Source organism: Aureimonas altamirensis, assembly GCF_023702225.1.
Classification (GTDB): Bacteria; Pseudomonadota; Alphaproteobacteria; order Rhizobiales; family Rhizobiaceae; genus Aureimonas; species Aureimonas altamirensis_B.
Map to the genome: position 1 here is coordinate 164,338 of NZ_JAMQCO010000008.1, position 115,343 is coordinate 279,680.

Below are 115,343 nucleotides of genomic sequence, written 5' to 3' on the forward strand. Positions count from 1 at the left end.
ACCAGCAGAATCGCGTTCTTGGTGACGAGGCCCATCAGCATGATGAAGCCGATGATCGAGAAGATGTTGAGCGTCGACCCCGTCGCCAGCAAGCCCAACAGCACGCCGATGAGCGACAGCGGCAGCGTCATCATGATGGCGAGCGGCTGGATGAAGGATCCGAACTGGGAAGCGAGGATGAGGTAGATGAAGATCACCGCCAGCGACAGCGCCTCCACCGCATAGCCCATGCTTTCGGCCATGTCCTCGGCCTCGCCGCCGAAAACGACCCGGTATCCGGCCGGCACGTCGACGGCTGCGATCTCGCGCGTCAGGTCCGCGGTGACGTCGCCCAGCGCCCGCCCCTGAACATTGGCCGAGATGCGGATCTCTCGCGAGAGGTCCTTGCGGGTGACCGATTCCGGCGCCACGCTTTCGATGACGTCCGCCACCTGCGACAGGAGCACCGTCGTCGGCCGCCCATCCTCGCCGGTGCGGCCCGTGGTGAGCGACAGGTTGCGCAACTGGTCGGCAACCTCCCGGCCCTCGCGCGGCAGGCGCACCACCACGTCGTAGCTCTCGCCATCCGGCGCGTTCCAGACCGATATGGCATCGCCCGCGATCAGCGGCCGCAGCGTTTCGCCGACGGCTTCGATGGATACGCCGAGGTCGCTGGCGGCCTCGCGCCGGACCCGGATGGCATAGGTGGGCTTTTCGTTGTCGATGGAGGATTCCACCTCCACCGCGCCCGGTATCGCCTGCAGCCGCGACTTGATCTCTTCCGAGATCCGCTGAAGCTCTTCCTGCCCGTCGCCGAGAACGGAGACCTGGAGGGGCTTGGAAGCGGCGCCCCCGCCCCCATCGCCCATCGTGCTCTGGTTCACCGAAATCTCCAGGCCCGCCACCGAGGAAAGGCGGCGGCGGATGGGTTCGGCGATCGCGCTGGTGGAGATGGATCGATCGCGCGCCGGCACGAGCTGCACGGCCACATTGGCCGCGTTCACGCCCCGCGCGCCGCCCGCGTTGATGGTGGAATAGAAGCTCTGCACCTCGGGGAACTCGCGCAGCGCGGCCTCTACCTGCCGCACCTTGACGCCCATATAGTCGAGCGAAGCGCCCTGCGGCCCCTCCACATAGACCGAGAATTCGCCATTGTCGCTCGGCGGCAGGAACTCGCCGCCGATCCGCGGCACCAGCATCAGGCTGCCCACGAAGATGGCGAAGGCGGCGAACACCGTCAGATAGCGGTGGCGGAAGCTCCAGTGGATGACGGCCTTGTAGCGTGCCGCCAGTCTTTCGAAGGCGCGGTCGAAGCGCGCCACCTGGCGACCCAGAAAACCGCGCTTCGCATCGGGCGCGGTCGCCGGGTCGTACCAGACGCTCGACAGCATCGGATCGAGCGTGAAGGCGACGAACAGGGAGATCAGGACCGCCACCGAGACGGTGACACCGAACTGCAGGAAGAAGCGGCCGATGATGCCGCCCATGAAGGCAACGGGCAGGAACACGGCGACGATGCACAGGGTCGTCGCCATGACGGCGAGGCCGATCTCGTTGGTGCCGTCGAGCGCCGCCTGCTTGTGGCTCTTGCCCATGTTCAGGTGCCGCGTGATGTTTTCCCGCACGACGATGGCGTCGTCGATGAGGATGCCGATGGACAGCGAAAGGGCCATCAGCGTCATCGTGTTGAGCGTGAAGCCCAGGAAATACATGACGGCGAACGTGCCGATGACGGAGATCGGCAGGGTCAGGCCGGTGATGACGGTCGAGCGCCAGGAATTGAGGAACAGGAAGACGATCAGCACCGTCAGCACGCCGCCTTCGACGAGCGTGCGCTGCACCTCCGCCGCCTGCAGCGCGATGGGCCTGGAGTTGTCGCGGCTGACCGTCAGCGTGAGGCCCTCGGGCGCAAGCTCGCGCGCCAGGACGTCCACTTCGGCGCGAAGGGCCTGCGCCACCGCCACGGTATTGGCGCCCTGCACCTTCACGACGTCGACGCCCAGCGCGCGCACGCCGTTGTAGCTGGCGGCGCTGGTCAGTTCCGCGCCGCCGTCCACCACCTCCGCCACGTCCGACAGGTAGATCGGGTAGCCATTGTCTTGCGCGACGATGATCTGCGGAAAATCGGCGACATCGGCAAGCCGGCCCTCGACCGTCACGATGCGCTGCCCGATGCCCGAGATCAGCGTGCCGGCGGCGCGGTCCTGGTTCTCGCGGCGGATCGCCGCCATGACGGTCGATACCGAGATGCCGTAGGCCTCCAGCCGCTCCGGATCCATCAGCACGAGAACCTGGCGCGGGCTGCCGCCGACGATGGTCACCTGCCCGACGCCGGGAAGCACGCTGAGGCGGTTGACGATCACCTTGTCGGCCAGCGTCGTCATCTCCGGCAGGCTGCGGCTGTCCGAGAAGACCGCGACCGACAGGATCGGCTGGTCGTCCGGGTTGAAGCGCGTCACCTGCGGCGTATCCACCTCGTCCGGGAATACGGCCTCCAGCCGCGCCACGCGGTCGCGCACCTCCTGCGCCGCCGCGCGCGAATCGACGTCGAGGTCGAACTGGATGACGACGACGGAGCGGCCCTCGTAGCTGTCGGAGGTGATCGTATCGATACCGCCGATCGTGTTGACCTCGGTCTCGATGCGGCGCGTCACCTCGCTTTCCACCGTCTCGGGCGAGGCGCCTTCATAGGCAGTGACCACCACCACCACCGGCAGGTCGACCTCCGGGAAGAGGTCGACGCCGAGCCGGTTGAACGAGAACAGCCCGACCACCAGGATGGCCAGCATCATCATGGTGGCGAAGACGGGATGGCCGACACTGACGCGGGTCAGGAACATGCGGTGTCAGGCCCCGATTTCGACGGCGGTATCGGCCTTTAGCGCCGGCAGCGGCGCGACGACGACCGTATCGCCCGGCGCCAGCCCCTGCGTGAAGGCCAATAGTCCCTGGCGCGGCGGCACGGGATCGACCGTCACCGCCTGTCGAACCAGCCGGCCCTCGACGGCCTTCAGGACGAACTCGCCCGCATCGTCGCGCCGCAGCGCGGTTTCCGGCAGGGCGATGACGTTGCTGCGGCTGCCCGTGTTGAGGCTGCCCGTGGCGAACATACCGCCCTTCAGGAGCCCGTCCTCGTTGGGCAGTTCCAGATAGACGCGCACCGTGCGGGAGCCTTCCACGGCCGTCGGCGCGATGCGCACGACGCGGGCCTCGAAAGTGCGACCGGGAATGCCGTTGATGGACAGGCGGGCGGTCTGCCCGGGCCGCACTTCGGCGACACTGCCCGCCGGAACGCCGGCTTCCACTTCGATGATGTCGAGATCCACCATCGAGAGGAGCTCGGTATTGATGGCTACGGTCTGGCCGGGCTCGACCCGGCGCTCGGATATGACGCCGGCAAAGGGCGCCCGCACCGTGCCGTCCGAAAGATTGCGCTCCGCATCCGCGACCTCGGCGTCGAGCCCGCGCAACTGCGCCTCCAGATTGGCCACGTTGGCCTCCGCTTCCAGCCGCACCGCCTCCGACGAAATGCCGCTCTGCCCGAGCCGGGCGCTGCGCGCCAGCACCGCCTGCGCCTGCCGAAGCTGCGCCTGCATCGCATCGCGCGAGGCGTGGCGTGCCGCCACTGTGCTTTCCAGCGGAACGAGATCGAATTGCAGCAGCACGTCGCCCTCTTCCACGGACTGGCCGACCTTGACCCCGACATCCTCGACCGTGCCCGATACCTGCGCGGCCATGATGGTGCGGCGCGCCGGCCGGAGCGTGCCGGTGATCCGCAGATCGGCGGCGATGGTCTGGCTTTCGACGCGAGCAACCTCGACGGGCGAAAGCTCCAGCGGCCGCTCGGCCGTCTCCTCGGCCGGACCGCCGACCGCGGGCTCCCGCCCGTCGACGGCGACATAGGCCGCGCCCGCCACGAGGGCGAGCACGACGAGACTGACGAGGAACTTGCGCGAACGGGCCATCGGGATCGTGCCGGATAAGGGATTCGGGATGCGCGGGACAGTGCCCGGCGATGATGTTCGATTAAGGGCCGACGCCCCGAGGCAAGCGCTTAACCTATTTCGCGCCCAAGCGAAATCGCTTGCCGCCGCAACCGGCTATTGCCGGTCCAGCTCCAACTCCACGTGGCGGACGGTCATGTCGTCCCCCGGCGGCTGGCGCACGAAACCCAGTTCCTGCGCAAGCGCGAGCATGGAGGTGTTCTCGGCCAGCACTTCGGCGAAGACGCGTCGCATGCCCCGCGCCCGGGCATAGGACAGGATTTTCTGCATCAGCGCGTAGCCGAGGCCTTTGCCCTTCTGGTCCGAGCGGACCATGATGCCGAACTCCCCTTGCACGCCTTCAGCGTCGGTGACGATCCGGGCCGCGCCCAGGATGTCGCCTTCGGCATCGCCGGCCTCCCTGGCCACGAAAGCCATTTCGCGGCTGTAGTCGATCTGCGTCAGGCGCGCCGCGAAAGAGTGGCCGATGTTTCGAATCGGAGCGAAGAAGCGCAACCTGATGTCTTCGGGGGCGCTGCGCGACAGCATGTCGATAAGCGCGTTCTCGTCTTCCGGACGGATCGGCGCGAGCTCGAATGCGCGTCCGCCCCGCAACGTCACCGTTTCCTCCAGCTCCTGCGGATAGGGCAGTATGGCGAAGCGCGCCGACCCGGCGCCCGAGGCGGCGCAGACGGCAATGCGCGCATCCAGCGCCACGATGCCGCCGCCATCCGCCAGAAGGGGATTGATATCCAGCTCCACCAGCTCGGGATGGTCCACCAGCATCTGCGACAGCTTCACCAGCGTCGCCGCAAGCTGCCCGACCTCGCCGCCCATGAGCCGGGCGATGCGCGTGCGACCGATCATCTCGCGCGCCAGAAGCATGTTGAGCGGCGGCAGGCCGATGGCCCGGTCGCGGATCACCTCCGCCGCCGTACCGCCCTGCCCGATCACCAGCACCGGCCCGAAGACGGCATCGAGGCCGAAGCCGACGATCACCTCATGCGCGCCATGCCGGCGGATCATCTTCTGGACGGAGAACCCCTCGATCCGCGCGTCGGGACGAAACTCGGCCACCCGCTTCAGCATGTGCAGCGCGGCATCGCGCACCGCCTCGGCGCTGTCCAGCTCCAGCCGCACGCCTCCCACATCGGATTTGTGCACGATATCGTCGGACAGGATCTTGAGCACCACCGGAAAGCCGATACGCGCGGCGATGGCCGCCGCCATGTCCGGGTCCGGCGCGGTGCCCGTCGCCGCCGTCGGAATGCCGTAGGCCGACAGGAAGGCGAAGGCTTCGGGCGCGCTCAGCACCGCGCGCCCGGCGCCGAGCGCGCCGGCGATCACCGATGCGGCCGCCTCCCTGTCCACTCGCTCGGCCACGAGGGCGGGCGGCGTTTCCATCAGCATGTCCTGGTTGTGGCGATAATTGACCAGTTGCATGAAGGCGCGCACCGCCTCGTCCGGCGTATCGTAGGTCGGCACGCCCTTTTCAGCGAAGAGCCGGCGCGAATCGCGCGCGGCGCGCTCTCCCAGCCAGCACGTGACCACGGGCCGGTTGCGCGCGGCGTCCAACGTCCCGATCGTCGCGCGGGCGGCCTCGACACCGTCGGCGATGGCGGTGGGGCAATTCATCACCAGGACGGCGTCCTGCCCGTCATCGTCCAGCATCGCCGACAATGCGTCGGCATAGCGCGCACCGTCTGCTTCGCGCAGCATGTCGACGGGGTCGCCCGGCCGCCAGTCCTTCGGCAACACGCCCGACAGGCGCGCCCGTGTAGCGTCCGAAAGCTCGGCCAGCCGCCCGCCATGCCGTTCCACCGCATCGGCGGCCAGGATGGCAGCGCCGCCGCCATTGGTCAGGATCGCCAACCGGTCGCCGCGCGGGCGTATGCCGGAGGCCAGTGTGCCGACCGCCTCGAACAGTTCGCGCAGCGTGGCCACCTGCAGCATGCCGGCCCGGCGGCAGGCCGCGGCGAATACGTCTTCCGCGCCGGCAAGATCGGCCATGTGCGTTGCCGCGGCGACCGCGCCACGCTCGCGCCCGGCCTTGATGACGACGATGGGCTTGGTGCGCGCCGCCAGCCGCGCCGCCGACATGAACTTGCGGGCCTCGGTTACGGTCTCCACGAAAAGCAGGATGGATTTGGTGCGGCCGTCGACCGCCAGATAGTCGAGCAGATCGCCCAGGTCCACGTCGCACATGTCGCCCACCGACACGACATGAGAAAAGCCGATGCCGCGCACGTCCGCCCAGTCCAGCACCGCCGTCGCGATGGCCCCCGACTGGCTCACGAAGGCGATGTCGCCGATGCGGGGCTTGAGATGGGCGAAGCTGGCGTTGATGCCGGCGCGCGGCGAGATGAAGCCGATGCAATTGGGGCCCACGATGCGCAAGGTGTGCGGCCGCGCCGCCTCCAGCAGATCGGCGCGCAAGGCCTCGTCCTCGAAGCCCGACGAAATCACCACGGCGGCCCGGCATCCGGCTTCCCCCAACTGGCCGACGAGATCCGGCACGCCGGGAGCCGGAGTGGCGATGACGGCAAGGTCGGGCGCGGCGGGCAGGGACCGCACATCGGGATAGGCGACCGTGGAGCGGATCGCCCCCTCATGCGGGTTGACCGGCATGACCGGCCCCTTGAACCCCGCGCCGAACAGGTTGCGCGCCAGCACCTCGCCGACGGAGCGGAAGCGGTTGCTGGCGCCGATCAGGGCAATGGCGCGCGGCTGAAACAGCGCATCGAGATTGCGTGTCGACATCGTCGCTCCCGTCGGCCGGCGGTTTACCTTCGTCCCATGTGAAATACTATAGGTTGGCTGCAATGACACCGGACGGAGTCGAAATGACCGGAAGCCCCCTTCACCATGTCTCGATCATCGCCGGCCAGGCGCGCCAGAATCATCGTTTCTACACGGATATCCTCGGCCTGCGCATGGTCAAGCAGACGGTGAATTTCGATGACCCGTCCTCCTATCATCTCTACTACGGGGATGCGGCGGGCACGCCCGGCAGCCTGATCACCTTCTTCCCATGGGAGCATGTCGCCCCCGGGCGTCTCGGTGTCGGCGAAACGCAGGAAACCGTCTTTCGCGTGCCCGAAGGCGCCCTGGGCTTCTGGTTGCACCGCTTCCTGGAAAAGGGCGTCGTGCACGAAAGCATCGAGAAGCGGTTCGGCCAATCGGCCCTGCCCTTCCGCGACGTGCACGGAACGCGGCTTGCCCTCGTCAGCGTGCCGGGCGTGGAAGCGGAGCCCGCCTATACGGGCGGCCCGGTCGGCGCGGACCATGCGATCCGGGGTCTGCACGGCGTAAGCCTGCTTCTGGAAGAAGCCCAGCCAACCGCCGACATCCTGACGGACGTGTTCGGCTACGAGCGCGGCGCGACAGAGGATACCACCACGCGCTACGCCCTGCCCGGAAACCCGATGGGCGGCACCATCGACATCAGAGCCGTGGGCGGCTTCCTGAAGCCCCGGCCGGGCGGCGGGACGGTGCACCATATCGCCTTCCGCGCCCGCGACGACGCGGAGCAGGCCGCGATGGTGAAGCGGCTTTCGGCCGAGTTCGGACTGCAGACGACCGAGCAGAAGGAACGCAAGTATTTCCGCTCGGTCTATTTCCGCGAGCCGGGGCATGTCCTGTTCGAGATTGCGACCGACCTGCCGGGCTTCGGCATCGACGAGGCGTCCGACAGCCTCGGCACCCGCCTGATGCTGCCCGAGCCGCTCGAGCCGATGCGCGCCGAGATCGAGGCGGAGCTGCCGCCCTTCATGGACGATCGGACGTCGGCCTGACGCCGTCGACGATGTCCGGCGCGACATGCTCGGGCCGGAAGCCCATGCCGATCAGCCGGCCCGTCACATGTGCCAGCACCGGCCAGCGGGCGATCCCCTTCAGGAAGCCGGGGGGCCCGCCATCGCCCCCCGATGCGCGGCGCCGGGCCGCCGCACCCTGCATCATCAGTTGCACCTTCTGCGTGGCTCTTGTCGGAAAGCTGCGCCGACGCTGCACAGCCGCAAGGTCGCGATCGCCCATCATGCCGGCCCGAAGCGGGCCTGCCAGGATGTTGGCCGCCGCCACGGCATCCTGGATGGCCAGATTGACGCCGACCCCGCCGATGGGCGACATCGCATGCGCGGCATCGCCTATGCACAGGAGGCCGGGCCGCCACCACCGGTCCAGCCGGTCGATCCGCACGCTCAAGAGATGGACATCCTCCCAACCGCGCACCTCGTCCAGCCGCTCCGGCGGCAGGGGCGAGAGCGCGCGCACCGCATCGCGGAAGGCTTCCAGCCCCTTTTCCCGGTGCGCATCGAAGCTGCCCTTGCGCACCACGAATCCGCATTGCCAGTAGTCGCCACGGTCGATCATCACCAAACCCTGCTGCGGCCCGGCATGGCCCATGGTCTCGGCCGGGTCGCCCGGCTGGTGCGACAGACGGAACCAGAGCACGTCGCTGGGGGCTCCGAACGAGCGGGACTTGAGGCCCGACAGACGCCGCAAGGTCGAGTCGCGGCCTTCCGCCACGACCGTCAGGTCGGCGCGCAGGTCGCGGCTGCCCCCGGGCGTACCGACACTGATGCCGACGACGCGCCCATCCTCCTCCAGCAACGTCTCCGACCGGGTCTCCATCATCAACTCGAAGCACGGCAGCCGCGAAGCCTCGCCCGACAGATAGGTCAGGAAATCCCATTGCGGCATGAAGGCGATATAGCGGGTCGCCACCGGAAGACGGGAAAAGTTCGCCACGCGGAAGGTGGCGCCTCCGATCTCGGCGCTCAAGGTCTCGGCCCGCGTATGGGGTAGCTTCAGAAGCCCCTCCAGGAGGCCGAGTTCGCGCATCACCTCGAGCGTCGAGGGGTGGATCGTGTCGCCCCGGAAGTCGCGCAGGAAATCGGGATGCTTCTCCACCACGGTGACGCGGATGCCGGCCCGCGCCAGCAGATAGCCCAGCATCATTCCGGCCGGGCCGCCTCCCGCCACGATACAGGTCTGTGCCATGCCACCTCTCCCCCTTACGTCGAAAGGATCACTTTTCATCGATGCGTCGGGCTGCAAGAACAGCGGCAGCGATACACCATTTCATTTTCAATATCTCTTGTTTCCGGAACTACGCAGAGGGCGGTTTTCCTGCCATGGCCGACGACGTCGTTTCACACGTCTGGGACATCATCGTCATCGGATCCGGTGTCGGGGGCGGCACGATCGGCCGCAGCCTTGCGGAATCCGGGCTGTCCGTCCTCTTCCTGGAAAAAGGCGCCGCTGGATACCGCCGCGAAGAGACGCCGCTCGACACGATCTTCCTCGAAGATCCCGAGCAGCGCCTTCTGCGCGGCTTCTGGCCGGACAAGGTCACGGCCTATCTGTCCGGCGTGCGGCGCGACTTCTATGCGCCGCTCGGCGCCGGCGTCGGCGGGACCTCGGTCTTCTACGCCGCGACGCTGGAGCGTCCGGAGCCGCACGATCTCGACGATGATGAGGCTCATCCGCACCCCACCGGCGGCTGGCCGGTTTCGTTCCGCGAGATGCTGCCCTGGTTCGACGAGGCGCAACGCCTGTATCGCGTACAGGGAAGCCCCGTCCCGGACGAGGCCTTTCCGGCGCCGAACGTGACGTTGCCGGCCCCGCCCTCCACGGGCGACAAGGCGATCATGAGCCGGATGAAGGCGGCCGGCCTCCATCCGTACCAGCTTCATTCCGCCATGGCCGAACCGGCCACCTGCCAGAACTGCACCGGCCGCAAATGCCCGCGCCCCTGCAAGATGGACGGGCGGTCCGCCGGCGTGGAGCCCGCGATCGCCACCGGAAACGCCACCGTGCTCGAGCGTTGCGAGGTGGTGGAACTGAAGGCCGGCGACGACGGCGTGGATAGCGTCGTCGCACGCCATGGCGGGCGAACCGTCACGCTGTCTGGCCGGCAGGTGGTGCTGGCGGCCGGGGCCCTGTCGTCGCCGCGGCTTCTGCTGAACTCCGTCTCGGACACCTGGCCGGATGGCATCGGCAACCGTCACGACCTGGTCGGCCGCAATCTGATGTTTCATCTGAACGAACTGTTCGCCATCTTCCCCAAGCGGAGCGAAGCCTATGCGGAGGCCAGCAAATCCGTCGGCTTCCGGGATTTCTATTTCCGCGACGGCGTCCGCTACGGCATGGTCCAGTCCATGGGCCTCAACGCCGGCTACGGCGCCATCGCCCATCATCTCAAGCTGATGGGCGACCGCTCGGTCCTCCGCGCCCTGCCGGGCCGCGCCCAGGCGACCAGCGCCCTCGCGGCAGCGGTCGCGCCGATCCTCGGGCAGGCCAAGATGTTCGTCGGCCTGCTGGAGGATCTTCCCTACCGCGACAATCGCGTGCTGCAGGATGCCGCTTCGGCGGGCGGAATGCGGATCGAGTACGGGTTCGCGCCCGAGCTCCTGAAACGCCGTCAGCGCTTCCGCCAGTTGATCCAGAATGCCGTTCCGGGCCTGCGCAGCATATTCCTGACGCATGAGCCCGAGCCCAATTTCGGCCATCCCAGCGGCACGCTGCGCATGGGCAGGACTGCGGCCGAAGGCGTCGTCGACCGCGATTGCCGCATCCATGGCATGCGCAACCTCTGGGTTGCGGACGCCTCCTTCATGCCGACATCGATGGGGGTGAACCCAAGCCTGACCATCGCCGCGAACGCCTTGCGCGTCGCCAACTCGATCAAGGAATCCATGCGATGAGCGAAGGCAGGCCTGAAGTCGTCGTGCTGACGGGAGCTGGCGTCGGCCTCGGCCGCGCCATGGCGTCCGAACTGACCCGGAAGGGCCGGCTCGTTGCCGGTCTCGCCCGCACCGCGGACAGCCTGGAGGAAACCCGGCGCCTGTGTGCACGGCCCGAGCTTTTCCTGCCGCTTGCCTGCGACGTGGCCGACGAAGCGGCCACCCGGGCGGCCTTTGCGCATGTGCGCGATGTCGCCGGACCGGTGGCGCGCCTGATCAACAATGCCGCGGTCTATCCGAAGGGCGACCTGCTGTCGGAGCCGCCATCGCACATCATGGATTGCCTGGCCGTCAATCTTGGCGGCATGGTCAATTGCGCCCTGGCGGCGCTTGCCGACATGACGCAGGCGGGCCGCGGCCGGATCCTGAACGTCTCGACATTCGCCGATCTCGCCCCGCTTCCCGGAAGTTCGGCCTATTCCGTGTCCAAGGGCGCGGCCCGCATCTTCACGCGGGCCCTGATCGCCGATGTCTGCGACCGCTTCCCGCAGATCGTCATCAACGACTGGATGCCCGGCCAGTTGGCCACGCGAATGGGGCTGGCGGATGGGCTCGACCCGGCCGTGGCGGCGCGCTGGGGTGTGGCGCTGGCGCTCAGCGACGACCGCAGCCTGACCGGATCGATCTTCGAGCGCGATGCCGAGCAGCTTGCGCCCCGATCGCTGAAGCGCCGTCTGGTCGACCGCGTGACTCTGCGGCGTCCGCCGGCCGCGCGCCGTCTCCAGCCGGCCTGACCACCGTCAAAGCGGGATGTTGTCGTGCTTGCGCCAGGGCTGTTCCTGCTTCTTGGAGCGCAGCATGGCGAAGGCGCGCGCCACCCTCCTGCGCGAGGAGTGCGGCATGATGACCTCGTCCACGAAGCCGCGCTCGGCCGCGACGAAGGGATTGGCGAACCGTTCCTCGTACTCCCGCGTGCGCCGGGCGATCGCCTCGGGATCGCCGAGTTCCGAGCGATACAGGATTTCGGCCGCGCCCTTGGCGCCCATCACCGCGATTTCGGCGGTCGGCCAGGCGTAGTTGATATCCGCCCCGATATGCTTGGACGCCATGACGTCGTAGGCCCCGCCATAGGCCTTGCGGGTAATCAGCGTCACCATGGGCACGGTGGCCTCGGAATAGGCGAACAGCAGCTTGGCGCCATGCTTGATGACGCCGCCATGTTCCTGTGCGGTGCCGGGCAGGAAGCCCGGCACGTCCACCAGCGTCAGGATGGGAATGGAGAAGGCGTCGCAGAAGCGCACGAAGCGGGCCGCCTTGCGCGAGGCGTCGATGTCCAGGCACCCCGCCAGCACCAAGGGCTGGTTGGCGACGACGCCCACCGTCTGTCCCTCGATCCGGATGAAGCCGATCAGGATGTTTCGGGCGAACTCGGCCTGCAACTCGAAGAAGTCGCCCTCGTCGGCCAGCGCCAGCACCAGCTCCCGCATGTCGTAGGGCTTGGCCGCATTGTCGGGAACCAGCGTGTCGAGCCGCATCTCCAGCCGGGTCGGGTCATCGTCCGAGGGGCGGGCGGGCGGCGCCTGCCGGTTGTTCAGCGGCAGGAAGTCGAAAAAGCGCCGCGTCGCCTCCAGCGCCTCGACGTCATTTTCGAATGCCGCATCGGCGACCGAGGATTTCCGGGTGTGCGTGGAAGCGCCGCCCAGCTCTTCGGCGGTGACGGTCTCGTTCGTCACGGTCTTCACGACGTCGGGCCCGGTGACGAACATGTAGGACGAGTCCCGCACCATGAAGATGAAGTCGGTCATCGCCGGCGAATAGACCGCGCCGCCCGCGCACGGCCCCATCACGAGGGACAGTTGCGGCACGACGCCCGAGGCTTCGGCGTTTCGGCGGAACACCTCCGCATAGCCGGCAAGGGAGGCCACGCCCTCCTGGATGCGCGCGCCGCCGGAATCGTTGAGACCGATGACGGGTGCGCCATTGCGCATCGCCATGTCCATGATCTTGCAGATCTTCTGCGCATGGGTCTCCGAAAGGGAGCCGCCGAGTACGGTGAAATCCTGCGCGAACACATAGGTGAGACGGCCGTTGATCGTGCCCCAGCCCGTCACGACGCCGTCGCCCGGCACCTTCTGCGCCGCCATGCCGAAATCGGTGGCGCGGTGGGTGACATACATGTCGAACTCCTCGAAGGAGTTCTCGTCGAGCAGGATCTCCAGCCGCTCGCGCGCCGTCAGCTTGCCCTTGGCGTGCTGCGCCGCGACGCGCCTTTCGCCGCCGCCGGCGCGTGCCTGGGCACGCCGTGCATCGAGCTGTTCCAGTATGGCGCGCATGTTGCCTCCCCGCTGCCGGCCCCGATCCGGTTTAGAACAACGCGCGTGGAATTCAAACCTTGTCTCCGCTGCCCGGCGGTCGCATAAACTGCCGGTGCAGCGGGCGCGAGGGGGATAGGCACGACGCATGGCGAGAACGGGTGGTCGATTGCTGGTGGACTGTCTGGCGTCACAGGGCGTCCGGCGCGTTTTCGGCGTACCGGGGGAGAGCTATCTTGCCGTCCTCGACGCGCTGTACGATTGCCGGCCGGCGATTTCCTTCGTCAACGCCCGCAACGAGGGCGGCGCCAGCTTCATGGCCGAGGCGCACGGCAAGTTGACGGGCCAACCGGGCATCGCCTTCGTCACGCGCGGTCCGGGGGCCACCAACGCCGCCATCGGCATCCATGCCGCACGCCAGGCCTCGACGCCGATGATCCTGTTCGTCGGCCAGATTCCGACCGATGTGCGCGGTCGGGAAGCGTTCCAGGAGGTCGATTACCGTGCGGTATTCGGCTCGCTTGCCAAATGGGCGGTCGAGATCGATGAGGCCGACCGCATACCGGAAATCGTGGCGCGCGCCTTCGCCACGGCGCTTTCGGGACGCCCCGGCCCGGTGGTCGTGGCCCTGCCGGAAGATGTCCTGGCCGCGACGAGCGATGCGGAGCCCGCGCGCAGGGTGCTTGTGCCGGAGCCTGCCCCGTCCCCTTCGGATGCGCGGGCGATCGCCGACAGGCTGGCGGGCGCACGCCGGCCCCTGATCCTGGCCGGAGGCGGCGGCTGGACGGCCGACGGGCGCATGGCGCTGGACCGGGCGGCGCGCGCGGCCGACATTCCCGTGGCCGCTGCCTTCCGGTTCAACGACCTGATCGACAACTACGCGCCCCATTACATCGGAGAGGCCGGCATCGCCATGGCGCCGCATGTGGCCCGCATGATCCGCGAGGCCGACGTGATCCTGGCCGCAGGAATACGCTTCGGCGAGATGACGACGGGCGACTACACCCTCTTCGATGCGCCGAACCCGCGCCAGTATCTGATCCATGCCCATGCCTCCGACGCCGAGATCGGCAAGATCTACCAGGCCGACATGCCGGTGCAGTCCGGGCCCAACGCGCTGTTTGCCGCACTTGCCGACGCGGCCTGCGGCGGCGCGCGGCAGGAAGGCTGGACGCAGGAGGGCCGCGCCGCCTACGAGGCCGCGCTCGCTTGTCCCGGGCAACCCGGCGGCGTCGACATGGGCCTCGTGATGGAACATCTGCGTTCCGTGCTGCCGCCGGACGTGATCCTGACCAACGGAGCGGGCAATTTCGCCACGTGGCCCGGCCGGTTCTTTCCGCTGCGCGCCGGGGCCCGCCTGCTGGCGCCGCAAAGCGGCGCCATGGGCTATGGCCTGCCGGCGGCCATCGCCGCGAAGCTGGAGGCGCCGGAGCGCACCGTGGTCTGCTTTGCCGGCGACGGCGACATCCAGATGAATTGTCAGGAGCTGGCAACCGCGCGTCAGGCCGGCGCCGCGCCGATCGTTCTGGTTCTCAACAACGGCAGCTACGGCACCATCCGCATGCATCAGGAGCGGACCTTTCCCGGGCGTGTCTCCGCTACGGACCTGGCCAACCCGGACTTCGTCCAGCTTGCCGAGGCCTTCGGCCTCCACGGGGAACGCGTCGGCCGGACCGACGACTTCGCCCCGGCCTTCGAACGGGCCGCGGCGGCGCCGGGTGGCGCCTTGATCGAACTGATGATCGATGTCGAGGCGCTGACCCCGCGCCAGACACTGAGCCAGATGCGGCAGGCTGCGCTCGAGCGCGCCGTCGCCGCAGGATGAACGGGGCGGAGGCGCGCATGGCGGTTGAAGGCAAGCTATCCGGCCGGCGCAGGTGGACGCTGGGCCTGTCCATGCCCGGCATCGTCCTCGGCCTCTTGTTCTTCGCCGCATCCCTGACACCGAGCCTCCTGCCGCGCGGACCGCTGGTGCAGGGGGCGCTTTCGGGCGCTTCCTTCGCTGCCGGCTATGCGGCTGGCGTATTCCTCCGCTGGCTCTGGGCCTACATGCAGCTGCCGCAGCCGCAGGAAAAACGCGCCCGCGCCCTTCGCATCGCCGGTGGCGTGCTGGCCTTGCCGGCCGTCGCCCTGACACTGTGGAAAGCCGCCGAATGGCAGAACTCCGTTCGGCAGGTCATGGGGCTGGAGCCGGTCGACACGGCGCATCCGGTGCAGGTCGGGCTGGTGGCGCTTCTCGTCTTCCTTGCGCTTCTCGCTTTGGCGCGCCTGTTCGGCGTCATCATGCGGTTGCTGCGCGCCCGGCTGAAGCGGCTGCTGCCGCCGAGGGTGGCCCAGGTTCTGGCCATCGGCCTGACGGTCTTCGCCTTCTGGTACGTCTTCAACGGGGTGATCTTCCATCAGGCGCTGCGGGCGGCCGACAGTTCGTTCCGCGAGCTGGATTCCCATATCGACGCCGAAAGCGCCCCGCCCGAAGACCCGCTCCGCACCGGCAGCGCGCAATCCCTGGTGCGCTGGGAAAGTCTCGGCGCGCGCGGTCGCCAATACATCGCGAGCGGGCCGCGGGCCGCAGAGATCGGCGATTTCTTCGGCACGCCGGCGCAGGAGCCGATTCGCGTCTATGTCGGGTTGAACTCACGCGAGACCGCCGAGGAGCGGGCCACCCTGGCGCTTCAGGAGATGCTGCGCGTCGGCGCCTTCGAACGGTCGGCGCTGGTGGTGATCGTACCCACCGGCACCGGCTGGATCGATCCGGCCGGGGTCGACACGCTGGAATATCTCCACCGGGGCGACATCGCCTCGGTCGCCCTGCAATATTCCTATCTCACGAGCTGGCTGTCGCTGATGGTCGAGCCCGGCTACGGGGCAGAGGCCGGCCGGGCCCTGTTTCAGAAAGTCTACGCGCATTGGACGGGCCTGCCGCCGGGAGAACGTCCGCGCCTCTACCTCTACGGTCTCAGCCTCGGTGCGATGAACTCGGAACTGTCGACCGACCTCTACGAGGTGGTCGCCGACCCCTTCGACGGCGCGCTCTGGTCGGGCCCGCCCTTCACCAGCCGCACCTGGAGGATGGCTACCGACGAACGCGTGCCAGGCACGCCCGAATGGCTGCCGCGCTTCCGCGATGGCTCCATCATCCGCTTCACCGCACAAGAGAACAATCTTGATGCCGCCAGCGCTCCTTGGGGGCCCATCCGCATCGTCTACCTGCAATACGCCAGCGATCCGGTCACCTTCTTCGCGCCCTCGAGCTTCTACCGCGAGCCGGACTGGATGAAGTCCCCGCGCGGGCCGGATGTCAGCCCGGCGCTGCGCTGGTTCCCCATCGTGACCGGCCTGCAGCTGGCAGCCGACATGATGCTGGCCACGACGGCCCCCATCGGTCACGGCCATCTCTATGCGCCCGAGCATTACATCGATGCCTGGATCGAAGTGACGCAGCCCCCGCCCGTGGACGCCGACACGATCGCGCGGCTCAAGGCGTTTCACGCTGCCCGGTTTCGCTGAACCGCCACCCCCGTCGTTTCTGGAATAGTTCTATAATTATGATGAATTGACACAAGTTTGTGATTGCGCCATTAGCAGAAATTCGGTGCCCGCGATCCCGGGCTCGTTCGTGAGGAGGCGGCATTGGCACGCAAACATTCGTTGTCCGCTGTTTCGGCGATCTGCATCGCGGCATTCTCGACCCACTCCGGCGCTGCGGCGCCCGAGCCTCAGGCCGTCGTGCGGCATTACGCCGACATGGCTCTCGCCAAGTACGAGGATTCGCTCGCCACGGCCAGGACGCTCGACGCGGCAGTCGATGCGCTGATCGCCGGGCCTTCCCCTCAGACGCTGGAGGCGGCGCGCAGCGCCTGGAAGGCCGCCCGCATCCCGTATCAGCAATCCGAGGTGTACCGCTTCGGCAATCCCGTGGTGGATGCCTGGGAGGGACGCGTCAACGCGTGGCCGCTGGATGAGGGGCTGATCGACTATGTCGACCCGGCCTACGGCACGGAAAGCGACAGCAACCCCTATTACGTCGCCGACGTGATCGCCACTCCGTCCGCGACGATCAACGGCGAGACGCTGGACATGAGCGAGCTCACGCCGGAAAGCATCGCAGGCCTGCAGGAGGCCGGCGAAGTGGAGGCCAATGTCGCCACCGGCTATCACGCGATCGAGTTCCTGCTGTGGGGCCAGGACCTGAACGGCACCGGCCCCGGCCCCGGCGACCGCCCCTACACCGATTACGACCCGGCCAACTGCACCCATGGCAACTGCGACCGGCGCGCCGCCTACCTGAAGGCCGCGTCGGACCTTCTGGTGGCCGACCTGGAAGAGATGGTCGCCAACTGGCAGCCGGGCGGCGCTGCGGAAGCCGTCGTCGTGGGAGACCCGAAGGTCGGGTTGCGCGCGGCCCTGACGGGCATGGGCTCGCTATCCTATGGCGAACTGGCCGGCGAACGGATGAAGCTCGGCCTGATCCTGCACGACCCGGAAGAGGAGCATGACTGCTTCTCCGACAATACCCATTCCTCGCACCTCAACGACGCCATCGGCATCGCCTCTGCCTATACCGGCCGCTATACGCGCGTGGACGGAACGGAAATGACCGGCCCATCCATCTCCGACCTCGTCGCCGCGAAGGACGCGGCCCTGGACAAGGAGATGCGGGGCAAGCTCGACGTCACGCTGGCCGCAATGCACGCCATGGCAGCGCGCGCCGAGGGCGGAGAAGCCTATGACCAGATGATCGGAGAGGGTAACGAGGCCGGCAATGCGGCCGTGCAGGCGGCCATCGACGGCCTCATCGACCAGACCCGCAGCATCGAGCGTGTGGTTGCCGCCGTCGATCTCGGCCAGGTCGAGATCGAGGGATCGGACAGCCTCGACAATCCGGACGCGGTCTTCGAGTAGGCGGACCGGCCCCCGATCGGTCGCCAGCCATCGCCATGCGCCGTATCGCTGCCCTTGTCGCCTGCCCCTTCGCCGCATGGCTGGTGCTGTCCGCGGCAGCACCGGCGCGGCCGGATTCGCCCCTGTTTGCCGAGAGGAGCGACCTGTCCGCCAAGGACAAGGCGCGCATCGACGCGGTGACCCGCCCAACGAAGGATTTCACCAAGCCGGAGCGGTTCGAGGCCATGTCGGGCGGCGCCGGCACGACGACGGCGCCGGTCAGTGCCGATGCCTTCTCGCACTTCTCCACAAACATCACCTTCGAGGAAGAGGAGCAGTTCAAGCTCGGCAACGCGCTGTTCCGGAAATTCTGGGTTTCCGCCCCGTCATCCACGCAGGCCTCGGACGGGCTCGGGCCGCTCTTCAACGCGCGCTCCTGCCAGAGCTGTCATCTCAAGGATGGGCGCGGCAAGCCGCCCGAGGGCGGCGAGACGCTGTCGATGTTCCTGCGCCTCGCCGGTCCCCCGCGTACCGCGGAGGAAAGGCAGGACATCGCCGAGTATCGGCGCCTCAATAGTCCGGATCCCGTCTACGGGGAGCAGTTGCAGGAGTTCGCCGTGCCCGGCCTGCCGGCCGAAGGCAAGATGCAGGTCTCCTATGTGGAGGAGCCGTTCCAGTTTGCCGACGGAGAGACCGCCTCCCTGCGCCGCCCCGCCTATTCGGTCGCCGGCCTTGCCTATGGCCCGCTCGACAAGGGCACGACACTCTCGCCGCGCGTCGCCAACCCGATGATCGGGATGGGGTTGATCGAAGCCATACCGGCGGGCGACATCCTGGCCAACGCCGATCCCGACGATGCCGATGGAGACGGTATCTCGGGCCGGCCCGCCATCGTACGCGACCATCGCAGCGAAGAGATCGTGCTCGGGCGTTTCGGGTGGAAGGCGCAGAACGGCTCCATCCGCGACCAGGCGGCCAGTGCCTTTGCCGGCGATATCGGCATATCCACGCCGGATGTGCCCCGCAGCCACGGCGACTGCACGAAAGCCCAGCCGGCCTGCATTGCGATGCCGGATGGCGTCCAGCCACGCCTCGGCGATACGGAAGCGCCCGACCACGTCATGGACCTGGTGACCTTCTATTCCAAGAACCTTGCCGTGCCGCGCCGCCGCGATGTCGACGATCCGACCGTATTGCGGGGCAAGCGGATGTTCTATGACAGCGGATGCCCGGCATGCCATGTCCCCAAATTCGTCACCAGCCGGCAGGCCGACAACAAGGCGCAGGCCTTCCAGCTGATCTGGCCCTACTCCGACTTCCTGCTGCACGACATGGGCGAAGGGCTGGCGGACGGGCAACCGGTCGGCATGGCGAGCGGCCGTGAATGGCGCACTCCACCCCTTTGGGGCGTCGGCCTGACCGAAGCGGTCAGCGGCCACAGCTTCTTCCTGCATGACGGCCGGGCGCGGAACCTCACCGAGGCTGTCCTCTGGCACGGTGGCGAGGCCGCCACCGCCAGAGACGCCTTCGCCGCCTTGCCGTCCGACGATCGTGCCGCCCTTCTCCGCTTCCTGGAGTCTCTCTGATGCGCCTGCCTCATGTCATCGTCCTGCTGGCCCTCTTGTCATCGGCCGCCAACGCCCAGGAAGGGGCGAGCGCCCCGCCGCCGCCGCTTGTCCCGGCACAGGTCATCGCCATCCTGAAGAAGGCGGTCGACGGCGCGATCCGGCCTGGTTATGCCGCCTTTGCCGACAGCACGCGGCGCCTCGGCGGCAGCCTGCGCGCGCTGTGCGACGCGCCTTCGGCGGAAACGCTCGATGCCGCCAGGACGGCCTTCAAGGCCACGGCCGCGCAATGGGCCCGGATCGAGATCGTCCGGGTCGGGCCCGTCCTGCAGGACAACCGTTTCGAGCGGATCCTCTATTATCCGGACCGCAAGGGGCTGGGCCTCCGACAGGTACAGGCATTACTTGCCGAAAAGGACGCTTCCGTGCTGGAGCCCGGCGCTCTCGAAGGCAAGAGCGTCGCCGTCCAAGGCTTGGGCGCGCTGGAATTCGCCCTTTTCGGCACCGGATCGGACGGCCTTGCAACAGAGGCCGAACCGTATCGCTGCCGGTACGGCGTCGCCGTTGCGGACACCGTCGCATCCATCGCCCGGCAACTGGACGAGGCCTGGGCCGCGCCGGATGGCATCGCCGCGGTCTGGACGCGGCCGGGCGCACAAAACCCTGAGTTTCGTACCGTGGAGGAAGCGGCAACCGGACTGCTCGGACTGCTCGTGCATGGGGCGGAAGCACTACGCGACCAGCGCGTCGAAGGCTTTTACAAGGGAGTGGACAGGGCGACGTTCCCGCGGCAGGCCTTGTTCTGGCGCAGCGGCAGCACCTTCACGATGATCTCCGGCAATATCGACGGGTTGCGCACCCTTTTCGATGCTTCCGGCATGGGTACGCTTCTGGGCAGGGACCAGCTTGGAACGGTGGACAGCATCCACTTCCTGATGGCCAACATGGAGCGCGTCTCCAATGCCGCCAATCCGGACATCGAGGCGCTGATGGCCGATCCCGAGGGGCGCGGGCAAATGCAATACCTGCTGGTGGCCGGCAAGGATCTCATCCTGCGCTTCAACGACGAGTTGGGCGGCGCCATCGGCCTGTCGGCCGGCTTCTCCTTCCAGGATGGAGACTGACGACAATGGTCCCGCGCCCGCTCCTCGACAGGCGCGCCTTCATGGGCGCTGCGGGCGCCGGTTTCCTGGCAGCGCTCGGCCCGCGCGCCGCACTGGCGCTGGCGCGCACCGACGCCGTCTTCGCCTCGGCGTTCCGCGCGCCGGACGGCAGCTTCGGCGTCGCAACCATGACGGAGCGGGGCGAGATCGTGGACAAGGCCCGGCTGCCGGACCGCGCCCACGGCATGGCGGCATGCGGGGCGACCGGCCGGGTGGTGGCGTTTGCGCGCCGGCCCGGCACCTTCGCGGTGATCTTCGACAAGGATGCGGCGTGTGAGCCACTTGTGATTGCCACGCCGGAGGGGCGGCACTTCTTCGGCCATGGTGAGTTTTCCACCGACGGGCGCATCCTGTTTGCAAGCGAGAACGATTTCGAAGCGGGGCGCGGGGTCATCGGCCTGTACGACGCGACATCGGCGTTCCGTCGCATCGGGGAGTTCGACGCCCACGGCATCGGCACCCATGATATCGGCGTCAGCCCGGACGGTCGCTTTCTTGCAATCGCCAATGGCGGCATAGAAACCCATCCGGATTTCGGCCGCACGAAACTCAACCTCGACAGGATGCAGCCGTCGCTGGTGCTGCTGGATGCGCGCAGCGGCGCGCTGGTGCAGCGTCACGTGCTGCCGCCGGCGCTGGCGCAACTGTCGACACGCCACCTCGCCTTCGGCGAGCGCGGACGCATCTGGTTCGCCTGCCAGTTCGAGGGGTCGCGCAACGAGACGCCACCATTAGCCGGCTATTTTTTTCCGGGCGGCGAGCCGGTATTCGTGACGCTGCCGGCGGACGTAACGGAACGGATGGGGCATTATGTTGGGGCTATCGCCGTCAACCGTACCGACGGGCTGGTCGGCCTTTCGTCACCGAGGGGCAGCCTGGTGCTGCTGGATGCCCGCGATGGACGGTTTGTATCGGAACGCGCCGTCCGCGACGCGGCCGGTGTCGCGGCGTCGGCCGTCGGAATTGCGGTAGCGAGTTATGACGGGACGCTGGCGGAAACGAAAAGCCCGGTCAACTGGGACCAGCATCTTTTGCGGATTCAAAGCTGACGGAGACGGCGGAGGAGAGTGGGAGTCGAACCCACCAAGGACCGGCTCACGGCCCCACCCGGATTTGAAGTCCGGACGCCCCACCAGGGACGATTCTCTTCCATGGCCTCGAAACGCCTGCATCCGGTATCGGAAACGTATCTTGTTATGGGGCAAGGGATTGCGGCGTCAACCCGCTCGAAGACCGGGCTGAAGAATCGACGTCTGGAGCGTCGCCCGATATCTTCCAGACCGACAATCGCCCATTCGAGGTCGCCGATCGTGACGCTGAACTCAGTCATCGAGTATTATCGGAACTATATCATCGGAGGAGCCATAATAGCGCTTGGCATAGACATGGTCAGCGAAAGCAGCAACGGAGGCCAGCGCTATGGCGTGGACTTCGACAGCCTGCCAGGCGTTCCGAGTGTCGGTTTCGTTGTATTTTTCGGCGTTCTGTATGTCGGTATGGGGCTGATGCTCTGTTTCTGGAACGCCGTCATTGCCCTGTCTCGCCTGCGAGACGACAGGCGAGCCGGCAACACGCGCTCTTTGACGGCAAGGCTGATTGCTCACGCTGCCGTCTATCTGGGTTTGCTGATCCCGGCCGGCTTCACCAGCATCATGGTCGAATTGATACACCGCTCCTTTCCATGATCACGACCCGCCGGGCTTCGTCGCAAGGCACCGGGAGGACGTCAGCGAAAGGCGATCGCCTTCGCGCCGGTCCAAAGGGTTCCGCGGCCGATCTCGGCCAGCCGGTCGAGGCCCTCGATAATCGTCAGGAAGTGATTGCCGGCGAGCGGGCCGGCCTTGGAGGCGAAAGCCACTGGCCCATAGGCCAGGAGGATTTCCGTCTCCGATACGCCACCCGGATACAGGATGAACTGGCCTGGCGCCGGGTGGCCCGTGGCATTTTCGTATCCGAGACCGAAGTCGAAATCGCCCAGCGGGATCCAGCAGGCCTCTCCGCTCCAGCGCACATGGATGATCTGCTTTTCGTAAGGCAGCAGGGAACGGAAGGCGGCCACCGTGCGGGGCGCCGCCTGCGATTCGAAGCGCCCCTTGAAGTGTTGGCCGTCGATCTCGATCGCGATGTCGCCCATGTCTTATCCCTTTCGTGTCTTAGTGCGTGCGGCGCGCGATGACGGCGACCGGCCCGCCGCCATCTGGGCCCTGATGCTCCGCGCCGCCTGATACGAACAGCTCGGTGGTTCCTGCCAGGGCGGCAAGCACGCCGCCGACGAAGGCGCGGGCGTGGCGCGTGGCCGAAATGTCGCTGTCGTCGCTCATCGTGTGCCGCGCGCCGCGAACCCTGCCCGAGCGGGGCGCTTCGGCCTTGGCGAGCAAGGCTTCGAAGCGGGCTTCCGCCGGTATCTCGAGGCCGGTGAAGACCGCGCGGACGGACTGACCATCGATCATGTCCGCCATGACCGCATGGCCGATGGCAAGCGGCCCGCTCCACACGTCGCTCATGCCGAGGACGAGAATTTCGTGGCCCAGCAATTCGACCCCGGCCGACGTGCTCGCACGGCTGGAAAACAGGGACATGTCCCTGCCGATCGTATCGTCGGCAACGGCGGCCGCATCGATTTCCTGCAACGCCAAGGCAACGCCGAGAGCGCTGGCGCCACGCGAAAGGCCCATGGATTTCAGCGTATCGGAGGCGGCGCAGGCCTGTCCGCGCGCCGCGGCGTCGCCGATCCGCGCCGAGGTCAGCAAAGGACATTTGATCTGGACGAAATGGACGTCGGCCGGCTTTTCGATGCCGGCGTCGGCCATGGCATGCAGAACGCCGTCGCGGACGATCCGGGCCTGCGCCGTGGTGCCGATCTCTTCGGGTCGAAGGTCGCATGTCCGCGCCGTACCCAGCGCCAGCGCACCGCCATGCACCGGCTCCCCGGCCACCTCCACGCGCTCGAAGACCAGCCAGTGGGGGCTGAGCGCGCCTTCGGTCCCGCCGGACATGACCATGACGACATCGTCGGCGCGGGTCGCATCGACATGCTCGAGGAGAAAGCCCTTCAAGGCCCGGGTTGCGAAGCCACGGGTGAAATCGTTGACGCAGCCATTGCCTTCGGTCTTGCCGAGAATGGCGACGATGGCGGACGGATCGAGCGCACCTTCGCTCACGAGGCGTTCCAGACCCTCGACATCGTCGGGCGCACGGGCGGGAACGCGGTGAAGGCGCGCCGCAGGACGGTTGGCAGACACGGTCTATATCCTGGAGTTGGAATGGGAGGGGCAGAGCGTTTCGACGCTCAGCCCATGGCGAAATCCGTCTTGCGGTTGGCCCAGCCCGTCACGCGCCTTTCGATCAGCGAGAAGACGGCATAGAGGGCCACCCCGAGGCCGGCCAGTATGAACAGCCCGGCAAAGACGAGCGGCACGTTGAAGTTGGACGAAGCGATCAGCATCATGTTGCCGATCCCCCGGTTCGAGGCCACCGTCTCGGCGATGACCGTGCCGACGAAGGCCAGCGTGACGGCCACCTTCAGCGAGGCGAACAGATAGGGCATCGTGCGGGGCAGCCCGACATTGAACAATATGTCGGCCTTGCTGGCCTTCCATGTCTTCAGCACATCCTCAAGCTCCGGCTCGGTCGTGGCAAGGCCCGTCGCGACGTTCACCACCACCGGGAAGATCGAGATGATCATGGCTGTGATGATGGCCGGCACCGTGCCCGCACCGAACCACAGGACGAGGATGGGCACGACGGCGACCTTGGGAATGGACGAGAAACCGACAAGCAGCGGAAAGGCCACCTTGTAGGCGAAGCGGGAAGACCCGATCAGCATGCCGATCATGACGCCGACCGATACGCCGAGGGCGAAGCCGACCAGCGTCGTGTACAGCGTCTGGATCGTATGGGGCATCAGAGCCGGCCAGCGGGTGACCAGTACGGTGACGATCTCGCTTGGACGGGGCAATACCAGAGGGCTGATGGAGAACGCCAGGCAGGCGAGTTCCCAGACCGCGAAGAAACCGAGGATCACCAGAAGCGATCCGAGGCGTTCCCTGGACATTTTCATCGCGCCGTCTCCTTCTTCTGGTCCGAGCGCGCCCGGACGATCAGGCTGCGCAGGCGGTGATTGAGCGTGACGAAGGCCGGGTCGGCCATCGTGTCCAGCGTTCGCGGCCGCGCGAACGGCACCGTCTCGTCGACGAGGATCCGCCCCGGCCGCGCGCTCATCACCACGATGCGATTGGCGAGAAAGGCGCTTTCCCGCAGGTCGTGCGTCACGAGAAGGACCGTCGGTCGCGTCTCCATCCACAAGCTCTGCAGCGTTTCCCACAGCTCTTCGCGGGTGAACTGGTCGAGCGCGCCGAAAGGCTCGTCCAGCAGGAGAAGGGTCGGCTCGTGGATCAGGGCCCGGCACAGCGAGGCACGCTGCTGCATACCTCCCGACAATTGCCACGGGAACCGGTCGCCGAACCCGCCAAGCCCCACCTTCTCCAGGAGGGCGTCGGCGCGCTGGCGATACTCGCCGCGCCGTTTCGCACGCCAATGCTCGCGGAAGCCGGCGACGATCTTGAGCGGCAGCATGACGTTGTCGCGGATCGACAGCCAGGGCAGCAAGGTCGGGTTCTGGAAGGCCATGCCGATCCGCACGTCCTCCGCGCCCACTTCTCGTCCGCCGACGAAGACATATCCGGACGAGGCCCGGATGAGGCCGGCCACGAGCTTCAGGATCGTGGACTTGCCGCATCCCGAGGGGCCGACCAGGGCGACGAAATCGCCTGAAAAGACCTTCAGGTCCGTCTCCGCCAATGCGGCGAGGGCGGCATCGCCCCTGCCGTAGGAGAGGGAAGCCTTGTCGAACCGGATCAGCGGCGTCGTTGACGGCGTGCCGCCATCCGGCTTGAGCGGGCGTGCGCCCTCAGTCGCTTGAGGCTTCAGCATCTGCATGCCCTTCTCTCCTCTGTCAGGCGGCCGCGCGCGGGCGGCGCCGTGGCGGCGCCCGCGTGACGGCGTCCATCGTCTGGTCGACATTGCGCGGTTGCGGTTCCGGCATTCGCTGCATGCGATGGACCGAGCATCCCCACCCCCCCGTGTCGGCGACAAGGCTGCGATCCTTCATCACGAAGCGCCCGCGCACCATGGTGTGGACCGGCAGGCCCACCGTCTCCATGCCTTCGAAAGGCGTGATCTTTCCGCGCGAATGCAGTTCCGCGGCGCGGATCACGTGACGGCGCTCCATATCCACGAAGGCGATGTCGGCATCGGCGCCGACGGCGATCGTGCCCTTGCGTGGAAACAGTCCGAAGGCCCTCGCCGGCGCGCCGGCCGACATGCGGACGTAGCCTTCCAGTGTCAGGCGCCCCTTGTGGACCTCCGTCAACATCAGCTGCATCTGCGTTTCGACACCGGGAAAACCGCAATCGGCCGTCCATATATCGTCGCGACGCTTTTCTTCCGGATCGTGCGGAGCATGGTCGGTCGCGATCATGTCGATCGTACCGTCCTTCAGGGCATCCCAGAGCGCGGCCTGATGATGCGCCTCGCGGACCGGCGGATTGACGCGGATGATCGAGCCGAGGGTGTCGTAAGCGCGTTCGTCGAACAGCAGGTAATGCGGGCAGGTTTCGCCGGTGATGTCGACACCCCGGACCTTCGCCTCACGCAGGGGGCGCAGCTCGTCGGCCGACGAGATATGCAGGATGTGGATGCGCGCGCCCGTCCACTCGGCCAGGATCGCGGCGCGGGCGACGGCCTCCGTCGCCACGACGGCCGGACGCGAGGCAAGATGGGCAAGCGGATCGGTCCGCCCGGCAGCCACCAGCTTCCTCTGCCGCCAGGCCATGATGGAGGCGGTCTCCGCATGCAGCGAACAGCGCAGGCCGTGCCGGGCCAGAATCTCGAACCCTTCCAGCATGGCGCCGGTGGACGGCGACGGCAGATTGCCGAACGTGTTTCCCATGAAGCATTTGAAGGCCGCGACGCCGCCCTCGATCAATGCTTCGAGCTGGTCGATATTGTCTTCCGCCAGCAGCCCGTACAGACCGAAATCGACATGCGCCTTCTTTGCCGCATCGAGTTTCATCGCCAACGCTTCCGGCGTCGCTGTCGGCGGGTTTACGTTGGGCATCTCGAAAACGGTCGTCACGCCGCCCATGGCCGCCGCGGCCGTGCCTGTGCCCCAGTCTTCCTTATGGGTGTAACCGGGCTCGCGGTAATGGACGTGAGCGTCGATGGCGCCGGGCAGCAGGTGCAGGCCCGAGGCGTCGATCGTCGTGCCGGCCGCCGGCATGGCGGCGGCATCGCCGATGGCAACGATTGCGCCGCCGGCGACGGCCAGGGACGCGGCGAGCGTGCCCGTCTCGGAGGCGACGACGCCGCCGTGGATGACGAGGTCGGCATAGGGTTTCGCGTGGTCGGTCATGGAATTCGTCCTTCGATCAAAGCATGGCCCAGCCGCCATCGACCGGCAGGTCGACACCGGTGATCTGCCGTGCCGCGTCACTGGCCAGGAACACGCAGGCATGCGCGACATCGGCATCGGTGGAGACACGACGCAGGGCGTAGTCCTCTGCATGGCGGCGGAAGGCTTCATCTTCGCCGATACCGAGCCGAGCCGCCATTTCGGGCACGACCTTGGTCCGGAAACGTGGCCCGTCCACCATGCCGGGCGCGACGCAATTGACGTTCACATTGTGCGGCCCCGCTTCCAGCGCGAACGATTTGGTGATGCCGCGCAGGCCCCATTTGGAGGCGGAATAGGCCATGCGGCCGGCGCGACCGCGCATGCCGAACGTGCCGCCCACATTGACGATTCTTCCGCCCCCCTGTGCGATCATCGCCGGCATGACGGCGCGCATCGTGTTGAAGCAGCCCGTCATGTTGAGGGTGACGATCTCGTTGAACTCGTCCTCGCTCGTTTCCCAGCCGGTCTTGCCGATGGGGCCGGAGCCGCCTGCGACGTTGACGAGCACATCGATCCGGCCGAACCGTGCCAGCGCGGCCTCGGCCAAGGCCGTGCAGTCGGCCTCCCTGGTGACGTCGCAGGCGACGACCGCCGCGTCGGCACCCGCGTCGCGTATCTCATGCGCCACGGGTTCGATGGCGGCGGTGTCGCGGCCGGCCAGCACCAGACGGCAGCCTTCCTGTGCGAAGGCGCGCGTGACGGCCGCACCCATTCCCTTGGCGGGGCCGGTGATGACCGCCACCCGCTCTTTCAATCCGAGTTCCATGAAATGCCTGCCTTCCGAATGTTCAGTCGACGACCTTGGTGGGCCGTTCGCCCAGGGGCGGCAGGAACCGGTCGGTAAAGACCTCGTCCAATGCCGGGGTGCGCGGCAGTTCGTTGGCCTCGACGACGATGTCGATGGCGCGACGCATCCGATCCGGGTCGATTGCGCCGAGGCCGATCTCGGCGATTTCCGGATGGTTCATTTCAGCCGCGAGGGTTGCCTCGGTGCGCTCGATCTCGACCTCTTCGTTCAACAGCGGCTCCCGCTCCATCACGGCGGCGACGGAACCGGCCGGATCGGCGATCATGTCGGCGGTCGCCCTGTTGAGCGCTGCGACGAGCGCCTTCAAGGCCTCCGGATGCTCGGCCACGAAGGCCTTCGAGGCGACGAGCGCGTTGGAATAAAGGTCGAGCCCATGGTCGCCGTAGGAGATGAAGCGCAGATCCGCCTGCGGATCGATTCCGGCTGCCTTGGCACTGAAGGCGATTGTGTTCACGTAGCCGAAGACGCCATCCACCTGGCCGCTCATCAACATCTGCTCCCGCAGGTTGGGCTGCATGTTGGTGATGGTAACGGAAGCCGGATCGATGTCGGCCGCCTTGGCGAATGCCGGAAAAAGCTTCAGCGCGCCGTCGCTGGCCGGACCGCCCAGCGTCTTGCCGGCAAGGTCGGCGGGCGTCCGGATATCGCTGTCGGCCTTGACCGCGATGGTGAAGGGAGGCGTGTTGAACATCTGGTAGACACCGATGGGCGCCTGGTCGGGCTGCGTCGCAGCCAGCGCGATCAAAGCGTTGATATCGCCGAAGCCGACATTGTAGGCGCCCGTCGCCACCTTGGTGATCGAAGCGGCCGAGCCTTCTCCCTGATCGATGGTCACGTCCAGTCCGGCTTCGTCGAAATAGCCCTTGTCCTGCGCCAGGAAGAACAGCGCCTGCGGCCCCTGATACTTCCAGTTCAGGACGAGTTTGACGGGCGTGTCGGCGGCGGCGGAGCCGAGGCCGGCGGCGGACACCAGGAGTGCGGCGATCAGGCGTTTCATGGGTTGGGGTTTCCTTGGGCAGGTTGCGTTGAAAAAGCGGACAGGACGGCCGTCGATCTCGTCACGAAGCCGTGCAGCGTCTCGGCCAACCAGATCACGGCGGCTTCGATTTCAGGCGGCGAAACGGTGGCGCAGAGATCCTCGATGAGCAGGCAGTCGTAGCCCCTGGATGCCGCGTCGGTGAAGGTTTCGAAGACGCAGCGGTCGGTGTTGATGCCGCAGAAAAGCAGCGTATCGACACGCAGGTTGCGCAGGAGGCTGTCCAACTCGGTATCGGGAAATCCCGAGAAGCGCTGCTTGCGAACCTCGAAATCGGCCGGTGTGCGCGTCAGCCCTTCGGCGAGGGCAGCGCCCCATGATCCGGCCTGCAGGACACCGTCGTCCGATCCTGCCGGCGTTTCGCCATAGCCGATGGCCTGAGGGTCGCGCTTGCCCCGGAACAGCGTGGACGCCGGCAGGTGCCCGGCGTGGGGCGGAAGGCCCCAGTTGAGCCAGATGACGGGCATGGATGCGGCGCGGCAGGCTGCGGAAAAGCGTTCGATCTGAGCGATCGGCGCCCTGCCCCTCCGCCCCGCCCTCGCGAACCAGCCGCGCTCGTGCAGGAAGTCGTTCTGCAGGTCGACCACGATGAGCGCCGTGCGTGACAGGTCCACCTCCACGGCGCGCGGCCGCGCGTCGACCAGGATGGGCCGCGGCGTCGGAGCCCGGCGCACGGTCGAGATGCGGTTACCCGAGACGGTCCACCCCTGCCCGGGTGTCTGCCCGAGACGGTAGGATGGCATGTCATCAAGCGTTGCGGTGAGTTGGGACAAGGGTGTCTGCTCCGTCGATCCATTCAACGGTAGCCCTTGCCGAGCGCATACGTGAAATGCTGAATGATGCCGGCGCCGATACGAAAAAGTATACACCAGGGGATCTGGCGATGCGGCACATGCGTATATGGACCTATGTGGATCTCGCGGCCCGGCATGGATCCCTTCGTCGCGCGGCCGAGGAGTTGAACATCACGCCATCGGCGCTGCAGCGCCGCATCCAGGACGTGGAGGAAGACCTCGGCGCGGCAATCTTCGAACGATCGGCACAAGGCGTGCGCCTGACGGCGGCAGGAGAAACCTTCATCCGGTGGATCCGGCAGCAGAGCGTAGACCTGGACAGGACACGCTCGCAGATCGAAAGCCTCGGCGGGCTACGACGCGGCCACATCCGCATCGCGTGCAGCCAGGCGCTGGTGAACTATTTCCTGCCGCAGGAGATCGCCGCCTTCCGCACCTCCTATCCGCATGTGAGCTTTGCGATCTCGGTGGTGGATCACGACGCCGCGCTGAAGATGCTGGTGGACTACGAGGCCGAGATCGCCCTGATCTTCCGGCCGCGCCGGAGCGCGGAGTTGCAGCCCATCGTGACCGTCGGACAGCGGCTGCACGCCATCATGGCGGCCGATCATCCGCTGGCCGCCCGCCCGGCCCTGCGGCTCCGCGACTGCGCGCCCTATCCCATCGCCATCGCGGACCGATCCTTCGGTTCCCGCCGCATCGTGGACGAAATCCTGTCGACGAGCTCCTTCTCGCTGTCGATCGAATTCGAATCCGACTCCTTCGAGATGCTGCGCAATCTCGCACGGTCCGGGCAGGTCATGACGTTCCAGATCGAGATCGGGTCGGAAGTCTCGTGGCTGGAGCCGGGTTTGGTCTCCATTCCGGTGGCGGATGCGGACCCGACCCACGGGCCGCTGGTTCTGGGTCAATTGCGCGGACGCACATTGCCGGTGGCGGCAGCGAAGTTCATCGAGCAGGTCGCTCGCCGGCTGGATGCCTCGCGGCAGCTTCCGCAGGATTGAAGCCTCGCAGAGACGAAAACGCTAATCGAACAGGTCGAGCCTGTGCGGGTTCAGCCTGCGCTGATCGCCGCGCCGCAGCGTCAGTCCGTGGCGGTCGAAGAATTCGAGGATCTGGATAGCCACCTTGCGTCCATTGTCCAGCCTGTCGCGCAGGTCCGCCGCCGTGAACTGGCCGCCGGGCCGGCCGGCGGCGATATCGCGCATGATCTCGACCATCTCGCGCAGGACCACCTTCGGAAAGAAATGGTCGTGGGCCACCTCATGCAGCTCGCCCATGCGCCCGAGACGCTTCAGCAGCGTCCGCATGGCAACTTCGGGCACCGCGAAGCTTTCCGCCAGGTCTCGCGTGCGCGGCGGGCGAAACCGTTCCGAGCCGTTCAGAACATGCGCGATCCGCTTCCACAGCATCTCGTCCGCCTCCGACAGCCGCACCGCGTGGTCATGGGCAGCGACCCACGCTCCATCCAGTTTCAAAACCCCGTCCTCGCGCAGGGTCGCCAGCGCCGAGCGGAACACCGGGGCGGGCAAACGCGGCGCGACCGCCAGCCGCAGGCGCTCCAATCCCATGCCGGGCAGGTCGGGGTTGTCTGCGTGGAACGTAGCCAGCGCCTCCGACAGCTCGCGGCCGAGCCTTTCGAAGGCAGGCCGTGGCATGATGACGGGCCCGGCGGCGATCTCCACGCAATCCATCGCCGCGACAAGCCGCTGGGCATACGCGTCCGTCAACGCCCTGTCGCGCGCGAAGGCGGCGATATCGACGGTCTGAGGCGGCAGGGCCAGCAATGCCGACAACACTGCCCCGGCGTCCGGCGCGGCCAGGGCTGACAGGACCGCCAGGCGCTCGGCCGTGCGGCGGCGGCGGGCCGGCGCACGCAGGTCGAGGAAGCGTCCGCCGCCCAGCGTATGGCGCGCGGACGTATCGCGGATGACGAAGCGGTCGCCGACGGCGGCCGCCAGCGGCTTGTCGAGAACCAGTTGCACGTAGCCCGTCTCGCCCGGCTGGACCGGGCGGTCTCCCAGAAGCACGATCCGCGCGGCGATATCGGCCGCGGCATGATGGAGGCGAACCGGAAACCATTGCGCCACCGGTCGCTCCGCGCCCGGCAGCAAGGTGAGTTCCGCGTCGATGCGGTCCGTCGGATGGTCGAGGGCTGGATCGACGATCATGTCGCCGCGCCGGACGGCATTCCGCGCGATCCGGTCGCCGGCGAGGTTGAGGGCGCAACGGTCGCCGGCCCGCCCCTCGTCCGCCTTCTCGTCCTGCCGGTGCAGCGAGCGCAGCCGCGCCGCAAGCCCCGACGGTGATACGGCGAGGGCATCGCCGGTGCGCACATGGCCGGACAGGACCGTGCCCGTCACGACCGTGCCCGTTCCCGGCAGGACGAAGCTTCGGTCTACGGCCAGGCGGAACCGCCGACCGTCCCCTCGTGGAGACGGTGCAGCCTCGGCGCAGGCTTCCAGAAGGCGCATGACGGCCTGTGTGCCCGGCAAACCGCGCGTCGATGCGGCAAGGATGGGCGCGCCATCCAGAAAGCTGCCGGCAACCAGCGTCCGGATTTCGCCACGCAGTTCGTCGAGGCGTTCGGCATCGGCAAGGTCGGCCTTGGACAGCACGATCGCACCCTCGCCGATCCCGAGCAGCGACAGGATCGCCAGATGCTCGCGCGTCTGCGGCATGATGCCGTCGTCGGCCGCGATGACGAGCAGCGCGAAATCGATGCCGCCCGCCCCCGCGAGCATCGTGTGCACGAAGCGTTCATGGCCCGGCACGTCCACGAAGCCGATGCGCCGTCCGTTGCTAAGTGTGGTGTAGGCGAATCCGAGATCGATGGTGATCCCGCGCTCTTTTTCCTCGCGCAGACGGTCCGTCTCCACCCCCGTCAGCGCGCGGACCAGCGCCGTCTTGCCATGGTCGATATGGCCGGCCGTGCCGACGATCACGCTTCGCCGCCCTCGATATGGGACAGGTTGGACAGGAAGGCCTCCCGATCCTCCAGGCAGCGCAGATCGAGGATCAGGGCTCCGTCGCGCAGCCGTCCGATCACCGGTTTGGGAAGGGCGCGGAACGCGTCGGCCAGGCGCTCGACGGCGCTCGAGCAGCCCCTCGGCCGAAGGGACAGGCCGGCACTGGGCAAGGTATCGAGCGGCATCGCGCCCGAGCCGACCTGGCTCTCGACGGCTACGACGACGACTTCGACATCCGGCAGGAGGCGCGCGACATCGTCCACGAGCGCCGTGGCCATGGCGGCGATCTCGGCACGGTTGCGCGCCATCAGGCGCAGGGTCGGCAGCCGCTCGGCAAGACGCGCCGGATCGCGATAGAGCTTCAGTGTCGCCTCCAGTGCGGCAAGCCGCAGCTTGTCGACGCGCAGGGCCCGTTTCATCGGGTTGCGGTTGATGGCGGCGACGGCGTCCCTGCGGCCGACGATGAAGCCGGCCTGCGGCCCGCCCAGCAACTTGTCGCCGGAAAAGGTGACGAGGTCCACGCCCGCCTCGACCGCGTCACGCACGGTCAGCTCGTCGCGCAGGCCGTAGGGTGAAAGGTTGATCAGCGTTCCGGAGCCGAGATCCTCCACCAGCGGCACGCCGGCCGCCCGTGCCAGCGGCGCCAGTTCGGCGGCGGATACGCTGCTGGTGAACCCCTCCACGCGATAATTGGACGTATGGACCTTGAGCATCATTCCGACGCCCTCCTGCCGCAGGGCCTCCTCGTAGTCACGCCGATGGGTGCGGTTGGTGGTGCCCACCTCCATCAGCCGCGCCCCGGCACGCGCCATGATGTCCGGCATGCGGAAGGCGCCGCCGATCTCGATCAGCTCCCCGCGCGAGACGACGACGCCGCGCCCTTGCGCAAGGGCGTTGAGCGTCAGGAGCACGGCGGCGGCATTGTTGTTGACGAGCGTCGCATCCTCCGCGCCCGTCAGTTCGCAGACGAGGCCGCGCAGATGATCGTCGCGTTCGCCGCGCCGGCCACCCGCAAGGTCGTATTCCAGGGCGACCGCCTCCCGCATGGCCGATACAGCGGCTTCGACGGCTTCTTCGGCAAGCTGCGCACGGCCGAGATTGGTATGCAGGATCGTTCCCGTCAGGTTGAAGACGGGCCTCAGGCTGGACACCGCATCCCGCTCCAGCCGCAACATCGCCGCCTCGGCAATGGCGCCGGGCTCGTGCAGCGTGCCGCCGTTCCTGCGGATATCGTCCAGCACCGCCCGGATGCCGTCCGTCGCCGCCTTGAGTCCGTGGCGCGCGATGACCGCATCGGTTTGCGCAGCACGCAGCACCCGGTCCACCGAGGGCAGGTGCGACAGGTTCGGCCGCTCGCCCATCTCAGTAGCCGAGCAGGAACGGGTTGAAGGCGCCGCGCGCAAAGCCTTCTCCGCGCATCAGTATGTCGATGCCGAGGCTTCCCACGTCGTCCGACAGCGGATCGAGCCATCGATCCTTCTGCTGGTTCATGATCTTCACGTAGGAATGGCACTTGTCGCAGGTCTCGGCCTTGATGCTGCCGGGGCCTCCCTCGATCTCCTTGTAACGGATGCCCTCCGTCGACGAGCAGACGACGCATTTCACCCGCACATGATGCCATAGCGTATTGCAGAGCGAGCAGGCGCAGAATCGCGCACCCGCGGCCTCGGGCCAGCCGACGATGACGGATGCGACGGGGGCGCCGCCGCAGCACGGGCAGCTGCCGCCGGCCACCGGGCGGATACGATCCGCCGGCAGGGCTTGTGCCGCCAGCGTGAACCGGACCTGCAACGCCGCGGCGACATAGGCGTGCTCGGCCATCTCGTGGGCCGGCAAGGAGTCCGACAGCACGTTGGCGACGCGCTGCGCAAGGCCCTGGTGGTCCGATGTCACGCGGTGCAGCGCCGCCTGTGCCGCGTCGGGCTTCGGCAACACAGCGACGGCACCGAACAGCCGGTCGGCGATGTCGCGAAAAGTCGCGTCCGGCCCATAGCCGCTCCGATCGAGGGGCGTCATGCCGTATTCGAGGGCACGCTCGACGCCTTCGGGCTCGGGGACCGACAAGTCGGCGGCCACCGCGGCCTGTGCTTCGGCGATGCCGGACAGGAGGGCAAGGTAGGGTCCTATCCCCTCAGGCTGGCTCAACTGCCGGAACCGATCCGCGCGGCGGCGGAACAGGTCTGCGGCCTCCGGAAGCCGGACGAAGGGCGGCGTGGCCGCTTCTCCGATATCGGTCATGTCTCCCGCGAGGGGAATTCTGCGTGCCATTTCAACTCTCCACGAACCGCACGGGCTACGCGGCTTTCAAGATGTTATGCGCCGGGTGGCGCCTTGTCCGGCCCCTCGGCGTCCTTGCGACCGCCCGGATGGGCCGCCAGCGCGCGAAACCATTTGCGGTGATGCCGCCACGCCCAGCCGCCGCTGACGGTGCCGCGCGTCATCGCGCTCATCGTGCCGGCAACCCAGACCGAGGCATAGACATGCATGATCCACAGGCAGATGATGGCGATGGCCGCCAGCGAATGCACCATGATGGCGATGCGCCGCATCGGAATGCTGAGCATGGAGGCGAAATAGCGCTCCCACACCATCAGTCCCGAGACGATCAGCACGATAATCAGCGCCGACATGCCCCAGAAGACGAGCTTCTGGCCGGCATTGTACTTGCCGACTTCGGGTAGTTTCTCCTCGTGCCCGCCCAGTACGTCGCCGATCTGGGCAACCCATTGCGCGTCCTCGCGGCGCGGCAGGTTGAGCCGGAAGAAACGGACGAACAGGATTGAGAAGGAGACGAACAGCACGACGCCGATCCACGGATGGATCGCCCGGGTCCATTGCCCGCCGCCGAACAGCGCCGTCAGGAAGAACAGTGATGGATGAAACAGCGCAAGGCCCGATATCGCCAGCAGGATCAGGCTGACGGCGGTGATCCAGTGGTTGATGCGGGCGGCCCGCGTATAACGGCTCACGACAAGCTGCGGCTTGCGCCGCAGCCTGTCGCCGCCGTCGATCTCGGCGATGCCCGGATCGCGGATGGGTTCAACCGTCATGTGCGCGGCCCCTCCCCGTCTTCGGCCTTCTTCACATAGGCGCGCGCCGCTTCGTCATCCTCGCGGCTGACCTTGTTGCGGCCCTTGATGGCAATGTGGAGCACACCCGCCATCGCGGCAAATCCCATGGCCGCGAAGCCGGCATATCGGGTCACGCCTTTCCACGCCTCGACCAGCGGGCTGATGCGCGGATTATCGGGCAGGTTGGCATAGATATGCGGTTTGTCGGCATGATGCAGCACGTACATGACATGCGTACCGCCGACCCCCTCGGGATCGTAAAGCCCCGCATTGTCATAGCCGCGCGACTTCAGGTCCTCGATGCGATCGGCGGCATGCGCCTTCATCTCCTCTTTGGTGCCGAAGACGATGGCCTTCGTCGGGCAGGCCTTGGCGCAGGCCGGCCCCTGCCCGACGGCGATGCGGTCGGAGCAGAGCGTGCATTTGTAGGATCGGTTGTCCACCTTGGACACGCGCGGAATGTTGAAAGGGCATCCCTGGATGCAGTAGCCGCAGCCGATGCAGTTGTCGTGGATGAAGTCCACGACGCCGTTGGAATACTGCACGATGGCGCCGGGCGCCGGACAGGCCTTCAGGCAACCGGGGTCGGCGCAATGCATGCAGCCGTCCTTGCGGATCAGCCATTCGAGGTTTTCCGTCTCGGGGTTCACCCATTCGGTGAACCGCATGAGCGTGAAGGTGTCCGGCGTCAGGTCGTGCGGGTTGTCGTAGACGCCGACATTGATGCCGACTTCCTCGTGCAGGTTGTTCCACTCCCAGCACGCCGACTGGCATGCCTTGCAGCCGATGCACTTGGAGACGTCGATCAGCTTGGCAACCGCCTCGAGCTGGCGCTCGGGCGCCGGCACGCTGGAGGCCGAGCGCCGGATATAATCCTGCGGCCCCATCAGCATCTGCGTGTCCGGTGCGACGGGCGGGTTGACGTTGATGGTCATGGCCTTCCCTCCCTCACGATGTCGCCGGTCCGGAGGACCGCTCGATGTTGACCAGGAACGCCTTGAACTCCGGCGTCTCGATGTTCGCGTCGCCGACGTAGGGCGTCAGCGAATTGGGGCCGAAGCCCTTCTTGGCTGCCCCAAGGAAGCCCCAGTGCAGCGGGATGCCCACCACATGAACCGTCTTGCCGTCGCAGATCAGCGGCTTGATGCGCTTGGTGACGACGGCCTTGGCGAAGACCGATCCGCGCTTCGACCAGACGCGGCACCAGCCGCCCTTGTCGATGCCCTTTTCCGCTGCGAGCTCTTCCGAAATCTCCACGAAGAATTCCGGCTGCAGTGCGGCGTTCACCCAGACATGCTTGGTCCAGTAGTGGAAATGCTCGGTAAGGCGGTAGGACGTCGCCGCATAGGGAAACTCGTCGGCGTCGCCGAAGGTCTCGCGGTCCGATTCGAAGATGCGCGCCACCGGATTGCCCCGGATGGCCGGCGCGATGACGTTGGCGATGGGCGCCTCGAACGGCTCGTAATGCACGGGGAATGGGCCGTCCCGCATCATGCCCCGTGTGAACAGCCGGGAGACGCCTTCCGGGTTCATGATGAAGGGCCCGACATCCTCCGGCCGTGCCGTCGGCGGAATATCGGGTACGTCATATCCGGCCCAGCGTTCGCCGTTCCACTGGATCAGCGGGCGGGTCTCGTCCCACGGCCGGCCGGACACGTCCGACGAGGCGCGGTTGTAGAGGATGCGCCGGTTGGCAGGCCAGGAGAAGGTCCAGTTCGGGTACAGACCCACCCCATCCGGGTCGGTATTGTCGCGCCGGGCCATCATGTTGCCCTGCTCCGTGTAGGAGCCCGAGAAGATCCAGCAGCCGCAGGCCGTGGAACCGTCATCGCGCAGCGCCGCAAAGCCGGGCAGCTGCTGGCCGGCCGTCGCCACCGTCCGCGTCGGGTCGGCCGGATCGGCGAGATCGGATACGGCATAGCCGTTCATCTCCCGCGCAAGCTCGGCCGGGCTCGGCTCCTCCGGGTCTTCGTAGTTCCAGGTGAGGTTCAGGATCGGGTCCGGGAAGACGCCGCCCTCATCCTGGTAGAGACGCTTCAGGTACAGATGGATCTGCGCCATGATCCAGTTGTCGCGCCTGGCGTCGCCCGGGGGGTTCTGTGCCGGCCAATGCCATTGCAGCCACCGGCCGGAATTGACGAGCGCGCCCTCGTCCTCGGCGAAGCAGCTGGTCGGAAGCTGGTATACCTCGGTCTGGATCGAGGCCGTGTCGACGTCGTTGTACTCGCCGTGATTCTCCCAGAAGCGAGCCGTCTCCGTTTCCAGCGGGTCCATGATGACGAGATATTTGAGCTTCGACAGCGACGCCGTGATCTTGCCCCGGTTGGGGAAGGCCAGCAGCGGGTTGAAGCCCTGGCAGAAATAGCCGTGCATCTGTCCCTGGGACATCATCTCGAAGGCCCGCAGGACATCGTAGGCCGGCAGGTCGAGCTTGGGCAGGTAATCGTAGGCGAACTGGTTTTCCGCCGTGGCGGCGGGGCCCCACATCGCCTTCAGGAACGACACGATGAACTTGCGATAGTTCTGCCAGTAGCTCACCTGGTTGGGCCGGAGCGGCTTGAAGCCGCGCGACGCCATGTAGGCCTCGAAGTCCGGTTCCTTTTCCGTGGGTATGTTGAGATAGCCCGGAATCAGGTTGGACATCAGTCCGATATCGGTAAGGCCCTGGATGTTGGAGTGGCCGCGCAGGGCGTTCATGCCGCCGCCGCGCACGCCGATATTGCCGAGGATGAGCTGCAGCATCGCCATGCAGCGGATATTCTGCGACCCCTTGGAGTGCTGCGTCCAGCCGAGCGCATACATGGACGTCATGGTGCGGTCGGGCGTCGAGCAAGAGGCCATCATCTCCGCCACATGCAGGAACTTGTCGCGCGGGGTGCCGCAGATGCGCTCCACCATTTCGGGCGTATAGATGGACACGTGCTGCTTCAGGAGGTTCCAAACGCAGCGCGGGTGCGTCAGCGTCTCGTCGGTCTCGGCGTAGCCGTCCTCGCCGATGACGTAGTCCCAGCTCTCGCGGTCGTACTCCCGCTTCTCCGGATCGTACCCGGTGAAGAGGCCGTCGCGATACTCGAACCCGTCCCGGACGATGAAGCTCGCATTGGTGAAGGCGCGCAGATAATCCCACTGCACCTTGTCGTTCTGCATGCAGTAGTTGATCACGCCCAGCAGGAAGGCGATGTCCGAGCCCTGCCGGATCGGCGCGTAGTAATCCGATACGGATGCCGAGCGCGTGTAGCGCGGATCGACGACGACAAGCTTCGCACCCCGGTTGGCCTTGGCCTCCGTGACCCACTTGAAGCCGCACGGATGCGCTTCTGCCGCGTTGCCGCCCATGATGACGACGAGATCCGTGTTACGGATGTCCGTCCACGGGTTGGTCATCGCGCCACGACCGAATGTTGGGCCCAAACTGGACACCGTGGGGCCGTGTCAGACGCGTGCCTGATTGTCGAATGCGACCATCCCTGTGGACCGTACGACCTTGTAGGTCTGGTAGGCGGTCTCGTTCGTCGTTGCGGACGCGGCCAGGAAACCCGTCGTCGTCCATCGGTTGACGGTTTGCCCGTCGGCATTGCGCTCGATGAAATTGGCGTCGCGGTCGGCCTTCATGTGCCGCGCGATGCCCGTCAGCGCCTCGTCCCAGGAAATGTCCTCGAACCGGTCCGAACCGGGGCGCCGCACCTTCGGCGTCGTCAGCCGCGTCGGCGCCTTGACGAAGTCCAGGAGCGCCGCGCCCTTGGGGCAGAGCGTGCCGCGATTGGTGGGGTGGTCGACATCGCCCTCGATATGGACCACCTCGGCCGAGCCATCGGCCATGTCACCCTTGGAATAGAGGATGATGCCGCATGCCACCGAGCAGTAGGGGCAGGTGTTGCGCGTTTCCTGTGTGCCGGCAAGCCGATAGGGCCGCAGGCCCTCGACGAAGGCCGCCTCGGCTTCCGAGAAGCCGAATGCGCCAAGCGTCGTCACCGCCACACCCGCGCCGGCACCCTTCAGGAAGGTGCGCCGCGAGAGCTCCATATTCATCGTCCGGTGCCTCCTCGCTATCCGCGATGGAACGCGGATCATGTTTGGAATCATGCTAGGTTGTAGCTATTCCAATGTCAAAGCGATGGAAACGCCTCTTTCGCGCTCTACGATCACGTTTTACGGGCGCGGATCAGTCGGCTGCGAGAAGGAACGATGATGGATTCGATCGATGGCAAGATTCGGCTGACCAGCCTGGCGCACGGCGGCGGATGTGGCTGCAAGCTGGCGCCCACCGTATTGCAGGACCTTCTGTCCGGCATGCCGCAGGCAGGCCCTTACGAAAAGCTGCTCGTCGGCACCGAAACCGGCGACGACGCGGCGGTGTGGAACCTCGAAGGTCGGACGGCGATCATCGCCACCACGGACTTCTTCATGCCGATGGTGGACGATCCGCGCGACTTCGGCCGCATCGCCGCCACGAACGCCCTGTCGGATATCTACGCCATGGGTGGGCGGCCCATCATGGCGCTCGCCATAGTCGGCATGCCGGTGGACAAGCTCGACGCGGGCTCGATCCGGGCCATCCTGGCAGGGGGCGCGGAAGTCTGCGCCGCCGCCGGCATACCGGTGGCCGGCGGCCATTCGATCGATTGTCCGGAGCCGGTCTACGGACTTGCGGTCATCGGCACAGCCACCGTCGACCGCATACGGCGCAACGCCACCGCGCAAGCCGGAGACCGTCTGATCCTGACCAAGGCGCTCGGCGTCGGCATCTATTCCGCCGCCTTCAAGAAGGACGCCCTGTCGGCGGAGGCCTATGACGAACTCATCCGCTCGACGACGCGTCTCAACAGCGTCGGGGCGGACCTCGGCGAGGAAGCGGCGGTGCACGCCATGACGGACGTGACGGGCTTCGGCATCCTCGGCCATGGGCTTGAAATGGCGCGCGGATCGTCGGCGACGGTGGCCATCGAAGCCGACGCCCTTCCCTTCCTGGCGGACGCCGAGGATCTGGCCCGACAGGGCTTCGTCACCGGGGCATCGCATCGAAACTGGAAATCCTACGGAGCGGATGTCGTGTTGCCGGATGGCCTTCCCGACTGGAAGCGTCATCTCCTGACCGACCCGCAGACCTCCGGCGGGCTTCTTCTGGCAGTCGATCCCGCGGAGGCAGGCCGGATACTCGCGTCGATCCGCGAAGCCGGCTATCCCGCCGCCGCGGAGATCGGCTCCATACGGCACGGGGCTGCCGGGGTCGTCGTCGAGGATGCCTGAACCGGCAGGGCGGAACGAAGGAATGGGCGCCCTCGTTTCCCTTGCCACTGCACTTCGCGACGGGAGACCGCACATGAACCGCTTATCGGCGTTGCTCGCACTGTCCATTCTGACGGTCTCCGCCGGGCTTGCCCAGGCGCAGGATGCCGGGCAGCGTCCCGGGTGCGTGGACCTGTCCGAACAGGGGTCCGAAACGGAGCCCGCGCGCGGGCCGGATTCCGGCACGGCGCCCGGCGGCGCCGGCTCGACCGGCTGGACAGGCGGGCTTGGAGGTTCGGACATCGGCACCAGCCAGCAAGACGAGCAGACCCCGGCCCCGACACCGCCCCCACCCGTCGCAAGCGGGCTGGATCCGATCGCAGGCACCACGCATGGCGAAGGGCCTGCCATGCAAACGCCGTCCGAGCAGCCGGTCGAGCCGCAGCAACAGGCTACTTCTGCGCCTTGTTGAGCAGGTAACTACACCTTAAGGTTATCTTGGGTCCGGCCCGTATCGACAGGCATCCTCGGAGATGGCCGCTCCAGGCCGGCATAGGAGGCCCGACGCCCTTGGTCGCAGACGATACGCGCTCCGACACAGCTATTCAGGACGGCGTCAGCCGTCAGCTTCTGCGGGCCGCCGACCGGATGGTGCGCGTGCTGACGCGGCGCTTCGATCGGTTCGGCGTCAGTTCGGGCGAATGGCTCGTCCTCAGCGAGCTGTCGGGCGCCGAGCGAATGATGCCCAGCACGCTGGCCGAACGCCTGGCGATGAGCCGGGGCGGCGTTTCACGCCTCATCGACCGCATGGTGGAGCGGGGCCTCGTCGAGCGGACCGGCGACCAGCTCGATCGCCGCGCGCATTGGCTTTCCTTGAGCGACGCAGGCAAGGCGCTGCTGCCGCAGGTCAGAACGGCCGTTGCCGAAAGCGAGGAAAGCTTTCTCGCTCCCCTGCATCCGAGCGAGGAAAAGGCACTTCGGCAATTGCTGGCCAAGGTGTGCCGGTCGGATTAGGTGTTCAGTCCCGGCATCTGGTGTCACAGGGAGCTGCCAATAAGGCAACTACGCTGCGTGGAAGCGCACTATTCACTGCCAGGCAATACCGGAGGATGGTAGCAGCGTTGCGAAAGTGACGTTCCGCCTGAAAAGCCTGCCCGCCGAACCTCCAAATGGCCTCCGACGGCCGATAATGGAGGTTATTGGCCGTCAGCGTGGGCACTTGCATGATACAAGCACCCCTGCAAGTCATGCAGCGTCGTCGATCCATCGTCGCAGCGCATCGTTGACTCTAGCTTGCCATCCCGGGCCGGATGAACGAAGCTTGGCAACCAGGTCATCATCCAGCCGGATCGAGACCGGCGTCTTCGTGCGGGTCGGGCCGCGCTTGCGGACGATGCTTTCATGGATCTCGGGCAAAGCCACCGCGAATGGCCTGGCCTGAGTTACCTGCTCATCTGTCGCCTCAGGGCTATCGACGTCATCCCAGTCCTGCCGTGTGTAGCCGTGTGCGGCTGCATGCTTCGGGTCAAAGGTCTTGACGCTCATAGTAGCTTCCTTTCTTTCATGGACGCCGCCCGCATCGATACGATGGATATCGCCTCACTACCGAGGGTGACGAAGACGACCGTTGTGGCGCCATTCAATCTGCCGACAGCCATATACCGGCCATCCTTGGCTGGGAGCACAACGGCGTCCAGGAAGAATTCGATATCGACGTCGGCAAAGTCCATCGCATGCTTCGCGATGTTCGCCTGCCTCTTCGGTTCGTCCCACACAATACGCATACTTGTATATACGAGTTATCGTATCATCCCGCAATACCTGTACATACAGGTCTGTGCCATAGCGCGTTCGTCCACTGTGGAGTCACTCTGCCGGCTCGGGCAGGCGAGGCTTGTCGGCAGGCCGCGCCTCCAGCAACGTTTCCATCAGGCCGGCGCGCCGGGCGGCGGCCGCTTCGGCATTGGCGGCCTTGACGGGGCCGAAGCCGCGGACGCTGTCGGGCAGGCTCAGAAGCTCCACCGCGATACCGACATTGCCGGGTTCGAGACGTTGGAACACCATTTCGCAATCCGCTTCGTACGTGGCTATCGCGGCCCGCTCGGCCCGGCGCTCCGCACCATGGCCGAACGGATCCAGGGCGCTGCCACGCAGTCGTTTGCCTTTCGCCAGCAACCGCATGACAGGCAGGATCCAGGGCCCGAAGCTACGCTTTCGCGGCCGGCCGTTGGCATCGGTACCCGACAGGAAGGGAGGCGCCATGTGGAAGGTCATTCGCTTCACGCCGGTGAAATCGCGCCTGACGCTGTCCGCGAAGCGCCCGTCGGTAAACAGCCGGGCGACCTCGTATTCGTCCTTGTAGGCCAGCAGTCTGGCGTAATTATGCGCTACGGTGCGCACCAGCCTGCCATGCGCGCCCACCGACGCATCCACCGCTTCGGCACGCGCGACGAGGGTTCGATAGCGCCTGGCGAGCGCCGTATCCTGGTAATCGGCCAGCATCGCGGCGCGATGCTCGATCAACCGCTCGGTGGACATGTCGGCAAGCGTCTCGACTTGCGGCTCGCCATCCCCCATCAACGCCTTGATCCGCCGCGGATCGGCGGCGGCGAGGCGGCCCCAGCCGAACGCGTCGAGATTGGCTTTCACGGCAACGCCGTTGATGCGGATCGCTTCCAGGATCGCGTCGCCGGACAACGGCACCAGGCCCTTCTGCCAGGCATATCCGAGCATCATGATGTTGGTGGCGATGGCATCGCCGGCTACGCCTTCCGCCATCTCGGTGAAATTCTCGAAATGGCCTCCGGGCATGACCGATTTGCGGATGGTGCCCGAAACCAGCGTGCGCCGGAAGTCGAAGTCGGGGTCGCGGACGAACTGCGCGACCGGCGTCAGATGCGTGTTGACGACGGCGCGCGTACGCTTGCTCGACAGAAGGTTCACGCTTTCCTTCGAGGCGGCGACCACATCGTCCGCCGCGATGAGAAGATCGGTGCTTCCGCTGACGATGCGCGGGCATGTCACGTCCTCCGCCCTGCGGCCCAGGCGGACATGGCTGAGCACGGCGCCGCCCTTCTGCGCCAGGCCGGCCATGTCCAGCAGCATCGGCGCCTTGCCGTCCAGATGGGCGGCCATGCCCAGAATCGCGCCGATGGTCAGGACGCCGGTGCCGCCGACGCCCGTGATGGCGATGTTGCAGACTTCGTCCAGTTCCGGCACGTCCGGTGCCGGAACGGATGACAGGTCGGGCCCACCCAGCGCGGCGCGGCGACGGGGCTCCGCACCCTCGAGCGTGACGAAGGACGGACAGAAGCCCTTGAGGCAGGAAAAATCCTTGTTGCACGAGCTCTGGTTGATGCGCCGCTTGCGGCCCAATTCCGTTTCGAGCGGTTCTACGGAAATGCAGTTCGACTGGACGGAGCAATCGCCGCAGCCTTCGCAGACGGCGGGGTTTATGGCGACGCGCCGGTTGGGTTCCGGCATCAGTCCCCGCTTGCGACGGCGGCGCTTTTCTGCCGCGCAGGTCTGGTCGTAGACGATGGCGGAAACGCCGGGGGCCTCCCGTATCTCGCGCATGATGGCCTCCACCTCGTCACGCGGGCGGATGATGGCGCCATGCGGCAATTGCGCCGGCGCGTAACGATCCGGTGTCTCGGAAACGAGATAGATCGGCGACACGCCCTCCTGCTCGAGCTGGTGGGTGATCTGGACCGGGTCGAGATGCCCGTCCACTTTCTGGCCGCCGGTCATGGCGACCGCGTCGTTGAAGAGGATCTTGTAGGTGGCGTTGACGCCGGCCGCCACGGCCTGCCGGATCGCCAGGATGCCGGAATGGAAGTAGGTTCCGTCGCCGAGGTTCACGAAGACATGCTTCTCGTCGGTGAAGGGCGCGATGCCCGCCCACGCCACGCCTTCGCCCCCCATCTGGGAAAACGTCTCGCTGGAGCGGCCCATCCAGGTCACCATGAAGTGGCAGCCGATCCCTGCCATCCCGCGAGAACCGTCCGGAACCTTCGTCGAACTGTTATGCGGGCAGCCGGAGCAGTAGAACGGGATGCGCGCGACGGGCGCGACGGCCTGCCGGCCGGCGTCCCTGCGCTGGCGGAAATGGGCGACGCGCGCCTCGATATAAGCCCGGTGATCGGGGTCCACATACCCCATGGAAAGGATATGTTCGCCGATGGTGATGGCCGCCGTGGCGACGCTCAGCTCTTCCGCAAGCGACAGGACCGGCCTGTCCTTGTGGTCGAACTTGCCGATGATGCGGGGACGCACGTCGGGGCGCCAGTTGAACAATTGCTGCTTGATCTGGTTTTCGATGATCTCGCGCCGTTCCTCGATGACCAGGATTTCCTCCAGCCCCACCGAAAACTCGCGCACGCCTTCCGGCTCCAGCGGCCACGGCATGCCCACCTTGTACAGGCGCAGGCGGGCGCGATGGGCGGTCTCCTCGTCGATGCCCAGCTCCTTGAGGGCCTGCCGGACGTCTTCGTAGGCCTTGCCCGATGCGATGATGCCCAGCCGCGCGTCTGCGGAATCCAGCGTGATGCGGTCCAGGCGGTTGGCGCGTGCGAAGGCGATGGCCGCATAGGCCTTGTATGTCTGCAGGCGGTTGTCCTGCGCCCATCGGTCATCGGGGACGCGCAGGTTGAGCCCATCGGCCGGCAGCTCGAAATCGGCGGGCGCGACGAAGATGCGCCCCTCTCCCGACAGATCCACCGACGCCGTCGTCTCCACCGTATCGGCGATCACCTTCATGCCCACCCAGCAGCCGGAATAGCGCGACATGGCGATGCCGGCGAGGCCGAATTCGACGAACTCATGGATCGAGGAGGGGTAAAGCATCGGCATGACGGCCGCCATGAAGGCGTGGTCGGACTGGTGCGGAACGGTGGAAGATTTGGCGCCATGGTCGTCACCGGCGATGGCCAGTACGCCGCCATGCCGCGACGAACCGGCCGCGTTGGCATGCTTGAACACGTCGCCCGAGCGGTCGACCCCCGGTCCCTTGCCGTACCAGATGCCGACGACGCCGTCCTTGCGGAAGCCGGGTGAAACCGCAGCCTGCTGCGACCCCCACACGGCCGTCGCCGCGAGATCCTCGTTGACGCCGGGCCTGAAGACGATGCCTTCGGCCTCCAGCTCGCGACGCGCCTTCATGAGATGCTGGTCGTAGCCGCCGAGCGGCGAGCCGCGGTACCCGGATATGAAGGCGCCCGTATTCAGCCCCGCTTCCCGGTCGCGCCGCATCTGGACCATCGGCAGGCGGACGAGCGCCTGAGTACCGCTCATGAAGACGCGGCCCTCGCGCGCGGAATATTTGCGGTCGAGTTCGTCGCTGGCCATCCGGTACCTCCCACGATGCCTGTTGCGGCGAAGTTGTCCTCCGCTCTTTGAAGGCATTCTAACCCTATGGAAGATGATAACCTTTCCTGTTTTTTGAAGATGGATGGCTCCATGAAGGAGACGCGCTGCCCTCTGGAGCTGATTTGAGGATACGACGCCTCAAAGCGGCAAAGGCGATCCGCTCTTCGACTTGCGCAGGACGACGGTGGAATTGAGCTCCGCCACATGCGGCAGGCGCGACAGCTTCGTCTTGACCAGCGTCTCGAAGCTCTCCGTATCGCGTGTCAGGATCGTCAGCACGAAGTCGTATCGCCCGGTAACGAGGTAGCATTCCATGATCTCGGGCATGGCATTGGCGGCCTGCTCGAAGGCTTCCAGGCTGCCTTCGTCCTGACGCCCCAGCTTGACCATGGTCAGCACCGTGACGAGAAGCCCTACGGCACGCTCGCTGATGCGGTACCGGCGATCGCCGATGACGCCCTCGGCCTGCATGCGCCGGATACGCCGCCAGCACGGCGTATGGCTGAGCCCGGCGGCACGCCCGATGCTCTCGACCGATCCTTCCGGATCTCGTTGCAGGGCTCTCAATATCCTCAGGTCAGTCGCGTCAAGCATGCCCCGCTCCGGATTGCGAAAAGACGTTTCTTTGCCTTAAGCGCATGTCCGCGCAAGAGCTCAGCGCGTGCGCCGGTGCCATCGATCGGGCGTGGCGCGCTGCGTTCGCCACCGGCAAAACGCCTCGTTTGGACTTATCGATCGACGCTATTCGGGACTTATTATCTGCGTCCCAGTGTCGCATTCACAAAATCGTTAGAAATCTCAATATTATCGACGCTTAGCCCTATCTTCTATATTATATAAAACAGGTCACCCATGTGGCGTAATCTGCCCGGCACACCCGAGTCGCTTCACCAGTTCCAGGAATGGATCCTGTCCATTTACGACGACGCTGCCTCCTATGCAGTCGAAAGGCTGCGTGTCCCGGTTGCGCAGGCCGTCAACGACGCGATCGTCCTTACCCTCGAGGAGTTGGAGCAGCGCAATGCCCCGGCGGAGCTCGTGGCCGAGATAGAATCAAGGTTGAGGCTGGAGCGAAGGTCCCTGATGTTCAACCTGGCTCGGCAGCATGGGGTGTGCCCGGCCTAGTTGCCGGCCTCCGACAGCGCGGCCAGAACCCGCGCCCAGGAGCGTTGCCCCTTGTGGAAGGACGACATCTCGTACTTCTCGTTGGGCGAATGGATCCGGTCGTCTCCAAGCCCGAAGCCGATGAGAAGGGATTGCATTCCCAGCCGGCGCTTGAACTCGCCGACCACGGGTATCGATCCGCCCATGCCGATCATGACGGCCGGGTTGTGCCACTCGTCGCTCAGCGCGCCACGTGCCGCTTCCAGCATCGGCGAATCGAAAGGAAGCTGGATCGCCCCGGAGCCGCCATGCTCGTGGAACTCGGCCCTGCAGTCGGCGGGCAGGCGCTGCTCGACGAAGGAGCGGAAGCTTGACCTAATGGCGGCCGGATCCTGGTCGAAGACAAGGCGGAAGGATACCTTCGCCTGCGCCATTGCCGGGATGACCGTCTTGAAACCCTTGCCGGTGTAGCCACCTTCGATGCCGTTCACCTCGGCCGTCGGGCGCGACCATGTCTGCTCGAGCACGGAACGGCCCTTTTCGCCGGATGGCACGGAAAGTCCGACCCCGCCGAGAAACTCCGCCTCCGAAAAGTCCAGCCCGTTCCAGACGGTCCGGATGTCCTCCGGCAGTTCCGGCACGCCGTCGTAGAAGCCGGGCAGCGTTACGCGGCCGTCCGCATCGTGCAGGTCGGCCAGGATCCTCGCGAGGACGTGGATGGGATTGGCCGCGGCACCTCCGTAATAGCCGGAATGCAGGTCCATCGAGGCTGCATGGATGGTCACCTCCTCGCCGACGAGGCCGCGCAGGCCGGTGGAGATCGCGGGGGTATCGCGGTTCCACATGTTCGTGTCGCAGACCAGCGCAACATCGGCCGAAAGCTCCGCCTTGTGGGCATCCATGAAGGGCAGCAGCGACGGCGAGCCGGATTCCTCCTCACCCTCGAGGAACAGGGTCACCCGACAGGGCAGGGTTCCCGTTTCCGCGATATAGGCGCGACAGGCCTCCACGAAGGTCATGAGCTGGCCCTTGTCGTCGGCCGAGCCGCGCCCGACGATGCGGCTGCTGCCGTCGTCCATCCTCTTCACCTGCGGATCGAAGGGATCGGTGTCCCACAGCGCAATGGGGTCTACCGGCTGGACGTCGTAATGTCCGTAGAACAGGACATGCGGCGCATCCGCACCGGCGCCGTCGTGGTGCGCCACGACCATGGGGTGCCCCGGAGTGTCGTGGAGCGCCGCACGAAAGCCCAGCCCGGAAAGATCCGCAACCAGCCATTCAGCCGCCTTCCGGCAATCGCCGGCATAGGCCGGGTCGGTCGAGATGGAGGGAATGCGCAGGAGTTCCTTCAGCCGCTCGACGGAGGCGTCGAGGTTCGTATCGATCGTGGCGAGAACCTGTTCGAGTGACATGGCTGATCCTTCTTCCGGCACGGTGGCTCGGTGCAGGATCTAGAGCGTTTCCCGCTCATATGGAATCCGTTTCGCAGCCTCAGATGACGAAAGCCGCCATGGCGAAGCCCCCGACCACGAGGGCGAGCGCCGCCAGCCCCACCTTGCGCGGATGCCGCCGGGTTATATCCGTGGCGGCCGGTCCGAAGGCGTAGAAGAGTGCGCAGGGCACGAAATAACGCAGGCCACGGCCCAGAAGGCCGACCAGGACGAAGGTCCAGAGATCGAGGCCCGTAACGCCGCTGGTGATGGTGATGACCTTGTAGGGGATCGGGCTCAGGGCTCCGACCAGAACCATGATCCACCCGGCATCGTTGAAGCGCGCCGCCAGCGCCTCGAAATCCGTCCCGAGTCCATAGAAATTGAGGATCGGCTGGCCGACCAGCTCGAAGAGGAACATCCCGATGGCATAGCCGAGCAGGCCTCCGGCGACGGAAGACAGCGTACAGATGGCCGCCAGCCGCCATGCGCGTCGCCGGTCCGCCATGATCATCGGCGCCAGCATCACCTCGGGAAAGGCGGGAATGACGGAGGCTTCCGCGAAGCACAGGCCGGCCAGCGCCTTCTCGGCGTGGCGATGCGCGGTCAATGCGGTCAGTCTCTGAACGAATCCGGCGGAGCCCAATCGGTCCTCTTGCGGGTGCGGGGTCTGGCTTGCCTGTATAGGCGACGAGATCGCGACATGCCTATGACCTCCATGTGCGACAAACCCCATTATGGGCCCGCAGCGGGGTGTTCTCACGAAGATATGAAACTTGCGAAGCCGGGCGTGTTCGAGGTTTCCTTGCCACTCACGCCTTCCATATTCCGCCGTCGAGCCTGAATTCGGGAGGGAATATGAAACGCTTCATCCGGTCTCGCGACAGCGTCGTTACCGACGCCATCGATGGATTTCTCTCCTCGTCCGCCGGACAGGGCGCCACCCGCCTCGACGCCTTTCCCGACATCAAGGTCGTGCTGCGGGACGACTGGCGAAAGGAGCGCGTCGCCCTCGTCTCCGGCGGTGGGTCTGGCCATGAGCCGGCCCATGCCGCCTTCGTCGGCGAAGGCATGTTGACGGCGGCCGTCTGCGGCGAGGTCTTCGCCTCGCCCAGCGTCGATGCCGTATTGGCGGCGATCCTTGCCGTGACGGGAGAGGCCGGCTGCCTGCTCATCGTCAAGAACTACACCGGAGACAGGCTCAATTTCGGCCTGGCCGCCGAGATGGCCCGGGCACGCGGCCTGCGGGTGGAGATGGTGATCGTCGGCGACGACATCGCCCTACCGGACAACCCGCAACCGCGCGGCGTCGCCGGCACGCTGTTCGTCCACAAGGTGGCCGGCGCATGCGCGGCCGAAGGCGCCACGCTGGACGAGGTCGCGCAGATCGCAAGGCAGGTCGCCGCCGGTACGCGCTCGATCGGCCTGTCGCTGACGAGCTGCCACCTGATCGGCGTCGAGGCGGAGGAGCGGATCGGCGACGATGAGATCGAGCTCGGCCTCGGCATTCACGGCGAACCCGGCGCGGAAACGCGCCCCTTCGCGGACGCCGCGTCCCTGGTCGACCTTCTGGCCGAGCGTCTTCTGGCCGGGCCTGCCAGGGCCGAAGCCCGCCATGCCCTGCTCGTCAACGATCTCGGCGCGAGCGGGCCTTTGGAAATGAACATCCTGATGCGCTGCATCGCCGACAGTCCGCTTGCCGGAGCCATCGACCGCATCATCGGCCCCGCCCCGATGATGACGGCACTGGACATGCACGGCGCGTCGCTGAGCCTGCTCCGGCTGGACGATCGCCTTCTGTCGCTGCTCGAAGCGCCGGCGGCCCCGACCGCATGGCCGCATCCCGCTCCTTTTCCACCGCGCCACCGCCTGGCCGCTCTGCCGGAGGAGCTTGCCCCGACGCCCCCGGCGCCGTCGGAAAACGCGCGAGCCCGCGCCATGCTGGAAGCTATCCTCACCTCTCTGAAAGCCAACGAGGCGGAGATGGACAGGCTGGATGCGCGCGTCGGCGACGGCGATGCCGGCTCCACCTTCGCGCTGGCCGCACGCGCCGTCGAGGGCGAAATGCAGGCACTGCCCTTCGCCGACGGGGCCGCGCTTTTTCGCGCCCTGGCCGACAGGCTGATGCGCGTGGCCGGCGGCTCCAGCGGCGTCCTCCTGGCCACCCTGTGCGCAGCGGCCGCGACGGAGTTCGCGGCATCCGGAGATTGGGCGCGCGCCTTTGCGGCCGGCGTCTCCCGCATCGGCGAAAACGGGGGCGCCAAACCGGGAGACCGCACCATGCTGGACGCGCTGGTGCCGGCGGCCGACCGGCTGATCGCGGGCGGCACCCTTGCCGAAGCGGCGGCGCAGGCCCGGCGCGGTGCGGACGGCACGGCCGGCATGCGGCGCGCCTCGGCCGGGCGCGCGGCGTATCTGTCCGGGCGCGACCTGACGGGAAACCCGGACCCCGGAGCGGAAATGGTCGCCCGCGCGTTCGAAGCCGTCGCCGGACTGCGCCCGGACGGATAGGCGGCGTGTCATCCACCTGTCATTGCGCTCCCCTATCCCCGCCTTGGAAATGTTCCAGACTGCGAGGGGTGACAGATGGACAAGACGGTCGACGGCGCGAAACCATTCCGGTCCAGCCGGCTGGAAGAAGCGGATGGCGAGGGGCTGAACCCGACGCACAACCGCACCATGGGCGAAATCATCGCCGCACGCTTCTCGCGGCGGTCCTTCCTGCAGGGGTCGCTGGCCGCAACGGCCATCGCCGCCACGGTCGGTCCGCTCGCGCTGGCCGCCGCCGACGAGGCCAAGGCATCCACGGGCGCCTCGCGCTTCGACTTCGCCGAGGTCGAGGCCGGCGTGGACGCCGACCACCATGTCGCCGAAGGCTACGATGCGGACGTCCTGCTGCGATGGGGCGACAGGCTGTTCGCCGACGCGCCGGAATTCGACCCGACCGCCCAGACGCCGGAGGCGCAGGCCCGGCAGTTCGGCTACAACAACGACTATGTCGGCTTCATTCCGCTGGACGGGTCCGGCGATCGTGGCCTTCTGGTCGTCAACCACGAATATACGAACGAACATCTGATGTTTCCCGGCATCGTCACGGTCGTCGACGGCGAGATCACGGTGGCCGACGCCGACCGCAACCGCGTCGACATCGAGATGGCCGCGCATGGCGGCACCGTCGTGGAAATCCGCAAGGAAGGCGGCAAGTGGCGCCCCGTGCTCGATGGCGCCCTCAACCGGCGCATCACGGCAGATACCGAAATGGCCTTGTCGGGGCCGGCGGCCGGGCACGACCGCCTGAAGACGAACGCGGACCCGACCGGACGCCGCGTCCACGGGACGGTCAACAATTGCGCCGGCGGCGTGACCCCGTGGGGCACCTACATCATGGCCGAGGAAAACATCCACGGCTACTTCATGGGCGCCCTGCCGGAAGGCCACCCCGAAGCAGCGAACTACGAGCGCATGGGCATTCCGGAAGGCACCTATGCCTGGGGCCGGTTCCACGATCGCTTCGACCTTTCGAAGGAGCCCAACGAGGCCAACCGCTTCGGCTGGGTGGTCGAAGTCGATGTGATGGACCCGAACTCCGCTCCCAAAAAGCGGACGGCGCTGGGCCGCTTCAAGCACGAGGGCGCGGAATCCATCGTGGCGAAGAACGGCCGGGTGGTCTTCTATCTCGGCGACGACGAGCGCTTCGACTACGTCTACAAGTTCGTGACGGCCGGCATCTACGATCCGGAAGACCGCGCCGCCAACACGGATCTTCTCGACGAGGGCACGCTTTACGTAGCCCGCTTCGAGGAGGACGGCACACTGGAATGGCTGCCGCTGACCCATGGCGAGGGGCCGTTGACCGAAGAGAACGGCTTCGCCTCGCAGGCAGACGTCCTGATCGAGACGCGGCGTGCCGCCGACCTTCTGGAAGCGACGCCGATGGACCGCCCGGAAGACGTGGAGCCGAACGGCACGAATGGCCGCGTCTACGTCATGCTGACCAACAATACGCGCCGCAAGGACGACCAGGTCGACGCCGCCAACCCGCGCGCCGGGAACGCCTTCGGCCACATCATCGAAATCGCCGAGGCCGATGGCGACTTCAGCGCGACGCGCGGCACGTGGGAAGTTCTGCTGAAGTGCGGCGACCCTTCCGTCGCCGAGGTGGGCGCCACCTTCTCCACCGCCACCAGCGAGAACGGCTGGTTCGGCATGCCCGACAACTGCGCCGTCGATGCGGACGGCCGGCTGTGGGTCTCGACGGACGGCAACTCGCCGAAGGCGACCGGACGGACGGACGGCCTCTGGGCCGTCGACACCGACGGGGAAGCGCGCGGAACATCTCGCCTCTTCTACCGCGTGCCTGTGGGCGCCGAGATGTGCGGGCCGCTGATGACCGACGACATGGAAACCATGTTCGTCGCCGTGCAGCACCCCGGCGACGGCGGCGAGGATTGGGACGGGTTCGGCAGGCCCTCCTATTACGAGGACCTGTCCACCCGCTGGCCCGATTTCGACGACGCGATGCCGGTGCGCCCGGCCGTCGTGGCGATCACCAGAAGCGGTGGCGGCCGGATCGGCTGACCAGGCGTCGGGCGGGGCGGCTCAGGCCGCCCCGGCTTCGGCGGACGGCTCGGGTTCGCCGTCTTCATGGATGCGGAACCAGGCGACATAGAGGGCAGGCAGGAAAAGCAGCGTCAGCACCGTGCCGACGACGATGCCGCCCATCATGGCGTAGGCCATGGGCCCCCAGAACACCTCCCGAGATATCGGAATCAGCGCCAGGCTTGCGGCGGCCGCCGTGAGGAGGATGGGGCGCATGCGGTGCTCGGTCGCCTCCACCACGGCGTCCCAGGGCGAGTCGCCCTCCTGGCGTGCATGCTCGATCTGCACGATCAGGATGACCGAGTTGCGGATGAGGATGCCCGCCAGGGCCAGGATGCCCAGAATGGCTACGAATCCCATCGGCGAGTTGCTGGCCAGAAGGCCGATGACGACGCCGATGGAGGCAAGCGGCGCGACCGAGAAAACCAGGAGCAGCCGCTGGAAGCTCTGCAGCTGGATCATCAGGATGGTCGCCATGATGAACAGCATCAGCGGCACGACGGCGACGATCGGAGCCTGGCTCTTGCCGCTTTCCTCCACCGCGCCGCCGACGGCGACGTTGTATCCCGCCGGCAGGCGCTCCGAGAACTCCGCCACGGCAGGCGTCAGCTGCCGCACGACGGTATCGGGCTGGACGCTGCCCTGAACCGCCGCCTGAACGGTGATGGTGGGCAGCCGCGAGCGACGCCAGATGACGGGCTGCTCCATCTCGTAGGAGAAGGTGGCGATAGCGGCCAGAGGCACCGATTGTCCGCTGCCCCCGGGCAATTGCAGGTTCTGCAGCGTATCGATGGAACCGCGCTCCGCATCTGTCGCCCGCGCCACCACATTGACGAGGTAGATGTCGTCGCGCACCTGGGTGATGGTGGTGCCGTCCACCACGCCGTTGAGCGCGCCGGCGATGTCGGCCGACGAGACGCCAAGGCGCCGCGCCATGTCCTGCGAGACGTTGACGCGCACGACGCGCGCCGGCTCGTGCCAGTCGTAGACCACCTCGTCCAGATTGACGTTGCTCGCCATTACCCCGGCCAGCTGCTCGGACAGCCGCCGCACGGTCTGGATATCCGGTCCGCTGATGCGGTACTGCACCGGCCGGCCGACCGGTGGCCCGATATCCAGCAGTTTCACGAAGGCATCGGTGCCGGGAAAGGTCTTCCGGAGATAATCCTGCAGTTCGGTCCGGGTCCGGTCCCGCACGTCGAGGCCCTTGGTCACCACCACGATCTGGCCGAAGGACGGGTCCGGCGTCTCGACGTCGAACGACAGTATGAACCGCGGCGCCCCCTGCCCGACATAGGCCGACCAGTGATCGACATTCGGATTGTTCGCCAGCATCTCCCGCTCGAACGTCTGCATCTGGCGGTTCGTCTCGGCAATCGAGGCGTTCTGCGGCAGGGTGAAGTCGACGATCAGTTCGGGCCTGTCGGACGACGGGAAGAATTGCTGCTGCACATGGCCGAGGCCGTAGATGGATATGCCGAAGGCGATGACGGTCAGGCCGATCGTGATCCACCGCGCCCGCATGGCGACGAGCAGGATGCGCTGGAACCCCCGTGCGAACCAGCCTTTCCGCTTCTTGTGATCCGGCAGTGCCCGCGGGAGAAGCGTGACGCCGAGCAGCGGCGCGAACAGGACCGCAACGATCCACGAGATCAGCAAGGCGACGGCGATGACCACGAAGAGCGTGAAGGTGAACTCGCCGGCATTCGAGCTGTTGAGCCCGATGGGAATGAAGCCGGCCACCGTGACGAGCGTGCCGGTCAGCATGGGGAAGGCCGTCGAGGTATAGACGTAGGTTGCCGCCTTTTCGAGCGCGTCGCCCACTTCGAGCCGGGCGACCATCATCTCCACCGCGATCATCGCGTCGTCGACCAGAAGCCCGAGCGCGATGATGAGCGCTCCCAGCGACACGCGCTGCATGGAAATGCCGAGATAGGCCATGATGAGGAAGGTGATCGCCAGCACCAGCGGGATCGACACCGCCACGACCAGCCCGGCGCGCAGGCCGAGGCTGATGAAGCTGATGGCGAGCACGATGGCGACCGCCTCGAAGAGCGCGCGGGTGAACTGCGATACAGCCTCGTCCACCACCACGGGCTGGTCCGCGACGCGGATCACGTCCACGCCGACGGGCAGCTCGGCGGTGACGCGCTCCATCTCGGCTTCCAGCGCCTGCCCGAATTCCAGGAGATTTGAGCCCGCACGCATGCCGATGGCAAGGCCGATGGCCGGCTGGCCGTTGGCGCGGAACAGCGCCGAGGGCGGGTCGACGTAGCCGCGCGTGATGGTCGCGACGTCCGACAGCGGGAAGAAGCGGTCGTTGATGCGCAGGTTGACGGCGCGCAGGCTGTCCTCGGAGGCGAACTGGCCGCTGACGCGCACCGATACGCGCTCCGGACCGGCCTGGATGACGCCGGAGGGGCTGATGGCGTTCTGCGCCCGCAGCGTATTTATGATCTGCTGCTGGTCCAGTCCCAGCGCGGCGATCTGGCGCGTCGAGAATTCCAGGTAGATGGCTTCGTCCTGCGCGCCCAGCACCTCCACGCGGCCGACATTGCGCACGGTCAGCACCTTGGCGCGGATATCCTCCACGATGTCGCGCAGCTGGCGTTGGGTCAGCCCGTCGCTGACGAAGGCGTAGATGTTGCCATAGACGTCGCCGAAACGATCGTTGAAGAACGGTCCCTGCACGCCCTCCGGAAAGTTGGGCCTGATGTCGTCGATCATGCTCCGGACTTCCTGCCAGATCCGCGGCACGTCGCGGGCCTTGGTGGTATCGCGCAGATTGACGAAGACGGTGGTCACCCCCGGCCGCGTGACCGAGCGGGTATAATCGAGCGAGTCCAGCTCCTCGAGCTTCTTTTCGATGCGGTCTGTGACCTGGAGCGTGGTCTCCTCGGCCGACGCGCCGGGCCATTGCGCCTGCACCAGCATGGTCTTGATGGTGAAGTTGGGATCTTCCTCGCGGCCGAGGTTGATATAGGAGAACGCCCCCGCCAGAAGGAAGACGATCATGAAGTACCAGATCATCGAACGGTGGCGGAGCGACCAGTCGGACAGGTTGAATGGCTCGGCTTTCAAATCGCGTCTCCGCCAATACGCACGGTCTGCCCGTCCTCGAGCCGGTTGACGCCGGCGGTGGCAACCGTCTCGCCGTCCGACAGGCCGGATGTCACCCGGAACCCCGGTCCCAGCGGCTCCACGTCCACGGCCCGCCGTACCGCACGCGTGCCGCCTTCGATGACGAAGACGAAATCGCCGTCGGCCGTCCGCCTGACGGCGGATGCGGGCAGCGCGATCCCCGGTTGCCCCCCATCGGCCGGGAACACGCGCACCGTCGAGCCCAACCGGAAATCGTCGGGCGCCTCGTCCAGGGTGATGCGGACGCGGCGGCTGCGTGTCGCCGGGTCGGCGCTGGGGGCGATCTCCCGCACGCGGCCCGAAGTGGTCATGCCGTGGTCCAGTTCCAGCCGCACGTTGAACGGCATGCCGATGGACAGCGCCGAGGCCGCCTGATCGGGCACGTCGATTACCGCCTCCCGCACGTCGGGGCGGGCCAGCGTCAAGACCGTCTGCCCCGGGCTGACCACCTGGCCGACATCGGCGCTGGTGGACAGGACGACGCCGTCATAATCTGCCCTGAGTTCGGCATAGCCGCGCTGTTCCTGCGCCTTGGTCAGCCGCGCCTCGGCACTCGCCACCTGCGCGGCGGCGGTGCGGCGTTGCCTGTCGGCGGATTCGAAGCTGGCCTGCGTCGACGCGCGCGCAGCCAGCAGTTCGCTCTGCCGGAAGGCCACTCCCGAGGCTTCGGCCAGCTGCGCCCTGGCACTGATGAGGTCGGCCTCGGCCGACTGGACCGCGAGGTCGAGCGTGGTCGGGTCCACGGTGGCCAGCACCGCGCCCTCCTGTACCGTATCGCCGGTCTCGACCGGCCGCGAGGTTATGCGGCCGAGGACACGAAAGCCCAGATCGGTGCGGACGCGCGGTTCTATCGTTCCCGTCAGCAGGAAGCGCGGCGTATCGACGGCCGCCACCTGCATGGCGCGAACGGGGCGGACGGGCTCGGCAACGGCCTGCTCCTCCGCCCGGTCGCAGCCGGCCAGCGCCGCAAGGGCCAGCGCCAGGGCCGGCAAGGAGAGGATCGCGCGCCTCACGACCCTGCCTCCTCGATGACGGATACCTTTTCGTCGGGCCGAAGGAACTTGGTTCCGTCCACAACGACGGCCTCTCCCGGCTCCACGCCTCCGGCCAGTATGATGCGGCCCGTTTCATAGGCTTCTATCCGGACCGGGCGCAGTTGCGTCGTGCCCCTGTCTGTATCGACGATCCATACCGCCGGCCGCCCCGCGTCGGACGCAAGCGCGCTCCATGGCACGATGACCCCGCGCGTTCCCGGCAGAAGGGCCTGGCCGACGACGGCGGAGCCGAGGTTCATCCGGTCGGGTACGTTGTCGATGCCCACCTTGACGCGGACCGTTCCCGTGGTCGCGTCCACCGCCGGAGATATCTCCCGGATGGTTCCCGTCGTGGAAACGGAGGGGTCCGTCGCCAGCGAAAGGGCGACATGATCGGTCTCCGGCCGCACGAAGAGGATGCGTTCATACACATGGAAGACGGCGTCCCTGGGCCCGTCCTCGGCCACGGAGAATGCCGTTTCGGCCGCCTGCACCACCTGTCCCACCTCGATGTCGCGCGCCGTCACGATGCCGGGCGCCGTCGCCCGCAATTGCGTATAGGACAGCGTGTCGGCGCTGGTGGCCTGCTGCGCCTGCGCTGCGTCAAGCGAAGCCTGGGCGGTACGGACGGCCTCTTGGGCCTGCTCGAACACGCCGCGTGTCGTCAGGCCCTGACGGTACAGCGCATCCTGCCGTGCAAACTCGGAATTCGCCTGGTCCAGCTGTGCCTGTGCCGCTTCCACGCCGGCCTCCGTGGCCGCCAGGTCCGCCTGCTGCTCGCGCGGGTCCAGGCGGGCCAGCACGTCGCCCTCGGCGACGCGGTCGCCCACATCGACGCTGCGCTCCACCACCCGGCCGCCGACGCGGAAGGCGAGCGCCGTCTGGTTGCGAGCCTGCACCTCGCCGGTGATGGAGGCCGTTGGCTTGTAATCGGACAGTTGCGCCCGCTGCACGACAACCGGGACGATAGGCGTCTCGGGCTCGGATTCGGGCGGGCGGCAGGCCGCGACGAGGGCGAGCAATGGCGCGAAGACAAGAAGTGGGCCACGGGCCATGCAATGTCCTGAAGCGGTTTACCGGATGTCAGTCCGCTTCAGTTATTGATGGTTCCGCAGGCCCGGTCAACGTGCCCTTTTGTCAGGCGACGTCGAACTTGACGCCCTGCGCCAGCGGCAGCGAGCGGCCGTAGTTGATGGTGTTGGTGGCCCGGCGCATATAGGCTTTCCAGGCGTCCGAACCGGACTCCCTGCCACCGCCCGTTTCCTTCTCGCCACCGAAGGCGCCGCCGATCTCGGCGCCGGACGGGCCGATATTGACATTGGCGATGCCGCAGTCCGACCCGCTCGCCGACAGGAACGTCTCCGCCTCGCGCAGGTCGTTGGTGAAGACCGACGAGGACAATCCCTGCGGCACGCCGTTCTGCAGGGCGATCGCCTCCTCGAAGGCGCCATAGCGCACGACGTAGAGGATCGGAGCGAAGGTTTCGTCCAGCATCGGGCCCGTCTGGCCGGCCATCTCCACCAAAGCCGGGCGCACGTAGTAGCCGCCTTCGCCGACGGTGACCCGCTCGCCGCCGGACACGGTGCCCCCCGCCGCGCGGGCCGCCTCGAGCGCCGTCTGCATCGCCTCGAAGGCGGCGGCGTCGATCAACGGCCCGACGAGCGTGCCCTCGCTCATCGGATTGCCGACGGCCACGGAGGCGTAGGCCGCCTTGAGCCGCGGCACCAGCGTGTCATAGATGCTGTCATGCACGAACAGGCGGCGCAGCGTCGTGCAGCGCTGGCCGGCCGTGCCCATGGCCGCAAAGGCGACGCCGCGCAATGTCAGGTCCAAATCGGCCGACGGGCAGACGATGGCCGCGTTGTTGCCGCCGAGTTCCAGCAGCGAGCGCCCGAAGCGCGCCGCGACGCGCGGACCGACTGCGCGCCCCATGGCGGTGGAACCGGTGGCGGAAACCAGCGGCACCTTCGCGTTGTCCACCAGCGCCTCGCCCACGGAACGTCCGCCGAGAAGCACCGTCGACAGGCCGTCCGGCGCCTTGCCGCCATTGTCGCGGAAGCGCGCCAGCGCCCGTTCGAAGAGGGCCTGCGTCGCCAGCGCGGTCAGTGGCGTCTTTTCGGAGGGCTTCCACACGGTGGCATTGCCGCAGACAAGCGCCAGCGCCGCGTTCCAGGACCAGACGGCGACGGGAAAGTTGAAGGCCGAGATGATGCCGACGACGCCCAGCGGATGCCAGGTCTCCATCATGCGGTGCTCGCCGCGCTCGGTGGCGATGGTCAGGCCATAGAGCTGCCGCGACAGGCCGACGGCGAAATCGCAGATATCGATCATCTCCTGCACTTCGCCCAACCCTTCGGACGTTACCTTGCCGACCTCGATGGACACCAGCCGGCCCAGCAAGCCCTTGTGCTCGCGCAGCTCCTCGCCCAGAAGGCGCACCAGCTCGCCGCGCTGCGGCGCGGGCACCAGGCGCCATTGCGCGAAAGCCAGGTCCGCCGCGTCGATCGCCCGCGCCACGCCCGCCGGGTCCGTCTCGTCCAGCGCCGCGAGCGTTTCGCCCGTCACCGGCGACTGCACGTCGAGCGTGCCGCCCGAGAGGGCCGATGCGGGCGTGCCGAGCGTATCGAACAGGGCTGCGACTTCGGCGGCAAGGCTCTCGGCAGACCGGATGGGTGTCGAAAGGGTCATGGTAATTCTCCTGGTGCGGATCAGATCCGGGATGTCAGATGGGCGACCTGCGCCCCGTATTCATAGAAGCCTTCGCGCATCGTCCGGAAGCGCTGCGGCTTGGCATCGCTCAGCGGCAAAGGCAGGTCCTCTTCGCGCAGGCGCCCCGTCAGGTGCTGCGCCAGCACCCGGCCGAACACCGTTCCCGGCGCGATTCCGCGGCCATTGAAGCCGCTGAACGAGAAGACCCCTTCGTCGAGCCGGTGGAGGCGCGGCAAAGCGTCGTCGGTCATGCCGATCATGCCGAACCATTCGGCTTCGAACTCGACCGGGCCAAGCTGCGGGAAAAGCCGCTTCAGGGTCGCCGCGGCCCAGCGCCGATGGATCGCAGTGCCTGCCCCGCGCAATGCGCCGACGCTGCCGACGACCAGCCGGTTGTCATGGTCGAAGCGGAAGGAGGTCAGGATTTCCTTCGTATCCCAGCATCCTTGCCGGCCCGGCAGGATGGACCGGGCGAGATTGCCGGACAAGGGGCGGGTGGCGATGTTGAAATAGGGCAGGTGGACCAGCTCGGAGCGCAATTGCGGCCAGGGCGCCTGCGTATAGGCGTTCGTCGCCGCGATCACCCTTGCCGCCGTGACGGCGCCCTGCGGCGTCTGGAGCCGCCAGGCGGCGCCGGTGCGACGCGCGGTGCGCACCGGGCTCCTGCAGAACAGCCGGGCGCCGGCATCGACCGCGGCGCGGGCGAGGCCGCGCGCATAGGCGAGCGGCTGGATGGTGCCGGCCCGCCGGTCCAGCAGTGCGGAACTGTAGACCTTGCTGCCGATGGCCTCGGCCGCCGCGTCGGCGTCAAGATAGTCCACCGGCGCGCCCAGCGCCTGCCACTCTGCGGCGCGGCCGGCCAGCTCCTCGGCCCCTGCCGCGCCGACTCCGCAGTGCAGCGTGCCGGTGCGGACGGCTTCGCAGGCGATGCCATGGCGCTCGATCAACTCGAAGACGGCGCCAGGCCCACCGCCCAGAAGGTCGAGCAGCCGCTTGCCGTGCACCGGGCCGAGGACGTCGGGCAAGGCGCGCGGGCGAACCCACATGCCCGCATTGACCAGACCGACATTGCGGCCGGATCCGCCGAAGCCGGCTTCCTCCGCCTCCAGGACGATCACCTCGACGCCCTGTTCGGCCAGGTGCAGGGCAGCAGACAGCCCCGTATATCCGGCACCGACGATGGCGACGTCGGCCGCCATTTCGCCATCCAGAACCGCCGCGGATGGCGCCGGCGGAGCCGTCCGCTCCCAAAGGCCGTGCGTCCTGTCGTCCTGTCGCATGATGGGAAACCTGCCCGTGAATCGGGCGGCATCATAAGACGACCGGCGGGAAGGATGCCAAGCGAAGATTGCTCCGGAGGACAGTCCCGCACGGAATGTCCGGGGGCCGTTGCGCTAAGCCGGATTGCGGACGCCGACCGCCGATGGGGTGAATTGCCCTACGCCCATTCCGGACTGTCTACTGGCGCCAAGGCGAAACGGCAGGAGAATGCGGACGCATGAGGGCAGGATCGATCTTTAGAGCAGGCGGCTGTGCGCTGGCGCTGGCGGTGGCGATGACGTTTTCGACGGTGCGTGCCGAGGCTGCGGAACGCGCGTTCTCCACGCGGGTGGTGGAATCCGGCCATAGCCTGACCGACCCGATTCCGCCCATGCTGTCGCGCATGGTCGTCGCCGCCGGCGGCAAGCCGAGCATCGCCCGCTCGACCATTCCCGGCAGCCCCATGGATTGGCGGCGCAACAACCCGACCGACCCCCTGCCCAACGCCTGGACCGACATCCAGGATTACGAGTTGCTGGTTCTGACCGAGCGCGTCTCGCTGTCAACGACCGTCCAGTGGCATGATTCGGAAAACGAGGCGCTGCGCTGGGTCGAGAACGCCTGGGAAAAGGGCGATGGCGGCAAGGGCGCGGAAACGATGCTGTACGCCAGCTGGATCCACATCACCAGCGGGCCGAACTTCGATAATTTCAACAAGGATCCGGAAGGCCACGTGCCGTTTCGCCTGCGTCTGCCGATGGAATGGGAGCGTTGGGAGAAGATCGCGTCGCATGTGAACGCGAACCGGCCCGAGGGCTCCCCCCCGGTCCGCATGATACCGGGCCCGCTGCTGTTCGCCGCACTCTACGACGCCGTCGAGGCGAAGCAGGCGCCCGACCTCGACAGGATGGAGATGCTGTTTACCGACGCCATCCACATCAACGATATCGGAGCCTATTTCATCAGCCTTGCGCACTACGCGATGATCTACGGTCGCGACCCGCGCGGACTGCCGGCGGATGTCGGGCAGGACCAGCCCCCGACGCCCGCCCTGGCGGCTTTCATGCAGGAGCTGGTGTGGAATGTCCTGAACGATTACGAGGGCTCGGGCCTCGCCCCTGCCTGAGCGTTCGGTCCGCATATTCGCCGCACTCGGCTTCCCCTCACCGGACGAGGCCCTAGCTGACCATCGCACGATCGCTTTGCGAAAGGGCGTGCGATGGAATGGGTTCACTCGATCCTGAGCCGGTCACCGGAGATCGCCCTGTTCCTGTCGCTCGCCGGCGGTTACGCGCTCGGCAAGGTGCAGTTCGGCAAATTCCAGCTTGGGGGGGTCGCGGGCTCGCTGCTGGTCGCGGTGGTGATCAGCCAGTTCGGCGCCACCATCGACAATGGCGTCAAGACGCTCCTGTTCGCGCTGTTCATCTATGCGGTCGGCTTCGAAAGCGGCCCCGGCTTCTTCCGATCCCTTGGCCGGCAGTCGATCCGCGAGATCGTGCTGGCGGCCGTGCTGGCCATCACCGGGCTGGCCACGGTTATCGTGTTCGCGCGGCTTTTCGGCCTCGACAAGGGCCTGGCGGCCGGCGTCGCCGCCGGCGCCCTGACGCAATCGGCCATCATCGGCACGGCCAGCTCCGCCCTTGCGCAGCTGGACCTCGCGGCGGAGGAAATCCAGCGCCTGCAGGGCAATGTGGCGGTGGGCTACGCCGTCACCTACATCTTCGGCTCGTTCGGAGCCATCATCGTCTGCGTCAACATACTGCCCTGGCTGATGGGCCGGTCCATCCGCGACGATGCCATGAAGGCCGAAGCCGCCTTGCTGGCAGGCGCGCACCACTATGGCGCCGGTGAATCCCCCGCAGTGCCCGACCTCGTCGGACGGTTGTTCCGGATCGAGGGGGCCGACGGGCGCAGCATCGCCGACATCGAGGCCGCGGCGTCTTCTCCAGTCAGTGTCGAACGGGTCAAGCGCAACGGCTCCATCATCGGCGTCGAGCCCGACCTCACGCTGCGAAGGGACGACATCGTACTCCTGGTCGGACGGCGCGGCGGCGTCCTGGAAGGGTCTACCGGGCTCGGCCCCGAAGTGCCTTCATCCGAAGGCATGGACGTTGTGATGGTCAGCCGCGACATTTCGCTGACCTCGCGCGATTTCGTCGGCCGCACCGTGGGCGACATCATGACCAGGACGGCGTCCGCGCTGAAGCACGGCATCTATGTCACCGCACTCAAGCGCAGCGGCACGCCGGTGGCGATCGTGCCGGATACCCGCGTTCAGGCAGGCGACGTCGTGACCGTCTACGGCAGCGCCTCCGACGTCGCCCGCGTGGCGAAGGCGGCAGGCACGCCGATCCTGCCCAGCGACAAGACCGATTTCGTCTATCACGGCCTCGGCATCGTCGCGGGCCTCCTCATAGGGCTTCTGGTGCTGCGCGTCGGCGATGTGCCGCTGACGCTCGGAGCCGGCGGCGGCGCGTTGCTGTCCGGCCTCGTGTTCGGCTGGTATCGCGGCCGCAACATGGCCATCGGCAACCTGCCTTTGCCCGCATCGACCCTGCTGCGAGACCTTGGCCTGGCCGGCTTCGTCGCCGCCGTCGGGCTGCAATCCGGCCTGCAGGCCGTCAGCACCGTGCGCGAAAGCGGCATATCGCTGTTCCTGATCGGCGTCGTGGTGACGCTGCTGCCGATGCTCGTCACCATGCTGGTCGGGCGGTATGTCCTGAAATACGACAATACCGCCGTATTCGCCGGCGCCCTGTCGGGTTCGCGCAGCGCCAATCCGGCCTTCGGCGAGGTGCTCGACAAGGCCGGAAACTCCATTCCGACCGCTTCCTTCGCCATCACCTATGCGCTGGCCAACGTGTTCCTGACCCTTCTCGGGCCATTGGTCGTCGCTTTTGCCTGAACAGGGAGTTGCCTTCGATGACGACAGACTACAGCCAGTACGCCAAGCTCAGTCCGTTCGAACTGAAGGATGAACTGATCAAGCTGGCCTCCGGCAAGGCCAACCGGATGATGCTGAATGCCGGTCGCGGCAACCCCAACTTCCTGGCCACCCTGCCCCGACGGGCCTTTTTCCAGCTTGGCCTGTTCGCTGCGGCCGAGTCCGAGCTTTCATTCTCGTACCTGCCCAACGGCGTGGGCGGGTTGCCGAAGATCGAGGGCATCGAAGGCCGTTTCGAACGCTTTTGCGCCGATAATCGCGACAGCGACGGCGTTCTCTTCCTTGCCCGTGCGATGAGCTATGTGCGCGACCAGATCGGCCTTTCGGCATCCGACTTCCTGCACGAGATGATCGAGGGCATCCTGGGTTGCAACTATCCCGTGCCGCCGCGGATGCTGCGTCTCAGCGAGAAGATCGTGCGCGAGTACATCGTCAAGGAGATGATCGGCGGCGCCCTTCCGACCCGCAGCATCGACCTGTTCGCCGTGGAGGGTGGAACGGCGGCGATGGCCTATATCTTCCATACGCTGCAGCAGAACGGGCTGATCCGGCGCGGCGACAAGGTGGCCATCGGCAAGCCCGTCTTCACCCCCTATATCGAGATTCCCGAACTGGAGGAATATGGGCTCGAGCAGGTATCGCTGGACGCCGACCCGGACATGCACTGGCAATATTCGGATGCGGAGCTGGACAAGCTGAAGGACCCGGCGGTGAAGATGTTCTTCCTCGTCAATCCCAGCAACCCGCCCTCGGTCAAGATGGACGAGCGCAGCCTGCACCGCATCGCCGATATCGTCGCCGGCGAGCGCCCGGACCTGATGATCCTGACGGATGACGTCTACGGCACCTTCGCCGACGACTTCCAGTCGCTCTTCGCGATCTGCCCCGCAAACACGATCCTCGTCTATTCGTTCTCCAAGTACTTCGGCGCGACCGGCTGGCGTCTCGGTGTCGTCGCCACCGCCAAGGACAACGTGTTGGACGCCGCCCTGGCGGCCCTACCGGACACGGAAAGACAGGCGCTCGACCGACGTTACCAGTCCATCGTGCCGGACGTCTCGGCCCTGTCCTTCATCGACCGGCTCGTCGCCGACAGCCGGGCCGTGGCGCTGAACCATACGGCGGGCCTGTCGACACCGCAGCAGGTGCAGATGGTGCTGTTTTCGCTGTTCGCGCTGATGGACGAGGCGGACGGGTACAAGGCGGAGCTGAAGAAGCTGATACGCCGGCGCGAACGGGCCCTCTACCGGGAGCTCGGCATGCCGCCGCAGTCCGATCCGAACGAAGTGGACTACTATACGCTGCTCGACCTGGAGCCGATCGCCCGGCATCTGCATGGCGACGTCTTCGCCGCCTATGTGGTGGAAAAGGCGACCGCCGGCGACATGCTGTTCCGCATCGCCGACGAGACGGGCATCGTGCTTCTGCCCGGCAAGGGGTTCGGTGCGCACGAACCGGCCGGCCGCGTTTCTCTCGCCAACCTCAACGAGTACGAATATGCAGAGATCGGGCGCGCGCTGAGGCGGATGGCCGACGAGTTGCACGACGCCTTCCTGCAGGAAAAAGGCGGCACGCCGGCCGCCTGATTCCACCGTCCGTTCCGTGCGGTCATTCGGCCGGTAAGGCGACGGTCTCCGTTTCGGTCCTGGCCTCGCCGCGCTCGTGGCCACCCAGGACCGCATGCAGGCGGTCGGTGTCCAGTTCGCCTTCCCAGCGCGCCACCACGAGTGTCGCGACGGCGTTGCCGACAAGGTTCGTCAGGGCGCGGCACTCGGACATGAAGCGGTCGATGCCCAGAATGAGCGCCATGCCGGCAACCGGCACGGCCGGCACGACCGACAGCGTGGCGGCCAGGGTGATGAAGCCGGCGCCGGTGATGCCCGCCGCGCCCTTCGACGACAGCATGGCCACCAGAAGCAGCAGGACCTGGTCGGTGAGCGACAGCTCTATATTGGTGGCCTGGGCAATGAAGAGCGCCGCCAACGTCATGTAGATGTTGGTTCCGTCGAGGTTGAAGGAATAGCCGGTCGGAACGACCAGGCCCACCACGCTGCGCTTTGCGCCGGCCTTTTCCATCTTGTCCATCAGCGTCGGCAGGGCAGCCTCCGACGACGAGGTGCCGAGCACCAGCAGCAGTTCCTCCTTGATGTAGCGGATGAGCGCGAAGATGGAGAAGCCGTTGTAGCGGCAGACCGCCCCGAGGATGACGACGACGAACAGGATCGAGGTCAGGTAGAAGGTGCCGACCAGCATGGCCAGGTTGGCGACCGAACTGATCCCGTACTTGCCGATGGTGAAGGCCATGGCGCCGAATGCGCCGATGGGGGCGGCCTTCATCAGGATGCCGACCAGCTTGAACATGGGGATGGATACGGCCTGGAAGAAATCCAGCACCGGCTTGCCCTTTTCGCCGACCATGCCGAGCGCGATGCCGAACAGAACCGAGAAGAACAGCACCTGCAGGATGTCGCCTTCCGCGAAGGCCGACACGATGGTGGTGGGGATGATGTTGGACAAGAAGCCGATCAGGCTCTGCTCATGCGCCTTGGTGGCGTAGTTGGCGACGGCGCTGGGATCCAGCGAGGCCGGATCGATGTTCAGCCCTGCGCCGGGCTTTACCACATTGGCCACGATCAGGCCGACGATGAGCGCCAACGTCGAGAATGTCAGAAAGTAGGCCATGGCCTTGCCGGCGACCCGCCCGACCTTCTTCAGGTCGCTCATGCCGGCGATGCCGGTCACGATGGTCAGGAAGATCACCGGTGCGATAATCATCTTGACCAGCTTGATGAAGGCATCGCCCAGGGGCTTCAGGCTTTCGCCGAGCTGGGGGTAGTAATGCCCGAGCGCGATGCCGAGGGCTATGGCGACAAGCACCTGCACATAGAGCTGCGCATAGATCGGCTTGCGCTTGCGCGGGCCTGCGTCGGTTTCGACAGCCATGGGTACGGCCATGATATTCCCTCCCGTAACGGTGGACGAGGCGCCGGGGCGCCCCAAGTTCTCCCGGCCCGGAGCGCTTCGCGCGGACCTTGTCCCACTTCTTCGCAAGCCGCGTGCCATTCGCCATGCGCAAGCCTCCCATGCCGGAATTGCAGGGGTAGCGGCATGGGGAGCCCGCCGTCGCAATCGGCGTTGTGCGAAATTTCGCTCGCTTGTCACAGCTCATGTGCGGTAAACCGCACATATGAAGTGGGTTATGAAACCGGGTGCGATCTGGCTGGCGTTGACGTGCCTGGCGGCGCTCGCCTGTATCGGCGCAGCCGGGCCGCTGGCGCGGCAGCACCGCCTGTCCGACCTTTCAGAGGAGGCCGCACGTGCCGCGCCTCTGGCGCGCGCCGTGCTGGCCAGCGAGATCGGCAGACAGCGCAGCGTGCCGCTGATCCTGTCGCGCGACAGCGATATCTCGGAAGTGCTGGCCGTTCCGGATGCCGACGCGCTCGGGCGGACTAACGAACGCCTGGCGCAACTGGCCGAAGAGACGGGCGCCAGCGTCATCTACCTGATCGACGATGCGGGCGATACGGTCGCCGCCAGCAATCATGCCCAGGCGGACAGCTTCGTCGGCAACAACTATGCCTTCCGGGATTATTTCCAGCGTGCCCTGAGCCAGGGTGCCGGAGAGCAATATGGCCTCGGCACCGTCAGCCGCCGGCCCGGCCTCTACCTTTCTCGGCGCGTGGACGGCGCGGACGGACGCGCCCTGGGCGTGGTCGTGGTCAAGGTCGAACTGGATAGCGTCGAGCAGGCCTGGGCAGCCAGCGGCCGACCCACCTTCGTGGACGATGGGCGGGGCATCGTGCTCGCCACCAGCGTTCCGGACTGGCGGTTCAGGGCGCTTCGCCCACTGACGCCGGAGGAAGCCGAGGCCATCAGGCACAGCATCCAGTTCTCCGATGCGGGCCTGCAGCCCCTCGACATGACGGGCATGGCCGGAACGGCGGATGACGGCCTCGTCACCGTCGACGCGGGCGGCGGCATGGAGGCGCATGTGGAGGCCACCCTGCCGCTGCAGGGCAGCCCGGCCGGGTGGCGCATCCATGTTCTGGTTCCGGCCGCGGCGGCACTCGCACAGTCGCAGCTGTACTGGCGCGGCATAACGGCGCTGGCGCTGGCCCTGGCATTCGGAACGCTGCTTTTCCTGCACCGCAGGCGCCGCTGGGCGGCCGAGCGGCGCGCCGACATGGCGCGCACCGCCGCCGTGCTCGAGCGGCGCGTGACCGAGCGCACGGCGGAATTGTCCGCCGCCAACCTCCGGCTGGAGACGGAGATCGCCGAGCGCGAGGCCGTGGAGGCGCGCGTGTTGCGCCTGCGCGACGACCTTGCGCAAGCCAACCGTCTGGCGTCGCTGGGGCAGATCACGGCGGGCGTGGCGCATGAGATCAACCAGCCGCTCGCCGCCATCCGCACCTTTGCCGAAAATTCCGGAACGCTTCTCGACCGGGGTGACACCGCCCGCACCCGCGCAAACCTTTACACCATCACCGGCCTTGCCGACCGGATCGGGGACATCACCGGGACGTTGCGCAATTTCGCACGGCGACAGACGGGCGTGCGCCAGGTGATGGATGTCGCCGAGCCGATCGACGGCGCCGTCATGATGTTGCGCAGCCGGATGAACCGGCAGGGCGTCCGTCTGGAACGGCAGACGCCTTCCGTGCCGGCGCTGGTGGACGGCAACAAGACCCGGCTGGAGCAGGTCTTCGTCAACCTTCTCCGCAACGCCTTGGACGCGATGGACGAAGACGGCACGATCGCGATCCGGACGAGCGTTTCCGAGGACAGCGTCCGCGTCGCGATCGAGGATACGGGCCCGGGACTGTCCCCGGACATGGTGGAGCGCCTGTTCACGCCGTTCTCGACCACACGCCAGAACGGCCTCGGCCTCGGCCTCGTCATTACTGCCGACATCCTTCGCGATCTCGGTGGCGGCATAAGTGCCGGCAACGCGTCATCGGGCGGCGCCTGCATGACGATCACGCTTCCAAGGGCTGCAGAATGACCCCATCCAACAGCCGCGTCCTGTTCGTGGACGATGACGACGCGATGCGCGCCGCCAATGCCCAGACGCTGGAGCTTGCCGGTTTCGAGCCTGTTCTGGCCGCGTCTGCCATGCAGGCGATGGCGCACCTGGAAAGCGGTTTCGACGGCGTCGTCGTTTCCGACATCCGCATGCCGGGAATGGACGGGCTGCAGCTCTTCGAGGCCATCCACGCAATCGACCCGGACCTGCCCGTCATCCTCATAACCGGTCACGGGGATGTCGACATGGCCGTGTCGGCGCTCAGGCGAGGCGTCTACGACTTCATCCCCAAACCTTTCCCGCGCGACAGGCTCCTTGCCAGTATCGCGCGGGCCGCCGAGAAGCGCATTCTCGTGACGGAGAACCGGCGCCTGCGCACAATGGCAGCCGAAGTGCACGAAGACCTGCCCCTCATCGGGCAGACGCCGCAGATGCGCAGCCTGCGTCGCACTCTGCGTCAGCTTGCCGAGACCGAGGTCGACGTTCTCATCGAGGGGGAAACAGGCTCCGGGAAGGACGTGGTCGCCAACCTCATCCATCGATGGAGCGCCCGCGCGCCGAAGCCCTTCGTGGCCCTGAACTGCGGTGCCCTGCCGGAGACGGTGATCGAAAGCGAACTGTTCGGCCATGAGGCGGGCGCCTTCACCGGCGCCCAGAAAAGGCGCGTCGGGCGTATCGAGCATTCCGCGGGTGGTACCCTCTTTCTCGACGAGATCGAATCCATGCCGCCGTCCCTCCAGGTGAAGTTGCTGAGGGTACTGGAAACACGCCGCATCGACCCTCTCGGCACGAACGAGAGCAGGCCCGTCAACATACGGGTCGTCGCGGCTTCCAAGGTCGATCTCGGCAATCCCGCCGAGCGTGGGGATTTTCGCGAGGATCTCTATTATCGACTGAATGTCGTTACCTTGCGCATACCCCCGTTGCGTGAGCGCATGGACGACGTACCCCTGTTGTTCGCGCATTTTCTCCAATCTGCCGCCCGCCGTTTCGGCCGCGAGACGCCGGCCCTGACAAGGGCCGTTCACGACCGGCTGCGCGCCCATCGCTGGCCGGGCAACGTCCGGGAGCTTTCGCACTTCGCCGAACGCACCGTCCTGGGGCTGGGCGACCTGGACGCCGTTGCGTCCGGCACCGGCCCGCCTGCCTCCGGCAGCGCCCTGCCCCTTCCGGACAGGGTCGCCGCATTCGAGGCCGAGGCGATCCGAAAGGCATTGCGCGACAACGGCGGAGACGCACGTGCGACCATCGAGGCGCTCGGCATCCCGCGCAAGACCTTTTACGACAAGCTGCAGCGCCATGGTATCGCACGCCGCGACTTCGGCTCGGCGGCGGACGAGGACTGATCGACCGTTCAGCAAGGGTCAGCACGCGCCGCCGCACTCCTTTTGATGTACACTGAGTCCTGTGACACGCAATCGTGATGATCATAATGTTATAGGTATATCAATGGGTTGTGTTATTTATTTATATTTTTGACGATATTTTACAACCTAAGGTTGCTATTTTTTGGTCGTTAAATCGATAAATGATATGCAACTCTTAGCGCTTACAGACATTTTCATCAGGAATGGCGGTTGCCGCCAGCCGAACAGGAAAGGATTTGTCATGACGGAACTCGAAGACGCCAACATCGACCTATTGACCGAAATGCTGCTTCGATCCCGCGAGCTTGCAGTGGACGAGAACCTCGATCAGCTTCTGCCGGCGCTCGATGCCGCGCTCTTCATTGCAGGGCGGGCAATTGCGGATCGAATGGACGACAACGCATGGGCGTATATGGATTCCGGCGCTCCCCTGAACTGACCGCAACCCCCGCTTGCCATAAGTCATACTTTATGTACTCTTGATTGTGATGGCCCCGTGACGTGGGTCACAATCGGGAGGAAGTCACATGAACGGGAAAACGCTCGCAGCCGGGGCCGCGCTTGTCGCCGCCCTTCTGGCCGGGACTGTTTCCGCGTCGGCCCTGACGGTCGGCTTCTCGCAGATCGGGTCGGAGTCCGGATGGCGCGCGGCGGAGACGACGGTGACCCGTCAGGAAGCCGAAAAGCGCGGTATAGACCTGAAATTCGCGGATGCGCAGCAGAAGCAGGAAAACCAGATCAAGGCGGTGCGCGGCTTCATCGCACAGGGGGTCGACGCCATCCTGATCGCGCCCGTCGTCGCGACCGGCTGGGATCAGGTTCTCGAGGAAGCCAAGGAGGCGGAGATTCCCGTCGTGCTGCTGGATCGCCAGATCGATGCGCCGGACGACCTCTATCTGACGGCCGTCACGTCCGACCAGGTCTATGAGGGAAAGGTCGCCGGCGAATGGCTGGTGAAGGATGTCGGCGACGCGGACTGCAAGGTCGTGGAGTTGCAGGGAACGACGGGCTCGTCGCCGGCCATCAACCGCAAGAAGGGCTTCGAGGAAGCGCTCGCCGGCCACGACAATATCCGGATCGTCCGCAGCCAGACCGGCGACTTCACGAGAGCCAAGGGCAAGGAAGTGATGGAGAGCTTCATCAAGGCCGAAGGCGGCGGCAAGGAAATCTGCGCGGTCTACGCCCACAATGACGACATGGTCGTCGGCGCCATCCAGGCCATCAAGGAAGCAGGGCTGAAGCCCGGAACGGACATCAAGGTCGTGTCGATCGACGCGGTGCCGGACATCTTCCGCGCCATGGCCGATGGCGAGGCGAACGCGACGGTAGAGCTGACGCCCAATATGGCGGGCCCGGCCTTCGACGCGATTTCGGCCTATCTGGACAACGGCACGGCGCCGCCGAAGTGGATCCAGACGGAATCGAAGCTCTACACGGCGCAGGACGACCCGATGGCGGTCTATGAGGCCAAGAAAAACCTCGGCTACTGATGGACGCGCCCATCCTCGAGGCGCGCGGCATCGAAAAATCCTTTTTCGGTGTCCGCGCCCTCGACCATGTCGACTTCACGCTGGCGCGCGGCGAGGTGCATGCCTTGCTGGGGGAAAACGGCGCCGGCAAGTCCACCCTCATCAAGATCCTCACCGGCGCCTACCGGCGGGACGGCGGCACGATCCGGGTGGCCGGCACGGAGGCGGATCCGCGCACCGTCGGCGAGGCGCAGACGCTCGGCATCGGCACCGTGTACCAGGAGGTCAACCTTCTGCCCAACCTGACCGTGGCCGAAAACCTGTATCTGGGGCGGCAACCGCGCCGCTTCGGCCTGGTCGACTATCGGCGCATGAACGCCGACGCGCGCAGGCTGATGATGCGGTACGGCCTTTCCGTCGACGTGACGCAGACGCTCGACACCTATTCGGTCGCCATCCGCCAGATCGTCGCCATCGCCCGGGCCGTCGACCTTTCGGGAAAGGTGCTGGTACTGGACGAGCCCACCGCCAGCCTCGACCCCGGCGAAGTGGGCCTGGTGTTCGGTGTCATCCGCGCCCTGCGGGACGAAGGGCTGGGAATCGTCATCATCACCCATTTCCTCGACCAGGTCTTCGCCATCGCCGACAGGGTCACGGTGCTGCGCAACGGCAAGCTGGCCGGCAGCCGCCCCATACGGGGGCTGGAACGCATGGACTTGATCGCCCTGATGCTGGGGCGCGAGCTGGAAAGCGAAACGGCGGACCGCGCCGCGCCGCGCATCGCCACCGCAGGCGATCCGGCCTTCCGCTTCGAGAATTACGGGCGCAAGGGCGGCATCGCACCCTTCGACCTTGCCATCGGCCCCGGCGAGGTGGTGGGCGTCGCCGGCCTGCTCGGATCCGGACGCACCGAAACGGCGCGGCTGCTGTTCGGCGCCGACCGCCGCGACAGCGGGACCGCCTTCGTCGACGGGCGCGAGCTATCCATCGGATCGCCCGAGCGGGCCGTCGCCGCCGGCTTCGGCTTCTGTCCGGAAGAGCGCAAGACGGACGGCATCGTCGCCGACCTGTCGGTGCGGGAAAACATCGTGCTGGCCCTGCAGGCGCGGCGCGGCTGGGCGCGGGCCCTGCGGCGGAGCGAACAGGCCGAACTTGCCGACCGCTTCATCGAGGCGCTCGACATCCGTCCGGCCGACCCGGAGATGCCCATCAAGTTCCTGTCCGGCGGCAACCAGCAGAAGGCGCTGCTGGCGCGCTGGCTGGCAACCGAACCGCGCCTTCTGATCCTGGACGAACCCACGCGCGGCATCGATGTGGGTGCACATGCGGAGATCATCCGCCTCATCGACAGGCTGCGCGACGACGGCATGGCGCTTGTGGTCATCTCGTCGGAGCTGGAAGAGCTCGTCGCCTATGCCTCGCGCGTGGTGGTGCTGGCCGACCGCCGCCACGTCGCGGAACTGACCGGAAAAGACATTTCGCCGGCGGCGATCATGGCGTCCATCGCAGCGCATGGACATGGTGACGGAGGCACGGCATGACCCGCCTGAAGCGGCTGATGCCGCAGCTTGCCGCCCTTGCCATCATCCTGGCGGTCAACAGCCTTCTGTCGCCGGGCTTCCTGGACATCAGCTTCCAGAACGGACGCTTCTACGGCAGCCTCGTCGATATCATGGTCCGCGGCGCGCCCGTCGGCCTCCTTGCCGTCGGCATGACACTGGTCATCGCCAGCAAGGGTATCGATCTTTCGGTCGGCGCCGTGATGGCCATCAGCGGCGCGACCGCAGTATCCCTGACGCTTTCCGGCACGCCACTGCCCGCCGCGCTGGGGGCGACGCTGGCAGTCGGCCTTGCCTGCGGCATCTGGAACGGGCTTTTGGTCGCCGTCCTTCGAATCCAGCCGATCGTCGCGACGCTCATCCTGATGGTCGCTGGACGCGGGATCGCGCAGTTGATCACCGAGGGCGCCATCCTGACCTTCAACGATCCCGGCCTTGCCTATCTGGGCTCGGGCGCCGTATTCGGCATTCCCGTTCCCATCCTGGCCCTCGTGCTCGTGGCCCTCGTCGTCGGACTGACGGTGCGGCGCACGGCATTGGGCCTGCTGCTGGAATCGGTCGGCATCAACCGGACCGCCAGCACGCTGGCCGGCGTCCGGACGCGGTTCCTGCTGATTGCCGTCTACGCCCTGTCCGGGCTCACCGCGGCGATCGCCGGCATCATCGTCGCGGCCGACATCCGCGGGGCCGACGCCAACAATGCCGGCCTCTGGCTCGAACTGGACGCCATCCTGGCGGTGGTGATCGGCGGCAACTCGCTTCTGGGCGGCCGCTTTTCCATCGTCGCGTCGCTGATCGGCGCGCTCATCATCCAATCCATCAACACCGGCATTCTGATGGCGGGCTATCCGCCCGAATTCAACCTCATCATCAAGGCCGGCATCATCATCGTCATCCTTGCGGTGCAGTCGCCGGCGCTAGCGATGGCCGGGACCTTCCTGCGGCCACGACGCCGCGACCCCCGGCCGGAAAGGGCCGCCACACGATGATCCCCGCGCGCACCCTGCCGTTCCTGGCCACCCTTGCCGTCTTCTTCGCGGCCTATGCGCTCTGCGTCGTCCAGTATCCGAACATGCTGTCCAGCCGCGTCATCGCCAATCTTCTGACCGACAATGCCTTCCTCGGCATTGCGGCCGTCGGCATGACCTTCGTGATCCTGTCGGGCGGCATAGACCTGTCGATCGGCTCGGTCATCGCCTTCACCAGCGTCTTCCTGGCCGTCACCATATCCGCGGGCCTCAGCCCGTTCGTGGCGCTTCCGCTGCTTCTCGTCATCACGGCGGCCTTCGGCGCGGTGATGGGGGCGGCCATCCACTTTCTTGCCATGCCGCCCTTCGTCGTCACGCTGGCCGGCATGTTCCTGGCCCGCGGCGCCGCCTTCCTGATCTCGACGGATTCCGTGCCGCTGTCGGACCCGGTCCTGTCGGCCATTTCGAGCTTCTACATCCGGCTGCCCGGCGGCGGCCGGCTGACCGCCATCGCCCTTGCGATGCTTGCCGTCTTCGTGGTGGGCGGCATCCTGGCGCAACGCACCCGCTTCGGGGCCAATGTCTACGCGCTGGGCGGCAACGCCCAGTCGGCGGAGCTCATGGGCGTGCCCGTCGCCCGCACGACCATCCTGATCTATGCGCTCTCCGGTTTCCTGGCCGGCCTGTCGGGCATCGTCTACACGCTTTATACTTCGGCCGGCTATTCGCTGGCGACGGTCGGCGTGGAGCTGGACGCGATCGCCGCGGTGGTGATCGGCGGCACGCTCCTCACCGGCGGCACCGGCCTCGTGGCCGGCACCTTCGTCGGGCTGCTGATCCAGGGCCTCATCCAGACGTATATCGTCTTCGACGGAACCCTGTCCTCGTGGTGGACGAAGATCGCGATCGGCTTCCTGCTCTTCGCCTTCATCGTCCTCCAGCGCGTCATCCTCTGGCGGAGCGAGGCGCGGACGGCTGTGGCGGGTTGACCGCCTTGAACAGGCGACCGCGCTCGGTCGCCAGCACGATCAGGATGGCCACGAAGCCCAGCACGGCATAGCCGACCACGACCGGCGTCGCCGTGCCGTCGTAGTGCTGCCCGATATAGAAGCCCAGAAGCGCGCCGCCGACCGTGGTGACGAAGCCCTGGAAAGAGGCCGCCGTACCGGCCACCATGCCCACGGGGTCCATCGCCATGGCGCTGAAATTCGGCATGACGAGGCCGAAGCAGAACATCATCAGCGATTGCAGCAGCAGGAAGGAGACGAGCGACTCGTGACCCGACAGGGCGATGGCCGCGTGCAGGCATGCGATGGCCGTGAAGGCGACGATGGCCGTATGCGACACCATGCGCATGCCGAGCCGCTCGACGATCCGCGAATTGGTGAAGGACGACGCCGCCATGAACAGCGCGATCCCGGCGAAGAACAGCGGGAAGGAGGACCCGGTGTCGAACACCTCGACGAAAATCTGCTGCGCCGAATTGATGAAGCCGAACAGGCAGCCCAGCACGGCCGCCGCCGCAAGCGTATAGCCGAGGCAGGCGCGGTTGGTCGCGACGATGCGGAATGCGCCCAGGACGGCCGAAAGGACGATCGGCGAACGGTTCTCCGCCGGCAGCGTCTCGGGCAGGCGCAGCCAGACCCAGCCGGCCAGCAGGAAGCCGAACAGGCCGAGTGCCAGGAATATCCACTCCCACGGCGCAAAGACGACGATGGCCTGCCCGAAACTGGGCGCGATGACGGGTACGGCGATGAACATGATGAAGGCGATCGACATCACGCGCGCCATGTGCCGGCCCGAATAGCAGTCGCGCACGATGGAGACGGCGAGAACACGCGTTGCGGCGGAGCCGATCCCCTGCACGATCCGCGCCGCCATCATCTGGTCCAGCGAGGTCGCCATCGCCGCGGCGCAGCCGCCGATCGTGTAGACCGCAAGGCCGAACAGCAGCACGCCGCGCCGGCCGAACCGGTCGGACAACGGCCCGTAGAACAATTGCGCCACCCCGAAACCGAGAAGGTAGGCGGTGATGATGAGCTGGCGCTGGTTGTCGTCGGCGATGGACAGCGCATCCCCGATCTGCGGCAGCGCCGGCAGCATGGCGTCGATGGCAAGGGCGTTGACCGCCATAAGCGAGGCGACGATGGCGACGAATTCGCGAAAACCCATGCCGGCATGCGGCGACGCAGGGGGCAGCCTGTCGGCTGTTTCCTGTGAACTTATCATGAGGTTCGATTACCTTTTGCGGCCGGCGCGGAATGGCGCGGACCTGCGCCCTTGTAATCGTAAGTCAGGCATAAGGCCAGCCCGCAGGAATTGACCAAGGACCGCTTATCCCCTTTTCAGCAGTCGTGCGCCAGTATATGTGCGCAACTAGAAAGCATAGGGACACTCTGATGAAGTCGCAGGCATATCCACGGGATGGTCTGTCCGCCGAGGGGCAGTCGACGCCCTCGCCGACCGTGGCGCGGGTTACCGCTCCGCCGATCCCAAAGGCGCAGGGCTGGCTTGCCGCCTACGACGGAAGCCATGGACCTGCCGTGGACATGAGCCAGGCCGTGCCCGGATATGCGCCGGCGGCATTTTTCACGGAGCGCTTCCTGGAGGCGGCGAGCCGCCCGGACGACGCGCGCTACGGGGCCATCCTCGGCAACGCGACCTTGCGCACGGCCTATGCGGAGCATGTCGCTTCACTCTATGGCGCCGGCATGGACGCCGCGTCCACCGCCATCACGGCGGGTTGCAACCAGGCCTTCTTCACCGCTGCCATGGTGGTAGCCGGCGCGGGCGACTCCATCCTGTTGCCGACGCCCTGGTACTTCAATCACCAGATGACGCTGGCCATGCTCGGCATTTCGCCCACCCCCGTCGAAACGCGGCCCGAGGATGGATTCATCCCCACGGTCGAGGCCGTCGAGGCCGCGATCCTGCCCGCAAGCCGGGCGCTCGTCCTCGTCACGCCGAACAATCCGACCGGGGCGGTCTGCCCGCCCGAGCGCATCGAGGCGCTGTTCGAGCTATGCCGCAGGCGCGGCCTGTACCTGATCCTCGACGAGACCTACCGCGATTTCCTGAAACCGGAAGGCGGCGCGCCGCACGGCTTGTTCGGAAGGGCGGACTGGCGGGACACGCTGATCGCCCTCTATTCCTTCTCGAAATCCTATGCCATCCCCGGCCACCGTCTCGGGGCCATGAGCGCGGGGCCCGACGTTCTGACACAGGCCGAAAAGGTGCTGGACTGCATGCAGATCTGCCCGTCGCGCCCCAGCCAGGCGGCCCTTGCGCCCAGCATCGCGGGCACGGCCGAATGGCGCGGCGGCAAATCGCGCGAGATCCGCGAAAGGGCCGGCACGTTCCGCAGCGCCATGGAGCCGGCCAAAGGCTGGGACGTCGTGCAGGCCGGCGCCTATTTCGCCTATGTGCGCCACCCCTATAGCGGCCGGGACGCACGCTCGGTCTCGCGGTTCCTGGCGCAAAGGCTCGGCCTCCTGACCTTGCCCGGAAGCTATTTCGGCCCCGGCCAGGAGGGCTATCTGCGCATTGCATTCGCCAATGTCGGCGATGCCGGAATTGCCGCTTTCGCGGCGCGCCTGGCGGCGCATGGCATGGATGGGACACTGGAGGGCGCGGCATGAGCGCGAACGACCCGAGGCTCGACGATCTGCGGAAGCGTTTCGGCGGCGACAATGAAAGCGTCATCCACGATCCGCATTTCGCGGCGATGGCGCGGCAGGTGATCGACGCCGGCGGTACCCGCCAGGCGCCCTATGCCGGCATGCCGACCTTGCTGGACGTGCCCTTCCGGCCGGTCGACTGGGCCAGTCCGGACCTGTCCGGCCTCGACGTCGCGATGATCGGCGTTCCGATGGATCTGGGCATCACCAACCGCAACGGTTGCCGCTTCGGGCCGCGCGCCCTGCGCGCGATCGAGCGCGTCGGCCCTTACAACCACGTGCTGCGCACCATGCCGGCGCGCGAGCTGGCGGTTGCGGATATCGGCGACGTTCCCTTCCGCTCGCGTTTCGACCTTGCGGGGTCGCATGAGGATATAGAGGCGACCATCGGCAAGATCGTCGCCGCGGGCGTCATCCCGTTGTCGGTCGGCGGAGACCATTCGATCTCGCTGCCGATCCTGCGCGCCATCGGCCGCGACCGCCCCGTAGGCATGATCCATATCGACGCGCATTGCGACACGTCCGGCCCCTTCGACAATTGCCGCTTCCACCATGGCGGGCCGTTCAGGCAGGCTGTGCTGGACGGCGTTCTCGACCCCGCGCGCACCATCCAGATCGGCATCAGGGGCGCTTCCGAATATCTGTGGGAGTTCTCCTATGCATCGGGCATGAGCGTCATCCACGCCGAAGAAGTCCAGGCGCTCGGCACCGATGCCATCGTGCAGAAGGCGCGGGCCATTGCCGGCAGCGGGCCCGTCTATCTGTCCTTCGACATCGACAGCCTGGACCCCGCCTTCGCGCCGGGCACCGGCACGCCCGAGATCGGCGGCCTGACCACGCGCGAGGTTCAGGCGATCCTGCGCGGGCTCGCGGGCCTCGACTTCGTCGGCGGCGATGTCGTCGAAGTGGCGCCCCAATACGACGCCACCACCAATACGGCCCATGCCGGCGCGCAGATGCTGTTCGAAATACTGAGCCTCATGCCCTTCACCCCGGCGCTCGCCGCCAAAAAGGAGACCATCGGATGACGAAGCCCTTTTCCCTGACGCGCCGCAGCCTCATGGCGGGCACCGCCGCGGCGGCTGCCAGCCTGTCGATGCCCTCCATCGTCCGTGCCCAGGACCGCTCGCTGAAGGTCGGCGTCTATGGCGGGTACTTCAAGGATTCCTTCGACGAGCACGTCTTTCCCGCCTTCACGCAGGCAACCGGTATCGAGGTGGAATCCATCGCGGAACCCACCGGCGAGGCCTGGCTGGTGCAGTTGCAGCAGGCGGCGCGTGCCGGCATGGCGCCGGCCGACGTCTCGATGATGTCGCAGACGGCCCTGCGCAAGGGCATCGCTACGGAGCTCTGGACGCCGGTGGATACCGCCCGGATCGAGCGCTTCGACGAAATCCTGCCGCCCTTCGTCGCCGCCTATCCCGACGACCGGGTTGCCGCGGTGGGCGCCGTATCCTGGTACATCACGCTCGTTTCCAACACAGATGCCTATCCGGAAGCCCCGGAAAGCTGGGCCTTTCTGTGGGATCCGTCCAACGAGGGCAAGCTCGGCCTGCTGGCGCTCGCCTCCAACAGCTTCCTCCTGGAAGTGACGGCCACGACCTTCTTCGGCGGCACCGACAAGCTCGCCACCGACGAGGGCGTGCTGGAGGTGATGCAGAAGCTGGCGGAGCTGAAGCCGAACGTGCAGCTCTGGTATCGCGACGAAGCTCAGTTCGAGCAGGCGCTGAAATCGGGCGAAATCCCGATGGGACAATATTACCACGACGTCACCGGCCTTGCCGCCAAGGAAGGCTTTCCGGTCCGCTCGACCTTCCCGAAGGAGGGCGGCATCTCGGATTCCGGTTCCTGGGCCATTTCCAGCGCGTCGGATAAGGTGGACGAGGCGCATGAATTCATGAACTTCACCACGACGCCCGAGATACAGGCGCTCATGGCGCGGCAGATCGGCACCGCGCCGATCATCCGCCGCGAGCTCCTGGACCTGACCGACGAAGAGTTCAACGCGGTATCGTCCACCATCGACCCGATCGTCCCGCGGTACGAGCTCTATGTCGACAAGGCCGACTGGGTGAACCAGAAGTGGACGGAACTGATCGTAAGCTGATGAGCGGCCTCGTCATCACCAACCTGACGCGCCGCTACGACGGCGTCACCGCCGTCGACGGCGTGGACCTGACGGTCGAGCCGGGCAGCTTCGTCTGCCTGCTCGGCCCATCGGGCTGCGGCAAGACGACTCTGCTGCGCATGATCGCCGGGCTGGAAACGCCGAGCGAGGGCGCCATCGCCTTCGACGGCCGGGACATGACCCGCCTGCCCGTCCACCAGCGCGACATCGGCATGGTGTTCCAGTCTCTTGCGCTGTTTCCGCATCTATCGGTGGGCGACAACATCGCCTACCCGCTGGCCATACGCGGCGTCGGCCGGGCCGACCGGGACAGGCGCGTGACCGAGCTTCTGGATCTCGTCCGGCTGCCGGGCATCGCCGGCCGGGCGATCACCCAGCTTTCGGGCGGCCAGCGCCAGCGCGTCGCCATCGCGCGCGCGCTCGCCGTATCGCCGCGCCTGTTCCTGCTGGACGAACCCCTTTCGGCGCTGGACGCCAAGCTTCGCGAGGCGATGCAGGTGGAGCTTCGGCAGCTCCAGCAACGTCTGGGCATCACGACCATCGTCGTGACGCACGACCAGCGCGAGGCGATGACCATGGCCGACCGCATCGTGGTGATGCAGGCCGGACGCGTGCAGCAGGCGGCCGCGCCGGTGGACGTCTATCGCCATCCCGCGACGCCCTTCGTCGCCGACTTCATCGGGCAGACAAACCTCGTCTCCGTGGAAAGCGGACCCGGCGGCGCCCGCATGCTGGGCATCGACGTCGGCCAGCGGGCAGCCGGCACCGCCTCCATCCGGCCGGAGGACATCCTCCTGCACGCCGAAGGCCAGGGGCCGGTTCCCGCCACGGTGGACTTCGTGCGCGACATCGGCTCCAGCGTGGAAATCCACCTGACGGCCGCCGGACAACGCGTCGTGGCGCTTGCGCCCGCCGGCTTTCACCCCTCGGTGGGCGACACGATCTCGCTCGGCGTCCGGGCGGACAGCGCTACCTTCTTCGCCGCGGCGGGCGCCTGATGCGGCCGGGCGCCGTTGGCAGCGGCCCGCTGCGCGACAACCTGCCGCTGATCTTTCCGGCGGCGATGCTGATCGCCTTCTTCGTGGTGCCTTTCGCCACGATGATCTCCGTGTCGCTGTTCGAGCGTGCGCAGGGCGGCTTCTACGAGCCGAGCCTGACGCTGGAGCATTACCAGCGCTTCTTCACCCTGTTCTTCGGGCGCATTCTCGCCTTCTCCCTCGGCCTGTCCGCCCTCGTCGCCGCCTTGTGCATCGTCATCGGCGTCCCCTTCACGCGGGCGCTGACACGCCTGCCGCGCCGGCAGCAGGTGCCGTGGCTCGTGGCGCTGCTGGCCGTCCTGTCGCTGTCCGAAGTCATCATCGGCTTCGCCTGGTCGACGCTCCTGTCGCGGACAGCCGGCATCTCGAACCTGTTCGTCCTTCTGGGGCTGGCCGATACGCCCACGGCCTACTCGCCCGGCTTCGTCGCGGTGCTGCTCGGCATGACGTACCAGGCCTTCCCCTACGCGGTGCTGGTTCTCTACCCGGCCTTTTCGCGCCTCGATCCGTCGCTGGCCGAATCGGCGCAGACCATGGGCGCAACGCCGATGCGCGCCTTCCTGACGGTCGTGCTTCCTGCGCTGCGGCCCGCCATCGTCGCCACCTTCATCCTCATCTTCGTCTTCGCGCTGGGCAGCTACCTGCTGCCGCAACTGCTTGGCCGGCCGCAACACTGGACATTGTCGGTCTTCATCACCGACCAGGCGATCTACCAGTCCAACATGCCCTTTGCGGCGGCGATGGCCGTCTTTCTCGTCATCACCAGCATCGCCCTCGTATCGCTGACGGCGGCCATCGGTCGTGGACGCGGGGTGGCGACATGAAGGGCCTGGCCAACCGCCTCCTGTTCGCCGCCGTCGGCCTCTTCATGGCGGCCCCCCTTGTGGTCATCGCCGGCGTCTCGCTGAACGAGAAGCGGTCGCTGACCTTTCCCCCACAGGGCCTGTCGCTGCGCTGGTATGCCGATATCTTCGCCGACGATGGCTGGCGCGCCGCGCTGACGGCCTCCGTCACGGTTGCGGCGCTGGGCGCGGCGCTGAGCGTGCTGATCGCGCTTCCGATCGCCTACGCGCTGTGGCGCCGCACGACGCGCCTCGGCCGCCTGGTCCAGTTGCTGGGTGTTTCGCCCTTCGTCCTGCCGCCCGTCATCACCGCGCTCGGCGCCCTGTCCTTCTGGATCACCGCCGGCTTCTACGGCCAGCATTTCACGGTGGTGATCAGCCATGCGATCTTCTTCACCTCCCTGCCGCTCGTCACGCTGACGCTGGGATTTGCGACGATCGACAAGGAGATGGTGGAGGCGTCGCGCTCCATGGGCGCGAACGAGCGCACCGTCCTCTCCACCATCGTGCTGCCGATGATCGCGCCGTACCTGATTTCGGGCTTCGCCTTCGCCTTCGTGCTGTCGCTCAACGAATACATCGTCGCCTACATGACCGTCGGCTTCACGCTGGAGACGATCCCGATCAAGATCTTCAATGCGCTGCGCTATGGCTACACGCCGGTCATGGCCAGCGTGACGGTGTTCTTCGTCCTGATCGCCGTCGCCGTCTTCGGCGGTATCGCGCGCTTCGGAGACCTGCCGCGCCTGCTGGGAGCGTGGAAGTCGAACGACGGCTGATCGCCCTGCCTTGAAATGATCCCGTTTGCGCGCTTCATGCAACCACAGGGACGCATGGAATACGGGCTGAAGACATGTCGCAAGCTGCCGATGGGCTGAGTTCCCTCATCGATTCGCCATTGACGTCCCTGATCCTCAATATCATCGGTGCGCTCGTCGGCGCGGCGCTCGTGTCGCTTGCGATCAAGACGCTGGCGCGCACCGTGTCGTCCTTCGCCTGGATCAAGGCCAACCGCGAGATCGCCAAGGGCGCCGATCTGGCCTCCCGGCTGCGCGAACGCGATCCGACGCGCATGCAGATCGCGCTGATCGTGCAGCAATTCTCGGTCTATATCGTCCTGTCGCTGTTCACGATCGGCGCGGCCATCGCATGCCTTGCCTCGCATGGCAGCCGCTTCGACTCCTGGTTTCCTCTGTGCGTCGGGCTCATTGCGCTCCTGTTCCAGAAGACGCACGAGGACTACGCACGCAGTTCCGAGCTGCTGCAGATGAAGCATCCGGGCATCGCACCGATCGAGGCGCGCGTCCGTGTCTTCTACCTGGCCCTGACACCGGAGCAGAAACACGAGATGGACCGTCGCCTTGGCGAGTTGCGCGCCAGTTTCGCCACCTTGCGCAATGGAGGCGGCGCCAACGGCCCCCATGGCGCGCCCGGCGCTCAGCCGGCCTGATCGAGCGCGGCTCGCAATTCGGCAATGAATGCCGTGGCCTTCGCATCGGACGGGGCGCGCCAGTCCCCGCGCGGGGACAGCGCGCCGGCGGACGATACTTTCGGCCCGTTCGGCATCGCCGTCCGCTTGAACTGGCTGGTCTGGAAGAAGCGGAACAGGAAGCTCTCGAGCCAGCGGCCGATGGTCGGCAGATCGTAGGCGCGGCGCGCCTCGGCCGGGAAATTGGCCGGCCATCGGCCTGCCTCCGCATCGCCCCATGCCTGCAGCGCCAGGAATGCGACCTTGGACGGGGCCTGCCCGCCGCGCATGATATGGTACAGGAAGAAATCGTGCAGGGCGTAGGGGCCGATCCGGTCTTCCGTGCTCTGCATCCGCCCTTCCGCATCGGCGGGCACCAGCTCCGGCGAAATCTCGGTGTCGAGAATATCCGCCAGCACGGCATCGGCCTCCGCATCGAACTGGCCGCTGGCGATGCACCAGCGTATCAGATGCTGGATCAGCGTCTTGGGTACGCCGGGGTTGACGGCGTAGTGGCTCATCTGGTCGCCGACGCCGTAGGTGCTCCAGCCCAGGGCGATCTCCGACAGGTCGCCGGTGCCGATCACGAAGCCGCCGCGCTGGTTGGCGAGGCGGAACAGATAATCCGTCCGCAGGCCCGCCTGGACGTTCTCGAAGGTCACGTCATAGGCCGGCTCGCCGGCGGCGAACGGATGGCCCATATCGGCCAGCATCTGCCGGGCGGCGGGGCGGATGTCGATTTCTCCGCCGGTGACGCCGAGCGCCCGCATCAGCCGCCATGCATTGGCCCTGGTGGCTTCCCCCGTTGCGAAGCCCGGCATGGTGAAGCCCAGGATACGCTCGCGCGGCAGGCCCATCCGGTCGCAGGCCTTGGCCGCGACGATCAGCGCATGCGTGGAGTCCAGCCCGCCCGACACGCCGATCACCAATGTTTCGCCGGGTGTCGCTTCGAAACGCCGGATCAGCCCGTGCACCTGGATGTTGAAGGCCTCGTAGCAATCGCGGTCGAGTTGCTCCGGCCGGTTGGGGACGAAGGGGAAGCGGCGGATTGCGCGTCTGAGCGGCATCGTCCGCCCGTGCGGCGCATGGGTGAATGGGATACGCCTGAACATCGTCTCCGGATCGCCCGCCGCCCGGACGGCATCGTTGAAAGTGCCGTTCCGCAGACGCTCCTGCCGGATGCGGGCAAGGTCGACATCGGCCAGAACGACGGTTCCCTCCAGCGAAAACCGCTCGGACTCGGCCAGGAGTTCGCCCAGTTCATGCACCATGCCATGCCCGTCCCAGGCGACGTCGTTGGTGCTTTCGCCTGCGCCCGCGGCCGCATAGACATAGGCCGCCATGCACCGCATGGACTGCGATGCCGCCAGAAGATGCCGTTCCGCAGACTTGCCCACCGTTATGTTGGAAGCGGACAGGTTGCACAGGACGGTGGCTCCGGCGAGCGCGCCGACGGTGGAAGGCGGCGTCGGCGCCCAGTAGTCCTCGCAGATCTCGACATGGAAGACGAAGTCGGAAAGATCGGCTGCGGCGAAGACGAGGTCCGGCCCGAAGGGTACGTCCTGCCCGGCCAGTTCGACGGACAGTCCGGCAAGTCCGATGCCGGGCGCGAACCAGCGCTTCTCGTAATACTCCCGGTAATTGGGAAGGAAGGATTTCGGCACGACGCCGAGGATACGTCCGCGCGAGATCGCCACCGCGCAATTGTAGAGCCGGCCATTACGGCGCAGGGGTGCGCCGACGAGAAGCACGGGCGACAGGTCGCTTGTGCCGGCGGCTACGGCGACGACGGCGTCTTCGACGGCGTCCAGCAAGCCATCCTGCATGTGCAGGTCGTCGAGCGAATAGCCGGAAAGCCCCAGTTCGGGGAAGACGACGAGGTCGGCGCCTTCATCGGAAGCCCGGCGTGCAAGCTGCAGCGTCGACAAGGCATTCGCCGAGGGATCGGCCAGCGCCACGCGCGGCGTGGCCGCCCCGACCCGCGCGAAGCCGTGTCGATGGAACGCGCTGAAAGGCATGGTGCTTGATGGCGACGACAAGGGGCTACCTCGCTTGGCGAACCGGACGCCCTCTCCTCTAAGGCATCGGCGCGTATGGTGGAAGCATCGGACGCACTTGACGTGCTTCGCGGGTGCGACATGTCCGCATCCTGACTTCGAGGGGAAGACGATGGCGGCCACCCGTACCAGCAAGACCACGACTTTCGCAGCCGCCATAGCGGGGTTCCTCGGCCTCGCCTTGGCTGTCGGCGGCATCTGGCTTATCGCGCTGGGCGGATCCTGGTACTATCTGGCGCTTGCCATCGGCTTCCTCCTGACTGCATTCCTGCTGCACCGTCGCCAGCCTGCCGCACTCGCCTTGTACGCCGTGATCGTGCTGGGCACGCTCGGATGGGCGCTGTGGGAGGTAGGGCTGGACTGGTGGCCGCTGGCGGCGCGGGGCGGCCTGATCGTGGTGCTCGGCTTCCTGCTGCTGCTTCCGCCCATCACAAGGCGCCTCGGCCTGCAGACCCTGCCGCAGGCGCTGGACGGCGTCCCCGGGCACGCATCCGCCTTTCGCGGCAACGGCCTCGCGCTGAGCCTGTCCCTGGCCGTCGCGCTGGTCGCAGCGCTCGCCTCCTGGTTCACCGACCGGCACAGCGTGGACGGCGAAGTCGGCGGGGCCGTGGCGCAGGCCCCGGACGACCTGGGCGTGCCGCCGGGCGAATGGCAGTCCTACGGCCGCACCAAGGAAGGGCAGCGCTATTCGCCGTTGACCGACATCACGCCGGAAAACGTCTCCGACCTTGCGGTGGCCTGGCATTACAAGACAGGCGATATCAGCGAACCGGGCGATCCGGAGGAAACCACCTTCCAGGTCACCCCCCTGAAGATCGGGGAGAGGCTTTATCTCTGCACGCCGCATCAATCGGTCATCGCCCTCGATGCCACGACCGGCGAGGAAATCTGGCGTTACGATCCGCAGATCCGCGGCGAGCTGGCGCTCCAGCATCTGACCTGCCGCGGCCTGTCCTACCAGCCGCCGTCCGGCACGCCGGCTCAAGCGGCCGCGGCACAGCCGGGCCAGACGCCCCTGCCGGCGCAGGCCGTGCAGACGCTCCACCCGCAGGGCGCGGCCGCCGAACAGGGCGCCACGCGCGCGCCGGTCGACGGCGCGACGGCCGAGCAACCCTTGCCGGACCTGCCCGTGGCCATCGACGGGGAACGCTCTGCCTCCGTCTGCGACGCCAAGCTGTTCATGCCGACGGCGGATGGCCGGGTCATTGCCGTCAATCCGGAAGACGGCTCCGTCTGTTCCAATTTCGGGGGCGGCGACGGGCAGATCGACTTGTGGCGCAACATGCCGAACGTCAATCCGGGCTCCTATTACTCCACATCGCCGGTCATCGTGGCGGGCGACAGCATCATCGTCGGCGGCACCGTGCTCGACAACGTGTCGACGACCGAGCCGTCCGGCGTCATCCGCGCCTTCGACATCGCAAGCGGCGAGCTTCTCTGGAACTGGGACAGCGGCAACCCGGATGACACCGCGCCGCTCGCGCCCGGCCAGACCTATACGCCCAACTCGCCCAATAGCTGGTCCATCTCCAGCATCGACGAGGAACTCGGGCTCGTCTACGTGCCGCTCGGCAACCAGCCGCCGGACCAGTGGGGCGGCAACCGCAGCGAGGCGGTGGAGCGATATTCGTCGTCCGTCGTGGCGCTCGACGTCGCCACCGGCGCGGTTCGCTGGGTGTTCCAGACCGTGCATCACGACCTGTGGGATTACGACGTTCCCTCCCAGCCGACCCTGGTGGACATCGCGGTGGACGGCGCCCTCGTGCCCGCCCTGGTGCAGCCGACCAAGCAGGGAGAGATATTCGTGCTCGACCGGCGCACCGGCGAGCCGATCCTGCCCGTCACGGAACGTCCAGCGCCGCAGGGTGCGTCCGAGGGCGACTTCACCGCGCCGACCCAGCCGGTCTCCGCGATGTCCTTCGATCCGCCGCCGCTGACCGAAAAGGACATGTGGGGCGCGACGCCCTTCGACCAGCTCCTGTGCCGGATCGCATTCCACAACCTGCGCTACGAGGGCCGCTACACGCCGCCTTCGGAAGAGGGGACGCTCGTCTATCCGGGCAATTTCGGCGTGTTCAACTGGGGCGGCATAGCGGTCGATCCGGTACGGCAGGTGGTTTTCGCAACGCCCGCCTACCTGGCGTTCACCTCGCAGCTCTTCCGCCGGCAGGACGATACATCGCTGGTCGTCAACGCACAGCCGCCCTCCGGCGCCCTCCCGGCCCTGAACGAGAATTTCGGTGGCCCCTTCGCGGTCGAGATGGGTCCTTTCCTGTCGCCGCTCGGTATTCCGTGCCAGTCGCCGCCCTGGGGTTACGTCGCGGCAGCCGACCTGCGGACCGGCGAGGTGATCTGGCAGCACAAGAACGGCACGGTCCGCGATGCCTCGCCCATTCCGCTTCCCTTCCGCCTCGGCGTGCCGAGCCTCGGCGGCCCGATGGTGACGGCGGGCGGAGTCGCCTTCCTGTCCGGTACGATCGACGACTATATCCGCGCCTACGACCTGACGAGCGGCGCGGAGATCTGGAAGGACCGGCTTCCGGCCGGCGGTCAGGCAACGCCGATGACCTATACCGGCGCCGACGGACGGCAGTATCTTCTGGTCGTCGCCGGGGGCCACGGGTCGCTGGGCACCAGGCGGGGGGACGACGTGATCGCCTACGCCCTGCCCCGGTGAGGGGCAGGCACCGGATCAGAACGAGTGGCCGATCCGGAAGGTGATCGTTTCGTCGCGCCCGTCATTGTTGAGGACGTTGCGGTATTCCAGCCCCGCCGACCAGTCGTCGCCGAATTCGGCCTTGATGCCCGGCGCGACGGTCAACTGCTCGCGGCCGATCCCTGCCGATGAGAAATCGGGCAGTGTCAGCCCGCCGCCGGCTATCGGAGAGACCCGGATGGCGCCCGAGACCTCGTGCGTCAGCTCGGCGCGTGCTCCCGGCTTGAGGACGAGGTTGGAGAGCTCGATCGTGTATTCGCCGCGCACCGCCAGGATGGCCAGGACGCTGTCGACCGTCTGCTCGCCCAGCGTCAGGGCGGTTTCGCCGATCGTCTGGTCCATCGGGTCGAACCGGGTATGCGAGACTTCGAACCGGCCATAGGGCGACAGCAGGAAACCGTCGTCGCGCAATTCGTAACCGGCCGATACCGATCCGAAGCCCTGCGCGGCAGCGCGCGAGCCGTAATGGAGCTCCTTCGGCTGCACGGCGTAACGGGCATTGGCGAAGTCCAGCCATGAGCCGCCGGCCGCCACGTCGATGAAGGTGACGGGCGTGGGGTTGTAACTGCCGTAAAGGGCCGCGCCCAGCCCCTGCCCGCGTGCGCGCGTGCCGAACGAACCCGCTTCGCCGATCGCCCGGTCGAAGCTCAGGCCCATTCCCAGGCTTGCCTGTTTCGACAGTTCCGCGTCGAAACCCGAGGCGATCCCGACGCTCGTCCTGTCCAGATCGATCATGCCGTTGGTGCGTCGTCCGAAATCGACGGAGCCGGCGGACCAGAGCGCGTGGCCCTCGTCGGTGAAGCGGCGCCGGGCCTGCATTTCCGCGGGCCGGTCCGCACGCCAGGGTACGTCTTCCGCACGGTGGGCGGCCGGCATCTCCGAATCCAGTTCGCGCCACTCCCGCTCGAGCGCGCTTTCGTCCGCCCACCCGTCCGACGTGCCGATCTTGATGGAATATCCGCTGGTCTGACGGTCGGTGGAATCGCGCAGGATCTCCATCCGCTCATGCAGCCGCCGCGACTGCACGCGCGCGAAACGGCGGCCGATGTCCACCTGTGCGCCGACAAGCCCGGAAATTTCCTGCTGGTCGCTCGTCCCCTGGGCAAGCGCCGGCATGGCAGGCAGTGCAATGGCAAATGCCAAGGCAAGAAGTGCAGTCTTTAGCGGGCGCGTACGCGAGACGGCCCGCAAACGGATCGTTTGCGTCGGCAAGGCTCACATCACTCATCAGTGGTTGATGACGCGACCCTGCCGACGCTTTTGCTGCAATGCAAATCACAATGGCCGGAATCGTCCGTCCGGTTCTGTTGCGTTGCAAAAACTCAACAGATCCGGCCACAGTCCGGCCAATTTACTTAAGAAATACCCAATTTATCCGAGGGATACGAGATTGCGCCTGTCGAACTGGTAGAGCCAGGTCTCCGTCAGCGGCTTGCCGTCCAGCTCCATATACATGCGCAGCTCCGCGATCTTGTCGCGCTCGATCTCGAGGTCGAACGTCGCACGCCAGACATTGCCGTTGGGCACGGGCTCGGCGAACGGACGGATGACGGTGCCGCTGGAGGTGGTGACGTTGACCTCCGGGAAAACGCCGTAGGGGATCTGCGTCATGACGGACGGACGGTCGAATTCGACCGAGAACTTGAAGACGTTGTCCGGACGGGGCTTGCCGGGCTCACCCCCGCGGCCGATACGCGTGGCGACCGTCTGGGCGATGTTCTCGGCCGGATGCGGCTCGTTGTCCTTCCAGAACAGGCGGTAATGCAGCTTGTACTCCGACCCCTTCGTCGCCGGCGCATCCGGAACCCAAAATGCGCCGACATTGTCGTGGATCTCGTCGTCGGTCGGAATCTCCAGGAGTTCGACACGCCCGGCGCCCAGCGGCTCGACCGGCTCTACCCACAGGCTCGGACGCCGGTCGTACATGACGCCGTCCTGATAGTGGTCGAAGTTGCGGTCCCGCTGCAAAAGGCCGAAGCCGCGCGGATCGGTGTCGCTGAAGGACGAGACCGTGGTAAACGGCGGATTGTTGAGGGGGCGCCAGATCCGTTCGCCATCGCTCATCCACAAGGCGAGGCCGTCGGAATCGTGCACCTCCGGACGCCAGTCGTTGAGACGCTCGCGCCCGTATTCGCCATACCAGAACATCGAGGTCAGCGGCATCAGCCCGAGGCGCTGGATGTCCTCGCGCAGGAAAAGGGCCGCCTCCACATCCATCTCGACGCCCTGTCGCCGATCGAGGCCGCGCGTCAGGTAGAAACGGAAAGCGCCGGTGATGCTGGGCCCGTTGAGGAAGGCGCAGACAACGACCGGCTGTGCGGGATCCTGCGCCTCGTCGATATAGAACTCGGTGAAGTCGGGGAACTCCTCGGCAACGCCGGGCACGGCCGCATTTATGACGACGCCTCGCGCCGACAGGCCATACTGGCCGGAAGCGCCGATGGCCCGGAAATAGGAGGCCCCGAGAAAAGCCACCCAATCCTGCGTGCGCCAGTCTTCGGAGCCGTTCCACTCCTGCAGGCGGAAGCCGGCGAAGCCGGAATCGGCCGGCAGATCGTGCGCCGGAGAATCGGCCGGCATCTCGAACAGATCGGGCGAGTATTTGAACTCGCGGGCCTGGCCGTTGACGACGACATGCATCGCCACCGCCTTGCCGAAGAATTGGCCGAGGTGGAAGAACGTCGCCGGGTAGGCGCCGTCACTTCCGGCGAAGGGCGAGTCGGACGTCTTGAATTTCAGCTTGCCGTGCTGCTCGTAGTCGATTTTCTGGACGACTTCCGGATCGGGCCGGTACGGCGGGACATAGGGTTTCGTCGCGGAGTCGCGCGCCCGTTCCACGAGCTTCTCGTATGAAAACGCGAATGGCTCCCCCATGACGGCCGCAGCCGAGGCATGGCGGAGCGCACCGGGCGCCGCCGCCAGGGCAGCGAGTGCGGCGGAAGAATACAGGAAGTTCCGTCGGTTCAGCTTTGCCATCGGTTCCATCGATTCCTTCGAGTGTGAATCCACTTCTCATGCGACGTTACGCCGCCATCCGGCAAGTCAGGAAGCGGCCAATCAGGGCACGATGATGGCCGACGTCTCTCGAATTTCAAGTTCAGGGCCCTAATTCCGGCACCTGACCGCGCTTGGATGCGCAACCCTGCATTGAAATTGGCTTGGAAGAGACATGAACAGGCTTGGGTTCATCGATGGGTTGCGAGGCTATTTCCTCGTCTTCATGATGATCAACCATCTGAACTTCACCGGCGGGTACTGGCTGGTCAAACTCAACCACAACCAGCTCGCATTCGTCGAGGACGCACAGGGGTTCATCTTCCTGTCGGGGCTGCTCGTCGGCCTCGTCTACGCCCGCAAGATGCTGAAGGGCGGGTTCATGGCCGGGGCGCAGGCCGTCTGGAAGCGGGCCCGGCAGTTGTATGTCTATGTCCTCGTCGCCCTGGCGATCCTGCTCGTGGCCGCCGCGACACTGCCCCAGGCGGCGGAGTTGTGGTCGCCATGGATGGGCGATCTTTCGATCACCGATCCCGTGCGGGTGCTGTCGGCCATGGCGATGATCTACCAGCCGACCTATATGGACATCCTTCCCCAGTACATCGTGTACATGCTGGTTTCGCCATTCGCTCTGTGGTTGTGTCTTCACAAGCGCTGGGGCGTCGTTGCGCTCGTATCCTTCATCGCCTGGCTGATCGCGCAGCTCGGTTTGCATACCGTCCTGACCGGGCCAATCGACCGGGCGCTGGCCGGCGACGGTCCGATCGGCATCCGCGCACATTTCAACGTCCTGGCATGGCAGGTCGTGTTCTTTTCCGGTGTCATCATGGGGGCCATGACGGCCCAGAAGAAAATTCCCTGGGACCGCATCTTCAGGCCCGATCGAAGCATCCTGCCCGTGGCGGCCCTGGTGATCTGCCTGTTCTTCCTGCCGCTGCGCGTCGCCACGGGCTACGGGCTGATGTCGGACGAACTGCTGCAAAGCTTCATGCCATTCGAAGTCCGGGCGACTTTCGGCCTCGTCTATCTGTTGAACTTCGTTGCCGCCGGCGTCGGCGTCGCCTGGCTGGCGATCGCGGGGCCGAAGCATCGCAACGCTGCGGTGCGGTGGATCGCCAATGCCCTGCATTACGTCATGACGCTGTCGTTCCTGCGCCTGATCGGTCGACATTCGCTGCAGGTCTATGCCTGGCACATCATCATCGTCTATGGCCTGATCTATGTGGATCTGCGCACGCCGGAGTTCAGCGAGGTCACCAAAACGCTCATCGCCATCTTCGGCATCTCGCTGCTGGCCATACCGGCCCTGTGGCGAGAGCGTGGCTCGTCCGACGACGGGCCGACGCCGACCGCCCCCGTGGCGCGCTGAGGCAATGAAAAAGGGCGCCCCGCAGGACGCCCTTTGTATTGTTTGCCCGATGACGCGGCTCAGGCCGCCGTCGACTTCAGGTGGGCCCGCAGCATCCAGGCGAACTTGTCGTGAACCTCGATGCGGCCGGTGGCCATATCGTTCGTGGCCCAGTCGCCATGCTGCTCGGCAACCTGCGCCAGGGCCGAGAGGGTCGAAGACAAGGTCTCCTGGTCGGCAAGCAGCAGCTCCACCATGGTCTTGGCGTCGGTATGGCCGTCATGCTCGGTGATCGCGCTACGGTCGAGATAGACCGAGTAGCGCCCCTCCGCATGGGCGTCGAAGGCCTTGATGCGCTCGGCAAGAAGATCCTGCGCCTCGAAATGGTCTTCGTAGATTTCCTGGAACAGCGCATGGAGCGGCCCGAAGGACCAACCCGTGACGTTCCAGTGGAAGTTCTGCGCCTTCAGCGTTTCGATTGCCGTCTCGGCCAAGGCCTGCGTGAGGCCGTTGACGATTTCTTCCTTGGCATTCGGTTCGATCTTTGCGGCGATCAGGCCCATTGTCGTAAACTCCGATCCGGCCGGGCATCGGCGGTCGCGCATGCCCCGGCGCTCCTGTAATTCTGGAACGGTTACAAGGTAGCCTCGTCAGCTCCCTCTTTCAACCCCTGTTTAGAACTTTTCTAAACTAGATCCCGCTCACCTTCGTCGCAGGCCAGTTCGCCGAAATCGCCGCGCTGGATCGAGCCGAGGCTGTGCCAGTAGTCGGAAGGCCGGATACGCGAGCGAAAACCCGCCAGCGCCACGGCGGCGCTGATCGGAACGAGTACGGAAAGTATGGCGGTCGGAGACAATGCGATCATCGGTGCCCTCTTCGCGATGCCTGTCCATGCAGTAAAGTGGATAAACACTTTCATGTTTTTGGCAAGAGGGTTTCGGATCGCCTGCGGGCCCGGGTCAGACCGTGCCGATGACCGCTGCGCAATCTCCCGATTTCACGAGGCCCGGAAAATGCCGGGCTGCGAGGATGCCGGAAAGGCCCGCCCGCAGTTCCACCGCGTCCGCCCCCGTGCGGTCGACGCAATGGATGCGGGCGACGACGTCGCCCCGCTCGACCGGCATTCCGAGATCGACGAGCGGCTCCATGAGCCCGTCGTGCTCGGCGAAGGTGAAGCAGTCTCCCGACGGCATGTCGAGCCAGCGTGTCGGCGCCGGCTCCGGTGCGCCGGACAGGATGCCGGCATGCCGCAGCACGTTGGCGACGCCGCGCCGGGCGATCCCCACCGTGTTCGCCGTCGACGTGCCGCCGCCGCCGAGCTCGGTCGTCACGAAGATCTTGCCCTGCTCTTCCGCCGCGGTGTCGTACATGCCCACGGCGTCGATCTCGAGCATCTTCATCGAGTAGGGCGCGCCGAAGGCGGCCACCGCGGCGAAGCTTGCCGCTTCCTGCGCCTTGTCGGGCAGAATGTGGGCGGCTGCGAAGGGCACGAAATCCAGGGTTTTCCCGCCGGAATGGAAGTCCAGCACGATATCGGCCATCGGCAGAAGATGACGCTGGAAGAAATCGGCGATCTTCTGTGTCACGGTGCCGTCCGGCTTGCCGGGGAAGGTGCGGTTGAGATTGCCCTTGTCGACCGGCGAGGTCCGCGTGCCGACGCGAAAGGCCGGATAGTTCATCGCCGGCACGATGATGACCCGGCCGGACACGTCTTCGGGTGTCAGGCGGCGGGCAAGGTCGAACAGGGCGATGGGCCCCTCGTACTCGTCGCCGTGGTTTCCGCCGGTCAGGAGTGCGGTCGGCCCCTCGCCATTGGCCACGACAGTGACCGGGATCATGACCGATCCCCAGGCAGAATCGTCGCGGCTGTAGGGCAGGCGCAGGAAACCGTGCCGCACCCCGGGCGCGGCAAGGTCGATGGTGGGCACGATGGGCGATGGAGGCAGATCGGGCGTCATCAGCATCGCCTCACTCCTTGACGAAAAGCTGCCGGGGCACGTCCGCCAGGATTTCCACGCCGGTATCCGTGATCGCGATGGATTCGGTGATCTCCAGCCCCATGTCCTCCAGCCACAGGCCGGTCATGAAGTGGAAGGTCATGCCTGGCTGCAACACCGTCTTGTCGCCCGGGCGCAGGCTCATCGTACGCTCGCCCCAATCCGGCGGATAGGACAGGCCGATCGGATAGCCGGTGCGGTTGTCCTTGACGATCCCGTATTTGCGCAGCACCGCGAAAAAGGCGTTGGCGATATCCTCGCAGGTATTGCCCGGCCTGGCGGCGGCAAGCCCCGCCTCCATCCCTTCCAGCGTGGCCTTTTCCGCGTCCAGGAAGGCCTGCGTCGGCTTGCCGAGGAAGACGGTGCGCGACAGGGGGCAGTGATAGCGCTTGTAGCAGCCGGCGACCTCGAAGAAGGTGCCCTCCCCGATCCGCATGGGCTTGTCGTCCCATGTCAGATGCGGCGCCGAGGCATCCGCCCCCGACGGCAGCAGCGGCACGATGGCCGGATAATCTCCGCCGAAGCCGTCGACGCCGCGGGTTCCCGCATCGTAGATCTCGGCCACGAGGTCGCATTTGCGCATTCCCGGCTCGATCGTATCGACGATCCGCTTGTGCATGGCGCCGACGATCCTGGCCGCGACGCGCATGTATTCCAGCTCCTGCGGACTCTTGACCGCGCGCTGCCAGTTGACGAGCGCCGTCGCATCCACGAAGCGTGCGCCCGGCAGATGCGTGCGCAGCGAGGCGTAGGCCGCTGCGGAAAACCAGTAATTGTCCATCTCGACGCCGATGGTCAGGCCGTCCCAACCGCGTTCGCGGATGACCTCCGACAGGCGATCCATGGGATGGCGCTCGGTGGACTGCACGTAATGGTCGGCGTAGCCGACGATATTGTCCTGGGAAAGGTATGCCGTGCGCCGGGCGCCGTTCGCGTCCTGCCCACGCCCATACCAGACGGGCTCGCCCTCGGGTGGCACGATGACGCCCTGATGCACGTAGAAGGACCAGCCGTCATAGCCGGTCAGCCAGGCCATGTTGGACGGGTCCGACACGTAGAGAAGGTCGATGCCCCGGGCCGCCATGGCGCTACGCGTCTTTTCGAGGCGGCTGGCATATTCGGCGCGGGTAAAGTTGAGCTGCGGCTCTGTCATGGTGCACCCTGGAAATGAGGATCAGCTTGTAAAGCGCGTACCCGCCCCGGCCGACATGGCGCGGGCATGGGCCAGCGTGGCGATGGCGGTATCCTGAACACCGGTACCGGTGAGGTCCGCGAAGGTGATGGATTCGGCATTGGGGCGCCCGGTCGCCTGCCCGGCGATGACGGAGCCGAGCTCGGGAAACCGCCGGTCGCCGGCGACGAGCCCGGCCGCGATGGCGTGATGCAACTCGCCCAGGATGCGGGTCTGGGCCAGGCTGTCGGGGACATAGCGGGCGGCGGCGACCAGAGCGGGGTCGATTTCGTTCTTGTGTTCGGCATCCGAGCCCATGGCCGTGACATGTGTGCCGGGGCGCACCCAGCGGCGCTGCAGGATCGGCGCCCGCGACGGCGTCGTCGTGACGATGATGTCGGCGCGCCGCGCTGCCTCCTGCGGATCGCGCACCGCTTCGACCGGCAGGCCGGTCGCCTGCGTCATCTCCGCGGCGGCGGCCTCGGCCCGCGCGCCGTCGCGCGCCCAGATCGAGGCGCCCTGCAACGGGCGCACCATGGCCAGCGCCTGCAACTGCAGACGCGCCTGCATGCCCGCGCCGAAGATGGCCGCGTGGCGGGCATCCTCCCGGGCAAGGTGGCGCGCCGCGACTGCGCCGGCGGCGGCCGTGCGAATGTCCGTCAGATAGCCGTTGTCGAGAAGCAGCGCCTGCACCAGGCCGGTGCGAGCCGATAGCAGCACCATCATGCCGTTGACGCTGGGCAGGCCGAGTTTCGGATTGTCGAAGAAGCCCGGGCTTATCTTGATTGCGAAGCCCTCGATACCGGGCACATAGGCGGTCTTCACGTCCACTTCGCCATTATGCTCCGCCACGTCGAGGCGCAGGATGGGCGGCATCACGACAGCCTCTTGCGCGAGGGCGCGGAAGGCGCGCTCCACCGCATCGATGGCCTCGACATCCAATGGTACCAGCGCGCGCAGGTCCGTCTCCGTCAGGATCAGCATGTCGGGCATCAGGCGGCGTCCTCCAGCCCGTTGGCGCCGGCCGCGATGCGGCAATGCAGATCCATGTCGATATTGCGCCCGGACACGAGAGCCAGCACCGGCCCGGAAGGCCGGATCCGCCCGGCGACGAGGGCCGCTATGCCGACCGCGCCCGCACCCTCCACGACCTCGCGCTCTTCGAAATAGGCATGGCGGATTCCGGCCGCGATCTCCGCCTCGGTGACAAGGATCACGTCGTCCACCAGGTCCCGCACCATGGGGAAGGTGTAGCGGTTCGCATGGCCCACCCCGCCCCCGAGCGAGTCGGCGAGCGTCGGCAGTTCCTCGATGTCGACGGGCTTGCCGGCGTCGAGGCTGGCCGCCATTGCGGCTCCGCGCTCCATCGAGATGCCCAGGATGCGCACATCGGGCCGCAGCGCCTTGACCGCGCAGGCGATACCGGCGATCAGCCCGCCGCCGGAAAGCGGAACCAGCACCGTCTTCACCTCCGGCACCTGCTCCAGGATCTCCAGCCCGATCGTGCCCTGGCCGGCGATCACGTCGGGGTGGTCGAAGGGCGGCAGGCAAACCACTCCCTCTTCCGCCACCATCCGGTCCACCTCGCGCTGGGCATCGTCCTGGCTGCGACCCACGATGCGCGCTTCGGCGCCCAGCGCGGAGATCGCCTTCACCTTGTTCATCGGGACGAGGCTTGACATCGCGATCACGGCCCGCGCGCCGGTTCGTCGCGCCGCATAGGCAAGCGCCCGCCCATGATTGCCGGTCGACGCCGCTGCCACGCCGCGCGCCCGCTCCGCCGCCGACAGGCGCTCCACGGCGTTGGCCGCGCCGCGCAGCTTGAAGGCGCCGGTGATCTGCCGCTGCTCGTGTTTCAGGAACACCGGTGCGCCGAGGCGCTCCGACAGGCTTTCCGACTGGTCCACCGGCGTTTCGCGCACGATGCCCGCGATGCGCCGACGTGCCTCTTCTATGTCCGAAAGGGCGATCATGCGGCCTCCGGCATTGCGAGCCGCATCAGCCGGCCGACGGCCCGCGCGCCGGCCGTCAGGCCGCAATGGTGGAGCGCGAGCCACGCGCTGGCCTGGTTGCTGGTTACCACCGGCCGGCCGATCCGCGCCTCGATGGCGTCGATGACGCCCGCCGAGCGGACCGCCGTGCAGGAGATGAAGAGCGCCTGCGCGTCGTCCGCCGTTGCGCGGACCGCTGCCTCGACGATGCTTTGCCGGCTTATCCGAGCCATCTGCCGGTCATCCGTCAGGCCAAGGCAACTGAGGCCCGCGAGTTCCAGCCCCTTGTCCTCGAAGTAACGGGCCATCGGCGCGCTCGTCTCGACCGTATAGGGTGTCAACACGCTGACGCGGGTCGCGCCCAGCGCCGAGAGACCCTGGACCGCCGCCAGCGGCGGCGTCACGACAGGCACGCCGGGCTTGCCGAGCCCGATGGCTTCGGCCACCGCGGCGTCGCCGATGACGACCGAGGCCGACGTGCAGGAGAACACGATCGCGTCGAGGGCCTCGTCCGGCAGCAGCAGGGCGGCGGCCTCCGACAGGCGCGGCGCGGCCGCGGCGAGGTTTTCGGGCGTCGTCGGGTTGGCATAGGCGATGCGGGCGGCGTGCAGCGCCACACCCGGCCCCGCCACCAGACGCACGAAGTCGGGCTCGCTCGTCAGGTCCGTCGCCAGCAATATCAACCCGATCCGCCGCTCGACCGGTTGCGGATCGAACTGCAGGGGAGCCTGCATCAGGCGAACCTCGGCGCGCATGTCAGGCGACCTTTCCATAGCGGCGTTCGAGATAGCGCACGCCGAAGACGGCGATGAGCGATATGACGAGGAAGAAGGCGCCGACGAGCGTGATCGGCTCAATATAGCGGTAGTTGTAGTTGGCGATGGAGCGCGCCTGGTTCATCAGCTCCAGCACGGTGATGGCCGACAGCAGCGGCGTTTCCTTGAACATGGCGATGAGATAGTTGGCCAGCGCGGGAACCATCGGGGCCACGGCCTGCGGCAGGACGACATGCCGCCAGGTCTGCCCGCCGGTCATGTTGCAGGCCTTGGCGGCCTCCCATTGGCCGCGCGGCACGTTCTCGATGCCCGCGCGGTAGACCTCCGCCGTGTAGGTTGCGTAATGCAGCCCGAGCCCGATGACGCCGGCAACCAGCGGCGCCAGGGTGATGCCGATGTCCGGCAGGATGTAGAAGAGAAAATAGAGCTGCACGAGCAGCGGCGTGCCGCGGATGAATTCCACCACCAGCGAAACCGGACGCGCCACCCAGCGGTTCGGAGAGCGCCGTGCCACGGCGAAGACGAGGCCGAGGACGGCCGCCAGGACGAAGCCGAGCAGCGTCGCGACGACGGTGATCTTCGCGCCTTCGACGAGGGTCGGCATGATCTGCCAGACGAAATCCCAATCCCATTCCATCGCGTCAGGCCCTCACGCCGTCGAGGCCGCGCGCCAGCCGCCGTTCAAGGAACCGGACTCCGGCGGTGATGACGGACGCCATGGCGAAATACAGGACGAGGATGGTGATGAAGGGCACCGCCGTATTGCCGGTCTGCGCCCGCACCACCTGCGCCTGGAAGGTCATGTCGGCCAGCGAGATCAGCGACACGATGGCCGTGGCCTTGAGAAGCTCGATGGCGTTGTTGTTGAACGTGGGCAGCATGATGACCAGCGCCTGCGGCAGGATGATGTGGCGCATGGCCTGCCAGCGCGTCAGGTTGAGCGCCACGCAAGCCTCGCGCTGCTCCCGGCCTATGGCGCGGATGGCGCCTCGCACCACCTCCGCGCCGTAGGCGCCGACATTCAGGCCCAGCGCCAGCACGCCCGCCTGCATCTCGCTCAGGGTCAGACCCATCAAGGGCAGGACGTAATAGGCCCAGAACAGCTGGACGAAGATCGACGTGCCGCGAAAGAACTCGACATATGTGGTTGCCAGCGCCCGCACCCACCAGAAGCGCGAGACGCGCCCCAGGCCGGCCACGAAAGCGACGAGCAGCGCAAAGAGACAGCCATAGACCGTCAGCTTCACGGTAACGACCGCGCCTTCCAGTATCAGCTGGAGATAGCCGAGCCACATATCCATCGCGGTTCTTCTTCAGCCGGGGCTTACTGCTGGGCGCAGAGCTTTTCGCGCGTCGTCGACATCGCCGCCTGCGCCGAGAAGCCGTATGGCTCGATGATCTGGGCGAACTCGCCCGAAGCCTTGATGGCCGCCAGTTCGCGGTCGAAGGCGTCGCGCAGCTCGGTCTGGTCCTTGCGGAAGGCCGCACCGTCGCAATAGACCGGCGCACCCTCGACGGGGGCCACGACCTCCAGTGTGTCGTCGTTGGCCTGGCCGGCCAGCGCGTTGATGGACAGGACCGGCAGCGAATAGACATCGATGCGCCCCTGCTGCAGCATGGTCAGGCCGCTCTGCGCGTCGGGCACCACGATGACGCGGTCGCGCGGCACGCCGGCTTCCAGGGCCAGGCGCTCCTCCGTGCCGCCGCCCGGCGCGCCGATGCGGACCTCGGCATTGTCGGCAATATCCTTGTAGGACTTCAGGCCATGCGGATTGCCGGCCTTGAGCAGGAAGGCCTCGGCGTCGCACAGGACAGGCTCGGAATAGGCCACGGCGGCGCAGCGTTCGGGCTTCATGAACAGCCCCGCGGTTACGGCGTCGAAGCGCCGTGCCTGAAGACCGGGGATCATTGCCCCATACTCCGAGATCGAGGCGACCACGTCATCGACGCCGAGACGCTTGAAGACGGCCCGGGCGACATCCGGTGCGGCCCCCGATACGCTCCCGTCCGAGTTGACGGCGGTGAAAGGCGGCTCGTTGGCGATGGCGATGCGGGCGAAGCCCTGCTCCTTCAAGGCATCGAGCGCCTCCTGTGCCTGGGCCGGAAGGCCCGACAGGGCAAGCGCGCCCAGCGATGCACCCAGGATGGCGCGGCGGATCTTGGCATTCGGCATGGGTGTGGCTCCGTTGGCAGAAGCATGCCCGGTCGAAGCGGAACCGCCTCGATTGCGGACGATGCGATGAATTCCGGACCGCGCGCTCAGACGCGCTGGCCGGCGGCGACGACCTTGCGAAGGAAAGCCTGGGTGCGCTCTTCCTTCGGGTTGGTGAAGATCGCGTCCGGCGGACCGGACTCGACGATGCGTCCCTTGTCGAAAAAAAGGACACGGTCCGCGAAATCGTGGGCGAAACTCATCTCGTGGGTCACGAGCAGCATGGTCATGTCCGTCTCCCGGCCCAGGAGGCGCATGACGTTCAGCACCTCCTCGACCAGTTCCGGATCGAGCGCGGAGGTGACCTCGTCGAACAGCATGATGCGCGGGTTCAGCGCCAGCGCGCGGGCGATGGCGACGCGTTGCTTCTGCCCGCCGGAAAGCTGCGACGGCATGGACTTCGCCTTGTCGGCCATGCCGACCATGTCCAGCAGTTCCAGCGCCCGCTTCTTCGCATCGGCCGGCTTGACGCCCTGCGTCAGGACGGGCGCCAGCGTGACGTTCTCGCAGACGCATTTGTGCGGAAACAGGTTGAAATGCTGGAAGACCATGCCGATCTTCGCCCGCATCCGATGCAGGTGCTTCTCGTCGGCGGGCTTCAACGCCCCCTCGCCGCCCATGTGGAACAGGTGGTCTCCGTCCACCTTGATATGGCCGTCGGTCAGGTCCTCCAGCGTCATCAGGATGCGCAGGATAGTCGTCTTGCCGGAGCCGGACGGACCGATCAGCGCGATCTTTTCGCCGGGCATGACGTCGAAGTTCAACCGGTCGAGCACGGTCAGCTCACCGAAGCGCTTGGTCACGTTTTCGAACTGGATGATCGGTGACGCCACGTAGCATCCTCTGATTGAGGCCATCGAGTGACGCAACGATGCGACCCGCACCAAATCATGTCAATTGACAAAATCAAATCATGACAATTAATCGGGCTGTGCCATTTTTCGATGCAGCGGAGCCCAGTCTCGGCTCAGATCGCCAGCAGTAGCGGCTCCGGGTCGGACCGATGCAGGTTGGCGATGACCTTCAGGCCGGTGCGCAGCTCCGCTTCGGTCGTCGAGCCGACGGAGACGCGCACGGCCGGCTGCCGGATCGCCCCCATCTGGAAGGAGCGCCCCGGCGCGACGGCGACGCCGCGCAGGCGCGCCTGCGCCACGAACAGCTCTTCCGTTTCGGGCGTATCCAGCGGCAGCCACAGATGCAGCCCTTCGCGGTGCGCCCTGTAGGGGATCCCGGCCAGCATTTCGGCAACCACCTCCTGCCGCCGGCGCAAGGCCTGTCGCTGCCATCGCACCAGCTCTGCGGCCGTGCCGTCGGCCACCCAGCGCGTCGCGAGCTCGGCGATCAGGGGCGTCGCGATCCAGTTGGTGACCAGGTGCCGGTTCATCACGGCCGACAGCATCCTGTCCGGCACCGCGAGATATCCCGTGCGAAGGCCGGGAAGCACCGTTTTGGTGAAGGAGGTGACATACAGCGTGCGCTCGGGCGCGAAGGCGGCGACAGGTGGCGGCCGGTCCTCGATCAGCGGTCCCAGAACGTCGTTCTCGATGATGGCGATGTCGTGCCGGCGGGCAACGGCCGCGATGGCGGCGCGCCGCCCCTCGCCCATCAGCGCCGCTGTCGGCCCGATGACCGACGGCTGCAGGAATACCGCCCGGATGCCGTCGTGCCGGCAGGCGGCGTCGAGCGCGTCGGGCAGTATGCCCTCCTCGTCGATGTCCAGCGCCGTCAGCTTGAGGCCCAGATAGGTGGCCAGCGGAACCAGCGTGTGGTGGCCGATCGCCTCCGTCCCGACAGCGCCGCCGGCGCCCGCCACGCTCATCAGGGCGATGGTCATTCCCGCCGTCGCGCCGTTTGTCAGGCAGATGTTGGCCGGTGGCACGGACAGGCCGCAACCGCGCAGCCAGTCCACCGCCACGGCCTTGTGGCGCGGAAAGACGACATTGGGGCGGAACGACAGGACGGTCGACGGCGGCAGGCTGCCGGCAAGCTCCACCAGGGCGGCCTGCATGCGCTCCACATGCATCGTCTCGCAGACCGGCTTGAGGATGGACAGGTCCACGATTTCGCCGAACCGCTCCGGAATATAGGGCAACGTGCCTTCCGGCTTGTCGCCCCGCACGAAGGTGCCGCGCCCCGTTTCCCCGGATACGAGCCCCCGCCGTATGAGTTCCTCATAGGCCCGGCTGACCGTCTGCACCGACAGTTTGAGCCCGTCGGCCATGACCCTGTGGGGCGGCAGCCGCACGCCGGCCGCCAGCCGTCCATCGCCGATGGCCCGGCCGATCTGGTCTGCGAGGGACTGATAGTAGGGCCGCCGCAGGGCGGGGCGGTCGATGTACCACATTGTCATGAATCAAGCTTTGCCGAAATCATGACAATTCACAATTGGAAAATGCGCCGTTAGAGCTTAAACACCCATGTCTCGACCATCAGAGGGGGCACGGAGGGCATGAAGCTCGACGCGGCGGACCTGCGTATCCTCAGGGAAATCCAGAGCGACGGCCGGATCACCAAGCTGGCGCTGGCCGAGCGTGTCGGCCTGTCGCCCACGCCATGCTGGAACAGGCTGAAGAAGCTGGAGGATTCCGGCATCGTGATGGGCTACCGTGCGCGGATCCGCATCTGCGCCATCGCGCCCATCGCCGAGGTGCTGGTGGAAGTAACGCTCGGCAACCACCGGCAGGCCGATTTCGACCGCTTCGAGCGGGCGATCCGCGAAGCGCCGGAGGTCGTGTCCTGCTGGTCGGTCGGCGGCGGCGTCGACTATATACTTAAGGTCGTCAGCCCTGGCATAGACCACTACCAGAGGCTTGTGGACGGCTGGCTCGCCCGGGAGATCGGGATCGCTCGGTACTTCACCTACATCGTCACCCGCACGGTCAAGGAGGAGGTCGACGCACCCGTGGAATTGCTGGCCTTGAAGCGCTCTAAGGAGTAGTCGTTGCCACACGCGCAATGGAGATGGACATGAACCGACTCATCCGACCGGAAGACAAGGACGCGTGGCTGACCCTGTGGGAGGGCTACCAGCGCTTCTACAAGGTCGAGATTCCGCGGGACGTGTCCGAGAAGACGTTCGAGCGGCTTCTGGACCCAGCCGAGCCGATGTTCGGCGTGCTCGCCTTCGAGGACGACAAGCCGCTCGGCCTCGTCCACTACATCTTCCACCGTTCCACCTGGACGGTCGGCGACTATTGCTACCTGCAGGATCTTTTCGTGGCCGAGGGAATGCGCGGGCGCAGCCTCGGGCGCAAGCTGATCGACTTCGTCTATTCCGAAGCGGCCAAGGCCGGCGCGTCGCGCGTGTACTGGCTGACCCACGAAACCAATCGCGCCGCCATGAAGCTTTACGACCAGGTCGCGGACCGGACGGGCTTCCTGCAATACTCCAAGAGCTTCTGATCCCGGCCGGGCCGGAAGAGACTTTCTCCGGCCGGGCGACATTCTTGAGAGACTGTCTCCTGCGGGGACCGGCAGAAAAGACCAAAAGCGCGACCGCTCCAGCCTAGGCTCGAATCTCCACGACAAGGGGATTCGACGAGATGAGCGCCTGTTTCGCCCGACACGAACGCCATGCCGCGCTGGACCGCCTGTCCGACAGGCGCCTCCTGCGTGAGAACGGCTATTGCGACGGCCGCTGGGTGCGGGAGCCGTCCGGCGCCGCCTTTCCGGTCACCGACCCGGCTACCGGGACCGCCCTTGCCTATGTTTCGGCGCTCGGGGCAGAGACGGTGGCGGAGGCCATCGACGCCGCGCATGCCGCACTGAAGCCGTGGCAGGCGCTGACGCCCCAGGCCCGCGCGGCAACCCTGATGCGCTGGCACGACCTGATCCTCGCCGCCCGGGACGATCTGGCGCTCATCATGACGTTGGAGCAGGGCAAGCCCATGGCCGAGTCGCTGGGCGAGATCGACTACGCGGCATCCTTCGTGTCCTTCTATGCGGAGGAAGGCAGGCGCGCCTCGGTAGAAGGTATCGCCAGCCATCTGCCGGGCGCCGCAATGAGCGTGTCGCGCGTGCCGGTCGGCGCCGTCGGCCTGGTCACGCCGTGGAATTTTCCGTCGGCGATGCTGACGCGCAAGGCAGCTGCGGCGCTGGCGGCAGGCTGCACCGTGGTCGCCCATCCGTCGTCCCATACGCCGCTTTCCGCGTTGGCCCTTGCCGAGCTTGCGGAGCGCGCCGGCTTTGCCCCCGGCCTGTTCAACGTCCTGACCGGCGACGCCGAAACGATCGTCGGTACGATGTGCGCCGATACACGCCTGCGCGCCATCAGCTTCACCGGTTCGACGCAGATCGGCCGCATGATCGCCGCGCGCTGTGCGCCCGGCGTCAAGCGTCTGGTGATGGAACTGGGCGGCCATGCCCCCTTCATCGTCTTCGACGACGCGGATATCGAGCGGGCCGTCGACATCGCCATGGGAGCGAAATTCGCGACTTCGGGCCAAGACTGCCTCGCGGCCAACCGCATCTACGTCCAGCGCGCGTTGTACGATGCCTTCGTGCAACGCTTCGCGGAACGGGCCCAGGCGCTCAAGGTGGGCAACGGGCTGGACGCCGACGTGGACATCGGACCCCTGATGCACCCGCGCGCCGTCGCCAAGGCGGCCGAGCACGTCGCCGACGCGCAGGCACGCGGGGCACGTATCGTGGCAGGCGGAACGGCGGGCCGGCCCGGGCCCTTGCATTTTGCCCCGACCGTGCTGGCCGACGTGCCGGACGATGCGCTCATCATGCGCGAGGAAACCTTCGCGCCCGTCGCCGCCATCACCCCCTTCGACACGGAGGCGGAGGTGATCGACCGGGCGAACGACAGCGAGTACGGGCTCGTCGCCTATGTGGTGACACGCGATTCCGCCCGTGCCGCGCGCCTTTCGGCGGCGCTGGAGTACGGCATGGTCGCGGTGAACCGGGTCAAGATCACCGGCGCGCCCGTTCCATTCGGCGGCGTCAAGCAATCCGGTCTCGGCCGCGAGGGATCGCGACACGGCCTCGAGGCCTTCACCGACCTCAAATATGTCTGCCTCGACCTCGCCTGAGGCCAAGGCTCCCCCGAAGTTCCAATCCAGGAGATCCAGCATGCTCGATCGGGCCAGCCGCGACAACGAACTGAACGCCTTCGACCGCGACCATTTCTTCCATCCGTCAACCCATATGGGCATGCATGCGCGCGGCGAAACGCCCAACCGCATCATCGAAGGCGGCCGCGGCTGCACGATCGTGGATCGCGACGGCCGCGAAAGCCTCGATGCCTTTGCCGGCCTCTACTGCGTCAATGTCGGCTATGGCCGGCAGGAGATCGCCGAAGCGATCGCGGAGCAGGCACGCAAGCTCAGCTATTACCACGCCTATGCTGGCAACGGCTCCGAACCTTCCATCCGCCTTGCAAAGATGATCGTGGACCGGGCGCCCGCCAACATGAGCAGGGTCTATTTCGGGCTGTCCGGCTCGGATGCCAACGAAACCAACATCAAGCTGATCTGGTACTACAACAACGTACTCGGTCGGCCGGAGAAGAAGAAGATCATCTCGCGCTGGCGCGGCTATCACGGCTCGGGCGTCATGACCGGCTCCCTCACCGGGCTGCAGCTCTTCCATGATGCGTTCGACCTGCCCCGTGCACCCATCCTGCATACGGAAGCACCCTATTACTTCCGCCGCGAAGACCGCTCCATGACAGAGGAGCAGTTCTCGCAGCACTGCGCCGACAGGCTGGAAGACATGATCCTTGCCGAGGGGCCGGATACGGTGGCGGCCTTCGTCGGCGAGCCGGTCCTGGGAACGGGCGGCATCGTGCCGCCGCCGGCCGGCTACTGGCAGAAGATCCAGGCCGTCCTGAAGAAGTACGATATCCTCCTGGTGGCGGACGAGGTGGTCACCGGGTTCGGACGCCTCGGCTCCATGTTCGGGGCGGACCACTACGGCATCGAGGCCGACCTGATCACCATCGCAAAGGGCCTGACCTCCGCCTATCTGCCCCTGTCGGGCACGATCGTTTCGGACAAGGTATGGAACGTGCTGGTAGAGGGCTCCGATGCCATGGGCGTCATCGGTCATGGCTGGACCTACTCGGCCCATCCCCTGTGCGCGGCGGCGGGCATCGCCAACCTCGAACTGATCGACCGCCTGGACCTCGTCTCGAATGCGGGGCAGACCGGCGCCTACCTGCGCGAGGCGCTTTCACAAGCCGTGGGCGGCCACCGGCTGGTCGGTGAGGTGCGTGGCGAAGGCATGCTGGCGGCGGTGGAGTTCGTCGCCGACAAGGATGACAGGATATTCTTCGATCCGGCGCTGAAGGTCGGGCCGCGCATTGCCGCGGCGCTGCTCGAGCGCGGCGTGATCGGCCGGGGGATGCCGCAGGGAGACATATTGGGCTTTGCGCCGCCCTTCTGCCTGACGAAAGAGGAAGCAGACCGGATTGCAGAGGCCACCCGCAGCGCCGTAGATGCCGTCGCAGCCGATCTCTAAGCGCGCCCGCCGCCTGTCCGCAAGGTCAGGCGGCGCCCAGCTTTGCAACGATTTCATCCGGCATGTAGGGCTTGGTCACGAAGCCCAGCGGTCTTGCATCCGCGGCGACCGACCTCAGCTTCTCATTGATCTGCGCACTGACGAACAGAGACGGGATGTCGAGTTCGGCGCGCAGGCGGCGGGCGGTATCGATGCCGCAGGTGCCGCGCGCCAGGTTGACGTCCATGATTGCCGCATCGACCTTGGTATCGCGCGCCAGAGCCAGCGCGGCGTCCGTATCCGTGGCGATGCCGACCACCTCGAATCCCGCTTCTGACAGGGCATCCTCGAGATCCATGGCAATCAGGAACTCGTCCTCGACGATCATGATTCGATAGGTCATTGCGGCATGCGTTCCCGGCTGTTGGAGCGTTACGTTCCCGACTATCGATCTCTAAACGGCGCGGACGCAAAAAAGTGCCGGCCGCGTGAGACTTTTTTGTCGCACCGCAATTTGACGCGTGAAAATTATATTGATATCAACGTAAATTCCAACGGAGGGAACTGCCGTGAGTCGCATGATATTCGTCAACCTTCCGGTCCTTGATCTGGCCCGGTCAATGACCTTCCATGAGGCGCTCGGTGCCCGCAACGAGCCGCGCTTCACCGACCAGTCCGCTGCCATGATGGTCATCTCGGATACGATTTCGATCATGCTGCTGACACATGACCGGTTTCGGGATTTCACGCCGAAGGCGATCGCGGATGCCCATGCCGTCAGCGAGGTGCTTCTGGCACTGTCCGCCGACAGCCGCGCCCAGGTCGACGAGACGATCGACAAGGCTGTCGAAGCAGGCGGCAGGGCCGACCCATGTCCCACCCAGGATTACGGCTTCATGTATGGCCGATCCTACGAAGACCTCGACGGGCATATCTTCGAAGTCGTGTGGATGGACATGTCGGCGATGGATCGGGAAGACTCCTGAAGCCTTCGCAAACGGGCAAGACAACGACGCAAACCGTCAATCGACGGGGGAAAAGGCCGCTAACCTTTCAGCACCATACGCCTTCAGATCCATTGCCTCTGCGCCGTGGCGCACAGAAGAAGGAAGCGCGAATGATGCGGCTGACACCTGCCATCCTTGCTACCATGTCCATCCTGACCATACCGGCTGCCGCCGCCGATGGCGCGGCATGCGCGACACCGAAATTCTCCGATGTCGGCTGGACGGACATCACCGCCACCACGGCGGTCGCCAACGAACTCCTGACGGCGCTGGGCTACAGTCCGGAAGTGTCGGTGCTGTCGGTGGCGATCACCTTTCGGGCGCTCGACCAGGGCGACACCGACATATTCCTGGGCAACTGGATGCCCCTGCAGGAGCCGATCGCGACGCCGCTCATCGAATCGGGGGCCATCGAGGTCGCCGCCGTCAACCTGACGGGTGCGCGCATCGGCTTTGCCGTCCCGCAGTCCACCTACGATGCCGGGCTGAAGACATATTCCGACATCGCCGGTTTCAAGGACCGGCTGGAAGGACAGATCTACGGCATCGAGGCCGGCAGCAGCGCCAATGAGACCATCCAGAAGATGATTACCGACAATACGTTCGCCCTCAAGGACTTCACCCTGGTGGAATCCAGCGAGCAGGCCATGTTGGCGCAGGTATCCTCGCGGATGCGCCAGGACGGCGACGTCCTGTTCTTCGGCTGGCAGCCGCACCCGATGAACCTCAATCACGACATCGCCTACCTGGAAGGCGGCAACGACGTTTTCGGCCCGAATGACGGCGGCGCCACCGTGCAGACCGTGACCCGCAAGGGCCTCTCCGCCGATTGCCCGAACCTTGGCGTCTTGTTGTCCAACCTCGTCTTCGACGTCGCGATGGAAGACCGCCTGATGAGCGACATCATCGACAAGGGCATGCAGCCGGATGCCGCCGCCGTGGCCTGGATGAAGGAAAACCCCGAGATGCTGGCGCGCTGGCTCGACGGCGTGACCACGCTGGAGGGGCAACCGGGCCTGGCGGCCGTAGAGGCCAGCCTCGGCGGCTGATCAGCCACGCGCCCTCCGCGCGGTGGAGGGCGCATGGCCGTAATGGCGGCGGAAGGCACGTGACAGCGCCGAAATGGACGAGAAGCCGCTACGCTCGGCGATCTCGGCCATCGACAGGTTGGTATCCACCACCAGCCGGCGTGCCTGCGCGATCCGCAGTTTCAGGAAATAGGCGGCGGGCGAAACTTCGACCATGCGCCGGAACAGAAGCTCCAGGTTGCGCGTGGAAAGGCCGACGCGCAGCGCGATGGCCGCTATCGTCAACGGCCGGTCCAGATGGGTTTCCATGATGCGGATCGCCTCGGCGACGCGCGGCTCGTGCCGCCGGATACGCCCGAGGGAAACGACCGGTTGGGTGTCGCCTCCCGCACGCATCTCCTCGTAGATATACAGGCTCGCCACGTCGAGCGCGGCGGAATAGCCGTTGCGTGCGCGGATCAGCGTCAGCATCAGATCCAGGGCCGGCGTGGCCCCACCCGTCGTGTAGATGGGCCCGTCGCCGACGAAGCGGTCGGGCACCACCTCCACATGCGGAAACCGCACCGCGAAATCTTCCAGGTCTTCCCAATGGGTCGTGGCGCGCCGCCCGTCCAGCAGGCCGGCCAGCGCCAGCACCCAGGCGCCGGCTTCGACGCCGAATACCATGTCGGCGCGCCGAACGCCCTTTCGAACCGCCATCAGCGTTTCGGACGTCGCCTGCCGCTCCGCTCCGAAGGCTGCGACGAGAACCAGCAACGAACTGCACGTTTCGGCATCGAAGCGGCCGTCGACGGCCACCGCTACGCCGCAACTGGCCGCAGCCGCTTCCCCGTCCATGGACAACAGCCGCCAGCGATAGGCCTGCCGCCCCAGAACGCGGTTCGCGCCCCGCAGCGGATCAAGCGCGGCGGCGAGCGACATGAGCGAAAAGCCCGGAAACAGCAGAAGGGAAACGTCCAGGGTATCGTCGGTCTCGGTGAAGATCATCGCATCGCATAATGTCAAACGGGTTTCGCAAGCAGTGTGATGCGCCGTTGCCGTCTCGTCCACCCTTCCGGCACGTCAAACGAAACGGAAGGTCCGACAATGCCGCTTTCCATGAACCGCGACGTCTTCATCACCTGCGCGGTGACGGGCTCCGGCGACACGGCGGGGCGCTCGCCGCATGTCCCCGTGACGCCGGCCGAAATCGCCGCTTCGGCCATCGATGCGGCCAAAGCGGGCGCGGCCATCGTGCATTGCCACGTCCGCGATCCGGATACGGGCAGGCCGGCCCGTGACCTGGCGCTCTACCGCGAGGTCACTGAGCGGATCCGTGAAGCGGATGTGGACGTCGTGCTGAACCTGACGGCGGGCATGGGCGGCGACCTCGTCTTCGGCAGTGTCGAACGCCCCCTCCCCGTGAACGACGCGGATACGGACATGGCCGGAGCCTCGGAAAGGCTCGCCCATATCGTCGAATGCCGGCCGGAGATCTGCACGCTGGATTGCGGCACCATGAACTTCAACCTCGGCGATTATGTCATGGTCAACACGCCGGGCACGCTGCGCGAGATGGCGCGGCAGATCACCGCGCTGGGCGTGCGCCCCGAGATCGAGGCCTTCGATACCGGCCACCTATGGTTCGCGCGGCAACTGGTGGAAGAGGGCCTGATCGAAGACCCGGTTCTGGTTCAGTTGTGCATGGGCATTCCGTGGGGTGCGCCCGACGACCTCAACACCTATCTGGCGATGGTGAACAATCTGCCGGCCGGCTGGACTTTTTCAGCCTTCGCCATCGGCCGCAATGCCATGGCCTGGCCGGCCGCCGCCGTGCTTGCCGGCGGCAATGTGCGTGTCGGGCTGGAAGACAATCTTCGCCTCGGCAAGGACCGGTTCGCCACCAACGCCGAACTTGTGGACAGTGCGGTGCGCTTGGTAGAGGCGATGGGCGCCCGCATCGTGGGGCCGCAAGCCGTGCGCGACAAGCTGAAGCTCACCAGGCGCGGGGTTGCGCGATGACCGGCCCGAGGATCGGCCGCGCGGCCTGTGTGGGCGGAGGCGTCATCGGCGGCGGCTGGATCGCCCGCTTCCTGCTGGCCGGCATCGACGTGGATGTCTTCGACCCGCACCCGGACGCACAGCGCATCGTCGGCGAGGTCGTCGCCAATGCCGAACGTGCCTATGCCATGCTGACTCACGCGCCGCTGCCGCCGCGAGGCCGCCTTGCCTTCCATGCCAGCCTTGCCGAGGCGGTGGCGCATGCGGACTGGATCCAGGAAAGCGTTCCCGAACGGCTGGACCTCAAGCGCGGCGTCCTGGCAGAGATCGATGCCGCCGCCCGCCCCGCCGCGATGATCGGATCGTCCACCTCGGGCCTTTTGCCCACCGACCTGCAAGGCGGGATGGCGCATCCGGAGCGCCTCTTCGTCGCCCATCCCTACAACCCCGTCTATCTGCTGCCGCTGGTGGAACTGGTGGGCGGGCGGCAGACCGACAAGGCCGTCATCGGCAAGGCTCAGGCTGCCCTGCCGACCATCGGGATGAAGGGCGTCGTCATCGACCGGGAGATCGAGGCCTTCGTCGGCGACCGGCTTTTGGAAGCCCTGTGGCGTGAGGCGCTGTGGCTGGTGAAGGACGACGTCTGCGACGTCGAGACGCTGGACGATGTGATCCGCTATTCCTTCGGCCTGCGCTGGGCGCAGATGGGCCTGTTTCAGACCTATCGCATTGCCGGGGGCGAAGCCGGGATGCGGCACTTCCTCCAGCAGTTCGGACCTTGCCTCGCCTGGCCGTGGACGAAGCTGACCGACGTGCCCCGGATGGACGATGCGCTCGTCGACAAGATTGCCGCCCAGTCGGACGCGCAGGCGGACGGGCTTTCGATCCGCGAGCTGGAGCGCCTGCGCGACGAAAACCTGGTCGGCATCCTGCAGTCCCTGAAAACCGGCGACGGCGGCAAGGGCTGGGGTGCGGGCAGGCTGCTGGCCGAGTTCGAGAACGCCTTGCAGGATCGCGCGGTGCCCGTGCCCGACGACGGCGGGCCTCTGAAGCTCCTGACGGCGACGGTCAGCCCGGGCTGGATCGACTATAACGGCCACATGACGGAGTACCGCTACCTCCAGCTCTTCGGAGAGGCGACGGACGCCTTCCTGCGGATGATCGGCGTCGATTCGGCCTATGTCGCGGGCGGAAGCAGCTATTACACGGTCGAGAGCCACCTGCGCCATCTGGCTCAGGCCCGCGCCGGCCAACGCCTCGACGTCGTGACGGTCCTTGTGGGCCATGACGCAAAGCGGCTGCACCTCGCACATGCGGTGACCGACGAGGCGGGAACGACATTGGCGACGGCGGAGCATCTGTTGCTGCATGTCACGGGCGAACGCGCCGCACCGGCGCCCCTGGCCGTCGCGGCGGCGCTGGATCGCGAGGCCGGGCGGGCCGCCCGTTTGCCGCGCCCGGACTTCATCGGCCGGGCCATCGCCATGCCGCCGGCCGGGCCATGATCAGATGATGGTGCGCAGCCGATGGGTTTGCGGATGCACCATCCGCACATGGGTGATGGGCCGCGTCAGGATGAAGGTCAGCCGCTCGGCCACGAAGACCGGCTGGCCGGCCGGCAGGCCCAGATGGCGCGCCTCCGCTTGCGTCGCGGCCGCCGCCAGGAAGCTGAGCTCCGCGTAGGAAAAGGGCGCGTTGTTGACCAGCCATTCATTGGGGCCGACGGCGCTGAAGGGTTCGTCCCGGGCGGTCGGAACCGCGTCGAGGCTGATGAGCCTGTCCTCGTATTGATAGGGCCTGCCGTCCGCACGATGCAGGCAGGCGATGGCCAGAACGGGTCGCCCGACGGCCATGCCCAACCGGCGCGCATCGCCCGGGTCGGCTGGGCGCTCGGTCCGCGCCAGCAGCGCATAATCATAGGCTTGGCCGAGCGCCGCGATTTCCTCGCCCACGATGGGAATCGACAGCCGGGCCTGCCGGACGGGGTTGAGCGCTACGCGCGTGCCGGCCTTGCGCTTACGCTCCAGAAGGCCGGTGCGCGCCAGTTCCTGCAGGGCACGATTGACGGTGGCCCGCGCCGCGCCGAACTCGTCCGCCAACGCCGCCTCGCCGGGGATGAGCGTGCCCGGCGGCCAGACCTTGTCGCCGATGCGCCGGGCGATCTCGTCCTTGATGGTGCGAAAGGATGCCCGCTCGTTCATGAAAGGCGCATCAGCCGGGACAGCGTCCTGGCGTAGCGTGCCTCGATGGCCGCGCGCGCCACATGCCGCCCGGCCTGCACCCGGTGCCGCCCGGCCGACCACACATCCGTCACCGCGCGCGAATCCGCAGTAAAGACAAATCCGTCGATCAGCCCGTCGCCCCTGCCGGAGCCGGACAGGGCGCCGGCATCCAGCGCGACAAGATCCGCCCACCTTCCGGGCTCTATGGCTCCGCTGTCTCGCCCGAGGGCCCGCGCCCCGCCCGCCAGGGCGTTACCGTACAGGCGGCGGCCGACGGACCCGCCGGGCTCCGCAAGCACGGCGCGCCCCCGATGCTTCAGCCTCTGGGAATATTCGAACTGGCGCAATTCCTCTCCCGTCGAAATGCGGATATTGGAATCGGAGCCTATGCCGAAATGCCCGCCGGCCGAAAGATAGTCGACGCCGTTGAAGATGCCGTCGCCCAGATTGGCCTCGGTGACGGGGCACAGTCCGGCAACGGCGCCGCTGCGCGCCAGCCGGTCCGTTTCGCCTTCGGTCATGTGGGTGGCATGGATGAGGCACCAGCGCGCATCCACGTCATGATTGTCGAACAGCCACTCCACCGGACGCCGGCCCGTGGCCGCCACCACCTCGTCGATCTCCAGTTCCTGCTCGGCGATATGCATGTGAAGTGGCGCGGATGGCCGCAGCGCCACCACTTCGGCAAGGCTTTCCGCCGAGACCGCACGCAAGGAATGGGGCGCGATGCCGAGCGCCGTATCGCCCGGCAGGCGTGAGAGTGCAGTTTCGGCATCCGAGACGAGCCGAAGGAAGGAATCGGTATCGTTGAAGAAGCGCTGCTGGCCGCCGGCCAGGGGGCGGCCATCGAGGCCGCCCTGCTGATACATAACGGGCAGAAGGGTGAGGCCGATGCCGCTATCGCCCGCCGCGGCGACGATCCGTTCCGATAGCTCGGCCGGATTTTCGTATGGCACGCCGCCCGGCGCGCGATGCAGGTAATGGAACTCGGCCACGGCGGCAAAGCCGGCCTCCTGCATCTCCATGAAGGCGAACGCCGCGATCGCCTCGATCTCGTCGGGCGTCAGCACGTCGAGAAAGCGATACATCAGCTCGCGCCAGGTCCAGAAGCTGTCGCGCCCTTCTGGCCCCCGCCATTCGGTAAGACCCGCCATGGCGCGCTGAAACGTATGGCTGTGCAGGTTGGACAAGGCCGGCAGCAAGACCGGAACAGCCATGTCGAAAGCATGGTCCTTAGCCGGCTCCACGGTTTCGATCCTACCGTCGCCGCCGACGGAAACGACGATCTCGTCGCGCCAGCCATCCGGTGTAAGTGCCGTCGCGGCCTTGATACGCATGCTGCTGCCT

Annotated in this window: 95 protein-coding genes and 1 tRNA gene (1 of these 96 running past the window's edge); 44 read left to right on the forward strand and 52 right to left on the reverse strand. The window is 66.6% G+C overall.

The window, feature by feature from the left end; translation table 11 throughout:
- From NDN16_RS14680 to NDN16_RS14690, 3 genes are all read right to left on the reverse strand, one after another.
- On the reverse strand, nt 1-2,819 hold the 5' portion of the coding sequence (locus NDN16_RS14680) for an efflux RND transporter permease subunit (RefSeq protein ID WP_251114215.1). 316 nt of this gene lie to the left of the window's left edge; 2,819 of the gene's 3,135 nt are visible here — the first part of the coding sequence; its start codon is at nt 2,817-2,819; its stop codon lies beyond the left edge, outside the window.
- A 6-nt stretch (nt 2,820-2,825) separates the two neighbouring features.
- The gene (locus NDN16_RS14685) at nt 2,826-3,944 is read right to left on the reverse strand and encodes an efflux RND transporter periplasmic adaptor subunit (protein WP_251114216.1); all 1,119 of its coding nucleotides are present in this window, start codon (nt 3,942-3,944) and stop codon (nt 2,826-2,828) included.
- A 135-nt stretch (nt 3,945-4,079) separates the two neighbouring features.
- Nucleotides 4,080-6,722 carry a bifunctional acetate--CoA ligase family protein/GNAT family N-acetyltransferase gene (locus tag NDN16_RS14690; RefSeq protein WP_251114217.1) on the reverse strand — a complete coding sequence of 881 codons (2,643 nt, stop codon included), beginning with the start codon at nt 6,720-6,722 and terminating at the stop codon, nt 4,080-4,082.
- A gap of 83 nt (nt 6,723-6,805) precedes the next feature.
- Between NDN16_RS14690 and NDN16_RS14695 the strand changes: the two genes are divergently transcribed.
- On the forward strand, nt 6,806-7,756 hold the full coding sequence (locus NDN16_RS14695) for a ring-cleaving dioxygenase (protein WP_251114218.1): 951 nt from the start codon (nt 6,806-6,808) through the stop codon (nt 7,754-7,756).
- On the opposite strand, the gene NDN16_RS14700 is transcribed toward NDN16_RS14695, so the two are convergent.
- The gene (locus tag NDN16_RS14700) at nt 7,731-8,963 is read right to left on the reverse strand and encodes an FAD-dependent oxidoreductase (protein WP_251114219.1); all 1,233 of its coding nucleotides are present in this window, start codon (nt 8,961-8,963) and stop codon (nt 7,731-7,733) included. The genes NDN16_RS14695 and NDN16_RS14700 overlap by 26 nt on opposite strands.
- 134 nt (nt 8,964-9,097) lie before the next feature.
- Between NDN16_RS14700 and NDN16_RS14705 the strand changes: the two genes are divergently transcribed.
- Together NDN16_RS14705 and NDN16_RS14710 are read left to right on the forward strand one after the other, a co-directional pair.
- Entirely contained in the window at nt 9,098-10,669 is a 1,572-nt protein-coding gene (locus NDN16_RS14705; protein ID WP_251114220.1) for a GMC oxidoreductase, read from the forward strand.
- Entirely contained in the window at nt 10,666-11,442 is a 777-nt protein-coding gene (locus tag NDN16_RS14710; RefSeq protein WP_251114221.1) for an SDR family NAD(P)-dependent oxidoreductase, read from the forward strand. Before NDN16_RS14705 ends, NDN16_RS14710 begins: the two co-directional genes overlap by 4 nt.
- A gap of 6 nt (nt 11,443-11,448) precedes the next feature.
- On the opposite strand, the gene NDN16_RS14715 is transcribed toward NDN16_RS14710, so the two are convergent.
- Nucleotides 11,449-12,981, reverse strand: coding sequence for an acyl-CoA carboxylase subunit beta (locus tag NDN16_RS14715; RefSeq protein ID WP_251114222.1), 1,533 nt, complete (start codon nt 12,979-12,981; stop codon nt 11,449-11,451).
- A 127-nt stretch (nt 12,982-13,108) separates the two neighbouring features.
- On the opposite strand from NDN16_RS14715, the gene NDN16_RS14720 reads away from it, so the two are divergent.
- The 6 genes from NDN16_RS14720 (at nt 13,109) to NDN16_RS14745 (ending at nt 21,618) form a co-directional block, all read left to right on the forward strand.
- Nucleotides 13,109-14,785: a thiamine pyrophosphate-dependent enzyme gene (locus NDN16_RS14720; protein ID WP_251114223.1), complete on the forward strand. Its 1,677-nt coding sequence runs from the start codon at nt 13,109-13,111 to the stop codon at nt 14,783-14,785.
- A gap of 17 nt (nt 14,786-14,802) precedes the next feature.
- Entirely contained in the window at nt 14,803-16,467 is a 1,665-nt protein-coding gene (locus tag NDN16_RS14725; RefSeq protein ID WP_251114224.1) for an alpha/beta hydrolase, read from the forward strand.
- 159 nt (nt 16,468-16,626) lie between these two features.
- Complete coding sequence (locus NDN16_RS14730) at nt 16,627-17,862, forward strand: imelysin family protein (RefSeq protein ID WP_353050220.1); 1,236 nt, start codon at nt 16,627-16,629, stop codon at nt 17,860-17,862.
- Nucleotides 17,863-17,897: 35 nt separating this feature from the next.
- The gene (locus NDN16_RS14735) at nt 17,898-19,427 is read left to right on the forward strand and encodes a di-heme oxidoredictase family protein (protein WP_251114225.1); all 1,530 of its coding nucleotides are present in this window, start codon (nt 17,898-17,900) and stop codon (nt 19,425-19,427) included.
- Complete coding sequence (locus NDN16_RS14740) at nt 19,427-20,530, forward strand: imelysin family protein (protein ID WP_251114226.1); 1,104 nt, start codon at nt 19,427-19,429, stop codon at nt 20,528-20,530. Before NDN16_RS14735 ends, NDN16_RS14740 begins: the two co-directional genes overlap by 1 nt.
- 5 nt (nt 20,531-20,535) lie before the next feature.
- Nucleotides 20,536-21,618: a DUF1513 domain-containing protein gene (locus NDN16_RS14745; RefSeq protein ID WP_251114227.1), complete on the forward strand. Its 1,083-nt coding sequence runs from the start codon at nt 20,536-20,538 to the stop codon at nt 21,616-21,618.
- A gap of 9 nt (nt 21,619-21,627) precedes the next feature.
- On the opposite strand, the gene NDN16_RS14750 is transcribed toward NDN16_RS14745, so the two are convergent.
- Nucleotides 21,628-21,720 (reverse strand) — tRNA-Sec (locus NDN16_RS14750).
- Here NDN16_RS14750 and NDN16_RS14755 point away from each other — a divergent pair.
- Nucleotides 21,721-22,254 carry a hypothetical protein gene (locus NDN16_RS14755; RefSeq protein WP_251114228.1) on the forward strand — a complete coding sequence of 178 codons (534 nt, stop codon included), beginning with the start codon at nt 21,721-21,723 and terminating at the stop codon, nt 22,252-22,254. It abuts the tRNA gene before it with no gap.
- 41 nt (nt 22,255-22,295) lie between these two features.
- Here the strand turns inward: NDN16_RS14755 and NDN16_RS14760 are convergent, their stop codons facing one another.
- The 8 genes from NDN16_RS14760 to NDN16_RS14795 are packed head-to-tail and all read right to left on the reverse strand — an operon-like array spanning nt 22,296 to nt 29,640.
- Nucleotides 22,296-22,703, reverse strand: coding sequence for a DUF3830 family protein (locus NDN16_RS14760; RefSeq protein WP_251114229.1), 408 nt, complete (start codon nt 22,701-22,703; stop codon nt 22,296-22,298).
- Between the two features lie 19 nt (nt 22,704-22,722).
- Entirely contained in the window at nt 22,723-23,811 is a 1,089-nt protein-coding gene (locus NDN16_RS14765) for a ring-opening amidohydrolase (RefSeq protein ID WP_251114230.1), read from the reverse strand.
- Nucleotides 23,812-23,858: 47 nt separating this feature from the next.
- Nucleotides 23,859-24,629 carry an ABC transporter permease gene (locus NDN16_RS14770; RefSeq protein ID WP_251114231.1) on the reverse strand — a complete coding sequence of 257 codons (771 nt, stop codon included), beginning with the start codon at nt 24,627-24,629 and terminating at the stop codon, nt 23,859-23,861.
- Nucleotides 24,626-25,507, reverse strand: coding sequence for an ABC transporter ATP-binding protein (locus NDN16_RS14775; RefSeq protein WP_251114232.1), 882 nt, complete (start codon nt 25,505-25,507; stop codon nt 24,626-24,628). Before NDN16_RS14775 ends, NDN16_RS14770 begins: the two co-directional genes overlap by 4 nt.
- 16 nt (nt 25,508-25,523) lie before the next feature.
- Complete coding sequence (allB, locus tag NDN16_RS14780; protein ID WP_251114233.1) at nt 25,524-26,981, reverse strand: allantoinase AllB; 1,458 nt, start codon at nt 26,979-26,981, stop codon at nt 25,524-25,526.
- A gap of 16 nt (nt 26,982-26,997) precedes the next feature.
- Nucleotides 26,998-27,789, reverse strand: coding sequence for an SDR family NAD(P)-dependent oxidoreductase (locus tag NDN16_RS14785; RefSeq protein WP_251114234.1), 792 nt, complete (start codon nt 27,787-27,789; stop codon nt 26,998-27,000).
- Nucleotides 27,790-27,811: 22 nt separating this feature from the next.
- Nucleotides 27,812-28,828: an ABC transporter substrate-binding protein gene (locus NDN16_RS14790; RefSeq protein ID WP_251114235.1), complete on the reverse strand. Its 1,017-nt coding sequence runs from the start codon at nt 28,826-28,828 to the stop codon at nt 27,812-27,814.
- Entirely contained in the window at nt 28,825-29,640 is an 816-nt protein-coding gene (locus tag NDN16_RS14795) for a cysteine hydrolase family protein (RefSeq protein ID WP_251114236.1), read from the reverse strand. The genes NDN16_RS14790 and NDN16_RS14795 overlap by 4 nt, the downstream gene beginning before the upstream one ends.
- Before the next feature lie 119 nt (nt 29,641-29,759).
- On the opposite strand from NDN16_RS14795, the gene NDN16_RS14800 reads away from it, so the two are divergent.
- Nucleotides 29,760-30,665, forward strand: coding sequence for a LysR family transcriptional regulator (locus tag NDN16_RS14800; protein ID WP_251114237.1), 906 nt, complete (start codon nt 29,760-29,762; stop codon nt 30,663-30,665).
- Between the two features lie 21 nt (nt 30,666-30,686).
- Here the strand turns inward: NDN16_RS14800 and selB are convergent, their stop codons facing one another.
- The 6 genes from selB to fdnG are packed head-to-tail and all read right to left on the reverse strand — an operon-like array spanning nt 30,687 to nt 39,730.
- Nucleotides 30,687-32,606, reverse strand: coding sequence for a selenocysteine-specific translation elongation factor (selB, locus tag NDN16_RS14805; protein ID WP_251114238.1), 1,920 nt, complete (start codon nt 32,604-32,606; stop codon nt 30,687-30,689).
- Complete coding sequence (selA, locus tag NDN16_RS14810) at nt 32,603-33,991, reverse strand: L-seryl-tRNA(Sec) selenium transferase (protein ID WP_251114239.1); 1,389 nt, start codon at nt 33,989-33,991, stop codon at nt 32,603-32,605. The genes selB and selA overlap by 4 nt, the downstream gene beginning before the upstream one ends.
- A gap of 1 nt (nt 33,992) precedes the next feature.
- Nucleotides 33,993-34,898, reverse strand: a complete 906-nt coding sequence (gene fdhE / locus NDN16_RS14815) for a formate dehydrogenase accessory protein FdhE (protein ID WP_251114240.1) — start codon at nt 34,896-34,898, stop codon at nt 33,993-33,995.
- A 44-nt stretch (nt 34,899-34,942) separates the two neighbouring features.
- Nucleotides 34,943-35,680 (reverse strand): formate dehydrogenase subunit gamma, encoded by a 738-nt coding sequence (locus NDN16_RS14820; protein WP_251114241.1) that lies wholly within the window; start codon nt 35,678-35,680, stop codon nt 34,943-34,945.
- Nucleotides 35,677-36,636: a formate dehydrogenase subunit beta gene (gene fdxH, locus NDN16_RS14825; protein ID WP_285292727.1), complete on the reverse strand. Its 960-nt coding sequence runs from the start codon at nt 36,634-36,636 to the stop codon at nt 35,677-35,679. Before fdxH ends, NDN16_RS14820 begins: the two co-directional genes overlap by 4 nt.
- 13 nt (nt 36,637-36,649) lie before the next feature.
- The gene (gene fdnG / locus NDN16_RS14830) at nt 36,650-39,730 is read right to left on the reverse strand and encodes a formate dehydrogenase-N subunit alpha (protein ID WP_251114242.1); all 3,081 of its coding nucleotides are present in this window, start codon (nt 39,728-39,730) and stop codon (nt 36,650-36,652) included.
- A 156-nt stretch (nt 39,731-39,886) separates the two neighbouring features.
- Here fdnG and selD point away from each other — a divergent pair, with 156 nt between their 5' ends.
- The 3 genes from selD to NDN16_RS14845 all read left to right on the forward strand — a co-directional run bounded on the left by selD (nt 39,887) and on the right by NDN16_RS14845 (nt 41,941).
- A complete protein-coding gene (gene selD / locus NDN16_RS14835; RefSeq protein ID WP_435301108.1) occupies nt 39,887-40,948 on the forward strand; it encodes a selenide, water dikinase SelD in 1,062 nt (353 codons plus the stop codon).
- A gap of 73 nt (nt 40,949-41,021) precedes the next feature.
- A complete protein-coding gene (locus NDN16_RS14840) occupies nt 41,022-41,399 on the forward strand; it encodes a hypothetical protein (protein WP_251114244.1) in 378 nt (125 codons plus the stop codon).
- Nucleotides 41,400-41,497: 98 nt separating this feature from the next.
- On the forward strand, nt 41,498-41,941 hold the full coding sequence (locus NDN16_RS14845; RefSeq protein ID WP_251114245.1) for a MarR family winged helix-turn-helix transcriptional regulator: 444 nt from the start codon (nt 41,498-41,500) through the stop codon (nt 41,939-41,941).
- 231 nt (nt 41,942-42,172) lie between these two features.
- Here NDN16_RS14845 and NDN16_RS14850 read toward each other — a convergent pair whose 3' ends face one another.
- The 4 genes from NDN16_RS14850 to NDN16_RS14865 form a co-directional block, all read right to left on the reverse strand.
- On the reverse strand, nt 42,173-42,472 hold the full coding sequence (locus tag NDN16_RS14850) for a BrnA antitoxin family protein (protein WP_251114246.1): 300 nt from the start codon (nt 42,470-42,472) through the stop codon (nt 42,173-42,175).
- Complete coding sequence (locus NDN16_RS14855; protein WP_251114247.1) at nt 42,469-42,711, reverse strand: BrnT family toxin; 243 nt, start codon at nt 42,709-42,711, stop codon at nt 42,469-42,471. The genes NDN16_RS14850 and NDN16_RS14855 overlap by 4 nt, the downstream gene beginning before the upstream one ends.
- Before the next feature lie 82 nt (nt 42,712-42,793).
- Entirely contained in the window at nt 42,794-46,273 is a 3,480-nt protein-coding gene (locus NDN16_RS14860; RefSeq protein ID WP_251114248.1) for an indolepyruvate ferredoxin oxidoreductase family protein, read from the reverse strand.
- A gap of 159 nt (nt 46,274-46,432) precedes the next feature.
- Nucleotides 46,433-46,888 carry an Lrp/AsnC family transcriptional regulator gene (locus NDN16_RS14865; RefSeq protein WP_251114249.1) on the reverse strand — a complete coding sequence of 152 codons (456 nt, stop codon included), beginning with the start codon at nt 46,886-46,888 and terminating at the stop codon, nt 46,433-46,435.
- Between the two features lie 258 nt (nt 46,889-47,146).
- Between NDN16_RS14865 and NDN16_RS14870 the strand changes: the two genes are divergently transcribed.
- Entirely contained in the window at nt 47,147-47,419 is a 273-nt protein-coding gene (locus NDN16_RS14870) for a hypothetical protein (protein ID WP_251114250.1), read from the forward strand.
- On the opposite strand, the gene NDN16_RS14875 is transcribed toward NDN16_RS14870, so the two are convergent.
- Nucleotides 47,416-48,810 (reverse strand): dipeptidase, encoded by a 1,395-nt coding sequence (locus tag NDN16_RS14875; protein WP_251114251.1) that lies wholly within the window; start codon nt 48,808-48,810, stop codon nt 47,416-47,418. The genes NDN16_RS14870 and NDN16_RS14875 overlap by 4 nt on opposite strands.
- Before the next feature lie 79 nt (nt 48,811-48,889).
- The gene (locus NDN16_RS14880; protein WP_251114252.1) at nt 48,890-49,438 is read right to left on the reverse strand and encodes a YqaA family protein; all 549 of its coding nucleotides are present in this window, start codon (nt 49,436-49,438) and stop codon (nt 48,890-48,892) included.
- Between the two features lie 248 nt (nt 49,439-49,686).
- Between NDN16_RS14880 and NDN16_RS14885 the strand changes: the two genes are divergently transcribed.
- Both NDN16_RS14885 and NDN16_RS14890 read left to right on the forward strand, forming a co-directional pair.
- Nucleotides 49,687-51,339, forward strand: coding sequence for a dihydroxyacetone kinase subunit DhaK (locus NDN16_RS14885; protein WP_251114253.1), 1,653 nt, complete (start codon nt 49,687-49,689; stop codon nt 51,337-51,339).
- Nucleotides 51,340-51,414: 75 nt separating this feature from the next.
- Complete coding sequence (locus NDN16_RS14890) at nt 51,415-53,406, forward strand: PhoX family protein (RefSeq protein WP_251114254.1); 1,992 nt, start codon at nt 51,415-51,417, stop codon at nt 53,404-53,406.
- Between the two features lie 21 nt (nt 53,407-53,427).
- Here the strand turns inward: NDN16_RS14890 and NDN16_RS14895 are convergent, their stop codons facing one another.
- From NDN16_RS14895 to NDN16_RS14915, 5 genes are all read right to left on the reverse strand, one after another.
- Nucleotides 53,428-56,508 carry an efflux RND transporter permease subunit gene (locus NDN16_RS14895; RefSeq protein WP_285292730.1) on the reverse strand — a complete coding sequence of 1,027 codons (3,081 nt, stop codon included), beginning with the start codon at nt 56,506-56,508 and terminating at the stop codon, nt 53,428-53,430.
- Nucleotides 56,505-57,581: an efflux RND transporter periplasmic adaptor subunit gene (locus tag NDN16_RS14900; RefSeq protein WP_251114255.1), complete on the reverse strand. Its 1,077-nt coding sequence runs from the start codon at nt 57,579-57,581 to the stop codon at nt 56,505-56,507. The genes NDN16_RS14895 and NDN16_RS14900 overlap by 4 nt, the downstream gene beginning before the upstream one ends.
- Entirely contained in the window at nt 57,578-58,657 is a 1,080-nt protein-coding gene (locus NDN16_RS14905; RefSeq protein ID WP_251114256.1) for an efflux RND transporter periplasmic adaptor subunit, read from the reverse strand. Before NDN16_RS14905 ends, NDN16_RS14900 begins: the two co-directional genes overlap by 4 nt.
- Nucleotides 58,658-58,739: 82 nt before the next feature.
- On the reverse strand, nt 58,740-60,290 hold the full coding sequence (gene amaB / locus NDN16_RS14910; RefSeq protein WP_251114257.1) for an L-piperidine-6-carboxylate dehydrogenase: 1,551 nt from the start codon (nt 60,288-60,290) through the stop codon (nt 58,740-58,742).
- A 20-nt stretch (nt 60,291-60,310) separates the two neighbouring features.
- Nucleotides 60,311-61,591 carry an NAD(P)/FAD-dependent oxidoreductase gene (locus NDN16_RS14915; protein WP_251114258.1) on the reverse strand — a complete coding sequence of 427 codons (1,281 nt, stop codon included), beginning with the start codon at nt 61,589-61,591 and terminating at the stop codon, nt 60,311-60,313.
- A 218-nt stretch (nt 61,592-61,809) separates the two neighbouring features.
- Between NDN16_RS14915 and NDN16_RS14920 the strand changes: the two genes are divergently transcribed.
- The 3 genes from NDN16_RS14920 to NDN16_RS14930 all read left to right on the forward strand — a co-directional run bounded on the left by NDN16_RS14920 (nt 61,810) and on the right by NDN16_RS14930 (nt 66,101).
- Entirely contained in the window at nt 61,810-62,697 is an 888-nt protein-coding gene (locus tag NDN16_RS14920) for a hypothetical protein (protein WP_251114259.1), read from the forward strand.
- 93 nt (nt 62,698-62,790) lie between these two features.
- Complete coding sequence (aspT, locus tag NDN16_RS14925) at nt 62,791-64,476, forward strand: aspartate-alanine antiporter (RefSeq protein ID WP_251114260.1); 1,686 nt, start codon at nt 62,791-62,793, stop codon at nt 64,474-64,476.
- A gap of 17 nt (nt 64,477-64,493) precedes the next feature.
- Nucleotides 64,494-66,101, forward strand: a complete 1,608-nt coding sequence (locus NDN16_RS14930) for a bifunctional aspartate transaminase/aspartate 4-decarboxylase (protein WP_251114261.1) — start codon at nt 64,494-64,496, stop codon at nt 66,099-66,101.
- A gap of 22 nt (nt 66,102-66,123) precedes the next feature.
- Here NDN16_RS14930 and NDN16_RS14935 read toward each other — a convergent pair whose 3' ends face one another.
- A complete protein-coding gene (locus tag NDN16_RS14935; protein WP_251114314.1) occupies nt 66,124-67,458 on the reverse strand; it encodes a dicarboxylate/amino acid:cation symporter in 1,335 nt (444 codons plus the stop codon).
- 256 nt (nt 67,459-67,714) lie between these two features.
- Here NDN16_RS14935 and NDN16_RS14940 point away from each other — a divergent pair, with 256 nt between their 5' ends.
- From NDN16_RS14940 to yjfF, 7 genes are all read left to right on the forward strand, one after another.
- A complete protein-coding gene (locus NDN16_RS14940) occupies nt 67,715-69,517 on the forward strand; it encodes a sensor histidine kinase (protein WP_251114262.1) in 1,803 nt (600 codons plus the stop codon).
- Nucleotides 69,514-70,884, forward strand: a complete 1,371-nt coding sequence (locus NDN16_RS14945) for a sigma-54-dependent transcriptional regulator (protein ID WP_251114263.1) — start codon at nt 69,514-69,516, stop codon at nt 70,882-70,884. Before NDN16_RS14940 ends, NDN16_RS14945 begins: the two co-directional genes overlap by 4 nt.
- A 262-nt stretch (nt 70,885-71,146) precedes the next feature.
- Nucleotides 71,147-71,344, forward strand: coding sequence for a hypothetical protein (locus NDN16_RS14950; protein WP_251114264.1), 198 nt, complete (start codon nt 71,147-71,149; stop codon nt 71,342-71,344).
- 88 nt (nt 71,345-71,432) lie between these two features.
- Nucleotides 71,433-72,395 carry a galactofuranose ABC transporter, galactofuranose-binding protein YtfQ gene (gene ytfQ, locus NDN16_RS14955; RefSeq protein ID WP_251114265.1) on the forward strand — a complete coding sequence of 321 codons (963 nt, stop codon included), beginning with the start codon at nt 71,433-71,435 and terminating at the stop codon, nt 72,393-72,395.
- Nucleotides 72,395-73,915, forward strand: a complete 1,521-nt coding sequence (locus NDN16_RS14960; protein WP_251114266.1) for a sugar ABC transporter ATP-binding protein — start codon at nt 72,395-72,397, stop codon at nt 73,913-73,915. The genes ytfQ and NDN16_RS14960 overlap by 1 nt, the downstream gene beginning before the upstream one ends.
- Nucleotides 73,912-74,922, forward strand: a complete 1,011-nt coding sequence (locus NDN16_RS14965) for an ABC transporter permease (protein WP_251114267.1) — start codon at nt 73,912-73,914, stop codon at nt 74,920-74,922. The genes NDN16_RS14960 and NDN16_RS14965 overlap by 4 nt, the downstream gene beginning before the upstream one ends.
- Nucleotides 74,919-75,890, forward strand: a complete 972-nt coding sequence (gene yjfF, locus NDN16_RS14970) for a galactofuranose ABC transporter, permease protein YjfF (RefSeq protein WP_251114268.1) — start codon at nt 74,919-74,921, stop codon at nt 75,888-75,890. The genes NDN16_RS14965 and yjfF overlap by 4 nt, the downstream gene beginning before the upstream one ends.
- Here yjfF and NDN16_RS14975 read toward each other — a convergent pair.
- Nucleotides 75,847-77,130 carry a multidrug effflux MFS transporter gene (locus NDN16_RS14975; RefSeq protein ID WP_251114269.1) on the reverse strand — a complete coding sequence of 428 codons (1,284 nt, stop codon included), beginning with the start codon at nt 77,128-77,130 and terminating at the stop codon, nt 75,847-75,849. The two genes, yjfF and NDN16_RS14975, sit on opposite strands and share 44 nt — an antisense overlap.
- 170 nt (nt 77,131-77,300) lie before the next feature.
- Here NDN16_RS14975 and NDN16_RS14980 point away from each other — a divergent pair, with 170 nt between their 5' ends.
- The 7 genes from NDN16_RS14980 (at nt 77,301) to NDN16_RS15010 (ending at nt 84,035) form a co-directional block, all read left to right on the forward strand.
- Entirely contained in the window at nt 77,301-78,539 is a 1,239-nt protein-coding gene (locus NDN16_RS14980) for an aminotransferase (RefSeq protein ID WP_251114270.1), read from the forward strand.
- A complete protein-coding gene (gene speB / locus NDN16_RS14985) occupies nt 78,536-79,606 on the forward strand; it encodes an agmatinase (protein WP_251114271.1) in 1,071 nt (356 codons plus the stop codon). Before NDN16_RS14980 ends, speB begins: the two co-directional genes overlap by 4 nt.
- The gene (locus NDN16_RS14990) at nt 79,603-80,685 is read left to right on the forward strand and encodes an ABC transporter substrate-binding protein (RefSeq protein ID WP_251114272.1); all 1,083 of its coding nucleotides are present in this window, start codon (nt 79,603-79,605) and stop codon (nt 80,683-80,685) included. Before speB ends, NDN16_RS14990 begins: the two co-directional genes overlap by 4 nt.
- A complete protein-coding gene (locus NDN16_RS14995) occupies nt 80,685-81,704 on the forward strand; it encodes an ABC transporter ATP-binding protein (protein WP_251114315.1) in 1,020 nt (339 codons plus the stop codon). Before NDN16_RS14990 ends, NDN16_RS14995 begins: the two co-directional genes overlap by 1 nt.
- Nucleotides 81,704-82,567, forward strand: coding sequence for an ABC transporter permease (locus NDN16_RS15000; RefSeq protein ID WP_251114273.1), 864 nt, complete (start codon nt 81,704-81,706; stop codon nt 82,565-82,567). Before NDN16_RS14995 ends, NDN16_RS15000 begins: the two co-directional genes overlap by 1 nt.
- Nucleotides 82,564-83,364, forward strand: a complete 801-nt coding sequence (locus NDN16_RS15005) for an ABC transporter permease (RefSeq protein WP_251114274.1) — start codon at nt 82,564-82,566, stop codon at nt 83,362-83,364. Before NDN16_RS15000 ends, NDN16_RS15005 begins: the two co-directional genes overlap by 4 nt.
- A gap of 74 nt (nt 83,365-83,438) precedes the next feature.
- Nucleotides 83,439-84,035, forward strand: coding sequence for a hypothetical protein (locus tag NDN16_RS15010; protein ID WP_251114275.1), 597 nt, complete (start codon nt 83,439-83,441; stop codon nt 84,033-84,035).
- Here NDN16_RS15010 and NDN16_RS15015 read toward each other — a convergent pair.
- Nucleotides 84,023-86,071 carry an NAD(+) synthase gene (locus NDN16_RS15015; RefSeq protein WP_251114276.1) on the reverse strand — a complete coding sequence of 683 codons (2,049 nt, stop codon included), beginning with the start codon at nt 86,069-86,071 and terminating at the stop codon, nt 84,023-84,025. The two genes, NDN16_RS15010 and NDN16_RS15015, sit on opposite strands and share 13 nt — an antisense overlap.
- A 151-nt stretch (nt 86,072-86,222) precedes the next feature.
- Here NDN16_RS15015 and NDN16_RS15020 point away from each other — a divergent pair, with 151 nt between their 5' ends.
- Nucleotides 86,223-88,787, forward strand: a complete 2,565-nt coding sequence (locus NDN16_RS15020; protein WP_251114277.1) for a glucose/quinate/shikimate family membrane-bound PQQ-dependent dehydrogenase — start codon at nt 86,223-86,225, stop codon at nt 88,785-88,787.
- Nucleotides 88,788-88,802: 15 nt separating this feature from the next.
- Here the strand turns inward: NDN16_RS15020 and NDN16_RS15025 are convergent, their stop codons facing one another.
- On the reverse strand, nt 88,803-89,942 hold the full coding sequence (locus NDN16_RS15025; protein WP_251114278.1) for an autotransporter outer membrane beta-barrel domain-containing protein: 1,140 nt from the start codon (nt 89,940-89,942) through the stop codon (nt 88,803-88,805).
- 255 nt (nt 89,943-90,197) lie between these two features.
- Nucleotides 90,198-91,802 carry a glucan biosynthesis protein gene (locus NDN16_RS15030; protein WP_251114279.1) on the reverse strand — a complete coding sequence of 535 codons (1,605 nt, stop codon included), beginning with the start codon at nt 91,800-91,802 and terminating at the stop codon, nt 90,198-90,200.
- 193 nt (nt 91,803-91,995) lie between these two features.
- Here NDN16_RS15030 and NDN16_RS15035 point away from each other — a divergent pair, with 193 nt between their 5' ends.
- Nucleotides 91,996-93,189 (forward strand): OpgC family protein, encoded by a 1,194-nt coding sequence (locus NDN16_RS15035; RefSeq protein WP_251114280.1) that lies wholly within the window; start codon nt 91,996-91,998, stop codon nt 93,187-93,189.
- A gap of 59 nt (nt 93,190-93,248) precedes the next feature.
- On the opposite strand, the gene NDN16_RS15040 is transcribed toward NDN16_RS15035, so the two are convergent.
- From NDN16_RS15040 to NDN16_RS15095, 12 genes are all read right to left on the reverse strand, one after another.
- Nucleotides 93,249-93,773 (reverse strand): Dps family protein, encoded by a 525-nt coding sequence (locus tag NDN16_RS15040; protein ID WP_251114281.1) that lies wholly within the window; start codon nt 93,771-93,773, stop codon nt 93,249-93,251.
- 80 nt (nt 93,774-93,853) lie between these two features.
- Nucleotides 93,854-94,033, reverse strand: coding sequence for a hypothetical protein (locus NDN16_RS15045; protein ID WP_251114282.1), 180 nt, complete (start codon nt 94,031-94,033; stop codon nt 93,854-93,856).
- Between the two features lie 94 nt (nt 94,034-94,127).
- Nucleotides 94,128-95,132: a N(2)-acetyl-L-2,4-diaminobutanoate deacetylase DoeB gene (gene doeB / locus NDN16_RS15050; protein ID WP_251114283.1), complete on the reverse strand. Its 1,005-nt coding sequence runs from the start codon at nt 95,130-95,132 to the stop codon at nt 94,128-94,130.
- 4 nt (nt 95,133-95,136) lie between these two features.
- Entirely contained in the window at nt 95,137-96,318 is a 1,182-nt protein-coding gene (doeA, locus tag NDN16_RS15055) for an ectoine hydrolase DoeA (RefSeq protein WP_251114284.1), read from the reverse strand.
- Nucleotides 96,319-96,339: 21 nt separating this feature from the next.
- Complete coding sequence (gene eutC, locus NDN16_RS15060) at nt 96,340-97,329, reverse strand: ectoine utilization protein EutC (protein ID WP_251114285.1); 990 nt, start codon at nt 97,327-97,329, stop codon at nt 96,340-96,342.
- Nucleotides 97,329-98,309, reverse strand: coding sequence for a hydroxyectoine utilization dehydratase EutB (gene eutB / locus NDN16_RS15065; protein WP_251114286.1), 981 nt, complete (start codon nt 98,307-98,309; stop codon nt 97,329-97,331). The genes eutC and eutB overlap by 1 nt, the downstream gene beginning before the upstream one ends.
- Nucleotides 98,306-99,082, reverse strand: coding sequence for an ectoine utilization protein EutA (gene eutA, locus NDN16_RS15070; protein ID WP_251114287.1), 777 nt, complete (start codon nt 99,080-99,082; stop codon nt 98,306-98,308). Before eutA ends, eutB begins: the two co-directional genes overlap by 4 nt.
- 1 nt (nt 99,083) lies before the next feature.
- On the reverse strand, nt 99,084-99,740 hold the full coding sequence (gene ehuD / locus NDN16_RS15075; RefSeq protein WP_251114288.1) for an ectoine/hydroxyectoine ABC transporter permease subunit EhuD: 657 nt from the start codon (nt 99,738-99,740) through the stop codon (nt 99,084-99,086).
- Between the two features lie 4 nt (nt 99,741-99,744).
- Nucleotides 99,745-100,404, reverse strand: a complete 660-nt coding sequence (gene ehuC / locus NDN16_RS15080; RefSeq protein ID WP_251114289.1) for an ectoine/hydroxyectoine ABC transporter permease subunit EhuC — start codon at nt 100,402-100,404, stop codon at nt 99,745-99,747.
- A 23-nt stretch (nt 100,405-100,427) separates the two neighbouring features.
- A complete protein-coding gene (gene ehuB / locus NDN16_RS15085; protein ID WP_251114290.1) occupies nt 100,428-101,276 on the reverse strand; it encodes an ectoine/hydroxyectoine ABC transporter substrate-binding protein EhuB in 849 nt (282 codons plus the stop codon).
- 86 nt (nt 101,277-101,362) lie between these two features.
- Nucleotides 101,363-102,148: an ectoine/hydroxyectoine ABC transporter ATP-binding protein EhuA gene (ehuA, locus tag NDN16_RS15090; protein ID WP_353050219.1), complete on the reverse strand. Its 786-nt coding sequence runs from the start codon at nt 102,146-102,148 to the stop codon at nt 101,363-101,365.
- 134 nt (nt 102,149-102,282) lie between these two features.
- Nucleotides 102,283-103,665 (reverse strand): PLP-dependent aminotransferase family protein, encoded by a 1,383-nt coding sequence (locus tag NDN16_RS15095; protein WP_251114291.1) that lies wholly within the window; start codon nt 103,663-103,665, stop codon nt 102,283-102,285.
- 99 nt (nt 103,666-103,764) lie between these two features.
- Here NDN16_RS15095 and NDN16_RS15100 point away from each other — a divergent pair, with 99 nt between their 5' ends.
- The 4 genes from NDN16_RS15100 (at nt 103,765) to NDN16_RS15115 (ending at nt 107,780) form a co-directional block, all read left to right on the forward strand.
- A complete protein-coding gene (locus NDN16_RS15100) occupies nt 103,765-104,253 on the forward strand; it encodes an Lrp/AsnC family transcriptional regulator (RefSeq protein WP_251114292.1) in 489 nt (162 codons plus the stop codon).
- Between the two features lie 29 nt (nt 104,254-104,282).
- Complete coding sequence (locus NDN16_RS15105) at nt 104,283-104,717, forward strand: GNAT family N-acetyltransferase (protein ID WP_435301109.1); 435 nt, start codon at nt 104,283-104,285, stop codon at nt 104,715-104,717.
- A 140-nt stretch (nt 104,718-104,857) separates the two neighbouring features.
- Nucleotides 104,858-106,351 carry an NAD-dependent succinate-semialdehyde dehydrogenase gene (locus tag NDN16_RS15110; protein WP_251114294.1) on the forward strand — a complete coding sequence of 498 codons (1,494 nt, stop codon included), beginning with the start codon at nt 104,858-104,860 and terminating at the stop codon, nt 106,349-106,351.
- A 40-nt stretch (nt 106,352-106,391) separates the two neighbouring features.
- The gene (locus tag NDN16_RS15115) at nt 106,392-107,780 is read left to right on the forward strand and encodes an aspartate aminotransferase family protein (RefSeq protein ID WP_251114295.1); all 1,389 of its coding nucleotides are present in this window, start codon (nt 106,392-106,394) and stop codon (nt 107,778-107,780) included.
- Between the two features lie 25 nt (nt 107,781-107,805).
- Here the strand turns inward: NDN16_RS15115 and NDN16_RS15120 are convergent, their stop codons facing one another.
- Nucleotides 107,806-108,147: a response regulator gene (locus NDN16_RS15120; RefSeq protein ID WP_251114296.1), complete on the reverse strand. Its 342-nt coding sequence runs from the start codon at nt 108,145-108,147 to the stop codon at nt 107,806-107,808.
- Between the two features lie 181 nt (nt 108,148-108,328).
- On the opposite strand from NDN16_RS15120, the gene NDN16_RS15125 reads away from it, so the two are divergent.
- Both NDN16_RS15125 and choX read left to right on the forward strand, forming a co-directional pair.
- Entirely contained in the window at nt 108,329-108,745 is a 417-nt protein-coding gene (locus NDN16_RS15125) for a VOC family protein (RefSeq protein WP_251114297.1), read from the forward strand.
- Between the two features lie 131 nt (nt 108,746-108,876).
- The gene (choX, locus tag NDN16_RS15130) at nt 108,877-109,815 is read left to right on the forward strand and encodes a choline ABC transporter substrate-binding protein (protein ID WP_251114298.1); all 939 of its coding nucleotides are present in this window, start codon (nt 108,877-108,879) and stop codon (nt 109,813-109,815) included.
- Here the strand turns inward: choX and NDN16_RS15135 are convergent, their stop codons facing one another.
- A complete protein-coding gene (locus tag NDN16_RS15135; protein ID WP_251114317.1) occupies nt 109,816-110,781 on the reverse strand; it encodes a GlxA family transcriptional regulator in 966 nt (321 codons plus the stop codon). It lies immediately after the preceding gene.
- 99 nt (nt 110,782-110,880) lie between these two features.
- Between NDN16_RS15135 and NDN16_RS15140 the strand changes: the two genes are divergently transcribed.
- Nucleotides 110,881-111,795, forward strand: a complete 915-nt coding sequence (locus NDN16_RS15140; protein WP_251114299.1) for a 3-keto-5-aminohexanoate cleavage protein — start codon at nt 110,881-110,883, stop codon at nt 111,793-111,795.
- Nucleotides 111,792-113,279, forward strand: a complete 1,488-nt coding sequence (locus NDN16_RS15145) for a carnitine 3-dehydrogenase (protein WP_251114300.1) — start codon at nt 111,792-111,794, stop codon at nt 113,277-113,279. The genes NDN16_RS15140 and NDN16_RS15145 overlap by 4 nt, the downstream gene beginning before the upstream one ends.
- Here the strand turns inward: NDN16_RS15145 and NDN16_RS15150 are convergent, their stop codons facing one another.
- Together NDN16_RS15150 and NDN16_RS15155 are read right to left on the reverse strand one after the other, a co-directional pair.
- Nucleotides 113,280-113,975: a GntR family transcriptional regulator gene (locus NDN16_RS15150; RefSeq protein ID WP_251114301.1), complete on the reverse strand. Its 696-nt coding sequence runs from the start codon at nt 113,973-113,975 to the stop codon at nt 113,280-113,282.
- Complete coding sequence (locus tag NDN16_RS15155; RefSeq protein ID WP_251114302.1) at nt 113,972-115,333, reverse strand: formimidoylglutamate deiminase; 1,362 nt, start codon at nt 115,331-115,333, stop codon at nt 113,972-113,974. Before NDN16_RS15155 ends, NDN16_RS15150 begins: the two co-directional genes overlap by 4 nt.
- Nucleotides 115,334-115,343 lie beyond the last annotated feature (10 nt).

What these genes read in the sequence shown, in the direction of transcription:
- NDN16_RS14685 (WP_251114216.1), bottom strand. Translation starts at nt 3,944, where the DNA reads ATGGCCCGTTCGCGCAAGTTCCTCGTCAGTCTCGTCGTGCTCGCCCTC.
- NDN16_RS14690 (WP_251114217.1), bottom strand. Translation starts at nt 6,722, where the DNA reads ATGTCGACACGCAATCTCGATGCGCTGTTTCAGCCGCGCGCCATTGCC.
- NDN16_RS14695 (WP_251114218.1), top strand. Translation starts at nt 6,806, where the DNA reads ATGACCGGAAGCCCCCTTCACCATGTCTCGATCATCGCCGGCCAGGCG.
- NDN16_RS14700 (WP_251114219.1), bottom strand. Translation starts at nt 8,963, where the DNA reads ATGGCACAGACCTGTATCGTGGCGGGAGGCGGCCCGGCCGGAATGATG.
- NDN16_RS14705 (WP_251114220.1), top strand. Translation starts at nt 9,098, where the DNA reads ATGGCCGACGACGTCGTTTCACACGTCTGGGACATCATCGTCATCGGA.
- NDN16_RS14710 (WP_251114221.1), top strand. Translation starts at nt 10,666, where the DNA reads ATGAGCGAAGGCAGGCCTGAAGTCGTCGTGCTGACGGGAGCTGGCGTC.
- NDN16_RS14715 (WP_251114222.1), bottom strand. Translation starts at nt 12,981, where the DNA reads ATGCGCGCCATACTGGAACAGCTCGATGCACGGCGTGCCCAGGCACGC.
- NDN16_RS14720 (WP_251114223.1), top strand. Translation starts at nt 13,109, where the DNA reads ATGGCGAGAACGGGTGGTCGATTGCTGGTGGACTGTCTGGCGTCACAG.
- NDN16_RS14725 (WP_251114224.1), top strand. Translation starts at nt 14,803, where the DNA reads ATGGCGGTTGAAGGCAAGCTATCCGGCCGGCGCAGGTGGACGCTGGGC.
- NDN16_RS14735 (WP_251114225.1), top strand. Translation starts at nt 17,898, where the DNA reads ATGCGCCGTATCGCTGCCCTTGTCGCCTGCCCCTTCGCCGCATGGCTG.
- NDN16_RS14740 (WP_251114226.1), top strand. Translation starts at nt 19,427, where the DNA reads ATGCGCCTGCCTCATGTCATCGTCCTGCTGGCCCTCTTGTCATCGGCC.
- NDN16_RS14745 (WP_251114227.1), top strand. Translation starts at nt 20,536, where the DNA reads ATGGTCCCGCGCCCGCTCCTCGACAGGCGCGCCTTCATGGGCGCTGCG.
- NDN16_RS14755 (WP_251114228.1), top strand. Translation starts at nt 21,721, where the DNA reads ATGGCCTCGAAACGCCTGCATCCGGTATCGGAAACGTATCTTGTTATG.
- NDN16_RS14760 (WP_251114229.1), bottom strand. Translation starts at nt 22,703, where the DNA reads ATGGGCGACATCGCGATCGAGATCGACGGCCAACACTTCAAGGGGCGC.
- NDN16_RS14770 (WP_251114231.1), bottom strand. Translation starts at nt 24,629, where the DNA reads ATGAAAATGTCCAGGGAACGCCTCGGATCGCTTCTGGTGATCCTCGGT.
- NDN16_RS14775 (WP_251114232.1), bottom strand. Translation starts at nt 25,507, where the DNA reads ATGCAGATGCTGAAGCCTCAAGCGACTGAGGGCGCACGCCCGCTCAAG.
- allB (WP_251114233.1), bottom strand. Translation starts at nt 26,981, where the DNA reads ATGACCGACCACGCGAAACCCTATGCCGACCTCGTCATCCACGGCGGC.
- NDN16_RS14785 (WP_251114234.1), bottom strand. Translation starts at nt 27,789, where the DNA reads ATGGAACTCGGATTGAAAGAGCGGGTGGCGGTCATCACCGGCCCCGCC.
- NDN16_RS14790 (WP_251114235.1), bottom strand. Translation starts at nt 28,828, where the DNA reads ATGAAACGCCTGATCGCCGCACTCCTGGTGTCCGCCGCCGGCCTCGGC.
- NDN16_RS14800 (WP_251114237.1), top strand. Translation starts at nt 29,760, where the DNA reads ATGCGTATATGGACCTATGTGGATCTCGCGGCCCGGCATGGATCCCTT.
- selA (WP_251114239.1), bottom strand. Translation starts at nt 33,991, where the DNA reads ATGGGCGAGCGGCCGAACCTGTCGCACCTGCCCTCGGTGGACCGGGTG.
- fdhE (WP_251114240.1), bottom strand. Translation starts at nt 34,898, where the DNA reads ATGGCACGCAGAATTCCCCTCGCGGGAGACATGACCGATATCGGAGAA.
- NDN16_RS14820 (WP_251114241.1), bottom strand. Translation starts at nt 35,680, where the DNA reads ATGACGGTTGAACCCATCCGCGATCCGGGCATCGCCGAGATCGACGGC.
- fdxH (WP_285292727.1), bottom strand. Translation starts at nt 36,636, where the DNA reads ATGACCATCAACGTCAACCCGCCCGTCGCACCGGACACGCAGATGCTG.
- selD (WP_435301108.1), top strand. Translation starts at nt 39,887, where the DNA reads ATGATGGATTCGATCGATGGCAAGATTCGGCTGACCAGCCTGGCGCAC.
- NDN16_RS14840 (WP_251114244.1), top strand. Translation starts at nt 41,022, where the DNA reads ATGAACCGCTTATCGGCGTTGCTCGCACTGTCCATTCTGACGGTCTCC.
- NDN16_RS14850 (WP_251114246.1), bottom strand. Translation starts at nt 42,472, where the DNA reads ATGAGCGTCAAGACCTTTGACCCGAAGCATGCAGCCGCACACGGCTAC.
- NDN16_RS14855 (WP_251114247.1), bottom strand. Translation starts at nt 42,711, where the DNA reads ATGCGTATTGTGTGGGACGAACCGAAGAGGCAGGCGAACATCGCGAAG.
- NDN16_RS14860 (WP_251114248.1), bottom strand. Translation starts at nt 46,273, where the DNA reads ATGGCCAGCGACGAACTCGACCGCAAATATTCCGCGCGCGAGGGCCGC.
- NDN16_RS14865 (WP_251114249.1), bottom strand. Translation starts at nt 46,888, where the DNA reads ATGCTTGACGCGACTGACCTGAGGATATTGAGAGCCCTGCAACGAGAT.
- NDN16_RS14870 (WP_251114250.1), top strand. Translation starts at nt 47,147, where the DNA reads ATGTGGCGTAATCTGCCCGGCACACCCGAGTCGCTTCACCAGTTCCAG.
- NDN16_RS14875 (WP_251114251.1), bottom strand. Translation starts at nt 48,810, where the DNA reads ATGTCACTCGAACAGGTTCTCGCCACGATCGATACGAACCTCGACGCC.
- NDN16_RS14885 (WP_251114253.1), top strand. Translation starts at nt 49,687, where the DNA reads ATGAAACGCTTCATCCGGTCTCGCGACAGCGTCGTTACCGACGCCATC.
- NDN16_RS14890 (WP_251114254.1), top strand. Translation starts at nt 51,415, where the DNA reads ATGGACAAGACGGTCGACGGCGCGAAACCATTCCGGTCCAGCCGGCTG.
- NDN16_RS14905 (WP_251114256.1), bottom strand. Translation starts at nt 58,657, where the DNA reads ATGGCCCGTGGCCCACTTCTTGTCTTCGCGCCATTGCTCGCCCTCGTC.
- amaB (WP_251114257.1), bottom strand. Translation starts at nt 60,290, where the DNA reads ATGACCCTTTCGACACCCATCCGGTCTGCCGAGAGCCTTGCCGCCGAA.
- NDN16_RS14915 (WP_251114258.1), bottom strand. Translation starts at nt 61,591, where the DNA reads ATGCGACAGGACGACAGGACGCACGGCCTTTGGGAGCGGACGGCTCCG.
- NDN16_RS14920 (WP_251114259.1), top strand. Translation starts at nt 61,810, where the DNA reads ATGAGGGCAGGATCGATCTTTAGAGCAGGCGGCTGTGCGCTGGCGCTG.
- aspT (WP_251114260.1), top strand. Translation starts at nt 62,791, where the DNA reads ATGGAATGGGTTCACTCGATCCTGAGCCGGTCACCGGAGATCGCCCTG.
- NDN16_RS14930 (WP_251114261.1), top strand. Translation starts at nt 64,494, where the DNA reads ATGACGACAGACTACAGCCAGTACGCCAAGCTCAGTCCGTTCGAACTG.
- NDN16_RS14935 (WP_251114314.1), bottom strand. Translation starts at nt 67,458, where the DNA reads ATGGCTGTCGAAACCGACGCAGGCCCGCGCAAGCGCAAGCCGATCTAT.
- NDN16_RS14940 (WP_251114262.1), top strand. Translation starts at nt 67,715, where the DNA reads ATGAAACCGGGTGCGATCTGGCTGGCGTTGACGTGCCTGGCGGCGCTC.
- NDN16_RS14945 (WP_251114263.1), top strand. Translation starts at nt 69,514, where the DNA reads ATGACCCCATCCAACAGCCGCGTCCTGTTCGTGGACGATGACGACGCG.
- NDN16_RS14950 (WP_251114264.1), top strand. Translation starts at nt 71,147, where the DNA reads ATGACGGAACTCGAAGACGCCAACATCGACCTATTGACCGAAATGCTG.
- ytfQ (WP_251114265.1), top strand. Translation starts at nt 71,433, where the DNA reads ATGAACGGGAAAACGCTCGCAGCCGGGGCCGCGCTTGTCGCCGCCCTT.
- NDN16_RS14960 (WP_251114266.1), top strand. Translation starts at nt 72,395, where the DNA reads ATGGACGCGCCCATCCTCGAGGCGCGCGGCATCGAAAAATCCTTTTTC.
- NDN16_RS14965 (WP_251114267.1), top strand. Translation starts at nt 73,912, where the DNA reads ATGACCCGCCTGAAGCGGCTGATGCCGCAGCTTGCCGCCCTTGCCATC.
- yjfF (WP_251114268.1), top strand. Translation starts at nt 74,919, where the DNA reads ATGATCCCCGCGCGCACCCTGCCGTTCCTGGCCACCCTTGCCGTCTTC.
- NDN16_RS14975 (WP_251114269.1), bottom strand. Translation starts at nt 77,130, where the DNA reads ATGATAAGTTCACAGGAAACAGCCGACAGGCTGCCCCCTGCGTCGCCG.
- NDN16_RS14980 (WP_251114270.1), top strand. Translation starts at nt 77,301, where the DNA reads ATGAAGTCGCAGGCATATCCACGGGATGGTCTGTCCGCCGAGGGGCAG.
- speB (WP_251114271.1), top strand. Translation starts at nt 78,536, where the DNA reads ATGAGCGCGAACGACCCGAGGCTCGACGATCTGCGGAAGCGTTTCGGC.
- NDN16_RS14990 (WP_251114272.1), top strand. Translation starts at nt 79,603, where the DNA reads ATGACGAAGCCCTTTTCCCTGACGCGCCGCAGCCTCATGGCGGGCACC.
- NDN16_RS14995 (WP_251114315.1), top strand. Translation starts at nt 80,685, where the DNA reads ATGAGCGGCCTCGTCATCACCAACCTGACGCGCCGCTACGACGGCGTC.
- NDN16_RS15000 (WP_251114273.1), top strand. Translation starts at nt 81,704, where the DNA reads ATGCGGCCGGGCGCCGTTGGCAGCGGCCCGCTGCGCGACAACCTGCCG.
- NDN16_RS15005 (WP_251114274.1), top strand. Translation starts at nt 82,564, where the DNA reads ATGAAGGGCCTGGCCAACCGCCTCCTGTTCGCCGCCGTCGGCCTCTTC.
- NDN16_RS15010 (WP_251114275.1), top strand. Translation starts at nt 83,439, where the DNA reads ATGTCGCAAGCTGCCGATGGGCTGAGTTCCCTCATCGATTCGCCATTG.
- NDN16_RS15015 (WP_251114276.1), bottom strand. Translation starts at nt 86,071, where the DNA reads ATGCCTTTCAGCGCGTTCCATCGACACGGCTTCGCGCGGGTCGGGGCG.
- NDN16_RS15020 (WP_251114277.1), top strand. Translation starts at nt 86,223, where the DNA reads ATGGCGGCCACCCGTACCAGCAAGACCACGACTTTCGCAGCCGCCATA.
- NDN16_RS15025 (WP_251114278.1), bottom strand. Translation starts at nt 89,942, where the DNA reads ATGCCGGCGCTTGCCCAGGGGACGAGCGACCAGCAGGAAATTTCCGGG.
- NDN16_RS15030 (WP_251114279.1), bottom strand. Translation starts at nt 91,802, where the DNA reads ATGGCAAAGCTGAACCGACGGAACTTCCTGTATTCTTCCGCCGCACTC.
- NDN16_RS15035 (WP_251114280.1), top strand. Translation starts at nt 91,996, where the DNA reads ATGAACAGGCTTGGGTTCATCGATGGGTTGCGAGGCTATTTCCTCGTC.
- NDN16_RS15040 (WP_251114281.1), bottom strand. Translation starts at nt 93,773, where the DNA reads ATGCGCGACCGCCGATGCCCGGCCGGATCGGAGTTTACGACAATGGGC.
- NDN16_RS15045 (WP_251114282.1), bottom strand. Translation starts at nt 94,033, where the DNA reads ATGATCGCATTGTCTCCGACCGCCATACTTTCCGTACTCGTTCCGATC.
- doeB (WP_251114283.1), bottom strand. Translation starts at nt 95,132, where the DNA reads ATGCTGATGACGCCCGATCTGCCTCCATCGCCCATCGTGCCCACCATC.
- doeA (WP_251114284.1), bottom strand. Translation starts at nt 96,318, where the DNA reads ATGACAGAGCCGCAGCTCAACTTTACCCGCGCCGAATATGCCAGCCGC.
- eutC (WP_251114285.1), bottom strand. Translation starts at nt 97,329, where the DNA reads ATGCCCGACATGCTGATCCTGACGGAGACGGACCTGCGCGCGCTGGTA.
- eutB (WP_251114286.1), bottom strand. Translation starts at nt 98,309, where the DNA reads ATGATCGCCCTTTCGGACATAGAAGAGGCACGTCGGCGCATCGCGGGC.
- eutA (WP_251114287.1), bottom strand. Translation starts at nt 99,082, where the DNA reads ATGCGCGCCGAGGTTCGCCTGATGCAGGCTCCCCTGCAGTTCGATCCG.
- ehuD (WP_251114288.1), bottom strand. Translation starts at nt 99,740, where the DNA reads ATGGAATGGGATTGGGATTTCGTCTGGCAGATCATGCCGACCCTCGTC.
- ehuC (WP_251114289.1), bottom strand. Translation starts at nt 100,404, where the DNA reads ATGGATATGTGGCTCGGCTATCTCCAGCTGATACTGGAAGGCGCGGTC.
- ehuB (WP_251114290.1), bottom strand. Translation starts at nt 101,276, where the DNA reads ATGCCGAATGCCAAGATCCGCCGCGCCATCCTGGGTGCATCGCTGGGC.
- NDN16_RS15095 (WP_251114291.1), bottom strand. Translation starts at nt 103,665, where the DNA reads ATGACAATGTGGTACATCGACCGCCCCGCCCTGCGGCGGCCCTACTAT.
- NDN16_RS15100 (WP_251114292.1), top strand. Translation starts at nt 103,765, where the DNA reads ATGAAGCTCGACGCGGCGGACCTGCGTATCCTCAGGGAAATCCAGAGC.
- NDN16_RS15105 (WP_435301109.1), top strand. Translation starts at nt 104,283, where the DNA reads ATGAACCGACTCATCCGACCGGAAGACAAGGACGCGTGGCTGACCCTG.
- NDN16_RS15110 (WP_251114294.1), top strand. Translation starts at nt 104,858, where the DNA reads ATGAGCGCCTGTTTCGCCCGACACGAACGCCATGCCGCGCTGGACCGC.
- NDN16_RS15115 (WP_251114295.1), top strand. Translation starts at nt 106,392, where the DNA reads ATGCTCGATCGGGCCAGCCGCGACAACGAACTGAACGCCTTCGACCGC.
- NDN16_RS15120 (WP_251114296.1), bottom strand. Translation starts at nt 108,147, where the DNA reads ATGATCGTCGAGGACGAGTTCCTGATTGCCATGGATCTCGAGGATGCC.
- choX (WP_251114298.1), top strand. Translation starts at nt 108,877, where the DNA reads ATGATGCGGCTGACACCTGCCATCCTTGCTACCATGTCCATCCTGACC.
- NDN16_RS15135 (WP_251114317.1), bottom strand. Translation starts at nt 110,781, where the DNA reads ATGATCTTCACCGAGACCGACGATACCCTGGACGTTTCCCTTCTGCTG.
- NDN16_RS15140 (WP_251114299.1), top strand. Translation starts at nt 110,881, where the DNA reads ATGCCGCTTTCCATGAACCGCGACGTCTTCATCACCTGCGCGGTGACG.
- NDN16_RS15145 (WP_251114300.1), top strand. Translation starts at nt 111,792, where the DNA reads ATGACCGGCCCGAGGATCGGCCGCGCGGCCTGTGTGGGCGGAGGCGTC.
- NDN16_RS15150 (WP_251114301.1), bottom strand. Translation starts at nt 113,975, where the DNA reads ATGAACGAGCGGGCATCCTTTCGCACCATCAAGGACGAGATCGCCCGG.
- NDN16_RS15155 (WP_251114302.1), bottom strand. Translation starts at nt 115,333, where the DNA reads ATGCGTATCAAGGCCGCGACGGCACTTACACCGGATGGCTGGCGCGAC.